The organism is Enterococcus rotai, assembly GCF_001465345.1.
GTDB lineage: Bacteria > Bacillota > Bacilli > Lactobacillales > Enterococcaceae > Enterococcus_L > Enterococcus_L rotai.
Genome location: NZ_CP013655.1, coordinates 1,311,020 through 1,426,362, shown reverse-complemented (window position 1 = coordinate 1,426,362; position 115,343 = coordinate 1,311,020). Strand labels below are relative to the sequence as shown.

The 115,343-nt window shown below is 36.5% G+C and carries 103 protein-coding genes and 2 pseudogenes (2 of these 105 running past the window's edge); 27 read left to right on the top strand and 78 right to left on the bottom strand.

The features are described 5' to 3' along the window. Positions 1–774, top strand: partial view of a helix-turn-helix domain-containing protein gene (locus tag ATZ35_RS06615; RefSeq protein WP_208930045.1) — the 3' portion only. The gene continues 657 nt to the left of window position 1, outside the view; only the last 774 of its 1,431 coding nucleotides appear in the window; its start codon lies beyond the left edge, outside the window; the stop codon is at positions 772–774. 148 nt (positions 775–922) lie between these two features. On the opposite strand, the gene ATZ35_RS06610 is transcribed toward ATZ35_RS06615, so the two are convergent. The 4 genes from ATZ35_RS06610 to mdxK all read right to left on the bottom strand — a co-directional run bounded on the left by ATZ35_RS06610 (position 923) and on the right by mdxK (position 7,049). Then, on the bottom strand, positions 923–2,629 hold the full coding sequence (locus ATZ35_RS06610) for a MucBP domain-containing protein (protein ID WP_208930044.1): 1,707 nt from the start codon (positions 2,627–2,629) through the stop codon (positions 923–925). Positions 2,630–2,921: 292 nt separating this feature from the next. Then, on the bottom strand, positions 2,922–3,932 hold the full coding sequence (locus ATZ35_RS06605; RefSeq protein WP_208930043.1) for a LacI family DNA-binding transcriptional regulator: 1,011 nt from the start codon (positions 3,930–3,932) through the stop codon (positions 2,922–2,924). Between the two features lie 113 nt (positions 3,933–4,045). Beyond that, a complete protein-coding gene (pgmB, locus tag ATZ35_RS06600) occupies positions 4,046–4,717 on the bottom strand; it encodes a beta-phosphoglucomutase (protein ID WP_208930437.1) in 672 nt (223 codons plus the stop codon). Further along, complete coding sequence (mdxK, locus tag ATZ35_RS06595; protein WP_425250082.1) at positions 4,710–7,049, bottom strand: maltose phosphorylase MdxK; 2,340 nt, start codon at positions 7,047–7,049, stop codon at positions 4,710–4,712. The genes pgmB and mdxK overlap by 8 nt, the downstream gene beginning before the upstream one ends. A 183-nt stretch (positions 7,050–7,232) precedes the next feature. Between mdxK and ATZ35_RS06590 the strand changes: the two genes are divergently transcribed. The 3 genes from ATZ35_RS06590 (at position 7,233) to ATZ35_RS06580 (ending at position 11,055) form a co-directional block, all read left to right on the top strand. Further along, a complete protein-coding gene (locus tag ATZ35_RS06590) occupies positions 7,233–9,410 on the top strand; it encodes a PTS transporter subunit IIBC (protein ID WP_208930041.1) in 2,178 nt (725 codons plus the stop codon). 86 nt (positions 9,411–9,496) lie between these two features. Further along, positions 9,497–10,318 (top strand): endonuclease/exonuclease/phosphatase family protein, encoded by an 822-nt coding sequence (locus ATZ35_RS06585; RefSeq protein WP_208930040.1) that lies wholly within the window; start codon positions 9,497–9,499, stop codon positions 10,316–10,318. A 101-nt stretch (positions 10,319–10,419) separates the two neighbouring features. Continuing rightward, positions 10,420–11,055 (top strand): NAD(P)-dependent oxidoreductase, encoded by a 636-nt coding sequence (locus ATZ35_RS06580; RefSeq protein WP_208930436.1) that lies wholly within the window; start codon positions 10,420–10,422, stop codon positions 11,053–11,055. Positions 11,056–11,071: 16 nt separating this feature from the next. Here ATZ35_RS06580 and ATZ35_RS06575 read toward each other — a convergent pair whose 3' ends face one another. The 3 genes from ATZ35_RS06575 to ATZ35_RS06565 form a co-directional block, all read right to left on the bottom strand. Further along, a complete protein-coding gene (locus ATZ35_RS06575; protein WP_208930039.1) occupies positions 11,072–11,911 on the bottom strand; it encodes a sugar ABC transporter permease in 840 nt (279 codons plus the stop codon). A gap of 8 nt (positions 11,912–11,919) precedes the next feature. Then, on the bottom strand, positions 11,920–13,275 hold the full coding sequence (locus ATZ35_RS06570) for a carbohydrate ABC transporter permease (protein ID WP_208930038.1): 1,356 nt from the start codon (positions 13,273–13,275) through the stop codon (positions 11,920–11,922). A 114-nt stretch (positions 13,276–13,389) separates the two neighbouring features. After that, on the bottom strand, positions 13,390–14,625 hold the full coding sequence (locus ATZ35_RS06565; RefSeq protein ID WP_208930037.1) for an extracellular solute-binding protein: 1,236 nt from the start codon (positions 14,623–14,625) through the stop codon (positions 13,390–13,392). Positions 14,626–14,998: 373 nt separating this feature from the next. On the opposite strand from ATZ35_RS06565, the gene ATZ35_RS06560 reads away from it, so the two are divergent. Genes ATZ35_RS06560 through ATZ35_RS06550 form a run of 3 tightly spaced genes read left to right on the top strand, consistent with a single transcriptional unit; the run spans position 14,999 to position 20,103 of the window. Further along, positions 14,999–16,864 carry a glycoside hydrolase family 13 protein gene (locus ATZ35_RS06560; protein WP_208930036.1) on the top strand — a complete coding sequence of 622 codons (1,866 nt, stop codon included), beginning with the start codon at positions 14,999–15,001 and terminating at the stop codon, positions 16,862–16,864. Then, positions 16,785–18,437, top strand: a complete 1,653-nt coding sequence (locus ATZ35_RS06555) for an alpha-glucosidase (RefSeq protein WP_208930035.1) — start codon at positions 16,785–16,787, stop codon at positions 18,435–18,437. Before ATZ35_RS06560 ends, ATZ35_RS06555 begins: the two co-directional genes overlap by 80 nt. After that, positions 18,430–20,103, top strand: a complete 1,674-nt coding sequence (locus ATZ35_RS06550; RefSeq protein WP_208930034.1) for a glycoside hydrolase family 13 protein — start codon at positions 18,430–18,432, stop codon at positions 20,101–20,103. Before ATZ35_RS06555 ends, ATZ35_RS06550 begins: the two co-directional genes overlap by 8 nt. A gap of 73 nt (positions 20,104–20,176) precedes the next feature. Here ATZ35_RS06550 and ATZ35_RS06545 read toward each other — a convergent pair whose 3' ends face one another. Together ATZ35_RS06545 and ATZ35_RS06540 are read right to left on the bottom strand one after the other, a co-directional pair. Then, complete coding sequence (locus tag ATZ35_RS06545; protein WP_208930033.1) at positions 20,177–20,797, bottom strand: GyrI-like domain-containing protein; 621 nt, start codon at positions 20,795–20,797, stop codon at positions 20,177–20,179. After that, positions 20,787–21,608: a MerR family transcriptional regulator gene (locus ATZ35_RS06540; protein WP_208930032.1), complete on the bottom strand. Its 822-nt coding sequence runs from the start codon at positions 21,606–21,608 to the stop codon at positions 20,787–20,789. The genes ATZ35_RS06545 and ATZ35_RS06540 overlap by 11 nt, the downstream gene beginning before the upstream one ends. A gap of 151 nt (positions 21,609–21,759) precedes the next feature. On the opposite strand from ATZ35_RS06540, the gene ATZ35_RS06535 reads away from it, so the two are divergent. The 3 genes from ATZ35_RS06535 to ATZ35_RS06525 all read left to right on the top strand — a co-directional run bounded on the left by ATZ35_RS06535 (position 21,760) and on the right by ATZ35_RS06525 (position 23,638). Continuing rightward, positions 21,760–22,644 (top strand): AraC family transcriptional regulator, encoded by an 885-nt coding sequence (locus ATZ35_RS06535; protein ID WP_208930031.1) that lies wholly within the window; start codon positions 21,760–21,762, stop codon positions 22,642–22,644. A 218-nt stretch (positions 22,645–22,862) separates the two neighbouring features. Then, on the top strand, positions 22,863–23,291 hold the full coding sequence (locus tag ATZ35_RS06530; RefSeq protein WP_208930030.1) for a MerR family transcriptional regulator: 429 nt from the start codon (positions 22,863–22,865) through the stop codon (positions 23,289–23,291). After that, the gene (locus ATZ35_RS06525; protein ID WP_208930029.1) at positions 23,288–23,638 is read left to right on the top strand and encodes a DUF4260 domain-containing protein; all 351 of its coding nucleotides are present in this window, start codon (positions 23,288–23,290) and stop codon (positions 23,636–23,638) included. Before ATZ35_RS06530 ends, ATZ35_RS06525 begins: the two co-directional genes overlap by 4 nt. Before the next feature lie 110 nt (positions 23,639–23,748). On the opposite strand, the gene ATZ35_RS06520 is transcribed toward ATZ35_RS06525, so the two are convergent. Further along, a complete protein-coding gene (locus tag ATZ35_RS06520; protein ID WP_208930028.1) occupies positions 23,749–25,227 on the bottom strand; it encodes a lytic polysaccharide monooxygenase in 1,479 nt (492 codons plus the stop codon). A gap of 389 nt (positions 25,228–25,616) precedes the next feature. Between ATZ35_RS06520 and ATZ35_RS06515 the strand changes: the two genes are divergently transcribed. Further along, entirely contained in the window at positions 25,617–27,080 is a 1,464-nt protein-coding gene (locus ATZ35_RS06515; RefSeq protein WP_208930027.1) for an AcpB/EbpR/MafR family transcriptional regulator, read from the top strand. A 109-nt stretch (positions 27,081–27,189) separates the two neighbouring features. Here ATZ35_RS06515 and ATZ35_RS06510 read toward each other — a convergent pair whose 3' ends face one another. Together ATZ35_RS06510 and ATZ35_RS06505 are read right to left on the bottom strand one after the other, a co-directional pair. Beyond that, a complete protein-coding gene (locus ATZ35_RS06510; protein WP_208930026.1) occupies positions 27,190–27,945 on the bottom strand; it encodes a MurR/RpiR family transcriptional regulator in 756 nt (251 codons plus the stop codon). A gap of 17 nt (positions 27,946–27,962) precedes the next feature. Next, positions 27,963–28,751, bottom strand: coding sequence for a LysR family transcriptional regulator (locus ATZ35_RS06505; protein ID WP_244148221.1), 789 nt, complete (start codon positions 28,749–28,751; stop codon positions 27,963–27,965). Between the two features lie 103 nt (positions 28,752–28,854). Here ATZ35_RS06505 and ATZ35_RS06500 point away from each other — a divergent pair, with 103 nt between their 5' ends. Continuing rightward, complete coding sequence (locus tag ATZ35_RS06500) at positions 28,855–29,394, top strand: DUF4865 family protein (protein WP_208930025.1); 540 nt, start codon at positions 28,855–28,857, stop codon at positions 29,392–29,394. Between the two features lie 57 nt (positions 29,395–29,451). On the opposite strand, the gene ATZ35_RS06495 is transcribed toward ATZ35_RS06500, so the two are convergent. The 3 genes from ATZ35_RS06495 to ATZ35_RS06485 all read right to left on the bottom strand — a co-directional run bounded on the left by ATZ35_RS06495 (position 29,452) and on the right by ATZ35_RS06485 (position 31,773). Beyond that, positions 29,452–30,012 (bottom strand): DNA-3-methyladenine glycosylase I, encoded by a 561-nt coding sequence (locus ATZ35_RS06495; RefSeq protein ID WP_208930024.1) that lies wholly within the window; start codon positions 30,010–30,012, stop codon positions 29,452–29,454. A 102-nt stretch (positions 30,013–30,114) separates the two neighbouring features. Next, positions 30,115–30,813, bottom strand: coding sequence for a glucosamine-6-phosphate deaminase (locus ATZ35_RS06490; RefSeq protein WP_208930023.1), 699 nt, complete (start codon positions 30,811–30,813; stop codon positions 30,115–30,117). Positions 30,814–31,005: 192 nt separating this feature from the next. Then, the gene (locus tag ATZ35_RS06485) at positions 31,006–31,773 is read right to left on the bottom strand and encodes a C39 family peptidase (protein ID WP_208930022.1); all 768 of its coding nucleotides are present in this window, start codon (positions 31,771–31,773) and stop codon (positions 31,006–31,008) included. 240 nt (positions 31,774–32,013) lie between these two features. Between ATZ35_RS06485 and ATZ35_RS06480 the strand changes: the two genes are divergently transcribed. The 6 genes from ATZ35_RS06480 (at position 32,014) to ATZ35_RS06455 (ending at position 35,204) form a co-directional block, all read left to right on the top strand. Beyond that, on the top strand, positions 32,014–32,379 hold the full coding sequence (locus ATZ35_RS06480) for a hypothetical protein (RefSeq protein ID WP_208930021.1): 366 nt from the start codon (positions 32,014–32,016) through the stop codon (positions 32,377–32,379). A 105-nt stretch (positions 32,380–32,484) separates the two neighbouring features. Beyond that, positions 32,485–32,961: a GNAT family N-acetyltransferase gene (locus ATZ35_RS06475; RefSeq protein ID WP_208930020.1), complete on the top strand. Its 477-nt coding sequence runs from the start codon at positions 32,485–32,487 to the stop codon at positions 32,959–32,961. Positions 32,962–33,067: 106 nt separating this feature from the next. After that, entirely contained in the window at positions 33,068–33,535 is a 468-nt protein-coding gene (locus ATZ35_RS06470; protein WP_208930019.1) for a GNAT family N-acetyltransferase, read from the top strand. 22 nt (positions 33,536–33,557) lie between these two features. Further along, on the top strand, positions 33,558–33,941 hold the full coding sequence (locus ATZ35_RS06465) for an ACT domain-containing protein (protein ID WP_208930018.1): 384 nt from the start codon (positions 33,558–33,560) through the stop codon (positions 33,939–33,941). Positions 33,942–34,039: 98 nt separating this feature from the next. Beyond that, complete coding sequence (locus ATZ35_RS06460; RefSeq protein WP_208930017.1) at positions 34,040–34,771, top strand: class I SAM-dependent methyltransferase; 732 nt, start codon at positions 34,040–34,042, stop codon at positions 34,769–34,771. 34 nt (positions 34,772–34,805) lie between these two features. Then, complete coding sequence (locus ATZ35_RS06455; RefSeq protein ID WP_208930016.1) at positions 34,806–35,204, top strand: DUF1622 domain-containing protein; 399 nt, start codon at positions 34,806–34,808, stop codon at positions 35,202–35,204. Positions 35,205–35,228: 24 nt separating this feature from the next. On the opposite strand, the gene ATZ35_RS06450 is transcribed toward ATZ35_RS06455, so the two are convergent. From ATZ35_RS06450 to ATZ35_RS06440, 3 genes are read right to left on the bottom strand one after another with little or no spacing between them, the layout of a single operon-like run. Further along, positions 35,229–35,471 (bottom strand): hypothetical protein, encoded by a 243-nt coding sequence (locus tag ATZ35_RS06450; protein ID WP_208930015.1) that lies wholly within the window; start codon positions 35,469–35,471, stop codon positions 35,229–35,231. 23 nt (positions 35,472–35,494) lie between these two features. Then, positions 35,495–36,820: a PTS sugar transporter subunit IIC gene (locus tag ATZ35_RS06445; protein WP_208930434.1), complete on the bottom strand. Its 1,326-nt coding sequence runs from the start codon at positions 36,818–36,820 to the stop codon at positions 35,495–35,497. A 23-nt stretch (positions 36,821–36,843) separates the two neighbouring features. Continuing rightward, a complete protein-coding gene (locus ATZ35_RS06440) occupies positions 36,844–38,226 on the bottom strand; it encodes a glycoside hydrolase family 1 protein (RefSeq protein WP_208930014.1) in 1,383 nt (460 codons plus the stop codon). 202 nt (positions 38,227–38,428) lie between these two features. Here ATZ35_RS06440 and ATZ35_RS06435 point away from each other — a divergent pair, with 202 nt between their 5' ends. Continuing rightward, the gene (locus tag ATZ35_RS06435) at positions 38,429–39,196 is read left to right on the top strand and encodes a MurR/RpiR family transcriptional regulator (protein WP_208930013.1); all 768 of its coding nucleotides are present in this window, start codon (positions 38,429–38,431) and stop codon (positions 39,194–39,196) included. 54 nt (positions 39,197–39,250) lie between these two features. Here ATZ35_RS06435 and ATZ35_RS06430 read toward each other — a convergent pair whose 3' ends face one another. Beyond that, a complete protein-coding gene (locus ATZ35_RS06430) occupies positions 39,251–40,033 on the bottom strand; it encodes a hypothetical protein (protein ID WP_208930433.1) in 783 nt (260 codons plus the stop codon). Between the two features lie 269 nt (positions 40,034–40,302). On the opposite strand from ATZ35_RS06430, the gene ATZ35_RS06425 reads away from it, so the two are divergent. Continuing rightward, positions 40,303–41,040, top strand: a complete 738-nt coding sequence (locus ATZ35_RS06425; RefSeq protein ID WP_208930012.1) for a class A sortase — start codon at positions 40,303–40,305, stop codon at positions 41,038–41,040. A 60-nt stretch (positions 41,041–41,100) separates the two neighbouring features. Here the strand turns inward: ATZ35_RS06425 and ATZ35_RS06420 are convergent, their stop codons facing one another. From ATZ35_RS06420 to ATZ35_RS06390, 7 genes are all read right to left on the bottom strand, one after another. Continuing rightward, entirely contained in the window at positions 41,101–41,322 is a 222-nt protein-coding gene (locus ATZ35_RS06420; protein WP_208930011.1) for a hypothetical protein, read from the bottom strand. 262 nt (positions 41,323–41,584) lie between these two features. Beyond that, a complete protein-coding gene (locus ATZ35_RS06415) occupies positions 41,585–43,279 on the bottom strand; it encodes an oleate hydratase (protein ID WP_208930010.1) in 1,695 nt (564 codons plus the stop codon). Positions 43,280–43,387: 108 nt separating this feature from the next. After that, a complete protein-coding gene (locus tag ATZ35_RS06410) occupies positions 43,388–43,963 on the bottom strand; it encodes a TetR/AcrR family transcriptional regulator (RefSeq protein ID WP_208930009.1) in 576 nt (191 codons plus the stop codon). A gap of 318 nt (positions 43,964–44,281) precedes the next feature. Then, positions 44,282–45,406 (bottom strand): sensor histidine kinase, encoded by a 1,125-nt coding sequence (locus ATZ35_RS06405; RefSeq protein ID WP_208930008.1) that lies wholly within the window; start codon positions 45,404–45,406, stop codon positions 44,282–44,284. Beyond that, entirely contained in the window at positions 45,403–46,107 is a 705-nt protein-coding gene (locus tag ATZ35_RS06400) for a response regulator transcription factor (RefSeq protein WP_208930007.1), read from the bottom strand. The genes ATZ35_RS06405 and ATZ35_RS06400 overlap by 4 nt, the downstream gene beginning before the upstream one ends. Positions 46,108–46,317: 210 nt before the next feature. Further along, positions 46,318–46,983 (bottom strand): ABC transporter ATP-binding protein, encoded by a 666-nt coding sequence (locus ATZ35_RS06395; RefSeq protein WP_208930006.1) that lies wholly within the window; start codon positions 46,981–46,983, stop codon positions 46,318–46,320. A 16-nt stretch (positions 46,984–46,999) separates the two neighbouring features. Beyond that, on the bottom strand, positions 47,000–48,382 hold the full coding sequence (locus ATZ35_RS06390) for an ABC transporter permease (RefSeq protein WP_208930005.1): 1,383 nt from the start codon (positions 48,380–48,382) through the stop codon (positions 47,000–47,002). A gap of 393 nt (positions 48,383–48,775) precedes the next feature. On the opposite strand from ATZ35_RS06390, the pseudogene ATZ35_RS06385 reads away from it, so the two are divergent. After that, positions 48,776–48,976, top strand: a pseudogene (locus tag ATZ35_RS06385) (transposase); the annotation flags it as partial. A gap of 271 nt (positions 48,977–49,247) precedes the next feature. On the opposite strand, the gene ATZ35_RS06380 reads toward ATZ35_RS06385, so the two are convergent. From ATZ35_RS06380 to ATZ35_RS06300, 17 genes are all read right to left on the bottom strand, one after another. Further along, positions 49,248–53,117, bottom strand: a complete 3,870-nt coding sequence (locus ATZ35_RS06380; protein ID WP_208930004.1) for a MucBP domain-containing protein — start codon at positions 53,115–53,117, stop codon at positions 49,248–49,250. 100 nt (positions 53,118–53,217) lie between these two features. Beyond that, entirely contained in the window at positions 53,218–54,246 is a 1,029-nt protein-coding gene (locus ATZ35_RS06375; RefSeq protein ID WP_208930003.1) for a WxLIP family cell surface protein, read from the bottom strand. Positions 54,247–54,459: 213 nt separating this feature from the next. Next, positions 54,460–55,242 carry a hypothetical protein gene (locus ATZ35_RS06370; protein WP_208930002.1) on the bottom strand — a complete coding sequence of 261 codons (783 nt, stop codon included), beginning with the start codon at positions 55,240–55,242 and terminating at the stop codon, positions 54,460–54,462. A 70-nt stretch (positions 55,243–55,312) separates the two neighbouring features. Then, positions 55,313–55,537 carry a hypothetical protein gene (locus ATZ35_RS06365; protein ID WP_208930001.1) on the bottom strand — a complete coding sequence of 75 codons (225 nt, stop codon included), beginning with the start codon at positions 55,535–55,537 and terminating at the stop codon, positions 55,313–55,315. A 15-nt stretch (positions 55,538–55,552) separates the two neighbouring features. Next, complete coding sequence (locus tag ATZ35_RS06360) at positions 55,553–55,876, bottom strand: hypothetical protein (protein ID WP_208930000.1); 324 nt, start codon at positions 55,874–55,876, stop codon at positions 55,553–55,555. Beyond that, positions 55,877–56,941: a WxLIP family cell surface protein gene (locus tag ATZ35_RS06355; protein WP_208929999.1), complete on the bottom strand. Its 1,065-nt coding sequence runs from the start codon at positions 56,939–56,941 to the stop codon at positions 55,877–55,879. 40 nt (positions 56,942–56,981) lie between these two features. Then, complete coding sequence (locus ATZ35_RS06350; RefSeq protein WP_208929998.1) at positions 56,982–57,626, bottom strand: hypothetical protein; 645 nt, start codon at positions 57,624–57,626, stop codon at positions 56,982–56,984. Between the two features lie 81 nt (positions 57,627–57,707). After that, positions 57,708–58,430, bottom strand: coding sequence for a winged helix-turn-helix domain-containing protein (locus ATZ35_RS06345; protein ID WP_208929997.1), 723 nt, complete (start codon positions 58,428–58,430; stop codon positions 57,708–57,710). A 390-nt stretch (positions 58,431–58,820) separates the two neighbouring features. Continuing rightward, positions 58,821–59,927, bottom strand: a complete 1,107-nt coding sequence (locus ATZ35_RS06340; protein ID WP_208929996.1) for a tyrosine-type recombinase/integrase — start codon at positions 59,925–59,927, stop codon at positions 58,821–58,823. Positions 59,928–60,964: 1,037 nt separating this feature from the next. Then, entirely contained in the window at positions 60,965–61,237 is a 273-nt protein-coding gene (locus ATZ35_RS06335) for a hypothetical protein (RefSeq protein WP_208929995.1), read from the bottom strand. An 87-nt stretch (positions 61,238–61,324) separates the two neighbouring features. Next, positions 61,325–62,704 (bottom strand): sensor histidine kinase, encoded by a 1,380-nt coding sequence (locus ATZ35_RS06330; RefSeq protein ID WP_208929994.1) that lies wholly within the window; start codon positions 62,702–62,704, stop codon positions 61,325–61,327. Continuing rightward, complete coding sequence (locus ATZ35_RS06325) at positions 62,701–63,375, bottom strand: response regulator transcription factor (RefSeq protein WP_208929993.1); 675 nt, start codon at positions 63,373–63,375, stop codon at positions 62,701–62,703. Before ATZ35_RS06325 ends, ATZ35_RS06330 begins: the two co-directional genes overlap by 4 nt. Positions 63,376–63,477: 102 nt before the next feature. After that, the gene (locus ATZ35_RS06320) at positions 63,478–64,710 is read right to left on the bottom strand and encodes an ABC transporter permease (RefSeq protein ID WP_208929992.1); all 1,233 of its coding nucleotides are present in this window, start codon (positions 64,708–64,710) and stop codon (positions 63,478–63,480) included. Further along, positions 64,703–65,392: an ABC transporter ATP-binding protein gene (locus ATZ35_RS06315; RefSeq protein WP_208929991.1), complete on the bottom strand. Its 690-nt coding sequence runs from the start codon at positions 65,390–65,392 to the stop codon at positions 64,703–64,705. The genes ATZ35_RS06320 and ATZ35_RS06315 overlap by 8 nt, the downstream gene beginning before the upstream one ends. Beyond that, positions 65,376–66,578: an efflux RND transporter periplasmic adaptor subunit gene (locus tag ATZ35_RS06310; protein WP_208929990.1), complete on the bottom strand. Its 1,203-nt coding sequence runs from the start codon at positions 66,576–66,578 to the stop codon at positions 65,376–65,378. The genes ATZ35_RS06315 and ATZ35_RS06310 overlap by 17 nt, the downstream gene beginning before the upstream one ends. 304 nt (positions 66,579–66,882) lie before the next feature. Continuing rightward, on the bottom strand, positions 66,883–67,941 hold the full coding sequence (locus ATZ35_RS06305) for a hypothetical protein (protein WP_208929989.1): 1,059 nt from the start codon (positions 67,939–67,941) through the stop codon (positions 66,883–66,885). A gap of 220 nt (positions 67,942–68,161) precedes the next feature. Then, positions 68,162–68,839, bottom strand: a complete 678-nt coding sequence (locus ATZ35_RS06300; RefSeq protein ID WP_208929988.1) for a CPBP family intramembrane glutamic endopeptidase — start codon at positions 68,837–68,839, stop codon at positions 68,162–68,164. Between the two features lie 222 nt (positions 68,840–69,061). Between ATZ35_RS06300 and ATZ35_RS06295 the strand changes: the two genes are divergently transcribed. Beyond that, complete coding sequence (locus tag ATZ35_RS06295; RefSeq protein WP_208929987.1) at positions 69,062–69,949, top strand: helix-turn-helix domain-containing protein; 888 nt, start codon at positions 69,062–69,064, stop codon at positions 69,947–69,949. Between the two features lie 103 nt (positions 69,950–70,052). On the opposite strand, the gene ruvB is transcribed toward ATZ35_RS06295, so the two are convergent. From ruvB to ATZ35_RS06215, 16 genes are all read right to left on the bottom strand, one after another. Beyond that, entirely contained in the window at positions 70,053–71,066 is a 1,014-nt protein-coding gene (gene ruvB / locus ATZ35_RS06290) for a Holliday junction branch migration DNA helicase RuvB (RefSeq protein WP_208929986.1), read from the bottom strand. Positions 71,067–71,078: 12 nt separating this feature from the next. Beyond that, positions 71,079–71,690: a Holliday junction branch migration protein RuvA gene (ruvA, locus tag ATZ35_RS06285; RefSeq protein ID WP_208929985.1), complete on the bottom strand. Its 612-nt coding sequence runs from the start codon at positions 71,688–71,690 to the stop codon at positions 71,079–71,081. A 156-nt stretch (positions 71,691–71,846) separates the two neighbouring features. Further along, the gene (locus ATZ35_RS06280) at positions 71,847–73,520 is read right to left on the bottom strand and encodes a peptide ABC transporter substrate-binding protein (RefSeq protein WP_208929984.1); all 1,674 of its coding nucleotides are present in this window, start codon (positions 73,518–73,520) and stop codon (positions 71,847–71,849) included. 189 nt (positions 73,521–73,709) lie between these two features. After that, on the bottom strand, positions 73,710–74,147 hold the full coding sequence (gene msrB, locus ATZ35_RS06275; RefSeq protein WP_208929983.1) for a peptide-methionine (R)-S-oxide reductase MsrB: 438 nt from the start codon (positions 74,145–74,147) through the stop codon (positions 73,710–73,712). 98 nt (positions 74,148–74,245) lie between these two features. Further along, entirely contained in the window at positions 74,246–74,740 is a 495-nt protein-coding gene (locus tag ATZ35_RS06270) for an acyl-CoA thioesterase (protein WP_208929982.1), read from the bottom strand. Between the two features lie 24 nt (positions 74,741–74,764). Continuing rightward, positions 74,765–75,325 carry a Maf family protein gene (locus ATZ35_RS06265; protein WP_208929981.1) on the bottom strand — a complete coding sequence of 187 codons (561 nt, stop codon included), beginning with the start codon at positions 75,323–75,325 and terminating at the stop codon, positions 74,765–74,767. A gap of 25 nt (positions 75,326–75,350) precedes the next feature. Then, positions 75,351–77,432: a DNA mismatch repair endonuclease MutL gene (gene mutL / locus ATZ35_RS06260; RefSeq protein WP_208929980.1), complete on the bottom strand. Its 2,082-nt coding sequence runs from the start codon at positions 77,430–77,432 to the stop codon at positions 75,351–75,353. A 39-nt stretch (positions 77,433–77,471) separates the two neighbouring features. Beyond that, a complete protein-coding gene (gene mutS / locus ATZ35_RS06255; RefSeq protein WP_208929979.1) occupies positions 77,472–80,039 on the bottom strand; it encodes a DNA mismatch repair protein MutS in 2,568 nt (855 codons plus the stop codon). A 2-nt stretch (positions 80,040–80,041) separates the two neighbouring features. Beyond that, the gene (locus tag ATZ35_RS06250; RefSeq protein WP_208929978.1) at positions 80,042–80,410 is read right to left on the bottom strand and encodes a YlbF/YmcA family competence regulator; all 369 of its coding nucleotides are present in this window, start codon (positions 80,408–80,410) and stop codon (positions 80,042–80,044) included. 205 nt (positions 80,411–80,615) lie between these two features. Continuing rightward, entirely contained in the window at positions 80,616–81,680 is a 1,065-nt protein-coding gene (locus tag ATZ35_RS06245; protein ID WP_208929977.1) for a WxLIP family cell surface protein, read from the bottom strand. Positions 81,681–81,760: 80 nt separating this feature from the next. Next, a complete protein-coding gene (locus tag ATZ35_RS06240) occupies positions 81,761–82,345 on the bottom strand; it encodes a WxL domain-containing protein (protein WP_208929976.1) in 585 nt (194 codons plus the stop codon). Beyond that, positions 82,346–82,621 carry a hypothetical protein gene (locus tag ATZ35_RS06235; protein ID WP_208929975.1) on the bottom strand — a complete coding sequence of 92 codons (276 nt, stop codon included), beginning with the start codon at positions 82,619–82,621 and terminating at the stop codon, positions 82,346–82,348. It abuts the gene before it with no gap. Between the two features lie 13 nt (positions 82,622–82,634). Next, entirely contained in the window at positions 82,635–85,040 is a 2,406-nt protein-coding gene (locus ATZ35_RS06230) for a MucBP domain-containing protein (protein WP_208929974.1), read from the bottom strand. A 289-nt stretch (positions 85,041–85,329) separates the two neighbouring features. Continuing rightward, positions 85,330–86,835 carry a helix-turn-helix domain-containing protein gene (locus tag ATZ35_RS06225; protein WP_208929973.1) on the bottom strand — a complete coding sequence of 502 codons (1,506 nt, stop codon included), beginning with the start codon at positions 86,833–86,835 and terminating at the stop codon, positions 85,330–85,332. Positions 86,836–87,029: 194 nt separating this feature from the next. Further along, positions 87,030–87,827 (bottom strand): TIGR00282 family metallophosphoesterase, encoded by a 798-nt coding sequence (locus tag ATZ35_RS06220; protein ID WP_010762281.1) that lies wholly within the window; start codon positions 87,825–87,827, stop codon positions 87,030–87,032. A 77-nt stretch (positions 87,828–87,904) separates the two neighbouring features. Continuing rightward, the gene (locus ATZ35_RS06215; RefSeq protein ID WP_208929972.1) at positions 87,905–88,807 is read right to left on the bottom strand and encodes a helix-turn-helix domain-containing protein; all 903 of its coding nucleotides are present in this window, start codon (positions 88,805–88,807) and stop codon (positions 87,905–87,907) included. Between the two features lie 468 nt (positions 88,808–89,275). Here ATZ35_RS06215 and ATZ35_RS06210 point away from each other — a divergent pair, with 468 nt between their 5' ends. Then, positions 89,276–89,473, top strand: a complete 198-nt coding sequence (locus ATZ35_RS06210) for a helix-turn-helix transcriptional regulator (protein WP_208929971.1) — start codon at positions 89,276–89,278, stop codon at positions 89,471–89,473. Between the two features lie 69 nt (positions 89,474–89,542). On the opposite strand, the gene ATZ35_RS06205 is transcribed toward ATZ35_RS06210, so the two are convergent. The 4 genes from ATZ35_RS06205 to ATZ35_RS06190 are packed head-to-tail and all read right to left on the bottom strand — an operon-like array spanning position 89,543 to position 92,781. Then, the gene (locus tag ATZ35_RS06205; RefSeq protein WP_208929970.1) at positions 89,543–90,868 is read right to left on the bottom strand and encodes a glycoside hydrolase family 1 protein; all 1,326 of its coding nucleotides are present in this window, start codon (positions 90,866–90,868) and stop codon (positions 89,543–89,545) included. Positions 90,869–90,872: 4 nt separating this feature from the next. Further along, a complete protein-coding gene (locus tag ATZ35_RS06200) occupies positions 90,873–91,196 on the bottom strand; it encodes a PTS sugar transporter subunit IIA (protein WP_208929969.1) in 324 nt (107 codons plus the stop codon). Position 91,197: 1 nt separating this feature from the next. Next, positions 91,198–92,439, bottom strand: coding sequence for a PTS sugar transporter subunit IIC (locus ATZ35_RS06195; protein ID WP_208929968.1), 1,242 nt, complete (start codon positions 92,437–92,439; stop codon positions 91,198–91,200). Positions 92,440–92,463: 24 nt separating this feature from the next. Further along, on the bottom strand, positions 92,464–92,781 hold the full coding sequence (locus tag ATZ35_RS06190) for a PTS sugar transporter subunit IIB (RefSeq protein ID WP_208929967.1): 318 nt from the start codon (positions 92,779–92,781) through the stop codon (positions 92,464–92,466). A 190-nt stretch (positions 92,782–92,971) separates the two neighbouring features. Here ATZ35_RS06190 and ATZ35_RS06185 point away from each other — a divergent pair, with 190 nt between their 5' ends. Further along, positions 92,972–94,861, top strand: coding sequence for a BglG family transcription antiterminator (locus ATZ35_RS06185; RefSeq protein WP_208929966.1), 1,890 nt, complete (start codon positions 92,972–92,974; stop codon positions 94,859–94,861). A gap of 64 nt (positions 94,862–94,925) precedes the next feature. On the opposite strand, the pseudogene ATZ35_RS06180 reads toward ATZ35_RS06185, so the two are convergent. The 8 genes and pseudogenes from ATZ35_RS06180 to ATZ35_RS06145 all read right to left on the bottom strand — a co-directional run. Continuing rightward, positions 94,926–95,063, bottom strand: a pseudogene (locus ATZ35_RS06180) (protein adenylyltransferase Fic); the annotation flags it as partial. A 103-nt stretch (positions 95,064–95,166) separates the two neighbouring features. After that, complete coding sequence (locus ATZ35_RS06175) at positions 95,167–98,949, bottom strand: SpaA isopeptide-forming pilin-related protein (RefSeq protein WP_208929965.1); 3,783 nt, start codon at positions 98,947–98,949, stop codon at positions 95,167–95,169. Positions 98,950–99,067: 118 nt separating this feature from the next. Then, positions 99,068–99,580, bottom strand: a complete 513-nt coding sequence (locus ATZ35_RS06170; RefSeq protein ID WP_208929964.1) for a hypothetical protein — start codon at positions 99,578–99,580, stop codon at positions 99,068–99,070. A gap of 43 nt (positions 99,581–99,623) precedes the next feature. Beyond that, positions 99,624–100,787, bottom strand: a complete 1,164-nt coding sequence (locus ATZ35_RS06165; RefSeq protein ID WP_208929963.1) for a WxLIP family cell surface protein — start codon at positions 100,785–100,787, stop codon at positions 99,624–99,626. A 72-nt stretch (positions 100,788–100,859) separates the two neighbouring features. Then, positions 100,860–101,678, bottom strand: coding sequence for a WxL domain-containing protein (locus ATZ35_RS06160; protein ID WP_208929962.1), 819 nt, complete (start codon positions 101,676–101,678; stop codon positions 100,860–100,862). Between the two features lie 58 nt (positions 101,679–101,736). After that, positions 101,737–102,585 (bottom strand): WxL domain-containing protein, encoded by an 849-nt coding sequence (locus ATZ35_RS06155; RefSeq protein ID WP_208929961.1) that lies wholly within the window; start codon positions 102,583–102,585, stop codon positions 101,737–101,739. Beyond that, complete coding sequence (locus tag ATZ35_RS06150) at positions 102,582–102,875, bottom strand: EF2685/EF0750 family sortase-dependent surface protein (protein ID WP_208929960.1); 294 nt, start codon at positions 102,873–102,875, stop codon at positions 102,582–102,584. The genes ATZ35_RS06155 and ATZ35_RS06150 overlap by 4 nt, the downstream gene beginning before the upstream one ends. A gap of 126 nt (positions 102,876–103,001) precedes the next feature. Beyond that, positions 103,002–103,682, bottom strand: a complete 681-nt coding sequence (locus ATZ35_RS06145; RefSeq protein ID WP_208929959.1) for a winged helix-turn-helix transcriptional regulator — start codon at positions 103,680–103,682, stop codon at positions 103,002–103,004. A 378-nt stretch (positions 103,683–104,060) separates the two neighbouring features. On the opposite strand from ATZ35_RS06145, the gene ATZ35_RS06140 reads away from it, so the two are divergent. The 3 genes from ATZ35_RS06140 (at position 104,061) to ATZ35_RS06130 (ending at position 107,814) form a co-directional block, all read left to right on the top strand. Beyond that, the gene (locus tag ATZ35_RS06140; RefSeq protein ID WP_208929958.1) at positions 104,061–105,989 is read left to right on the top strand and encodes a MucBP domain-containing protein; all 1,929 of its coding nucleotides are present in this window, start codon (positions 104,061–104,063) and stop codon (positions 105,987–105,989) included. A gap of 63 nt (positions 105,990–106,052) precedes the next feature. After that, positions 106,053–107,498 carry a helix-turn-helix domain-containing protein gene (locus ATZ35_RS06135; RefSeq protein WP_208929957.1) on the top strand — a complete coding sequence of 482 codons (1,446 nt, stop codon included), beginning with the start codon at positions 106,053–106,055 and terminating at the stop codon, positions 107,496–107,498. Beyond that, positions 107,476–107,814 (top strand): MucBP domain-containing protein, encoded by a 339-nt coding sequence (locus tag ATZ35_RS06130; RefSeq protein ID WP_208929956.1) that lies wholly within the window; start codon positions 107,476–107,478, stop codon positions 107,812–107,814. Before ATZ35_RS06135 ends, ATZ35_RS06130 begins: the two co-directional genes overlap by 23 nt. 89 nt (positions 107,815–107,903) lie before the next feature. On the opposite strand, the gene ATZ35_RS06125 is transcribed toward ATZ35_RS06130, so the two are convergent. The 7 genes from ATZ35_RS06125 to rny all read right to left on the bottom strand — a co-directional run. Beyond that, a complete protein-coding gene (locus tag ATZ35_RS06125; RefSeq protein ID WP_208929955.1) occupies positions 107,904–109,376 on the bottom strand; it encodes a MucBP domain-containing protein in 1,473 nt (490 codons plus the stop codon). A 173-nt stretch (positions 109,377–109,549) separates the two neighbouring features. Then, positions 109,550–110,149, bottom strand: a complete 600-nt coding sequence (locus ATZ35_RS06120; RefSeq protein WP_208929954.1) for a response regulator transcription factor — start codon at positions 110,147–110,149, stop codon at positions 109,550–109,552. Next, positions 110,142–111,260: a sensor histidine kinase gene (locus tag ATZ35_RS06115; protein WP_208929953.1), complete on the bottom strand. Its 1,119-nt coding sequence runs from the start codon at positions 111,258–111,260 to the stop codon at positions 110,142–110,144. Before ATZ35_RS06115 ends, ATZ35_RS06120 begins: the two co-directional genes overlap by 8 nt. 9 nt (positions 111,261–111,269) lie before the next feature. Then, positions 111,270–112,022: an ABC transporter permease gene (locus tag ATZ35_RS06110; protein WP_208929952.1), complete on the bottom strand. Its 753-nt coding sequence runs from the start codon at positions 112,020–112,022 to the stop codon at positions 111,270–111,272. Continuing rightward, positions 112,019–112,903, bottom strand: coding sequence for an ABC transporter ATP-binding protein (locus ATZ35_RS06105; protein ID WP_208929951.1), 885 nt, complete (start codon positions 112,901–112,903; stop codon positions 112,019–112,021). Before ATZ35_RS06105 ends, ATZ35_RS06110 begins: the two co-directional genes overlap by 4 nt. 236 nt (positions 112,904–113,139) lie before the next feature. Then, on the bottom strand, positions 113,140–114,792 hold the full coding sequence (locus ATZ35_RS06100; protein WP_208929950.1) for a peptide ABC transporter substrate-binding protein: 1,653 nt from the start codon (positions 114,790–114,792) through the stop codon (positions 113,140–113,142). Positions 114,793–114,960: 168 nt separating this feature from the next. Then, positions 114,961–115,343, bottom strand: partial view of a ribonuclease Y gene (rny, locus tag ATZ35_RS06095; RefSeq protein ID WP_025871645.1) — the end only. It continues 1,174 nt past the right edge of the window; 383 of the gene's 1,557 nt are visible here — the last part of the coding sequence; its start codon lies beyond the right edge, outside the window; it ends in the stop codon at positions 114,961–114,963.

Sequence of the window (115,343 nt, the reverse complement as noted above, 5' to 3'; positions counted from 1 at the left end):
AGAAAGCAACAATTATATCTTTTACCTGAGCTTGGTAAAGAAGAAGTTGCCTTTGTAAACCTCATTAAACAAGTCTGTCCAAGATATGCATTAGCTTCTTTAGACAATAATGATTCCTCTGCTATGTTATTATGGCTGACGTATATCGCACCAGACATTATTACAAACGATGAAAAAAAAATGATTGGTAACTCTTTGTGGAAAAGCCAGTCGGAAATAGTTCCTTTTTTTAAAATATTCATTCACGCAGTCGAAGAAGAGTTTAGTTGCTCAGAAGAGGAAATGTTTTTATTAATGTGGGAGTATTACGCACGATTTATTGTCTATAAATTTTTCAAATGTTGGAAATACAAAAATATTATTGAAATAAAAAGAACTAAAAATAGATACATTGATCGTATTGAGTCAATCACAAAGATATATTTAAAGGATGTTATCTCACCTTTAGCTATTCAACAATATGCAGATGAACTTTCCGAGTTAACATACTCTTACTTGAATTTGCTCATTCCTGTTAAAATCCATATTGATTTATTTGAGTATTCTAGCGTAAAAGTATTTATCGAAAATATTTTGGGCCGAAGTTATCGTACAGATATTCTTGTATTTACAGATAATCCTGATGACGCTGATTTAATCATTACGAACGTTATTCCAATAAAAAAAAGGAATGTTGATTTATTTTTCTTCAGCGATATTAGCTCCAAAGTAAACTGGGAAGAGCTTGGAAAAGCAATTCAAGGTCAAATACTAAAACTTAACTGGGCAATTTAGCATAGAGAAAAATGATTTAACACGAGTTTAATATTACTAAATAGGAGTCCGAATTTCTTACAATTCAGACTCCTATTTATATACGATGATTTATTAGTTACATAAACTTTGACAAACAAAAAACAAGTATACTCGAACCACGTTCAATTCATGTGTTTTTAGCTTTTTTTCTTTTATAAAAAATAATTATTGATGTTAAAATAAAAATTAATCCTAGTTGCGTAAAACTAATGAAACTGCTGTATTTTCCACCAGTACGTGGAAGCATAGGCTTTTCTTCATTTAGTGTTCCTAACAGTTTTCCTGCTGGCTTTTCTTTATTCAATTTTGAGTCTTCTTTCGGCAAAACAGCTTTGACAGAATATACATAAATAACTTCTTGGGAGACTTCCATAAATTTTCCTTCAGCATTTATTGGATCTTCTTTTATTTCCCAACCTTCTATCTGTTTAACTTGTGACTTATATTCCAATCCAACTTTTCCATATAATATTTCTTCTACAGCTAATTTGTTTCCATTCTCATCAACATATTTAACAACTACAGGTTCTCCATCTTTACGATCATACCTGTAAGTAATCTCTTGAGGTTCTTCAGTAAACACTCCATTCTGATTTTCAGGAAATTCCGTTTCCACTAACCACCCTTGTAGTTCCTTTGCTTGTGTTGTATATTCTTGACCAACAAAGCCACTTAAAATTTCTTTTGATATAATATTTTCACCATTAACATCAATAAACCGTATCTCAATATCCCCAGCATATTTTTTTACAAATACAGAATAGTTCTTCCCTTCAACTATACCTTCTGGATTTCTAGCTTCAGTTGTTAATATTTCAGCGCCGTTGATATCTCCTGATTCTAAAAATAAAGAATCTTCTGAATAGTCTTTATTTGGGAGCCCCCATGACTCTAGGCTGTTTACTAATCCAATTCTACTGTAAACATCTCCAAAATCACCAACAATTGATTTTTCTTCAATCAACTCCCCCGTATAGTAATTAATCAGTTTGTAGCTGTCTTTGATTTTTTGAATATAGAAGTATACTTCCTGCCGATGCTGGCTAGATACACTTGTCGCAACTGTCATATCACTTCCCTCAATTCCACAAGCGCTAGCGTCTATGACTGGATTTTTACCATTAACATTAGTGAGATTTTTTTTGTCATATCCAAAAAATAAAATATTATAATCTGCTATCTCACTAATTTTATTTGCATTTAAAATAATTTTCTCAACATTCGATTTTTTATCTGGTGCTTCTAATACTAAATGTAAATTTCTATCCTGCAATATACCATCTATATAAGTACCTTCTGTTGGCGTAATTTGGTAAGCTTCTCTACCATTTGGAGTGTCATTCAATTTTGAAGCAATCAATTGGCCACCTTTGATGTTACCATTTATCATCAAATATCGATCTAGCTCTGCTTGTAAGCTACTTAATCCACCGAATAGTTTAATTTCTTTCGGGATAACAATATATAATGTAGGCAAATACTGGGCTTGCTCACTATAATCATAAATGGGTATATTTAATACTATGGGGCTGTTATAAGGAAAAAGACTTTCTTCAAAACTACCATAGGCTTGATTATGTACTCTATAAATGGGAGAAATTGTTTCTAGTTCCTCTTTGTTTTCTTGGTTACTAACACTTTTTTGTACCGATCGTTCACTTGATTGTTCAATCAACTCTACACCATTTTCCAATGAGTGCTCTGTGAGTTCTTTATTTTCAATATAATCTTGACTCCCTTGAAGCTCTTCATCAGAAATTGCTTGTCCACTAACTGGAAAAGAATGGCCCGACATTATTATTGTCATAGCTAAAAAAAACATTTTTTTCTTCATACCGCTCACTCCATCTATATTAAGATTTTTTCATCTAGTATTATAGAGTGTTAGAGTATCTATCAGTCAATACTATACTATCAATTTTTTAATTTTCAGTACCTAAAGTCTTATCATCAATTATAAATTTATTCCAGATATAGCTTCCATGTAAAGATGTAGGTATTAACTGGATTATTATACGTTAATATAGCATATTCTATCTCCGCTATAGGAAAAAAATATTCTATCATATATATAAATAGGTATCATTCAATAAAATTGAATGATACCTATTTATATATATCTTTAATCATTTTAACGAAAGAACTGTCTCCCGCTTAATTAACTTATGGGGAATCACCATTCGGACGCCTGTCGCTTCTTTTTCCTGCAATGATTCGATCAGCTTCTGCATGCCCATTTTTCCAAGTTCTGCAATGTCGATATCAATACTCGTCAAATAAGGGTGAACTAAGGTAGCATAAATCGAGTTATTGAAACTGATCACCGAAAAATCGTCTGGCACGCGATAACCATACATTTGCGCTAATTGAATCATTCTCATTGCAAAGATATCATCGATTACAACAGCCGCCGTGGCTTTAGTTTCTTTTAATAGTTGTTCAAACGCTACATAATCCTCAGGTTGCTCCATATCGACAGAAGGCAACACCGTTAAATTAGCCAACATCATCGCTTTTTGATAGCCGAAATAGCGTTCATAATAGACATTTTCATGCGTTGTATTAGTAATAAACAAGATATTTTTATGACCATTTTCAATTAGATAGTCCGTAGCATGTTTTCCCAATAATTGATTATCATTATCTACATAGATCACTTGATCTTCGTTCGTATAAGGTTGACCGATCAATGAGAATGGTACTTGATTTTCGAATAAGTAGTCAATGACGGGATCATCTTTATCTGAATAGAGCAGGATAAAGCCGTCAACTTGTTTTTGTCGATGCATTAGCTGGACATTTTCCAATAAGGTATCAAAGGATTGGGCCGTGGCAATCGCTGTCGTCATGCTATGCTTACGGGCTTCATCATTGATCGACTCAATAATTTCTAAGTAAAATGGATTCCCCATCCGCTCGCGAGAATCCAACGGTGGCAAAATCACGCCCACAGCTCCCGAAGAACGTTTACCAAGATTACGAGCAGCAATATTAGGCACATACCCCATTTCTTCCATTACTTTATAGACTTTTTTCTTTGTAGCATCTGAAATGCTGGGATGATCATTGATTACTCTGGAAACCGTAGATGTGGCTACTCCAGCCTTTTTGGCAACATCTTTAACTGTAATCGTCATCTTTTCCACTCCTTTCACGGTTAATTATAAATCCTTCTATCGTAGAAAATAATACCACAGATTGATACTTCGTTGCTATCGTCTTTTTTTATTTAAACGCATTCCCCGTTCATTCAACCTTTATTTGCTGTTTGCCATACAGAAGTCAAAAGCTCGATCGTCAATTCTTTTGTAGAGGCAACCAATACAATATCTGTTCCCAGATCTGCTGGACGCCCAACACCGATTGGCAAGGCACCACTTGCTAGGATCGCTTGAATCCCCGCTTTAGCGTCTTCGATCCCAATACACTCAGCGGCTGTTAAACCAACTTTTTCCGCTGCCAATTGAAAGATCTCTGGATCTGGTTTGCCTTTCGCTACTTCTGCTGGATCTGCAATCCCATCAAAATAAGACATCAATGCCATCTTTTCTAATAAGAATGGTCCGTTTTTACTTGCAGAAGCTAACGAGATTTTGATTTCTTCTTTTTTTAAGTGTTTTAACAAGTCTAAAATCCCTGGATAAACGTCTTTTGGACCGACTTGTTGGATCATCTCAACGTAATACTCATTTTTCCGCTGCGCTAATTCAGCAAATTGCTCTGAATCAAACGCATTTGTCCGTCCGCCATGAGCTAAAAGCAACTTCAGCGAATCTTCACGACTGACACCTTTCAATTCTTCATTGAATGCTCGATCGATCGTGATCCCAATTTCTTTCCCTAAACGTTGCCATGCTTGGTAATGGTATTCGGCTGTATCGGTTAAAACACCATCTAGATCAAATAGTACCCCTTTAAACATCTTCATTCACCTTTTCCATTTCAATCACTAATTCGTCTGCTAAAACGAATTTGTTGCCATATAACGTAATTGGCAGCTCTGCGCCCGTTACTAGTTGCAAGCGGACATTTTCTTTATCTACCGTCACATATAATAAGCGCTCACGATAGTTCACATGAAAGGCGTAACTTGACCAAGTACTTGGTAAAAATGGCGCAAAACTCAAGGTTTCACCAGCTGTTTTCATTTGAGCAAATCCTTGCACGATTGCAAGCCAGCTACCCGTCATCGAGGTAATGTGTAAGCCATCTTCTGTATCATTGTTATAATTATCCAAGTCTAAGCGAGCCGTACGTTGATACATTTCCACTGCCTTTTCTTCCATTCCAAGTTCTGCTGCTAAAATCGCATGAACACTTGGTGATAGAGAAGATTCGTGGACCGTCATTGGTTCATAAAATAAAAAGTTCCGTTCTTTTTCAGCTCGAGAAAAGCGTTCACCAAAGAAGTAAATCCCTTGTAGCACATCTGCTTGCTTAATAAAACAAGAACGTAAAATCCGATCCCAAGACCAATGCTGATTTAACGGAAGATCCGCTGATGTTAATGCCGTTCTAGGCATTAAGTCTTTATCTAAGAAGGTATCATGTTGGACAAAAACACCTAATTCTTCATCAAAAGGATAGTACATATTTTCGATAATTGCTTGCCAATGAGCTTGCTCTGCTTCAGTAATTTCGACTGGTGTTTCTGCTTTGTATTGAGCGTAATTCTCTAACGTATATTGCAGCACCCATGTTGCAATCGTATTTGTGTACCAGTTATTATTGATATTGTTCTCATATTCATTTGGTCCAGTCACGCCATGGATCATGTATTTTCCAGTACGTTTAGAAAAATGAACCCGATCTGCCCAGAAGCGCGCGATTTCCGTTAAAACTTGCAGTCCTTCGTTCTTTAAATACTCTTTGTCGCCTGTATAGTTGACGTAATTATAGATTGCATAGGCAATTGCTCCGTTTCGATGGATTTCTTCAAACGTGATTTCCCATTCATTATGGCATTCAATACCAGTAAAGGTCACCATCGGATATAAAGCACCAGCTAACCCTTGTTGACGAGCATTGTGTTTTGCTTGCTCTAATTGGTTGTAGCGGTATTTCAAGAGGTTCTTAGTTACTTCTGGTTTAGCTATGGCTAAATACAATGGAACAGCATATGCTTCAGTATCCCAATAAGTGGCACCGCCATATTTTTCACCAGTAAAGCCTTTTGGTCCAATATTCAAGCGTTCATCTTCACCGTAGTACGTTGTAAATAATTGGAATAAATTAAAACGAATCCCTTGTTGTGCGGCATCATCACCTTCGATCACAACATCAGCCAGCGCCCAACGTTTTGCCCAAGCTGCGTTTTGCTCGTCTAATAATTCAGCAAACGTCTTCGTATTTTCTTGCAACAGTTGAACGGCTTTTCCTTGTTGTTCCGCTTCTGGAAGATCACGACTAGTTAAAACGATTACTTGCTTTTCTAACGTGATCGTTTCATTTGCTTGTAGCGTTGTTTGAAATGCCTGTTGTACTTTCAATGGTTCTGTTTCCACAATTCCCACTTCAGCTTCTGTTACATGTTTCATTGCAGCAGTCACGCTAAATTGCTCGATACCAAATGAATTGGGAATCGTTTTAGTCGTTAAAAAGCCAATTGTCTCTTCAAAACCTGACTGTTGTGCTTCCCAAAACATCTCATCATAATTGCTGTCTTCATTTCGAACATCACCGTCAATTTTTGAGATGATCTGAATATCCGCCGTCCCTGCAAGCACTTCCGCCGTTACTCGAATCGCCGCTAGCTCTTGTTGAACAATACTTAAAAAACGTTCAAAACGGAATTTAACACTTGTCTCGCCAACTTCAATAACAAAGGTCCGAGTCAACAACCCGTTATGCATATCCAATTCTAAATAGAAATCCTTTGCTGCTTGAATCCCTAAATCAACCGCTTCACCATTCACAAAAATATCCATGGCTATAAAATTCACTGCATTGATCACTTTACCAAAATAGTCTGGATAACCATTTTTCCACCAGCCGACTCTTGTTTTGTCAGGATACCAAACGCCTGCTAAATAAGTCCCTTGATGATGATCTCCTGTATACTGTTCTTCAAAATTCCCTCTCATCCCCATATAACCGTTTCCTATTGAAGTTAACGATTCTTGCAAACGGCGTTCGTCTCGTGCTAATTGATGTGTTGCGATTTTCCATGGGTCTATTTCAAATAAGTGATTCATTTTATCTCCTCCTGTAAATGGTTCGCTTCTTAACATCATAATAAACGCAACCGATTGCATTGTCAATTATTTATTTATGGATTACACCTTAACAATTAGAATTTCTTTATCTTTAATGATACTATCCTTTTATTGATAATGAAAACAAAGTGATCGTACTTAAGGGTTTACAAACATAAAAATCTGCTTTATACTACAATCAACGAAATCGATTGCGCAATTTTTGCAAAGGAGAGAAAAAAGATGAAAAAATTATTGAGTTTTGAATTTTGGCAAAAGTTTGGTAAAGCACTGATGGTCGTCATTGCCGTTATGCCTGCCGCAGGGTTAATGATCAGTATCGGCAAAACCATTCCGTTGATTAATCCTGATTGGGCAGCCCTAGCAACAACTGGGGGAGTTATTGAAAATATCGGTTGGGCCGTTATTGGCAACTTGCATATCTTGTTTGCACTTGCAATTGGAGGAAGTTGGGCAAAAGAGCGCGCAGGAGGCGCCTTCGCTGCTGGACTTTCATTTATTTTGATCAACCGCATCACAGGATCGATTTTTGGCGTTACGAGTGCCATGTTGGCAGATGACAAAGCTTTTACGCATACCTTATTCGGCACTAAAATCATGGTCAAAGGCTTTTTCACAAGTGTTTTGGAAGCACCCGCATTAAATATGGGGGTTTTCGTTGGAATCATCGCTGGTTTCGTTGGCGCGATGGCCTTTAATAAGTATTATAATTACCGTAAATTACCTGACGCACTTTCATTTTTCAACGGCAAACGGTTTGTGCCATTTGTTGTGATTCTTTGGTCAACAATCGTCGCAATCCTTTTAGCCATTATTTGGCCTTATATTCAAGCAGGTATCAATAATTTTGGACTTTGGATCGCTCAGTCTCAAGATACGGCCCCAGTTTTAGCACCATTTTTATACGGAACTTTAGAACGTTTGCTATTACCGTTTGGTTTACATCATATGTTGACGATTCCGATCAACTATACACAGCTAGGCGGAACTTACGAAATTTTATCTGGTGCACAAGCAGGAACGCAAGTTTTTGGACAAGATCCTTTATGGTTAGCTTGGGCAACTGACTTAGTCAATCTAAAAGGGGCTGGCGACACATCACAATATAATTTTGTTTTAGCCAACTGGACACCTGCTCGCTTCAAAGTAGGCCAAATGATCGGCGCTTCTGGTATTTTGATGGGTATGACCCTTGCCATGTACCGAAATGTTGATGCAGATAAACGTGCCAGTTATAAATCAATGTATCTTTCAGCGGCTCTAGCTGTATTTTTAACCGGTGTTACTGAACCTTTAGAATTCATGTTTATGTTTGCGGCGGTTCCATTATATGTCGTTTACGCCATTATTCAAGGAGCAGCGTTTGCTATGGCAGATATCGTTGCACTACGTGTTCACTCTTTCGGAAATATCGAATTATTGACTCGAACACCCCTTGCAATCAAAGCCGGATTAGGTGGGGATTTATTAAATTTCGTCCTTTGCACGATTGCATTTGGCGTCCTAACTTATTTTATCGCCAATTTCATGATCAAAAAATTCAACTTTGCAACACCAGGCCGCAACGGCAACTATGATAACAACGAAACCCAAACACCTTCTGAAACAAGCAACACTCAAAGCATTAACGGAATCGATCCTCAAATTATCGATATTGTTCATCTATTAGGCGGAAAAGAAAATATCGTAGACGTTGATGCTTGTATGACTCGTTTACGCGTCAGTGTTACAGATAAAAATAAAGTTGGAACCGAAGAAGCTTGGAAAAAAGCAGGCGCTATGGGGCTGATCGTAAAAGATAACGGCGTTCAAGCAGTTTACGGACCGAAAGCCGACGTGTTAAAATCAGATATTCAAGACTTACTAGATTCCGGCGTCGAAATACCTGTATCGCAACAAACAGAAACAATGAATACACCAACAAGTACAACGGATTATCTAGGTATCACCAAAACAATTGTACCTGTCGCAAATGGTGAGGTGATCGCTATCGAGCAAGTCGATGATCCTGTCTTTTCACAAAAAATGATGGGCGATGGTTTCGCCGTTATCCCAGAAGACTCAACGATTTACGCACCAATCGATGGCGTGATCAGCAGTATCTTCCCATCAAAACACGCATTAGGGATTCAGACAGACGAAGGCATTGAAGTCTTGATCCATATGGGACTTGATACGATCGAAATGAAAGAGTCAGCCTTTACGATCCATGTTACCGAAGGCCAAAAGGTCACAGCAGGCGATACGATTGCCACTGCTGATTTGGATAAAATCAAAGCCGATGGTAAACAAACAACGATGATCGTGGTCTTTACAAATGGCGAAAAGATCAATGCTTTCCATTTAGATGCAGTTGGTAAACAAGATCCTGGAACTGTTATCGGACGATTAGATATTTAACACAAACAACAGTCTAAACAGGGTCGGCGTAAAGCTTATAGAGCTTTACTCTGACCTTGTTTTTATAATCACAGGAGGAAATAACTATGAACATACTAACGTTGAATACTCACAGCTGGTTAGAAGAACAGCCCTTAGAAAAATTACAACAATTAGCCGATCAAATCATCAAAGCAGACTATGAGGTGATCGCCTTACAAGAAGTCAACCAACGCATGGACAGCTTACCAGCCATTTCAACCCATAATTTCCACCCAACTGAAAAGCAACAGCCGATCCATGAAGATAACTTCGCTCATTTATTGGTACAACAATTAAAGGAACAAGGACACGACTACCACTGGAGTTGGGCTTACAATCACATTGGTTACTCAACTTATCACGAAGGGGTCGCCCTACTTTCAAAGCAGCCAATCACCCCTGAAATTGTCCTCGTTTCCGAAGCAACAGATCCAAATGACCACCGCACAAGAGTTATCCTGATCGGTCAAACAAAACTAGCTGAGCAAGCAATCACTGCAGTTTGTTGTCATTATTCTTGGTGGTTAGAATCGGGTGGTTTTAAACATGAATGGCAGAAAACTGAGCGCGCCTTACAACATCACACAACACCGTTGTTGTTTATGGGAGACTTCAATAATCCTGCATCACTTGCCAAAACTGGTTATGATCTAGTGCTAAACAGTCCGTTACAGTTGCAAGATAGCTTTTTAGCTGCAGCAGAAAAATCTGGTGAACATACTGTTGAAAAGGCCATTGATGGTTGGGGAGCAAATCAGGAGAAATTGCGTATCGACTATATATTCACTTCCCCAGAATTAGCGATTACCAATTATCAGATCCTCTTCGACGGGAAACAGACACCTGTTGTTAGCGATCATTTCGGTGTCACAGTAACAATTAAATAAAAAGAAACAGTATGCTAGATGCTTCAGCGTACTGTTTCTTTTTCTCCTTCGGAAAATAATGCTAAACTAACTATATTACATAGCGAAAGCAGGTGGAGACGATAAATATAACTATTTTCGGCGGAAGTGGTTTTATCGGGCAAAAACTGACTGAAGAACTGGTTAACAGAGGACATGACCTAACCAGCATTTCACGTCACGGAAAGCCTACTGACCTATCCAGTTCTTGGTCTAAAAAAGTCCGTTGGGTTCGTTCGGATATCCTAAACGATACCAATTGGCACAAAGCTGTCCAACAAGCTGATTGGGTCATCGATACTATCGGGATTCTTTTCGAGCATCCTCGTAAAGGAATTACCTATGATCGCTTTATTTTAACGCCGGTCCAACTAATTCTGGATTATTTAAACACGCATAATTCGGCGGCACATTTCTTATTTATATCTGCCAATAGCGCCCCGTTCCCTCTAAGAAATTATATGAATGCTAAACTGCAAGCCGAACAACTGATCAAAGCAAGCAGCCTACAACATGTGATTATTTACCCTAGTTTAGTTGTGGATAAAAAGCATTATTTTTCTGTTATTAGTGCCTTTGGGATCAACCTGCTTAAAGTGATACCCGGAATTAGAAAACTGGTTCAAGGATACGAACCTATTTCAAGAGAAACATTAGCTGTGGAGATTGCGAATGTGATTGAAGGTGAACCTTCTCCTTATACTCAAAGACAGACGTAAAAAAAGCATTTCCATCCTATCCCTTCACAGAACCACTGGTAATTCCTTCTACATAATATTTCTGCATAAAGATAAACAGTAACGTAATCGGTACCGCAATCAAAACACAGCCAGCTGTAAACGCCATAAAGTATTGATCGATTTTATCCTTGGTTTGCATCGTAAACAGACCGATCGCAACTGTATATTTATTGACGTTATCGCCTAAAATGATTTTCGCAAAAATGAAATCCATCCACGGCGCCATAAAGGCCATCAATGCTGTATAAACAATGATCGGTTTACTTAATGGCAATGTGATTTTTGTAAAAATCTCAAACTTGCTTGCGCCATCGATCATAGCTGATTCATCTAATGCCATCGGAATCGTATCGAAAAAGCCTTTTGCAATATAAAAGCCTAAAGCCGCTCCAGAAGAATACACTAAAATTAAGGCTAACAAACTACCAGTTAAATTCATCGCTTTTAAAATATAGTAAACAGCGATCATACTCATAAAACCAGGAAACATATTCAACACTAACGCTAATTTCAAAAACGGCTTGCGCGCTCTAAAACGCAAACGACTTAAAGAATACGCCATTGCAATCGTGATCAATGTTGATAAAATACAACTACAAATCGCTACAAACAACGTGTTTAAAAACCATTGAACAAACGGATAAGTCGAGCTTGTCAGCAACATTTTATAATTTTCAAAGGTAAACTGCTTAGGTATAAAATACGTCACAAAGGCTCCGCCTTCACTTCTAAAACTAGTCAAAACAATCCAAACGATTGGAAAGATCCAGACAATCGATAAAATCGTCAACAACGTATAATGTAGGCCTAAATGGTTTCTTTTTTTCGATTTCATAAGCTTGTTTACGCCCCTTCCGTTTTAAATGAACTGCTTCGTGTATAAGCAAATAAGGAGAAGACAGCTGAAAGTACAAAGATAATGATTCCGATTACCGATGCAAGATTATAATCGGCGGCTGTTACGGTTAATTTATACAACCACGTTACTAGCAAGTCAGTCTCACCAGCAGAATGAAAATTACTATTCGCTGGTTGTCCGCCAGTTAACAAGAAAATCACATTGAAATTATTGATATTCCCAATAAACTGTTGGATCAAACTAGGTGCCATGACAAACAAGATTTGCGGGAACGTGATATTTCTAAAGATTTGAAACTTATTAGCGCCATCAATTTCGGCTGCTTCGATTTGATCGGTCGGCAAATTAGTAATGATCCCTGTCGCTACTAACATCGTGACCGGAATCCCAACCCACATATTAACGAAGATAACCGTAACTTTGGCCAATAAAGCATCTGTCAAAAACGGAATCGGCTGATCGATCAAGCCCCAATTTTGCAGCATTGCATTCACTGGTCCTGAACCATTGAATAAGTTCGCCATCAACAACAAGCTGACAAATTGCGGTACCGCCATCGTGATCACAAAAATCGTCCGCCAAACTTTTTTCCCTTTAACACCTTTCTCATTGATCAGTAATGCTAACAGAATACCAAAGAAAAAAGTGGTTGCTGTTGCTAAAACGGCCCAAATCAATGTCCAAGTAAGCACCGGGAAAAAGGTCCCCGCAATATCTCCTGTGATCACATTGCTGAAATTAGCAAAACCGACCCAATGAAATAAATTTTTAGGCGGCAAATGATTATGATCATAACTCGTAAATGCAATCGAAATCATATACAACAGCGGCAAGATCGTAAAGGCTAGTACACCTAACAACGGAATGCTCATCAACGTAATATAGAATTTTTCATTCAACAAACTATTTAGATCTTCCTTCAGCGTTGGCAAAGGTTGGCCCGCCTGCTTCAAGGCAAAAATTTTACGGGCACTTCTCAGATTGACGATATAAAGAAAAATAAAGAGTAAAATCAAAATAATTGCAGCGATCCCAAATAATAACAGCAACATCGAATTGTCGCCCGGCTGTTGTACCTCGATCCCTAACGACTCATCCATGACCCAACCTTGCGCTTTGGTTCCCAATGATTGCAGCATTGACAATGCATGAAAGCCATTCACAACGAGCCATGCCACAAACCCGATTTGCAGCGCTAAAAATGCCACCCCTTTGATGATTTGTCCATTCAAAATATTAGCTGTTCCCATAAAAATATACGAAAGCTTGATCGGTGTATCGCCTTTTTTAAACAACTCTCTAAACGTGAGCTGACCTTCCGATTTTGACTTTAGTTTCATAGCATTTCACTTCCTGTTCTTCTTTGAAATCAAGCGACTTAAGTAATGATAGTAAAAACGCTATACGTTTTACCATCATTACTTAGCCGCTATTTTAGCTATAGTTTCTAACGTTTATTTATCTGATTTACTGGTATCTTTTACTAATTTATCCAATTTCGGCAAGTATTGATCTTCCGCAATTTTGCCGTTATACGTATCATTGATCACAGCTTCCACAGGTCCCCAGAAGGTCACCATTGCTGGAAGTTTCGGCATTACTACTGAATGATCTGCATCACTCATCGTCATTACAGCTTCAGCTACTTTATCAGAGGTCACTTTGCCGTCTGTTTGCGCCTCTTTATTAGCTGGCACTGTACCATTTTTTTCAAAAACAGTTAATTGATTTTCTTTATTCGTTAAGAAATCAGCTAAGGCCATTGCAGCTACAGGACTTTTCGTTGAAGCGTTAACGCCAAATAATTTAACTCCCAAAAAGGCTTTTTGTTGCACTGCACCATTACCTAAATCAACCGTTGGATAAGGCGCTACTGCAAAGTTATCACCCAAAGCTTTTTCTACATCCAATTTAGACCACGGACCAGATAGATAAGCATCGATTTTACCGTTCCCTAAGTTAGAAAGCGCGTCAGCATTTGATTGCACCACACCAGGATTGTCTTTTTGTGAACGAATCCATTTTAAGACTTGTACACCTTGATCGTTGTTGAAGTTGGTCCCATTGATATCTTCGCCATCTTTACCATATAATTCATCCCCGTTTGACATAAATAACGGAGTGAAAATATAGTTGGCGCCAGCTTCACCAAAGTTCGCACCTAATTTGCCTTTTGATGTTAATGTTTCCCAACTTTTCACATCATCTTCCGCTAATTTCCCTTTGTTATAGTATAAAATTTGTGATTCCACGCCATAGGGATAACCATATAACTTCCCATCATAAGTCGCTGCTGCGACTGCACTTTCAGTACTATTTTCTTTCACACTATCTTCATATTTTGTATTTGCATAAATAATTCCAGCATCGACCATTTGTCCTAATTGATCATGAGGCATCATAAAAACATCCGCTGCAGCACTAGGATCTTTTTTCAAGTTTTCTTGCGCTGAGGCAGATTCACTCGGCTTGATCGTCACTTTCCAATCTTTATGCTCTTTTTCAAATTGTTCTACTAATGGTTTATACGTATCAACAAACGCTACATCTACCCACAGTTTTATAGAAGCGTTTTCATTTCCATCAGAAGCTTTTTTGTCTGTCGAGCCTCCGCCACACGCTGCTAAAGCAAATCCTGCTGCCGTCATTGTTACTCCTAATGTCAAAAGCTTTTTCATATTTCTTTTCATCTTTTGTTCCTCCCAGGAATTTTTTAATGATCTATTCTCATACATTGTGCAATCGTTTGCGTAAAATGTCAAGAGAAAACTAAAAAAAGCAAAAAAATAATTTTCATTTCTCAATAAACTAGTCAAAGAACTCCCCTTCTCTCAACTAAACAAACATTGTTTAAACAACAATTAGAATGTTCAAATGAAAATAAAGGTTCTTTAACTAGTAATTTCCGCTATTTCCCTAGTAAATAACGGGTCGACTAAAACAAAATGCAATCGATTGCGAAAAATACATTGAAAACGTTTTTCTTATGTGGCATAATATGGGTGGTTTTTAGAAACGTCTAACTAGAAAAAATACTAAGTCGATTATAGGGGGACAAATTAGATGAATACTGCAGCGATCCATCACCAGCCAGAAAGCGAATTTGCTTATTTATATACATCCGACAAAATGCATATCCGCTTAAGAACTGGCAGAGGTGATATCAAAAATGTTGAGCTATTGAATGGTGATCCGTATCAACTCGAACATAACGAATGGTTTAATGTAACAACACCAATGGAAAAATACTTATCAACTACCACCCATGATTATTGGACAGTCGAGACATCCGCACCGTTCCGACGCCTAAGTTACGCTTTTAAGATCGAAGGTATGGATGGAACGATCCTATTTTATGGCGATCACGGCTTCTTTCCCTATCAAGAAACAACCTTAAAAGCAGCCAATAACTATTTCAAACTTCCTTATTTTCACGAAGCTGACCGCTTTAAAGCACCACAGTGGGTAAAGGAAACCATTTGGTATCAAATTTTCCCTGAACGATTTGCCAACGGGGATCCGACGAATGATCCAGCAGGTACACTTGCTTGGGGCAGCAAAGAACATCCAGGACGTGATGACTTTTTTGGTGGTGATTTACAAGGTGTCTTAGACCATCTGGATCACTTGACAGACCTTGGCATCAACGGCATCTATTTTTGTCCGATTTTCCAAGCCGCCAGCAATCATAAGTATGATACAATCGATTATTTTGAGATCGATTCAGCTTTCGGAGATAAGGAACTATTTAAAAAAGTCGTTGCAGAGTGTCACAAACGTGGAATTCGCGTGATGCTAGATGCCGTTTTCAATCACATGGGGGATTTTTCACCTCAATGGCAAGATGTCATCAAACATGGCGAAAATTCAGCTTATGCTAACTGGTTCCATATCCATCAATTCCCAGTTACTTACACACCAACCGCTAATTTTGAATTTTCCGATGATATTTCGTACGATACTTTCGCCTTCACTCCACATATGCCGAAATTAAATACGGCAAATAAAGAAGTGCAAGCGTATCTATTAGACATCGCTCGTTACTGGATCACAGAATTCGATATCGATGCGTGGCGCCTAGATGTCGCTAACGAAGTCGATCATCGCTTTTGGCGTAAGTTTCATGATGTCTGTACAGAAGCCAAACCAGATATTTATATTTTAGGGGAAATTTGGCATTCTTCCCAAGCTTGGCTTCAGGGGGATGAATTTCACGCTGTTATGAACTACGCCTTTACAGATGCGATTCTTTCTTATTTTGTCTACCAAACCATCCCTTTAAGTAAAATGGTATCTGAATTAAACCATCAACTGATGCTTTATCGTGAACAAACCAACCAAATTATGTTCAATGTGCTGGATTCCCACGATACACCACGTTTGTTGACAATCGCTCAGAATAACAAAGCGCTAATGAAACAAGTTCTGGCATTCACCTATCTACAAAAAGGCGTTCCTTGTCTTTATTATGGTGATGAATATGCTATGGACGGGGCAGGCGATCCTGATTGTCGTAAATGCATGGTTTGGGAAGGTGAACAACAAGATTTAGAGATGTACGAATTCGTTAAAACTTTGATCGCCTTTAGAAAAGCACATCAACCGATTTTATCTGAAGGGAAGTTACGTTGGCTGGAAACCAATGAAAAAACTGGTCTTATCGACTTCGCTTACGAATACGACGGAAAAATGCTCCACGGTATTTTCAATACAGGGCAGGCGCCTATTTACTTGGAAAAGAAACATATTCTATTTTCAACACAAATGCACTCATTAGATAAAAATATTATTGAACTTGCACCATACGGCTTTGCCGTATCACTAGACAACATAGAAAGGACTGAACAAAATGACACATCAGGGAACAAACACTCATTGGTGGCAGGAAGCCGTCGTTTATCAAGTTTATCCACGGAGTTTTCAAGATAGTAACGGTGATGGGATAGGTGATTTAGCTGGTATCATCCAACGGTTGGACTATTTGAAAAAACTAGGAATCAGCGCCATCTGGCTGAGCCCTGTTTACCGTTCACCAAACGATGATAACGGCTATGATATTAGTGATTACGAACAAATCATGACCGAATTCGGCACAATGGCTGACATGGATCACTTGATCCAAGCAGCTCAGCAAAGAGACATCAAGATTATTATGGATCTCGTAGTCAACCATACTAGTGATGAACATCCCTGGTTTATCGCATCGCGTACATCAAAAGAAAACCCCTACCGTGATTTCTATGTTTGGCGAGAGGGGCATGACGGAAATGCGCCTAATGACTTAGAGTCAACATTTTTAGGTTCTGCTTGGCAGTTAGACGAGTCCAGTGGTGAATATTATCTGCATTTATTTAGCCAAAAGCAACCAGATTTGAATTGGGAAAACCCTGATGTACGCACAGCAATTTACGATATGATGAACTTTTGGATCGACAAAGGAATCGGAGGCTTCCGGATGGATGTGATTGATCTTGTTGGCAAGATACCCGATGAAAAAATCACTGGTAATGGTCCAAAACTACATGACTATTTACACGAAATGAATACCAAAACATTCGGCGACAAAGACTTATTAACCGTTGGTGAAACATGGGGCGCAACACCTGAAATCGCTAAATTATATTCTGATCCCAAACGAAATGAACTTTCAATGGTCTTCCAGTTTGAGCATGTCGGATTAGATGAAGAACCTGGCAAAAGCAAATGGGATCTACGTCCTTTACAAATTACCGAGCTAAAAAAAGTTTTCTCCAAATGGCAAACAGAACTTGGGGATCAGGGCTGGAATTCTTTATTCTGGAATAATCACGACCTACCTCGCATCGTATCAAGATGGGGAAATGACAGCACGTATCGTGTTCAAAGCGCTAAAATGTTGGCGATTTTATTGCACATGTTAAAAGGAACTCCTTATATTTATCAAGGCGAAGAAATCGGGATGACCAACCGCATCATTCAAGATATTGCAGAAGTGGAAGATATCGAGAGTAAAAATATGTATGCGGATCGAATCGAAAAAGGCTATCCAGAAGAAGCAATTTTGGCATCGATCAACGCCAAAGGACGAGATAACGCTCGTACCCCTATGCAATGGAACGATACAGTAAACGCCGGCTTCACAACAGGTACACCTTGGATCGATGTTAACCAAAACTATCATGAAATCAACGTTGAACAAGCTTTAGCTGATAAAGAGTCGATCTTTTATACCTATCAAAAACTAATCGAATTACGTAAAACGCATCCACTGATCGTTTGGGGCAGCTTTGAATTACTAGAAGATACCGCAACTGACGTTTTTGCTTACTATCGTCACTACCAAGGAAAAAGTTGGCTGATCGTTTGTAATTTTTCAGATCAAGAACAAACATTTTCATTGGATAAACCAGCCGAAAAAACAATTATTGCCAACACTGAAAATGAGTACCACAACCTTTTAGATAGAACTTTGGCACCTTACGAAGCCTTCGTGATCAAACTCGGAGGAAAGACTCATGCCTAATTCAGCTACTCAAACAAAACAAGTCAGTACAGTAGAACAAAATAGCTGGTGGAAAAATGCCGTGGGCTATCAAATTTATCCACGTAGTTTTAAAGACAGCAATCACGATGGGATAGGCGATCTTAACGGGATTCGAGAAAAGCTACCCTATTTAAAAGAGTTGGGTATTGATTTCATTTGGGTCAACCCGATTTATGCTTCACCAAACATTGATAACGGCTATGATATTTCTGATTACCAAGCAATCCACGAAGATTTTGGTACAATGGAGGACTTTCAGGCATTACTAAAGGAAGCTCATCGTTTGGATTTAAAGATCATCATGGATTTGGTGGTCAACCATACGAGTGATCAGCATCCTTGGTTTTTAGAGTCAAAGAAATCACTAGATAACCCTTATCGAGATTATTACCACTGGACAGATGCTACCAAGGACTGCCCACCCAATAATTGGCAATCCTTTTTTGGCGGCTCCACCTGGACATATGATGAAACAACGAAGCAATCGTATTTTCACGTTTTCGCTAAAGAGCAACCCGATCTGAATTGGACAAATCCAAAAGTTCGCCACGATATTTATCAGATGATTCGCTGGTGGCTTGATCTCGGCATTGACGGTTTTCGTATTGATGCGATCAGCCATATCCAAAAAGAACCTTGGGACTTTAACATTACAGATAATCAATGGGCACCATTTATGAATGTCTCGGGCATTGAAGTTTATTTACAGGAATTAAAAGCGATTTTCGATGAATACAAGGTTATGACGGTCGGGGAAGCAAGCGGAGTGCCTCACCATGAGGCGGCTGACTGGACGGGCGATAACGGGTATTTCAACATGATTTTCGAATTGGAACACTGCGAGCGAATTGGCGAACCCGGGTATCAAAAAGGATCTATTTCACATTTGAAAAATTCCCTAAACCAATGGCAAACAAGTCTTGCTGATCATGGTTGGAATGCTCTATACTTGGAAAATCATGATACACCTCGCAGTGTCTCAGTTTACGGTGATGATTCTCCTGAAGCCGCTAAAGCGCTGGCCACAGTTTTACTTTTGTTAAAAGGAACACCGTTCATCTATCAAGGTCAGGAAGTGGGTATGACAAATTATCCCTTCACTTCGATCGAAGAAATCGATGGAGCAGATACGATTCATTTTTATCAAACATTATTGGCTCAAGGGACTAAAAGCGAGGACGCTTTGGCGATTGCAGTGAATTGGTCTAGAGATCATAGCCGCACGCCATTTCAATGGGAGGATACACTACATGGTGGCTTTTCAACCGCCACTCCTTGGCTGCAAGTTAACGAAAATTACCGCATGATCAATGCAGCGCAAAAAGAGCTTGAAAGCAGCAGTATCTTCCACCATTATCAAGAGCTGATTCGTTTAAGAAAAGAAACCACCGCGCTCATTCACGGTAAATTCGAATTACTATTGCCTGAACACCCAACTGTTTTTAGTTATACACGTACAACTGAGACCGAACAATGGCTCATTTTAGTTCAGCTGGCTCGCGAACAGACAACTGTTTCATTACCAGATACTTTGGATTGTTCTGCTTGGAAAGAAGTATTAGCAACAACTAAAACGCAGCCCTTAACCAAACAAATGCTTCTTTCTGATTATGAAGCCCATGTTTACAAAAAAACACTTAACTAAAAAAGCGAATGAGAGGTGTCTGGGACATAACTCGCAGAATTATATCCCAGACACCTCTCATTCGTTTTATCATTTACTCAACAAAATACCGCAAAACTGTCTTCATTTTTTCTGGCACCACTTTTCTAGGGTCAGACAGATAGATTTCTCTATGGGCAAATGTCGTTCTATGCAACTGATGTTCCTCACAATATCGCTCCATTACTTCAAAGGTCTTCGCTTCGTCATCATATGAACCTAGATGCAGCATTTGAAGAGATTTACCATCTTCGATCCGTTCAAATGTTATGTTTTGATTATTTGGGTTTGGTTTCTTTTTAGACACTTGTTCTAAATTAGCTAACGCTAGTGCTTCGGTTACAAAGTCAGGTTGCCGAATCATGATCTTGTAGACTAAATCGGCTTTGTTGAAGGCTCTACCCTCCGCCACTGCTTCATCAGATAATGTCCAAATCCCTTCCATAGGATAAACCGTATATTCAAACGGTTCTTTGCCAGCCAAACCTTTTTTCGATAACATTCTAATACTGTAAGACATGGCATACAAGGCCGAGACTTCCTGTGAAAACGGTTCTCCATTAGGATCGCCTGCTCCAGATAACGTGTAAAATTTCTGTTCTGGCACTACAATTTCCGTCGGTTTTGTTTTAGGTAAATACAGTTCTTTCTCTTGCTTTCTCCACTCAAATTTCATTGTTACTTCCTCCAGAATAGTTTATAGGTAAAAAGATTTCCGTGATATATTTTGCCTGATTCCCTTTGAACTTCTTGCCACTTCCCTTAATAAAGGTGCTGATAAACGCAAAATTTGTTTGTAACTGATGTTGTTCTGCATAATCGATCAACACTTTATACGCCTGTCCAATCTCCTGGTAATCACCATAATGAAGTGTTTGAATCCCCGTCATTTCAGGAAAAATTTCATTTTTAACCGCTTTACTTTCAATCATGCGACTAACGGGAATGCCAATTTCATACTGTATCTTTTCATTCAATAATTCTTGTTGACTAGTAAACAACTCACCGCTAACAGCTTCTTTGGCTGCTTCATATAAGCAATTCACTTCCGGTCCCATTTCATCAAATGGGCAAGTACAAGTCCTAGTGATCACACGTTGCATTGGTTTAGTTTGTGTTTTAACGACGTACTCTTGTTCACAATCACCTGTTTCACTTAGTGTAATCATCTGATCGATTTTTTTCATCAATCGCTCTTTTTCATAAATTTCTTCTAAAATAAATGCCTTTTTTTCAATTAAATAATAGGCTAAATCCGCTTCTTCTTCAAGCCCATACAAGACTTCTTTGATTTCTGAGATCGAAAATTCGCTATTTCTTAATAACGTCAGTTGGTTTGCTCGTTTAAAATCTATTTCATCGTAGTAACGATAACCATTCTCTTGATCTCTTAATGACGGAATCAACAATCTTTCTCTATCGTAATAACGTAGTGTGGACTTAGGAATAGCGGTCATTTTGGAAAACTCATTGATTTTGTATCGCATTTGTTCACCACCTTTTTTATAGTATAAAGCTTATACCGCACTTGAAAGTCAAGTATACAACGACATTTCTCTAGCCTCTCTTTTCTGGGCAGAGAAAGTGAGGTACACTTGGTTTAATTAGTATAAAATAAAATCAGGAGTTGATCTTACAATGGAATGGGTTACTAGACTGGAAAATTCACTAGACTACATTGAAAAAAACTTAACAGACGAAATCGATTTTGAGCATTTGGCAGCTATTGCACGTTGCTCTACCTATCACTACCAACGCGTTTTTTCTTATATGGTCGGCGTACCACTGGCTGTTTACATTCGTCGTAGAAAGCTATCATTAGCTGGTGTTGAGTTACAACAAGGGGCAAAAGTCATTGATGTCGCCATTAAATATGGTTATGAGTCCCCTAACTCATTTACTCGCGCATTTAAAAAACAACACAATATCACACCTTCTCAAGCACAACAAGAAGGCAGCCTATTAACCTCATATCCTAGAATCAAATTCCACATCACAATCAAAGGAGATGAAGAGATGGAATATTGCATTAAAACAAAAGAAGCTTTTCGAATTATCGGAGCAAAGAAGGCACTATCTACAGACATTGAGGAAAATTTTAAAGAAACGCCACTGTTTTGGCAGCAAGTTGCAACAGATGGCACCCTAGAGAAACTAATCCCTCTAATGACTCAAGAACCAAAAGGCATAATGGGTGTCAGTGTAGGATTTGAATCTGATTTTGAAGATAAAAAAGAAGTGTCAAATAACAAAGAACTATCTTATTATATCGCTGTCGCTAGTGATCAAGCAGTACCAGAAAATATGGAAGAATACATTGTGCCCCCCTTCACTTGGGCAATCTTTTCCGGGCAAGGAGCTATGCCTCAAGCAATTCAAGAGTTAGAGAAAAAAATCGTCACCGATTGGCTTCCAAGTTCAGGGTACGAATATGCAAATGGACCTGATATCGAGCTTTATCTTGATGCTAATCCAGCAAATGCAGTATTTGAGGTTTGGTTACCTGTCGTAAAAACTAACTAACACAACCTTTAAGCACTGAGTTTGGGACAGAAGTTGTTTAACTCCGAGAACTGAGGATGAGTTGCTTCTGCTTCCACTGTTTATTTGGATTCCACCTGGCTGGGATATGACTCTTAGAGTTATGTCCCAGTCATTTCATTTTTTCCACCTCCTTAAATTTCCTTCTTGACCTTGGAGCTATATCCAATGTTACACTAACGATACAGGAGGGAACAACCATGAAAATAACCGCATTCGCCCAACAATTTAATCTATCAACCGATGCGATCCGCTTTTATGAGCGCTCTGGTTTGCTACAACCCAAACGCCAAACAAATGGGTATCGTGAATTTACAGAAACTGACAAACAAGATTTAAAAATTATCTTAGCGTTAAAAGAGCTGGATTTTTCCATAAAAGAAATCAACTACTTGTTAGAGTTAAAAAGACAGCCGATTTCTACTCAATGCAACGATGAGTCCACTGATTTTTTAACAGATAAAATCAACTATATCAAACAAAAGATCTCTTTTTACGAAGTGTCTTACAAGTTATTATTAAAACTAAAAGCTACGATCCAAGATAATAACTACGTAGAAAATCAAGCGGAGTTATTCGTTTTGATCGATCAACTATCTAACCATGGAATAAAGGAGCTCTCATTATGATAAATAAAATAATTTTACAACTAGAAAATGGGGCTCTCTTTATTTTAGCACTAGCACTCTATATCCATTTTGGTTTTTCAATTCTTTACTTCTTTCTTTTTCTTCTACTACCAGATGTTACTATGGTAGGCTACTCAAAAAATCCAGCTGTCGGTGCTAAAATTTATAATTTAGGTCATAATCTAGTTTTTCCAGTCTTACTTAGTTTTGTGTATCTCTTTACCCACACTGCTCTTTTATTAGCCATTTCTATCATTTGGTTCGCACATATTTTTATGGATCGAACAATGGGATATGGACTTAAATATTCTGATGCATTTAAACATACACATATTCAAAATCTATAAAAAGAAGCACCAGAGAAGATGCATAACATCTGATCCAGCGCTTCTTTTTTTGTTCTATGTCGTTGGTACTCTGTATTCCTTACTATGTCATTCAGGAAGTTTAAAATAGATTAAATCAATTCCCAAACGTTTGAAGTTGTCGGCTCGTTTCCTTGTGTCCACCATTTTGCTTTGTATGTTTCTCCTTGGAAAATTACTGTATCGCCGCCGCTATACGCTTTGCTTGTTTCCCAGTTGACTGCTTTATTTGAAAGAAGTTTCCAAACGTCTGATTGATCTGGACGTTCACCTCTTGTCCACCATCTTGCTTCATACTCTAAATCGTTGAAGATTACTTTATCACCATAGTTATAAATTTTGTCCGCTTCCCATGTTGATTGACCACTTGGTGCTTCTTTGGTCTTCACAGTAAATACCGCACTTGTTTCTGAAACGTTTCCGCCAACGCTGATTGCTTTTACTGTATAGTTATATGTTGTATCAGCTTTTAAGCCCGTATCTTTGAAACTTGTTTTTTCAGTTGTTGCAACTTTTTTACCATCACGGTATACTTCGTAGTTTTTAACACCTAAGAAATGAGTTGATTTTGTCCACATTAAATCTACTGTATTTTCAGTTGTTCCCATTGAGTGAACGTTTGTTGGTGCTGTTGGTTTTTGGTTATCTTCTACTGCTGATGATTGTGTTGTTGCTTTTACTGCCGCGCTCTTTTCAGAGACTTTACCGTTTGTTCCAACTGCTTCTACTTGATAAGAATATGTTGTGTTTTCAGTTAAGTTAGCATCGTTGAATTGAGTTCCGCCAACGGTTGCAACTTTTTTACCATCACGGTATACATTGTATTCTTTAGCGTTTGAAACGGTATCCCATGTTAATTTAAGTGAAGAGGTTGTGACATCTGTTGCTTTTACATTTGTTGGTTTAGCTGGTGCTTCCTCAACTGGAGGAGTGATTTCTCCGCCACCCTTTACATTTACGTCAATCACATTATAGAAGGCATTTGTTGTATCTGCAACATCCCAAACAGCTAAAATCACGTGGTAACCAGAACGGTTTTCTGGAACAGTAATTTGATGTGATTTATTATTTGAAGCCGGTGAACCATCATGTTTCACTTCACCAAGAAAGTCGAAATCAGCTCTTGATAATGGTTTATCTGGATTCCAACCAACTTTTGTCATATAGTAGTGCCATTTAGTCGTACTGTGAGGCGCTGTATAGTGCCATGTAAATGTGTTCACACCAGTATTGATATCTTGTTTTGTCCAACGGTTTGCCCCTGTGCTATCCATTACAGAGTCAGTGATTTGACCTTTACCACCATCTGCTGATGCAATACGACCATCTGCTGGACCTGCTTGCGGGAACCCTTTATCAAATTCTAGAGACTGCGGATTTGTAATAACCATTCCGTATTTCTCCATAGCTGCTGACCAGCCTAACGTATTTTTATCTAATGAACCTTGATAGCCACGAGCCGCTGGCTTTTCTACATATCCGTGAGCATTTGCAACATCAGCATTCAACAGACCTGCTCCACCCAAAATAATTGTTGACATTAATGCTAACCCTAGTAATTTTTTCTTCATAACTTTCCTCCGTCTATCGTTTTGCCTTCAACTGGCTTAACATTAGTTTAAACGTTATGTAAGAAAAAAAAGGGTCATTTATGGTCAGAAAATAGCAATACTTGATTGAATTTGACTTCCATATGAAAATAATATTAATTTATGAACATTTTTAAATAAATATTACAAATGTTATCAAAATAACCTACCTTAAAAGGTCATATTTTTCTATTAAAAAGAAAATTTTGACCTATACAATTTAACTTATTTAAAAAAAACATCTATTATCATCTAAGGTTATCTAGACAAAACAGCCTGTTTCAAGTTAAAATAGAAATGTCTTGAAATTATTTTCATTACAATATGAACAAATATAAAAAAATAACATAAATAAAGAAAGTGTTGATAGCATGAAAGAAATCCTCTCCTCACGATCCAAACGCCAATTAGAGCTAATGGAACTGTTAGCTGATAATGATTGGGTCACTTTTCCCACAGCATCAGAAATCTTAAACGTACCTGTAAAAACATTAAAATCAGATATTATCGAACTGGAAGCATTGCTCGCGCCTACTACAATCGAGTCTTCTAAAAAATACGGTATCCGTCTTGCTGCAAATTTTGATTTTTGTAAAACAAGTATTTATCAGAAGTTTATTAAAAATAGCGTGGAATTTCAGCTTATCGAAAAAATTTTCTTACATAATTTCTCTACAATCATTGATCTAGCAGACGATCTTTATACTAGCGTCTCTACAATCAAGCGAATTGTTCTTCGCGTCAACCAGCTCCTTCAGATAGAAGGTTTTACAATCAACTTAAAAAAAATGCAGCTTGTTGGCGATCCACATAGTATTTGTAATTTTATGCAGCACTATTTTTATGAAAAATACGGCGTAGCCGAAAGTCTTTTAACACCACCACAACTGATTATTTTGGATCAAGTCGGCCTTCAGATGATTCATCAGGCAATTCCTGATAAATCATCTTATAACTTAGATTTTTCTTTGTTGAATCGCTTGCGCTTTTATACGTATACGGTCATCAATCTTTTAAAGCATAATAGTGAGAATCATCTGCATGATATTCCAGAAAAAGAATTCACTATCCTTAGTGATGCCTATGCATGCGATGAATTTTACAGTCAATTTCATTTACCCTTGAACCCAGTGAACTTAAACACGTTCTACTATTTATTTTTTAGTGACCAATACATGGCTTCTCTTGATGCAGTACACGAACTAATAAAAACAGATCGTAATGCCTACTTGAAATACAAAAAAATTGAAGCTCTTCTATTGGAAATCGAAAAAAGAATGGGCTCTAAATGTGCTAATTTTGAGACTATCTTTATACGTCTTTATAATTTAGAATGTCAGATCCATGGAAGAACCTACATTTTGCACAACAAAAACAAGGAATTTCTTTCAAGTATAAAAAACTTATATGGACATTTCCCAATGGAATTGCTCCACTCTTTACAAGCGATTTTTTATTCCAGTCCTTATAAAGAATATATGGTCTATGAAGCTATTTCCATTCTGTTTACGAATTGGCCAAACTTGTTGGATCGTTTAGAATACTCAACACCAACACTGAACGCCTGTCTTTTATTTAACTCTGGTTTAGATTATATGAACATGCTTTCTGAACGAATTAACTATTACCTGCGAGGACGTTTTTCTTGTACACCTTTGCATGTGACCTCTTTAGAGGAATTAGAAAAAGCTGCTGCTGAATATGATTGCATCATTACCAATATTCCTGAAATTTATATCAATAATATACCGATTGTTGTGATTCCACTGATCCCCGATGCCAAAAGTTTTGATAAACTGATGTTGGTTTATGAAGATCATTTTGATAAAAATTAAGTTTTGTCGAGCCTAAATGGAACAGATATAGAAACTAAGAGCCTGCAACATAACTCAAAAAAGTTATATTGCAGGCTCTTATTTTATTTGTGTCACTCCTTAATATGCGTTAAACGCTAGATACTTTGGTTAAGATTTTTTCATAAACAAGAGTACTCATTACATGTAACATCAATCCAGAACGAGTTTTTTTCTGACTACCGGAACTACCAGTCAGTAGAGAATATGTACTGATCGATTTTAGTTTATTTGCAGACATGCTAGTAACCGCAATAATTTGAGTCCCATTGCCTTTTGCTTTAATAATGGTCTCATTGATTTCATCTACTTGACCACTTGAAGAAAAAACAACGATTACATCTTGCTCTTTACTGATTTGAGGAATATATTCAATCGAATTTTTATCTGAATAAACATTCCCCCAAAGATCGAGCAACGTTAGTTTGTGGTTAAACTCAGATGCTGCTAGAAAACTGGACCCCATTCCAACACAAAAAATTCTTCTTGCCTCGATTAGGCAATTACAGATTTGATCGATATTTTTTTCATCAGCTAATTCTAGAGTTGTTATCGTATCCTTTTTTATACCATCTAAAACACGCACAAATTCTGATTCTGCTGAACAGTTTTTTTGCTTTGCATCTCTTGCCTGAATAAACGCTTCTTTCATTTCACTAAAGGTGGCGTAATTCAACTTTTTACACGCTCTGATGACTGTCGCATTTGACACATATAGAACGTCTTTAATATCTTTTAATTTTAAACTCTCAATATCTTTAACTTTTAAAATGAACTCAACGACTTCCCGTTCGGCTTCTGATAATCGCTCGTAGTTTGAATTGATATCCTTGTAAATATCACTCATAACAAATCAAATCCTCCCTATATCAAGCCGCTGCTTTGCTCTAAAAATGAACGAACATCACGTCTGTTTATTTCATTTCCAGCGATATATATAGGAACTTGTTGTTCTATTTTATTGAAAAGCAACGACTGATTCTGTTTCTCATGAACAAAACGTTCAGGTAAAAGCGACCGGCCAGCTCCTTTTTTTATTAGGTCGATCATCAAGTAAATAGTGTCGACTTCGACAATTTTACATGTCAGCGGATTGATTAAAGATAGCATCATCTTTCTATACGGACATTCCTTATCCCGGCTAATCAGGTATACATCTTGGACACCTGAGGCAGATAGCCAGCCAACCGTTTCAGTAAATAAAATCGTGTTGGTAAGAGTCGTCGTTTTGTTGGTAACCAATACATCCAGCACTTTTTTTCTATACATCGCCTCTAAATGGACTGTTGTATCAATAAATAACTCGATTGTCGGCTGATGATCAATGGCCGCTGCTAAATCAAAATAATTAGAAGCGATTGTTTGGGTACAGCCAATTTTTATCGGTACTTTTTTGTAGTGCTTTTCGATTTCGTCAATCTGATTCAAAATGACCGTTGCATACTCTACTAATTTTTCCCCTTCTGGAAGTAGTATAACGCCTCGATTCGTGCGTTCAAAGAGCCTAACGGTCAATTCTTGTTCCAGCAGTTTGATTCGTTCAGTCACATTGGACTGAGCGTATCCCATGATTCTGGCAGCCTCTGACATTGAACCTGCAGCAGCTACACATTGAAAGATTGCTAAATCATTCAATTCCATCTTACCACCCATTTCTTGCTATCACAATTACTGATAACATATATCATTTTTTCGTATTATGCAATACTTTTTCAAAAGAATATACTGGATTTATCAAGAATAGGAGCTGAGTTGAATGAATGCTATGCAATACAAAATAATTTTACCGGATGATTACGACATGTCACTGATTCGACAACGTGTTGAAGAGAACGGTTCAAAAACAGATGGTTTTAAGGGGCTACTATTTAAAGCGTATCTTATTTCAGAAAAAACAGACGGTGCTGTTTCCAATTCGTACTCTCCTTTATATGTTTGGAAAGATTCTGAAGGAATGAATCAATTTATTTTTGGCGGCTTTTACGATGCTATCATCCACGACTTTGGTTGGCAAAATTGTCAAATCGGTATTCCTTTAACTGTAGATCTAGCAACTAATTTTACTGATTCTACTTATTTATTGGAACAAACCGTGACAATTGACGAACAACTTTCTTTGGAAAAGCTTCCAGAAAAGTTGTTAAAGATCAAAGACAAGTTACCTAAAAATAACTTGGGAAAACTCATTGTCTATAATCCAGATAAATGGCAAGCAGCGATTTTGGGGTTTTATGCTGAGAAACCTGACAAAACCAGTGCTGCTCTTTATGAAATCCTGCACATTTCTTCTAATTAAGGGTTCAGGTCCTGAGATTGGTCATTCTCTCAGGACCTGGAACAAAATGTGCTGATGTTACTTTTTGCACTTAAAACAATGCTGAACATGATCATCTACCATACCAGTAGCTTGCATAAAAGCATAAACAGTTGTCGTTCCTAAAAATTTGAATCCTTTTTTCTTTAAGTCTTTGCTGATTCTATCAGAGAGTTCTGTTGACGCAGGAACCTCTTTGATCTCTTTCCAACGATTTATAATAGGTTCGTTCTCTACGTAAGCCCAAATAAATTGATCAAAACTTCCGTATTCCTCTTGGATCTGCATAAATACTTTTGCATTATTGATCGTTGCATTGATTTTTAGTTTGTTCCGAATAATTCCTGGATCTTCTAGTAAAGAATCGATTTTTTCTTGAGTATAGGCAGCAATTTTTACATAATCAAATTGATCATATGCACTAGTCAGTGTATCTCGCTTTTTAAGGATCGTAGACCAGCTTAAACCAGCTTGCATACTTTCTAAAGTCAACATTTCAAATAGTTTTTGATCGCCATGTTCTGCTGTTCCCCACTCTTCATCGTGGTAGTTCGCTTCCAGTTCATTTCCATTAGCCCAATCACACCGAATTTTATCCATGCTCGTCTCCATTCTTTTTTATTAAGCATAACACGAGAACGTACGTTTGTAAAACTGATTTAAAAAAGATTAAGGCACGTTAGCACCTTAATCTTTTTTATTTTATTTATTCAGTTTACTTGCTGCTTCTTCGTCTAAAATGACTGTCAAATTAGGATGCAACTGTAAAATGGATGCTGGAAATTCTTCTGTAACAGGTCCTTGCAACACATTTTTAACCATTTCAGCTTTTTTCTCACCGTTGACGATCAAAATCAAGTGCTTCACTCGCATGACACTAACAGGTCCCATCGTTACAAATTCCATGCCTTTTTCCATTTCACCTGGCACGAACCACGGCTCTTCTCCTGAAACCTTCACTTTATAGGTTAGATTCTCGAAACTAGTTGTTGTAGGCATATTTCCACAGAAGTGTCCATCTCCGCCTAAACCAATCAACATTGCATCTAATCCGCCGTCTAAAGCTAAACGTTGATCTTGTTCTTTATAGTTTTCTACAGTTAAAGGATGGACATTTGCTTCATTGATATTAGCTGGATTCAAGTACAATTTACGCAAATCAGTAATCGTGATTCCTTCCGCTTGATTTGGTACTGGAATTTCATCAAAATTATAATAATGAACATTTGCGTAATCTGGTGATTCTTTCACGATCTCCACCATTTTTTTATACACACCAACAGGAGTATTACCAGCTGTAATAGACAAGTTGACACGTTTATCTTGGCTCATATGGCCTATTAAAATATTTTTAGTCGTTTCACTCATTGCTTCAAAGTCTTTTTCGATGATAATTTTCATTTGGTTCACTCCATTTCCTTTTTATACCTTGATTGTATAATGTGGGAACCATCCCATGTCAATGGTTTTCGCAAAAAAAGTAAAGCGTTTTCTACTCATGACAGCAGAAAAAGCCAACCATAAATACTGGTTGACCTTCCATTTTCTATCCGAATAAATAGTGAAACAGAAGCAACTCCTTCTGTCCCAACTTTATTTATATACCGCCCAGAAATTCATTGCTTCATTCAGCAGTTCATCTGCAGTAAATTCTTTTATTGAGTGACCTTTTGTTTCAGAGTCATTTGGATCATTTACCCAGAATTTCCCATTATTTGTACCACTTAATACCATAATATGACCCGTTTCAGTAAATAGCCCTGGTTTTACTGAGATGATTACAGGGTGTTTTTGTTTTAATTGTTCTTCTACCGCTGTCATATCTGTTTCAAGATCCTCAAATTGGTAGCCTTTTTCCATCGCAAAATCAGAGAAAACGGACCAAGCTGTCCCTTCCCCTTCTACAAAGTAATCGTTTTTCGACCAATTCAAAATATCTTGCGGTGTATACTGTTTATTATCTAAGAAAGAAGACACCATTGCTAATGATACAATTGCACAGCCATTGATTTCTAATGTATTACCATCAGGATTGTCCATGCCATAAGGTGTTGCTTTCCATTTATCGTCAGTTTGCAATAATAAGTTGATCGGCATCCGATTAGCAAATTTATTTTGGCTTAACCCTTCATTGACTTGTTCCGTGTATGTTAATTTTTTAACTTTTTCTGGCTCTTTTTTACTTTCACTTGTCTCAGTTATTTTTACTTCATTCGCTGCTTTGCCATCATTAAATAAAGCTGAAAATCCGCTACCTTCTGCCATAGGTGCTACTTTAGCTAAAAGAGCTCCAGCAAAGGCTGTGCCGACTAGTAATGCTATAATAGAAATGTTTGATTTTTTTGTCTGTTTTTGTTTCATTGAAATCTCCCTCTTTTAAGTTGAAAGCGTTGAGTCGTTATTTACTTTCAAACAAATTACATAAATGTAATCGGTACTTCTAATATTACTGAAACTATCGAAAAAAGCAAGTAGGAATAATTCTTTACAAGATTATTACGAACATATTTTCTTGAATTATTTGACTTTATTAGGTAGAATGGTAGTATCTGATTGTTCAGAGTCTGACAGTAGTAGTAAATTCGTGAAGGAGGTAGAAGAATGGACAATAACCACAAATCAACAATGAAAAGCATTTCAAAATTGATCAGCCAATCTTCCCAAAGTTTCTTTTCGGCATTTTTAGACGACTCTAAAGATAAACAGAGCAAAGATAAAGAGCGTGAAGAAATTCTTAAGAAATTACAAGTTGCTTCTGCTCAAAAAAGTTTAGTTGTTCTACAATTAAAAGAAGTGCCGACTTCTCAAAAGTTTGAAACAGTATCTGGATGGATCGTTTCCAAGAGCATTGGTGATTCGATCATGTTGCGTTTACAAGAAGACAGCCAACAAATCCGAATGATCACTGTTGACCATATAAAAAAAGTCAGTACCTTGTCTAAAAATGACAAGCGCCTCATTAAGTAATCAAAATAGCCAGAGAGAAATGCTTTTACTTCTCTCTGGCTATTTTTTATTGAAAAATAGAATCCTATTCATGATAAAATAGATAAAAAGGCTTTGGAGGTCATTATGAATAACCCAATCAAACAGCTTTCGATCATAGATGAATCAGAACTTAAAGCAGCTCTCACACTTGTTCAGCGGGTTTTTCTTGAATTTGAAGCACCTGATTATTCTGATGAAGGAATCCAACATTTCAAGCAATTTATCTCTTTTGATACAATTACGCAGCAATTAGCAGCGCAAGAATTAACGCTTTGGGCCTGTTTCTCTAATGAAGCAACCATAACTGGGTTGATTGCAGTGCGTTTGCCAAACCACATATCCTTGCTTTTTGTGGATAAGGCGTTTCATAGACAAGGAATTGCTCGTCAGCTTATGAAAACAGCGACTACCTATTGCCAAACGGTCCACATGGCAACCCAACTAACATTGAACTCTTCACCTTATGCGCTTGACGCCTATCACCATCTCGGCTTTATACCAACGGGTAGTCAACAAGAAGTTGATGGTATTATTTTCACGCCAATGAAAAAAATTCTATAAAGCAACTGCACAAGACCTCTCAAACAAGTTATACTATAAGTATAAAGGAATTGCTATTTTCCTATCGGCTAAAATAAGCACATTACGCTAGGCAGGAGGAAAACTCATGTACCTAAAAATGTACGATGATACGCACCAAACTTTTATTAATGATTATTGCCTATCCCAAAAGAAAAGGCGCTATGTCCGTGAACCAAAAATCGCTATTGCTCTAACCAAAAAAGACCCCCATCGTCATGGTGTTCTCGTTTTTGAACACGATCAGCTCGTTGCCTTCTTGACTCTTTATGAAGCACAAGGCGGCAGTCCCTATTCTATCAATAAAAATAATATTTTAGTCCAGGACTTTTCTACTGATTATCGTCACTTAGGGAAAGGCTATGCCAAACAAGCGACTCATTTGTTGCCAGCATTCATTCACCAGCATTTTTCGACGATCGATCAACTTACGATCATCGTAAATGAAGACAAAGCGTTTACCCAATCTTTATGTCGACAAGCAGGCTTTAAAGAGGCTGACAATCACCTTCCGCCTATTTACGGGTCTCAAGTCTTTTTAGAAATCCCGATTTAACATACTACTCGGAGGAAAACAAATGCACTTGAAACTATTAGATACACTAAACTATGCCATTATAAAATTTCCGGTTGATACCCCAATTCCTACTTCATTCCATAAAATCAAAACATTTAAGAGCCTGACTTACACACACGATGAATGTTCTGTGATTGTCCCTTCTGGCTCGCTGGAGACAGATCTTGCTCTTTCTATTGATGAGGACTGGTTCATTATTCAGATCGTCGGCGAACTAGATTTTTCTTTAGTAGGTATTTTGACACAATTGGCTAATCCTTTGGCTGACAATCAGATCTCGATTTTCGCGTTATCCACATACAATACCGATTATCTTTTAATCAAAAATAAAGACAAAACGAAAGCGGTTCAGGTGTTGAGCGATTGTGGTCATACTTTTCAATAAACGGATGCCAGCTTCCTTAAATTCTCTTTTATGGGTATTCTCGTCACAATCTGGTACAATTAATAAGACAAAAGTACGTTCATTAAAGGAGACACCGTATGAAAAACGAATATGACAATCCTAATTTTTTTGAAGCTTATAGTCAAATGGATCGTTCAAAAAAAGGGCTTGAAGGCGCTGGTGAGTGGCATGAGTTAAAAAAATTATTGCCTGATTTCACTGGAAAAACCGTTCTAGATCTCGGTTGCGGCTACGGTTGGCATTGCCGTTATGCCGTTGAAAACGGCGCGAAAAAGGTCATTGGCATCGATTTATCTGAACGGATGATCGAAAAAGCAAAAGAGATGACCGATTCTTCAAAAATCACTTATCATTTAATGGGTATGGATGAAATCGATGGACTAAATGAAACATTCGATATTGTGATCAGCTCTTTAGCACTCCATTATGTCCCTTCATTTGATGATATTGCTAAAAAAGTCAATCATTGTTTGAACTCTGGCGGCGATTTTATTTTCTCTACAGAACATCCGATTTTCACAGCACAAGGAACGGAAGATTGGATTTATGATCAAAAAGGGCAGCCACTTTATTGGCCAGTTGATCGCTACTTTGATGAAAGTATTCGTGAGACACTATTTTTAGGTGAAACCGTAATGAAATATCACAAAACCTTGACTACTTATTTGGACGGACTATTAACAAATGGCTTTCAAATCACTCGCTTGGTTGAACCGATGCCCGCTCCTGAAATGCTTGAAGCAAGTGCCCAAATGAGAGATGAATTGCGTAGACCAATGATGCTGTTGGTTTCTGCTAAAAAAATATGAGCCTTTCTAGAATACAGAAAAAGGGGGACGTCCAATGCACGATTTAGCTCAAAACATCATGGATAATTTAATTCCTTTCTTTGATTTATTTATTTTAGCGTTAAATATTTTTTCGATTGTGGTCTTGATTTGGGGCGTAATTATGGCTGGAATCGATTTTCTAAAAAGTGAACGAAACGATCGAAATCGTGTTGTAATGGCACGTCAAAATAATTTCATCAAAAGTTTTCTAGGTAGTTATATTCTCCTTAGTTTAGAAATACTGATTGCCGCAGATATCATTGAATCGATCATCAAACCAACTTTTCAAGATATTTTAAAATTGGCTATTTTAGTAGTGATCCGAACGGTGATCTCCTACTTCTTGCATAAGGAAATTGAAGATGCTCTGAAAGATAAAGAAAATGAAACAATCGATAAAAAGACAAGCTGATTTAATCACAGCTTGTCTTTTTATCTACCCTAACCGTTGGATCGCAAGTTGGTGTGTATGCTTAATTTGTAAAATCGTGGCACAAACTAAAGTGGCACCAATCACTGGAAATAATGAGCCGATCCACGTACTTAGCACAACCGTAAGTCCCACAATCAAAATAGCCCCAACGATCAATTGCCAAAGTTTCTTTTGCAGTAACCACTGATTTTCCTTCAACAAATAATGAGTCCCGAAAATCATGCAGCCACTAATCACATAAATCATTTCTACTACCTCCTATGCTCTCATCAAAGCTCTTCAACAGCCATCGCAGTCTCTTCTTGTTCCACTTGCTGCTCTTGTTCTACTTGGATTTTTTCAAACATTTTAAAGAATGGATAATAAATCGCTAACGAAACCGCAAAACAAACAAAAACCATAATGCATGCGACCCAGTTCCAATTCGAGGTGATCAGCGCTCCTAAAGGTGCAGGGATCGAAAATGGCGGTTTGACCATCATTTTCGGCATCCAACCTAGCGCTGTTACAATATAAACTAAAATCGTATTCACAATCGGCACCGTGATAAAGGGGATTGCTAATAGTGGATTCATTACGATCGGTGTTCCAAAAATCACGGGTTCATTGATATTGAAAATCCCTGGTAAAATCGATAATTTCCCTAATTGTTTCAAATATTTTGATTTAGAGAACAAGAATAAGAAAACAAGTGCTAACGTTGCGCCAGTACCGCCCATTTGCGCATACCATTGATAAAATTGTTCTGTAAAAATATTCGGTAATTGAAAAGCACTCGTACCATTTTGAAATAACTCCGCATTTTCGATAATCGCTTGATCCCAAAACGGACGAATGATCGGTCCTAGAACAGCATGACCGTGAATCCCTAACGCCCAGAACAAACAAATCATAAATTGCGTGATAATACCGCCAAAAATATTATTACCTGTTAAAAAGACCTTCAAAGGTGAAATTGCTACACTAAGCAGATCATTTAAATTGAAGTTAAAAAAGTGACGAGGAATCCAAAAGACTAAAATCACTAAAAGCGTCGGTAGCAACGCAGCAAACGATTCTCCCACTACAGGAGGAACACCTTCTGGCATTTTGATTTCCAAGTTTTTTTCTTTCGTAAAACGATAAATCTCAACTGAAATCAACGCTGCCACAATCGCTCCAAACAATCCTTGGGAGCCAAGTGGTGTAATCGGTATATAACGACCACTTGCCACGACATTTCCTGCTGTGTCCACGCCTTCTTGAAGATTGACTGGCATGACCATCAAAAGTGTCGCTAACATTGAAAGAAAGCCGCTAGTGATCTTATCTAGCTTGTACGTATTTCCTAAAAACGAACCAATTGTAAAGGCAGCGTATAAAGACATCAAACCTACAGTAAACCGAAACGGAACATCTAATGCTGCTAAATATGGAGCAATCATTTCAGAATAACCAGGGATCGGTAAGTTTAGCAAAATTGTAAAAAAGGAGCCCACAATCGTCAGCGGCAAAATCGAAATCAGCCCATTCCTGATTGCCTGTAAATGCCGCTGATTACCAATTGCATTTGCAATCGGTAACAGTTTCATCGCTAAATTATCGAGCGTTTTCATCATCAGAATCACTTTTCCTTTCTTTACTCAAACCCATTATTTTCCACTAACGCTTTAAACCACAAACCAGATTTTTTGACCGTCTTTTCTCCTGTTGCCAGATCTAACCGATAAAAACCATAACGATTTTTATAGGCATTGCCCCAAGACCAACAGTCTACAAACGTCCACATATGATACCCTAAACAGTTGCTCCCTTCCTCCATCGCTTGATGCAAATACGTTAAATGTTCTTTCAAAAAGTCGATTCGATACTCATCTTGAACCACCCCTTCTTCAATAAACGCTTCTTCTCCTTCGATTCCAATACCATTTTCAGAAACAAACCAATCGATATTGTCATACTCTGTCTGAATCTTTTTCGCAATATCGTATATTCCTTTAGGATAGATCTCAATTCCGCGAGAAGTGTTCATCCGTCGACCCGGCATAACATATTCGTCAAAAAACCATTCTGGTGAGAAAACCCCATTAGGATTCGGTACACACTCTTTCGCTTTAACTCTACGAGGACGATAGTAATTGATTCCTAATAAGTCGATCTTTGTCGCTGCAATCAGTTCTAAATCTGAATTAGAGACTTCTGGTAATTGATCATATTCTTGTAGAACTTCTTTTAAACGTACTGGGTATTTCCCCTTTAAAATCGCATCATTAACACTCTTTGTATAGAATAAATCTGCCATTTCAGCCGCGTATAAATCTGCTGCGTTTTGACTACGAGGATAAACCGGTATGACATCCATAATGATGCCGATTTTTCCAGCTAGTTTCATTTCACGGTACACCTTGACTGCTTCACAATGCGCTAAAATGATATTGTGTAATACGGCTGCCGCACGCTTAAAATCAACGACATATGGATAATGACGATCATGCAGATAACCGGCTTCTGCTGGAATCATTGGCTCATTAAAAGTAAACCAATACCTCACTCGATCACCAAACAACTCAAAACAGGTTTTAGCATATTGTTTATATGCATCCACCACTGCTTTAGCCTCAAATCCACCTATTTCTTGAAGCGCCATCGGCATATCAAAATGATACAAATTGACAAATGGTTCCACCCCTTTAGCAATCAATTCATCAATCATATTATTATAAAATATCACCGCTTCAGGATTGACCGCTCCCGTTCCGTTTGGAATCAAGCGTGACCACGAAATTGAGGTACGGAATGAGTTAAATGAGATGTCCTGCATTTTTTGAATATCCTGTTGATAGTCTTGATAAAATAAAGAAGTGTTCTCTGTTGTAACCCCATCATAAAAACGGTGATTATATTCTTTGGACGCATAGTCCCAGATATTTCCCCCTTTTTCATCACCTGTTACTCGTCCTTCTGCTTGTGTAGCACTTGAAGCGGCTCCCCAAAAGAATGATTTTGGAAATGTTACTTTCATTTGTTAGTCCTCCAATTTATAGTTTAAGTTCAAATAAAACATTTTAGTTTGAACCTTCTTGCAGATTGCGCTTTCACGATCTATAATTGGAGTATAGCATTGATTATAATGTTTGTTATACGCTTTCATTTCTTTGTGATAAGTCACGTCTTTTGTCATTTCTCACAATTTTGTCACAGTTTGTAACTACAAGGAGGACGCTATGCTGTTTTTAGATTATATTCCCGATTTAAATCCTTTAGAATATGAGATTTACCACTATATCGCAAATCATTTAAAGCTTGTGACTTACATGCGTATCAGGGACTTAGCTGATGAAACACACACAAGTACTGCAAGTATTTTGCGTTTTTGTCACAAATTTGAATGTAATGGTTTTTCGGAATTCAAAGTAAAACTTCAGCTATATTACGAGTCCATCAACCAAGCTCAAATTGCCGATGTTGATGAAACCCAACACATTCATTTTCTGGAGCGTGTTAATGAGCCCTTTCTCGACAGCAAAATCGAACAAGCAGTTGCCCTTTTAGCAGATAAAGGATTAGTCCTGTTTCTTGGTTCTGGCTCTTCAGAACCAATTGCTGCCTATGGCTCTCTTTATTTTACAAATTTGTCTCAAACCGCCTTACGTATTGAAGATCCTTCCAATTACCCGATTGAATGGTTTCCAGATGATATTTTAGAACGAACTTGTGTGATTGCATTATCTGTTACTGGCGAAACAAAAGAAATCATTCATTATATTAAACGGCTGAACACGAAAAAATGCCCAATCATTTCAATAACCAACAGTGATAGTTCAACAATCAGCAGAATGTCCGATTTGAATATTCCTTACACAATCAATCGGGAAACTATCTATAAAACTAGTAATAATCACGACAAAACAATTGAACTAACCTCACAGTTACCAGCACTTTTCCTCATCGAAAAGATTGCAAAACGTTTGAGATTGCAGAAAAATATTTAATTAGGATCAAAAAAACAAGCAGAAGTTTTTTACACTTCTGCTTGTTTTCGTTTATTAGGCCTGTCTAGGCAAATCAGTAAAACCAAATTCATCTTCTTGGATTAAACGCCAAGTTCGTTTTGCTGTATTGTAAATCAAAATGGCAATGACCGGTTCTTTTTGATAAGCAAAGTTTTTCGTTTTCCATAATGAATCTTCTACCACATGGATTGGAATATGGTATTCTTTTCCTTTAATATCCATCTGATCAAAACAGAACACAACCCCTTCTTGCAAAATCGGTTTCATTTCTTTCAATAATTCACTGTCTAATTTTTCAACGGAAACCCCACGTTTAAAGAACGTTTTACGATCATTGACTTTCTCCAAAATTACTCGGGTGATTTTATCCGCCAAAATCCGATAAAACTCGTCGATATAACGATAATAAACCCTTGTCATATGGTCAACAAATTCAAAAAAGACAAAATCATTTTGTAATTTATAAAAAAATGGTGAATGCAAACTCGTTTTCATGTGCCCAAAATAAAGCAACTCTGAAATTTCCATCGGCGTCAGTTCTTTGAGCATTGTAACATCAGAGAAATCGATCCATTTAATTTCTTCGTTCATTTTACGACGATGAACCGTAGAAAAATAGTGATCGACATTCTCTTGACCACGAATGATCTTTAATCCACTGTGCATATCATACTCGCCTTCTTCAGCAGAAGGATTCAGTAATAGCAGGTTCTTAGGGTGATGAACAATGGAGCGCGTAAAGTCTGTATGTGTGATCCCTTTTGATAATACTGCATTACTTGTCATATCAATATGTACATAAATCAATTCCAACATTTGTTCCATCACCCCCGTCAATTGTCTTCTCTTACATTCTACAATATTTTGTAAAGAAAAGCTTGTGTCTTTTATTTTAAGATTCAGTTACAAAGAGTTAAAAACTGCCCACTTTCTAGAGAAGATAACGGATATCTGTAAAAAAATAGTGTGCAACTGCTATATTTTTAAGGTTCCTTTTAAATAATCATATTTATAAAAAAATAAAGATTTTAAGCTAGGGTTTCATTTTGATTTATGATACACTTAATAAAAAAAGGAGGAAGCTTATGGCCTCAAGAAAAGAACGCCCTAAAAAGAAAAAATCAAGAAAAAGAAATTGGCTGATTAATATCTTCCTATTTTTATTATTGATTGTTGGTTTAGCACTGGTCTTTAATACCCAAATCAGAAATTGGTTGATTCAGCAAAACGGAAAAGAATATGCCGTAGAGAAGTTAACACCTGAAATTGTTGCAAAAAATAATCAGACGGATACTTCTTTTGATTTTGCCGCAGTTGAATCTTTGAGTACGGAAGCTGTCTTAAAAGCTCAGCTTGCCAATAAAAATCTACCTGTTGTAGGTGCAGTTGCACTCCCCGATGTCAAAATCAACTTGCCGATCTTTAGAGGATTGGACAATGTGGTCTTGCTAACTGGCGCTGGAACGATGAAACCTGACCAAGAAATGGGTAAAGGGAATTACGCTCTTGCCAGTCACCGTGTACAAGACATGATTTCTTTATTTTCACCATTGGAATATTCAAAACCAGGAGAATTGATTTATACGACTGATTTAAACAATGTTTATACATATAAAATTACTTATGTTGAAAAAATCGATCCTTCACGTGTAGAGTTGATTGATGATGTTCCTGGTAAAAAAATGATCACATTGATTACATGTGGTGATATGTATGCGACAACACGAATCGCTGTTCAAGGTGAATTAGAATCAGTCACACCAATGAAAAAAGCCACACAAGCGATGACAGATGCGTTTAATATGGAACAATTAACCTTATAGAATTTCAAAATAAGCTAGGATGGAAGTGAGTACTCCTGTCCTAGCTTTTTTCAATTTTATTTAGAAGTGACTAGTCTTTCTCATACGTCCATAGCCATAACGAATTGCTGACAAGACAAGTACAACTGGATACATGAACACTGTCACAGCAAACCATTCAGCGCTAAAAACAGATAGATAAGAGACGTGATACGTCACTGCATAAATTAACGGCAACACAACTGCTAGTACTCCATAATACAGACTCATCTCAAACACAACTGTTTTAAATAAATGTTTCATGTTCCATTTCCCCAATCTCTTTTGACTTTATCTAGTGGATTTTTTCTTTGTCGTTTCTCTACTTTTCAAGTATACGTTTTTTTCACAAGGGAAACATCCATCTAAAGACTGAGATTTTTCTAGGCAATTTATACTATATAGCGTCTTAGTTATTCTCAATATCCAACGTATACAGCAGCCACGGATTCGTTATCGTTTAATTGCGAAAAAAAGAGTAAAAGATAAATCAACACTTATCTTTTACTCTAAAACGGAATATTTTTTATCTAAACATCGTTTGTGCCGCTTTTGCTAATACTTTAGGATCACGATTATAAGGCGTTACAGGGATAATTTCCTTGTTAATATCGAATAGCGTATAAACCGCGATTCGAGCAGCCCGTACTGAATATTCTTCTGTAAAGACCATATCTTTCGGAATTTCCACAAATTGGCTGACCATGGCAAAGTTCGTACTATTTTCAGGAACCACTTGAGGGCGGTCTGTCATTTTACGTGGTTGGAATTGTGCATCAATGTATGGCATGTAGGCAGGAATCACATTCACCACATCTTTAACGATTTCATCCCAATCTGCTTGCCACCCCATTTGGCAAATCCATTCGTACAAAATTTCTTCCCCAGTACAATCACGCATTGGTTTTTTCACATAATCGCCGACTTTATCTGTGTAAATGCCGTAACCCCAGAAAATTGTCGTATCAGGATCCTGGTTTTTAAAATGGGGTTGCGCTGCCACAACGGTACTCATTAACCAGCTTGAATCTTTTAATGTCATCAAAGCACCTGAGCCTGGAATGTTGCCAGAAAACTCTTCAATACGTTTTAATAATTTATCCCCACGGCAGGTAACTGTAAAGCTTTCCCAATTGGTCTCAGCTTCATGGCCAAAGAATGGTTCAGGATTACCTAATCCAGCTTTTTTCTTGGCAATATTGCGCCATAGTCGTGCCGAACGAGATTCTTCTGTCACTTCTGGTGCTGGAGTGCTCCAATCACCTTCTGTTGAACTATCTGTCATCGTTCCGTTGGTCATGATTACAACATCTTCTTCATTTAGCTCGATTGTTTCTCCATTTCCAAGTTTCAACGCAGTAACCGTGATTTCAGAACCTGGTTTGAATTCTAAATCGACTACATCTTCATTCAAGGTAAAATCGACCCCATGTTTTTCTAAAAATGATTTCAAAGGTAAAATCACACTATCGTATTGATTTAGAGGTGTACGAGTAACGCCTTCTAATGTATCAATTCGAGAAAATTCTAAAATCATTCGGTTCATATAACGACGTAATTCAAAGGCACTGCTCCATTTTTGGAAGGCAAATGTTGTTTGCCACATATACCAAAAATTTGTTTCAAAGAAATGTGGTCCAAACCATTCTTCAATTGTTACACCATCTAAACTGTCTTCTGAGGCAGCTAATAATTTTGTCATCGCTAAGCGGTCTTCATTATCAAAGCCCATTGTATGAGCATCAAGGATTTCTTGATCTTTTGTCACTAAACGTGCTTGCGCATGTGTTGGATGTAAATGGTCAAAATTTAAAATTTCATCCGTCACACTGTGATCAGGCCATTCTAATGATGGAATGCTGCTAAATAATTCCCAGAAGTTTTCGTACGTTTCTTCATTTAACATCCGCCCCCCACGAGCGACAAAGCCTTTTTCATTGGTACCGATCCCATCATTGCTTCCGCCGAGAATTTTCATGCCTTCAATCACATGGATATTTTTTCCACAAAAATTAGCATCACGAATCAAGTAGGCTGCTGCAGCCATTGTGGCAATTCCCCCACCGATTAAGTAGACCTGTTTATCTCCATAATAGCGACTATTGATTTCTTCTTCGATTTCAGCAACTTTTTCTACTTTCTTTTCAGCGGATACTTTTTTAGCAAGGTAAGCGGCACCTAATGCACCTGCTGCTGCTAATCCAATATGTCTTTTTTTCATGAGAATCCCTCCGATTCAATTTATGAACCTAGCGTACAACGATTCTCCATAAAAGTCTTGTGATAGCATTATCATTCCGTCTTCTTTTTAGACACTATCAACAATTTGTCACAATAGTTCGTTTTCTTGGGCGTATAAACGATAAGAGAAAAATTCAGTATCTTTAGCTAATCTGAAAAGCTGTGTCGCGATCTCTAACGGTGATTCTTTATAACCACCAAGAATCCAATCGATCAACACACCGCTACAACCATAGGAAAAGAAACGGGCATAGAAAATTTTATCTTCTGGAAGCAGCTGATTTTCTTTATCCATTTGGTCGAACAAGTTAATAAACAGTTTATTCGTGATCGTTGAAAAACAGGCTCTTAAAATATCTGAATCCGAACTGACTGTATTATAGTAAAAATCACTTTTTGATTGGATTGCTTTTAACATTTTTAGCGCTTGTTCTTCCCAATTATCGATAGAAACATCTGGAGAGTCTAAATAAATCAATGCATCGTGGGTATAAATCCAGCGTAATAGATCTTGTTTATCAGTAAAGTGATAATAGAACGTTTGGCGATTTAAACCGACTTCTTTGGTGATATCTTGGACGCTGATCTTACTGAACAATTTTCGACCGCATAATTCAATCAATGCAGCAGAAATAGCTTTTTTGGTTATTTGTGATTCGCTCATGTTTTTTTCCTCACTTTTTTTTAGATAGGTTCATCATACCAAAAAATTCATTGAAAATATAAGGCTTTGAGGTATTTTTAGGGATTGTTAATGATTCGTGTGGGATAGACAAATCTCACATTGACTATTTATTAACGATACTCAAAACATGTTGTCTACACATTTTTTACTAAAGAATCTTATTTTGCCTTTATATTTATTATTTCATAACTTAATTAATAAGAAATCAACTTACTTCGAAACATTATCATGAATACATCCCTCTATCACCAAGTTAACGTTTACAAATCGGGCTACTCCTCTATGACAATTTATGAATCAATGTACTGGTATGGAAAAGGAAAAAAGAACTTCTTTCCCCTGAGGCTTACAAAACACTTCACCTCCGTGATCTTCAACTATTTTTTTCACCAAAGATAAACCTAACCCATTTCCGATAATTTGATTTGTATTTTTTTCCCCTCGATAAAACGGTTCAAAGATGCGGTCAATTTCCGCTTCTGTGATTTCCTGTCCCTGATTTTTGACTTCAAAGTAAATTTGTTTAGCACTAACTCTTGTAAAAACTGTAATCTCTGAATCAGCTTCTCCATATTTAATCGCATTTTCAATTAAATTTTTTAAGGCCACACTTAGCATCACTTTGTTGCCTTTAAATGAGTAATTTTTTGAATTGTTATTTTTCAAAACCATTCCTTTGTCAATTGCATGAGATTTAAGTTCGTTGAATAACTCGTTGATTAAGTATTGAGCATCGATAGTATCTGTCAATTGTAGTAGGTTATCATTAGCTAATAACAGCAGTTGTTCTTGCGTTTTTGATAATTTATCGCAGCTAGATAAAATTGCCTCTGTCATTTTTTTATGTTCCAAATCCGCTTCAGCTGCGTTCATTTGAAGTAGTTGTGTGTATGTAATAATTACCGCTAAGGGGGTTTTTAATTCATGTGCAGCATTATGAACGAAGTTTTTTTGTTTCAGGAAAGATTCATCTAAACGAGCAGTCATTTCATTATAGCTCAAGCTTAATGCTTGAACTTCTCGGGGCTGTTTCTCATCCAGGCTAATTTGTTTACCAATATTTCCAGTATCCAAATTTTCCATCGTCTTTTGAAGATTGACGAGTGATTGCAAGCTTTTGCCCACTAGCTTATAAGTGATCAACGTACCAATGATTATCAATACTAGCCAAACAAGCATAATGTTTGAAGAAAAAGCTATTCTGGCTTTGGCCAGCATATGGTTTAATTCGACATCTTCTTTATTGACATCTGTCGGTATATTATTTTCCATAGTTGAATCTGTAAACCGCGGATCGATTTGTGTTAGTCGTTCTACCGTAAAGTTTTTGTTTGCACCTGACACTGAAAACATCAGCATAATCAACAGCATACTGGTTAATATTCCGCTAACTAATAAGGTGATTTGTTTTTGTAAACTCACTCATCACACGTCCCTTCTTGAACATACTTAGCTGATAAACAATACCCAACCCCTCTAATCGTCTGAATCATACCAGCAGCATTTTGATCAAAGTCCGCTACTTTTTTTCTTAGTGAATACATATGATATTTAAAGGTATTAGAGAATAAATCCACATCACCATCCCAAACATGTTCCATAAGTTTTTCCGCCGAAAAAACTTCTTCTGGATGTTTGATTAGATACTCTAAAATTCCAAACTCTTTTCTCGTCAACTTGACTGGGGTTTCTCCTACCTTCACAACTCGCTTCGAAGAATCTAAGCTGATCTGTCCATAATATATGACGGTTTCTTCTATACTGATTTTCTGTCTTAATAAATTTCGGATTCTAGCATCTAATTCAAAAAAATCAAATGGTTTTGTTAAATAATCATTTGCCCCCATGTCCAAGCCTTTGATTTTATCTTCAACAAAACTTTTTGCCGACAAAATCAAGATTCTTACTGCTAGATCATTCTTGCGCACCTTTTCTAACACTTCAAAGCCACTCATATTGGGCAAAGATAAATCTAAAATAATCAAATCATATTCAGTGACTTCAATCATGTCTAATGCTTGAAAGCCATCTGTTGCTTTATCTACAGCGTATCCTTTTTTTCTCAAACCCATACATAATCCGTCCCCCAATAAAACATCATCTTCAACGACAAGTAATCGCATACCATAAACCTCCTGAAAAATCTTACTATAAATAACAATAGCATACTTTATTTTCGAAAGATTGATTGGTTTATGAAAAATGTATAACTTTTTAATGTAAAATTGAATGAAACAGTAAAATAAAAGTCGTTAACTCGTGGTTATATACAGTAAGATACTGTATATAACCACGACAAAACGACTTTTAACTCAATTCATTTTGCTTTCACCTCACATTGATTGGAGCTTGTTTTCTTTTAAAATCAGACTGATATCCGCTTGTTTGGCTATTTCTAAGTCATGGGTTACCATGATCACACATTTTTTCTCTAGTAAGGCAAGTTCTTTTAGCATCTCAATGATCCCTTTAGACGTCACATTATCTAAATTCCCTGTAGGTTCATCTGCAAAAATCAGTGGTGAATCTGCTGATAATGCTCTAGCTACTGCTACTCTTTGTTGTTGTCCCCCACTTAATTTCATGACATTTTTATGCATTAACTCCTCTGTGATTCCCACAGATTTCAGTTTCTCTTTTACATAGTTATTGATATGGTCAACCTGTTGATTTTTGATTTCCATACCAATTTTCACATTTTGAAAAGCTGTCATATAGGGAATTAAATTGTACGCTTGAAAAATAATGGATGTAAATTTTTTACGGTATTTCGTGATGCCCATTTCATAAATGTTTTCACCTTGATAGCTAATACTTCCTTCAACAGGTGTTGTTAATCCTGAAGCAATTGACAGAAGTGTTGTTTTCCCCGCACCTGAAGGTCCCATAATTGTATAAAAATTACCAGGTTCAAATGTATAGTTAATGTTGTCCAAGACTTTATATTCTTGGATGCCTTCTTTATATGAATACGTGATATCTTTCAATTGTAAATTCATGTATTAATTTCTCCCTCTACTCTTTTTGAGCGAACAGGTCTTTAGGATCTGTTCTAGCAATCATGATACTTGGTACAAGCGTTGTAAGGACGATTAGTAGAAAACCTAAACCGGCTGCTTGTGTAACCACAGTTGAATTCAATTGCAGCTCCATTTGGTCGACAGGTTCTACCGTTTTAATTTCTTCCCCATACTCGTCTTCAGTCGGCACAACCTGTTCTGATTCTGCCACTTGTTTTGATAACATGGCGTTAGCGGCTGTTTGACCTGAAATTTGGACGATTGTCACGGATAATGCAAAAGAAATGAGACCGATGATGACGATTTCCGTCACTAATTGGACGATTACTTTCATTTTAGTTTCTCCTAATGAAAGTAAAATTCCAACTTCTTTTTTCCTGTCACGAATAGACAATAATGATAAGAAGGTTAAAATCAAACCGCCAGCTATTACAATAACTTTAATCATGATCGAACTAAAAGCAGACATTTTTTCGATAGGACCAATCATTTGCTTATACTGTTCTGTATACGAATCTAGTTTATAAAAATTCCCCTCAGCAGGCATTTTCTTTTCTGCATCTTTCACAAAATGTTCCACTTGCATAGGATCATTTAAGTAAAAGGTTACATCCTCTATATTTGCCTGATCACTTGTTTTTACAAATGATTTTATATCTACATAAATTTGGTTTTCAGGTTGAGCCATTTCATACATTTGATCGAGCGCAGATGTTACTTTATCTGTTTTGTAAATCCCGACCACCTGATACTCTATGTTATTTCCATTACCATCTAATGAAAATCCAGTAAGTTTAAATTTATCCCCTACTTTTAACTGGTTATTTTCAGCAAAAGTTTGTTCAACAACAGCTGAATTTTCTGGTGTTTTATCCGTGATTCCTTCCCCATCAATTAATTTAGAATCATGATTTTTAAAATCAGTTGTTTTCAATAATGCATTTGTTCCATATAAGCGGAATGTTGGTTTTTGATTTTCGTTATAATTCCCAGCTAAATTAGGGTTCATAGCATTATCCGTACTACTTGCTGTCGCTGCTACACTTTTCAAGTCTCCTTTAGCAGCGCTGGCTTCTCCACCTAACTGGACACTTTTTATTTGAGGTAAGCTACTAATATTATCAATCGTTTCTCTTGAAAGTGGTTTTATACTATTATTCCCACTCAATAATGCTTCTTTGATCTTTTCATTATCTCTTTTCAAACGAACTTCGGCGCCTAATTGTTTTCGCGCATCAACTTTACTTTTTTCTGCTGATTGCTGTATCGCAAAACCAGACAAAATCAATAGAAAGACAATTAAAAATAATCCTAAAAACAAGGACGTTCGTCCTTTTCTTTGCCATATACTGATTAGTGCTCTTTTAAAAAAACTCATCTTGTTTCCTCCAATTTATACTTCTTTGTTCCTGATCAAATCTATCATACTAATTTAATGGTCAGATTTTGGTTAGATTCGAAAAAAAATTACTTTGTTGAATTTAAGATGCTTCTTACCAAAATCTGGCTCTATACTTTCTTATGTTGGTGAGAAATCACTGGCATCTTTTTTAATGTAAAATAATGGAGAAACCGCCCTGATATCCTTTAGAATTAAGTCGTCTAAAACCATTCAAAAAAGAAAAATCTTATCAAAGAAACCTTAGATATTCTAGATTTAACCATCACTTCTAATGAAATTTGCTTAAAAGGAACGAATCAAAAGAAGAGTCTGTCTAGTCTTTTCAGGTACACTCGATTTTATGCACTATTAGACGAAGATTTCCATCGTCTTCCTACCTATTATCAAACAACTATTGGTACTTTTAAGAAGTACCAAAATGAATTAAACAATGCACTGGAATATTTAAATAATCCTATTAAAGTGTTGAAGATACATGCTTACGGGTTTCGCAACTTTTACAATTTCAAATTGAGAATTTCTTTATGTTTTCGTACAATTCTTTTTCAAGAAAACAAAAAACCTAGATGAAATCCCCCCTAGAAATCATATTAATTGATTTAATTCTTTGGATTTTCTTTACCAACATTAGTTGACAAAGAGCTTTTTCTTATGAACGATTTGATAAAGATGACATAACAAAAAAGTTGATCATTGAAAGTAGTTTACTCTCAACGATCAACATCTGTTTTCCTCTCATCAGTCCGATTTGACAATAAGTATCAAATTGACTGGTAGCTGGATTTTTTCTTTAGAAGTTATGTTCCAAGCTCTTCTTAGAGCTTTACTCAATAAATCATCATTATGGTGTTGTTTCTACTTGCCATAAAATAGAGGCAGTGTATTTTCCTGTTTGATAGACATTGTTAGAATGTACAATTAATTCTAAACCAGTTTTATTGTTTGTCCATTTTTCACTGACATTATACTCTCCTGAAGTCGTTGCCTTTCCTGTTTCGATTGGTTGGGCTTGCCCTTTGAGCAATGGAACTTTAGTTGTTGCATCTTGCTTGTAAAAGAACACATTGTTAATGACTTCACCTGGATTTTCTTCACTGGTTAGTGGTTTTTCTAACGTTGCTGATAGTTTCCACGAGCCTTTAGTCTTTCGTGTATCTTTGATAACTAAATCTTTATCGTATTTAGGCTGTTCGGCTTTGATCATATTAGAATCCATGTATTTGTTTCCAAAATCTAATGTCCCAGGAAATGAGCCAATGAATAAGGATCCTTTAAAACGATAGAATACGTCTAGAGCACCTGGTCCAGTTATCACTTGATTATCAGCAGGTTTTTCTACTAGTTCATAATGTTCCCCTTTGAGTATCTCTAATCGTTTTTGAATCTCTGTGTCAAATTGTTGCAAGTCAAGAGGAGTTCCTATAATTCCCTTTGAATTAATCGGCTCTACTTTTGGTATATCAACCCCGTCTTCATCCACAAATCGAATGTTTACTGGTACTTCCATTTTTTTAACTTGATAAATGATTGGATTGGTCACATCCGTATCAAATCTGATTGGATAAGCTGTCACATTTTCTGGTGACTTGATTACTTCATACTTTTGTTCCTTGAGTGTCTGAATTGCCGCAAGTATATCCGGATCTTGACTTAAATCAAGAAGACCAACTCTTCTTATCAAAGGAACTGTTTTGATAGTTGTATCTTTTTCATCAACAAAATGAATGTTTATGTTTGCCTCTACTTCATAAACATAGGGAAGAACTCGCCCATTATCACTTGCACTTACAGTAAAAGATTCGTCATCTTGAGGAAATGACATTAAATCATAATGCTTTTCCAGTTCAAGCGTTTTTAGTGCAGCAGCTATCGGCTCCTCTTCTCGCATGTTGAACGTTATACCAATTCTCTTTTCTAGCTCAACAGAAGGAAGTAGCTGTTCACCATCATCATTCGTAGTAACAAATTCAACAGTCCATTTTGAATATGATCGAAAACGATAGTTGACAGGTTGGTTGGTCGCAGCAATTGGATAGGCCGTTTCGTTAGCTGGCCGTTCTTCTAATTTCCGATTATCGGCTTCTAAATCTTGAAGCACCTGGATTACATCTGGATCTTTACTTAAATCTGTTGGTCGACCTATCTCTTTTGTCACTTCAATTGTTTTTAACGTAGTATTCTTTTCATCTATAAAATTGATCGTCAATTTTGATTTTGCTGTCACGGTGATGTTGACTGTCTTCTCTTTAAACTCATCAGCATTTTCGGCTCTAATTTTTGCAGTGTATATTTTTGAATTGTCCGATGTGTTGCTTAATGTTGTCTCTTTAACAAACAAATCAATTCCTTCACTTGAACCTGTTGCAGCATCCCAAGCCGCTGCATTTGAATTTTTTAGAATCATTTCTGGTATCTGTGCCTCTGTTAAGTTTTTCAATTCCTCTTGATCAATAGTAAAGTCGTCAGCTCCAATATATAATCCGTTTGTCGGAATTGGATCCTCCGTCGTCACCATCACAGGGACTTTTATAATCACTGATCTGGTCGGTTCGGCCGTATCAGTCATAATAACTTCCGTAAATTGCATCCCTACTTTAGATGTATCCACTGGTTTTGCAGGATTCACAAATTTATAATCTGGGTCGTGTCCTGGTAAAATAACTGGATTACTAATCAACTCCCATGGTTTTTTGCTCCAAATACTATCCTTTTTAACTATTTGAGCAATTGGCGATCCACCTAAATTATATACATTGACAGAAAGAATTTTATCCTCTGATGGAAGACCTTGCCATATCCCCTCTGATTCATTGATCGCTAGCAAAGAGGTTTCGTAGCTTTGGATTGTCCCGGGCTTATTACTTAATTGCTCTGGTAATTTAGTTCTAGGAACAGTAATCGTTCCTGTCGGATTTGCTGCAGTAAAAGGTCTTGCTTCCTTACTATTATCAGGATAAGTGACCGTCATCGTCCCAAAGGCACTATTTGAAGGCATATTGCCTAACACATAGTCATATTTAAATTCTTGCTCTGTTGTATCTGGGTATACGTTATGTTCTTCTGGAGTTGCGCCGATTTCAATATACGGAAGAGGTTCCCCATAAAATAACTCCCAGGTTCCACTAACAGATTCTCCGCTCGCCACAGTTCTTGCTGGAACACCTCCTGAAAAGAAAAACCCAAAACGCGGTTCAGAAAATATAGTGTCTCCTGATTTAAACTTCGTCTTTTCCATGCCAGGTTTTAATGCTGTTCTGTTGAGTCTTTCCCAGGCAGCGCTCTTCTCACTTGAGTTCCCACTTTCTGCCTTATCCACTACATCCCAATACGTATAGGGATCATCCACCCTTGGCTTGAAATCTATCGCATACGCCATCTCGTCGGTAGAGTTGATTTTGGTCCTACCTTTTACCCCTCGCCCATTCCCTATTGCACTTAGAGCACTTTTCTGGGCAAAACTACTTCGACTACCACTAGATAATATTCCTTTATTAATAAATCCCAAAGTTACTGTAGAAGATGAAATATTCTCAATCTTTGTTTGGACTCTATAACTTTGGTTAGTTGCTACTGTCGCCTCATAAGTGTATTTAAGTCCTAGTTTAGTATTGATTAACTCTTTCCTTATCCCAAGACCATCACTTCTCTGATAAACACTTGTAGAAAGAGAAGCAGACTGTTCATCCACTGATGGTAACAATGTACCATTTACAGAGGGAATTACAGTAGATGCTCCCACTGAAAATCCGCCAAATATGGAAGCCGAGTCTCTAGCTACGTCATACCCCACTGATTTGTCAGGTAATATAGTTAATGCAGATGACGCATAGGACTTCAGGTTGCTCGTAGAGGTGTCACCATTTGACATTCTAAAAAAACTACTTCTTTTCATATCATAAAGAGATGCATTTTGTCTTGCTGGCAATAATTTCCATGTAAAACCATCCTCAGCACGTGGAGCTGGATTTAACGCTCTGGCACTCTCTTCTACCTTCACTTCTTTTTCCATTTGAACGGTTTCTGAATCTAAAGTAACTTTGAACGTTGCTTTATATGTTCCAGCGACAGAAGGATCGATTGTATTTTCTGAAACAGCGACTGGTAACTCTTCGCCATTATCTGTACGCCAAGCACGAACCTGTGCTTTTTCTTTAACTATTTGTTGTAGTTCTTCTGCATTTTTATCCTTTACTTCATTCAATTGAAGTTGGATCTGGTCTTGTCCATTGTCCATTTGAATCGCTACTCGATCCTCAGATAACAATGTCGTTCCACTATTCGTTACAGTAACCGGAATAGGAACAAGGATGTTAGATTTACTAGATTTGTCACTTACTTTCACATAAACCAATTGAAACCCAGCATTTGCACTGCTTGGCTTCTTGGCAGTGCCTTTAGCATCACTATATTCATAGGAAACCTCTTTTTTGTCCCCTGGAAAGTCTTGTTTTGAAAAAATCAGCTTACGGCCTTCTTCAGTTGCAATATCCGGAAATGCCTCATCTTGAGATAATACCACCCTTTTGGCAGTTGCACTCAATCCTTCAGTATTTTCTACTGGATCAAGTATTTTAGCTGAATTGGCTTGTTTTGCGTTAGTAGAATTTGCTTTTACTGAACTACTTGCTGTATTCATCCAAGTGACCATACCAAGTCCAAAGACGACTATACCTATAAACAAACCTATTCTCAACTTATTATTATTTTTCATGTCCTGATTCTCCTTTTTTGTATTTTTGCTACATACTAAAGCGGAGCCGTTTACTGCTTTAATGTAATCGTTTAGCGTGTGCCATGCCTCTTCATGCGATCTATTTACTTATCTTTTTAAAATAAAGAAAACACAGACCACCGACTACTAAAAAGATGAATAGAATTCCCAGTATCAACCACCAATGATTGCGTGGCACTTCATCTTGTATGCTTTTTTGTTTATTTATTCGTTCAGCTTCAAGCTTTGAAAGAGCAAAGTTTCTGACCCATTTCCAACTCTGTCCATTTTTAGATTTCAACTCAACATCTGCTGCATATTCACCAGCCGTTACTTTTTGATCCTCTAAAAATATCGGTAATTCCATCATCGAATTAGGAGCCATACGCATTTTTTCTTTTTCAACTTCTAAAAATGCTTTTTTTTCACCTTTTTTTCTGATTTTAATCTTTGCCATCAGATCTTCTGCAAAATTACTTTTGGTGTTCGATATATTAGCAAACAAAGTATATCTTGCATTTTTCAACTTTAATGAGACATCATTCAATTGGAGATCTGGTTGTACATATTGAATTTCAGATTCACTTAGTAGTACACCTATGACAAAAGCAAATTTATTCAAAATCACTTGGTCTTTTTTTATTGAAGTTTGCTCTTTTACGATGGGTTTCAACTGAATCCCCCCAGCAATATACCCATCGAAGGCTTCATCAGGTACTGAAATAGTAAAATCAACTACTGTATGGTCATTTGGAGCTATCGTAACTTTCTCAGGAGCAGTCATTAATTTAGCTAAATCGTGCTTTAAAGAAGCATCCGTCTTAATATCATTTGGTCCAAATGTTACTACACCATTTCCGTTAGTTTTAGCACTACTTATTGCTATTGCCACTTGCATTGGTTGATTCGATGCATTATTGAGTTGCAATTGAATCTGCTGTTCTTCTCCTTGTTTCATCAACAAGTCATAATACCCAAGAGTTTTATCTTTCTGATTTTCAGGATAAAGAATTTCATAGGAAAAATCGCTGATTACACTAGACACGTCCTCTGCCGAAAAACCATCGACTGGATGAATAAATAAAAAGATCAGAAAAACAACAACTGGGTAAAAATGATTTTTTCTCATGTAAATACAACCTCTTGATCTATTTTTTTTCAACAAGCCAACTGTTTTTTCATTTTTTAATCGCACTCCATACTACTTAAACACCTATTTCTAAACTTGTTTCTTTCTTTCATTTTAATGAACAACTTATAACAATAACTCTCTAACCAATCTATATCTATGCTTTATTTTTTATATTTGTGTATTTTTGTTTTCTAGATTTATGTGTGTTAATTAAAATGTTGGATTATCATCTAAATACCAAGTAACTGTACCAGCAAATGATTTACCATCTTGGTCTGCATCAAGAATAGCTAATTTTACATCTGTAATCGCAGTAGCAACTCCGCCTTTATACTCATTTGCAGTCTTCTTCGTCATAATTTCAGATTTTGAAGTAGAACCAGCTTCTAAGACAACTTTTGTATCTGTTGGTAAAGTAACACCTGATTCACCCGCAACTGCAAAGTTATCAATAGGTTTAACGCCATTTACAGCGGCATCCCAAGGGTTCATAGGAACGTAATCATTATCCGCACCAATTACACTACCAATGTTATATTTTTTCAAACCTGTTAAATTCATTTCCAATTTAGCAGAAGCCAATTTAGCAGCGCCATCAGCTGTTGTTAACTCTGACATATTTGCCTTTAAAGTCCATGGACTATTTTTCTTATCAGCCGACTTTTCCAAGTCTCTGTCATCGTTGACTACTAAATATTGGCCTTGTTCTGAAATTGTAGCACCATCAAGGTTACTATTGTCACCCTTAACGTTATTTAATTTCACTGCACCAGCAACTGCTTCAGCTGGTCCAAATTTGAAACTGCTTGGTTTGAAGACAACAGCTAAGTTATCTTTGAAAGGTTTCATATCCTCAGCAGGAATTGTTGGTCCACTCGGTTTAAACTGAACCCCAACATCAGTTTTAGTTGTTTTCTCAGTAGCACTAGCTGGAGCAGCAAACAATGTTAATGCTGTTGCAGAAAGTAATGTAGCTAAAATCGCTTTTTTCATTTTTTATACCATCCTTAGATAGCATAGATATAGATTGGTGAGAGTTATTGTTATAAGTTGTTCATTGTTCTTATTGCAAGAGTTCTATCTGTTCTTTTAATAAGGTAAATAGATACACAATCAAGCCTAAGCATGTTAATGTCGTGAAAAGTAAACTGAAATTTAAAATAAAGTTCGTTTTCTTTTTTCTTAATTTTTTCATTAAAAACGTGTCTCTTGATAACGTAATCAGAAAAATGAGTAGCGAAAGGATAGCAATCCCACCCAAAATAAAGAGCCATAGATAATCCATCATTTGTTTTTGTTCCTCCTAAGTGATTCTTAACATAATATTTTTCAAGCTAAAGACCCCTACAAACATAATCAAAACCGCACACCCCAAGAGTGTCCAGATAAGGGATGTAATCAAATCCCCCGTCGAAGGAAGGTTTCCCTTAAAACTTGGACTTGGCTTAGGTATATAGGGTACGTTGGTATCTGGTAGTTTAGGTACGATTGGTTGTTGTACCTTTTTATTATTAAACATGACTCCCACATCGGTCGCTTCTGATTTAATTGTCGCTTCAGCCGTTGTACCAACAAACAACCCATTAACTATAACTAAGAAAAATAACCCTAAAATAAATTTCTTCATTTATTTCCCTTCTTTCTTTTTCTTCCTTTTCCTTCTTTTACGTCTTCGCTCCCATTCTGCTTCCATTTTTTTCCTTCTCACTAGAAGTGTTCCAGTTACCCCAATCGTTAAACTCAGACATAAAATCGTAGCGCCCTTAATCCATGTCGGTGTTATAATTTTAAAAGCGCTCTGATCGTTCATACTTTTAGCCTGTTCTCCGGTGATTGTAAATTCTTTTTCAAATTGCCAATCATTATAGGGACTTTTGGCAACCATCTTCAAAACATATTTACCTGCCGGTATATTAGAAGTTCCCCAATCCATCTCAAAGTCAAATTTACTGTTGGGTGCTAAAGCATAATTTTCAACTTGCTCTTTTTTCATTACCTTACCAGTCTCTTTATTTTTTAATTCAGCAGTGATCGCTAATCTAGATAGAACTTTTGGCTCTGGGTTCTGTAATGTTGCTAAAATCATTTTTTTACCTCGCAAAAGCATAGATTTTGCATCAAGTAAATTCAACGTTTGAGAATTTTCGTATTCTTCACCTGTCTCTGAAGTCAAAATACCAATTCGATAAGAAAATTCAGTACCTACTGGGCCTGCATCTTCTTCTGAGTCATCTACTTCAAAAACCAATGTCCCCATTTTAACGCCTTGATAACTTTCACTCGGTGGCGTTAGAGTAAATTTCGCTTCAGTTGCGCCAAAGTTTTCTACAGTTACTTTGGGTGTTTCAACTTTGAGAATACTGCTCATAGGATTAGTTAACGTCGAATCAAGTAACTCCTTGTCTGATGTATATTCAACCGTTCCTTTGTTTCCAGTAAATGCATCCTGAACAGAAACTTTTACATTAACGGGGGCTTCTTTCGTACTTTTTATTGTTACAGCTAATTCTTGTTGCTCTCCTGGTGTTGTTTGAATATAAAAGTAACTTTTTTCTGGGTCAATTTGTTTTCCATTCAGAATTGCTGAAACGCTGTATCCCAAGTTATCATCCTCTGCCATTGATTGAACGGGAAATAGAAATAGAAACAGACTCACAAACAAAGCTAAATATATAAATTTATTTGTTTTCATCTAAATTTTGATTACTCCTTACTATTAAAAGTTTAAAATGCTATTTATTTATCGTATCCACATAAATATCCACGTAATAGTTACCATCTTCTATGTAAATCTCTTCACCTAAAATAATTGTTTTTTCTTTCCATTTATCGAAAAAAATAGTGATTTCTTTTTGAGCTTCTTCTTTTGTTTTAAACGGACCTTTAATTTCAATAATGTCCCCTTCATCATACTCTGACTCTGGCTTCTCTTTATCCAAGTTTAAATTCACCAGTGTAAATATGATATAAACTAAACTTGCAGATAAAATCGTAATGACGAAAAAGATGAAGCCGCACACATTAGCCAATAACGAAGCACAACACAATAAATTGAAACATAGAATAAATGGGGTTGACTTGTTCCTTCGTAACGCTCGTTTATTTGTTAAATATAGTAGGTAACTCATAAATAAAGTGAGTGTAATTAGGAAGAAACTTAAAATAAAGTAGATAAATATTTCATCCCAGTTATTATTTAAAATGGATAGCATTTGAATAAATAACGATAAGCGCTTATCTACATAAAAGTAGGCTTCCTTATAAAAAGAATAGAATTTGAATAAGTAGCCTATCCATAAGACAGAGAATATCCCTTCTATAAAGAATATATATCCCAACCCTTTTTTCTGATGTTTTTCTACTTGTTCATTAGCCATCCTTTTTTCAACTCTCAATCATCCAATTTTTTTGGCCTTACTTGCCTTTATGTGTAACTTTTTGAAGTACGCCCAAAAACTTCACTTAAGATCCAATTTGTACCCTCTAGAACGAATTGTCTTTATGTATTCAGGACTTCCTGGTGCTTCTTCAAATTTTTTCCGTAGATGAAAAATGATATTGGTGATTCTATATTGTCTAAATTTTGCATCTGCTGTTTTATCATTCTTTTTCTCTACCCAAATTTTTCTATAAATTTCTTCGTAAGATAAGGTTTCACCTGTATGAATAAATAATTCTCGTAAGACAAGAAACTCCAATTTTGTTAAAGAAATTTCAAAACCATCTTTTACTATTAAGCTCAAGCTACCTTCATTTAGAGCGAAGTCTTTTTTTTGTTCAGCATTTCTTTTTGACTCTTCTTTCACCTCTTCTTTGTTACTTGTATGTTTCAATAGATTTTCTAGTTGTAATAGAAAAATCCCTTTATTATTGTCTATACTCGAAATCCCATCTACTCCTAATTGATAGTAAATCATTTGATTAAAGTCAGAAATTTCTTCTGATAATATCCAAACAATACCTTGAAAAGATTTTCTCAATTCCAAAATAGATTCACAGATAGATTCAAACCCAAAAGTTGGGTTTTCCACAATAAGAATGATGTTCATTTCTGAGAACATTTCTTCATTACTATTTACACAGTTGAATAACGAAGTTTTAAAGTTAGAACACGCAATGATCTCATCCACAAATGTACTTTGCGCTCTATCTCCATTTTTTAAAATTCCTAACTTGTACATTATTCCTATTCCCTTCTCTCTTTTTTATACAATGGTTGCTGATCGTTCTTTGATTTTTTATGAATGAGAACAAAATAGTTTGTTTCAGTCATTAAGGTTATGCGTTGCTCTTTTTTTAATAAAAAAGTAAAATTGATAGTAGTAGATTTTAATCAGAGTAAGTTCTCGTTTTTTAGTAAAACGAGAACTTACTCTAATTTTTACCGACAGCTCGCGGATTGTTTTTATAATTGACGGCGAAAGTGACGGTTAGAAAAAGGACATAACATTTTAGCATCTATCCAAATTTAAAATACTATACTGATTATTCTAATTTTTTAAAAAACGAACGTTATTTAAAAATAAAAAAAAGGGAGACGTAACAACCCTAAAAATTAATTTTTACTGTTATTAAGATGAGAAAACAGCTAAAGTTTCCATTGCTTTACGTTGATCTTCAAGAAATGAATAGGTATATGTATCTAGTGTCATTTTTATTGATGCATGTCCTAATAGAGCACTAACTGTATTGATACTTATACCAAGTTCTACACAACGTGTGGCAAATGTATGGCGCAATGAATGAAAACCAATATTTAATAAACCTACTTTGGTTTTGATTCGTTCAAATCGATAGCTGATCGTTCTTGGTTCTACAGATTTCCCATGATTTTCGACAACATAAGAGGAATTCGCCTGACTCTTAGCCCAAATAAGTTGTTCTTTCAAACAAGGTGTTAATGGAATAACACGCTTAGCACGTGTTGTTTTAGGCGCAGTTTCAATCAATTTTGTTTTGGATGCATTATTAGCATAGTCAAATATACGTTGCTTCGTTCTACGTACATGGATAACTTGTTGATCAAAATCGACATCTTCCCATTTCAATGCACTTATTTCTCCAATACGCATGCCCGTTTCTAAAGCAAGTACAATTGGTAGTCCTTTAATGTTTTTCTTGCTTTCATTCAAGATTTGAGTATGTTGTTGGCGGTTTAGCGCAGGAACCTGTTCTTTTTGAATTTTAGGTAATGTAACTTGTTCAGCTGGATTTATATATAAATAGCCCCGGTCTCTTGCTGCTTTCAAGCAGCTTTTGACTAATCGAAAGACAATGTGGATAGAAGCTGGTGATAGTTTGTCTTTGAGTTGATTAATCAACTGTTCTAGCTGTTTTTTATCCACACGATGTAAGGGAGTCTTACCAATAACGGGTAATACGTGTAAAGTAAGTTTATTTTGATAGCTTGCATAGGTACTTTCTTTAATATTTTCTTTCATTAATTGGTTCAACCAAATAATCGCCCAAGTCTCAAAAGACCCTTTGAATTGTTTTTGGAATGAACTTTTTTCTAGCGTATGCAGAATTCTTTTTTCTAAAAGCTGTTCTCGAACCGCTCGATATGATCGCCCGTATATATATCCATAGTAGATAGAACCATCAGCTTTTCTTGCTTTGGGATAGCGTCCTTCCCAACGTCCATCTTTTCTTTTGTATATGTTTTCGCCTCTTGCCAAAATAAATCATCCTTTCAAGTTTTCGTGACGGCGGAGTTGACGGCTAAAAAAAATGACCTATGTTCTCCACCAAATAGTAATGCTTTATAGTAGAAGTAGTTCTTTTCAAAAATCGTCATTTTTTGAATAATTTTTATTGAAAAAAAAGAAAAATTAAATTTTTTCTCAAAAAAACCTTGTGTTTTTGATTTAAATCCATTAGAATTATCCTAGTAGCAAGAAAAAAATATATAATAATTAAAATATAGATATAAATAGAAAGAGAATCTTTCTCGTTTTACTAAAAAACGAGATATGAAGGTATATATATATTTTTTTTATGATCCATCTTAATCCCCCTCCCCTATACACAGAAGATTTCACTGATAGCATACTTACTTGTTAGGACAACTCCCTTTCATCATCAATTTCTTGATTTATTTAAAAGTCCTTAACCTCCAAAAATAGGTGAGTATCATTCGTCAACTTTTTAATGTTCTATTCCTTTTTATTAACGTTTTTCATAAAATACACAAATGAAATAAAACATCTTTTTATTTTTATATTTTTTTTATTTATAAAATTCTTCCGAAGATTAGTTTATCAGGCTAACGTGGATTTTATTTGTGCGTAATGTGGATTTTATCTGTATTACTCTTACTTCAACGAGTCCTATGCTTTGATTTATTTTTCAGATTGCACATGCGTTGACTACTTGGTTTAAACTAAAAAGAGGCAGACACAAAACTCATTGAGTTTTATGTCTGCCTCTAAATTATGGCTCTATACTTTCTAATGACTATTGTTCCTTTTAAGAAGTACCAAAATGAAATTAAAACTGCGCTAGAATTGCCTTATCCTAATGGATCGTTAGAATACTTAAATAGCCATATCAAAGTATGAAAGAGAAATGCCTACGGGTTTCGCAACTTTTATAACTTTAACTTGAGAATTACTTTATGTTTTAGCACTGTACTTTTTCAACCGAGTAAAAAATCCTAGAGGCATTTCCCTCTAGGATTCATCATAATTGATGTAATTATTTTGATTTATTCAGCTTAATCAACTGCTTGCATATCTACATCGTCTAAATCAACACCCTCAGGAAGAGCAATTTCTGAACCATCTTTCAATGTTTTGATTATCATCTTTTGTCCATCAACTTCTTCTGTACGTTCACTGACAACATCATCTTCTGATTTTTTCATTTTCTCGCCTTTTAACTCGCCTTGATTATCTGCATCTTTCTTTTCTTTGCTTCCGCATGCTGTTAATGTTGCTGCTGTAAGCATAGTTAGTAACGCCAGTAAAGTAATTTTTTTTATTTTCATACTTAAATTCCTCCTAAATGTTTTACTACATTTAGTTTACCAAAGGTACATGGAGTCTATTTGCATAGAAAGTGGATTTTATCTGTATTATTCTAATGATTTGACAATTGATGATAACTCTAACGTGAAGACCATCCCTTTTTTATTTTCCATAGGTTTAAAATTAAATGGCAACTCATTTTTTAAAGATAATTGAGAAACTATATACAACCCCAAACCCGTTCCTCCATCTTTTCTTGCGCGGGCATAGTCAGGACGGTAAAAAGGTAAAAATATTTTATCAATCTCTTCTTGTTCCAAAGGTGTACATTGATTCCCAATCACCAACATTTCAGATGTTAGAGTGACACTGACAACCCCGCTTTCTTTCGTATACTTCACTGCGTTATTCAAAAGATTGGTAATGATCCTTTTTATCTCTTCTCTATTGCTTTCAACCACTACCTCTGCCAACTTCACTTCGAAAGTCAATTTTCTTTGAATAGACATTAATTCGAAGAATGCGAGTGTTTCATTCGTTAAATCTGTCAGCGAAAAAACTTCCTTTGAAGGTTCAAATTTTTCCACACTTTCTAATTTCGAGATAAATAAAACATCCTGAACTAATTGACTTTGTGATTCTAATATTTCTTTACATACGTTCAAATAATAATCACGATCTTTAAAACGTCCTACATTCAAAATCATCCCTTCAATTATTCCTAGCATCGCCGTTATCGGGGTCTTTAACTCATGAGATGCAATTCTCATAAATTCAGACTTTGAATGCTCTACTGCATTACTTTTTTCTAATTCTAGATTCAATGATTGGATGTTTTCTAGCAACGAAAGATATAGAAATTGAATATTGTTTTCCAAATCACTAATCTCGTCTTTCCCTTTGACAACGTAGTCGACCGGCTCTTCTAAAACAACCATTTTTTTTGTTCTATTACTTATACTATGTACTCTTCTAGTTGCCCAATAGGAATAGATATACGCACCAATCCCTCCGACTAAAAAGCTCCCCCCCAGAATATACGGATAAATTTTTAGTAACGCTTCTTTTACTTCTTTGATGCTTTCGTAAAACATGCTAACCTCAATTATATATTTATCTCCTTCTGAGTCCTTTACTGTAGTTTTTATGAGAGGTTTAATGGAAGTTTGTTTAGCAATCACTAATTCACTATTGTCGTCAATCGTTTTACTTACTTCTGAAGGATAAATAATCTGTTGGTTTGAGTTCTTCATTATCCAGAATGTATCTTCTTGACTTTTTTCCTCTTGCCTCATTATCTCATGGATTCTTTCAATTGGTTGGTTTTCCACCTCATTAATGATCTTCAGAGCACTGGAGAAGGCTCTCTCCCTTTTATCATTTTCATAGACTATAGGCAAGAAGTAATAAAGCAGTCCGAAACTAAATGTAATAACAATCGCAATGACTACAGAGGTAAATAGAAATGTTTTCGTTCTTGTTTTCATTTTTCTACCTCTAACATGTACCCTATTCCTTTGATAGTTTCAATATTCAGACCTGGAATTTTTTTTCTAATATTTTTCATATGACTATCAATAACTCGATCATTAGCCGTAAACTCGTATCCCCAAACCGCTTCAATCAACTGTTCTCGAGTCACCACACGTCCTTTATTTTTGGCTAGATACTCTACAATTTGATACTCTATTCTTGTTAAAGCTACTCGTTCATTCTCTAAAAATACCATAGATGAGTCGAAATTTATGCGAACATCCCCATAAGAATCTTCTTTTTTCTCTGTCGCTGTGGGTTGCTCCGCCCTTCTTAAAACGGCTTGTACTCTTTTCACTAATATTGTTGGTGAAAATGGTTTTATCACATAATCGTCGACTTTTTGCTTGAAGCTGATCAGTTGTGTATGTTCTTGATCAATTGCAGTCAACATAATAATCGGCACATCCGATGTCTTTCTGATCCTTTCAAGCAATTCTAATCCACTGATCGTCGGCAACATAATGTCAAGAAGTATCAAATCTAACATTTCATTTTCGAATATTCCCCATGCTTCCTCACCATCTAAAGCTGAAAGCACATCATAGTCTTTCTCTTCTAAAAAATCACAAATCACTTGATTGGTCATTGTATCGTCTTCAACTACTAGTATTCTTGGCTTCATGCTACTTTTCTCCTTCAATAAATGATTTGATTATAATACACAGAGAAACTATAGTCGAACAGTCAGCACTCTGTCAACTATAGTTTTCAGTTATTCAATATATTACTCATACCTAAGCGCTTCGATCGGATCTAATTTTGATGCTTTAACAGCAGGCATTAGTCCGAAAATAATTCCGATAAGCGAACAAAAACCAATGCTTCCTACAACAGATACGATTGATACTATAAAAGGATAGTACAAGATGGATGTAACTACTTTACCAATTATTACACCTACAATAATTCCTAATATTCCACCAAAAATCGTCAGAGTGACAGACTCGACTAAAAATTGTTCTAGAATGACTTTTCTTCTCGCTCCTAATGCTTTTTTTACACCAATTTCTCTAGTACGTTCCGTGACAGAAACAAGCATAATATTCATCACACCAATGCCTCCAACTACTAAAGATATACTAGCAATACCTGCTAGTAGCAGGAAGTTAGAGCGGTTTATTTGCTCCAATTGTTTTTGCATATTTTCAGCATCTTTAACACCAAATACGTAGCCAGACTCCGGGACTAATGTATTTAATAAGCTAGCAACTCCTGGAGACTTAGTTTTCAATTGATCGGTTGTTTCTGTCTGAAATATTATTTTGGGTTCGGGATTTAATTCACTTGTAATCTTGTCCCATTGGCTAAGGGGAACAATAGATTCATTCTGTCCACCAAAGTCCATACTCATATCCCCTTCAACTAGTTCATCTTCGTAGACACCAATCACTTGAAACGGATAACCATTTATTTCTACGTATTTGCCAACACCTTTCCCTTTAGGAAAATTAGCATCATACGCTTTTTTATTCATTATAATAGATTGTTGACTTCCTGTATAATCAACTTCTGTAAATAATCGGCCTTCCACTACTTTTTTCTTATTCATTTCAAAGTAATTTTGTGTAGTTGCGGTTATCATACTGTTTGAACTTTTCTGACCTTGATAAATTTTTGTGTTTTTTTGATAGAGTGGTGCAATGTTTTTAATCCCAGTTTGCTCTTTTATGTTATTCATTTGTTCTTGAGACAATATGGGCACATAGGTTGGTTTTTTTTCATTTGAACCTTCACTTGATCCTGAGCCATTAAACCGACTTTTTTTGCCATATTCTACTTCGATTGTATTATTGTTGCCGCCGACAAATTGTCTTTTCATATTTGCCGTATTCCCTTCAATGATACTAAAAATGGCAATGATTGCAGCAATCCCGATAATAACTCCCAGCATTGTCAAAATGGAGCGCAGCTTGTGAGCCCAAATTGATTGTAAGGATAATATAATATTTTCAAGCATACGTTCTCTCCTCCACCTCATCTTTCGTTATATAACCATCTCTTAGGAAAATTTTTCTTTTCGTATAATCTGCAACTTCTTGTTCATGCGTAATGACGATAATCGTTTTCCCTTCATTATTTAATTCTGAAAATAAATCCATTATTTGCTCACTGTTCTGCGTATCTAATGCACCTGTTGGCTCGTCTGCCAATAGAAAAGCCGCATCTGTGACTAAAGCTCTCGCTACAGCCACTCTTTGTTTTTGTCCCCCTGATAATTCAGAGGGTTTAAAAGATACTCTATCTTCCAATCCTACTTTTTTCAGGGCTTCTAATGCTCGCTTTCGACGTGTCGAACGATCCACTTTAGAATAGATCAAAGGCAATTCGACATTTTGTACTGCAGTTAATTTTGGCATTAGGTTAAAGTTTTGAAAAACAAAACCGATTGTTTCATTTCTCAAATCTGCTAATTGATAATCTTTCATTTCTCCTACATTTCGATCATTTAAACGATAAATTCCCTTTGTAGGCTTGTCTAAACACCCGATAATGTTCATCAACGTAGATTTCCCTGAACCAGATGGGCCCATAATGGAAACATACTCTCCTTTTGAAATAGTCAGGTCAATTCCTTTAAGAATTTCTACTTCTTCTGAACCTTGCCAATATGATTTACGAATATCACTTAGGTTGAGCATCTTGTTTAACCTCCATCCCCTCTTTTAATTCAGGAGCTGGATAGACTATAGAATCGGTTTCTGTTAGACCTGATTTGATTTCTACAGTTCCGTCTTCCGCGTTTTCTTCACCCAATTCTACCGTTGTTTTTTCTAATTTGTTGTTTTTAGCTTTCCAAACAAAGGTCTTGTTTTTCTCTTTCATCAGATAGCCTTTAGGTAATGCAATTTTTCCAGCTTCTGGCTCTTTTGGCGCTAGTTTAACATAGACATGCTGACCAATAGATGGAGGAGTTTCTGATTTATCAACTAATACTTTGAACGGATATTTAGATGCATTTTGATTTTCATCGTCTTTCTTTTTATCGTCATCCTCAGTTGTTAAATTTCCTACTTTGGTAATTTTACCTGTCCAAAGCTTACTATTATCATTTCTATCAAAAATTTGTACCGTTTGTTCAACAGAAAATTTATCCTTGTTAAACTCATCTACTTTTCCTTCAACATACTGCACAGAAGAATCAACGACTTCCATAAATGGCGTTTCACTACCTTCCACTGCTGGTTTATTCATTTGATCTTTGTCGATTGATTTTATTACACCGTCAAATTGAGCTGTTACTGTGTTTTGAGATACTTTTTCTCGTGCTTTATCAACTAATAATTGCGCCTTGTCTGCTTCTATTTGCGCGCTAGCTACTTCTGCTTCTGCGTTAGATGCCTCCATATAAGATGTATTTAGCTCTTCTTCTTTTGTTTCTTCTTTTTTAGCATTGGCTTTTTTCTTATTGTATTCGTCCCATTTTAAATTGGCCGCTTCTCTTTTTTGAGCTACCGAGTTTACTTGATTTGTTGCGCTAAGCTCGGCATCTTTCAATTCTGTTTCATTGTCTATACTGTAATAGGAAAATAAGTTTTGTCCATTAGTTACTGTATCCCCTTCATTTACATGGAGTTCGGTTACGATGCCTCTTGTTCCATCTAATTTTATTTTACTTTTAGAATTAGGAATCACTGTTCCTGCTAATATAGCATCGGCTCCTTTTTGGGAACTCTTCATGGCATTTTTGACTGTCTTTGATACTACTGGTACTGAGGTTTCTGCATCACTTTTTTTATTGTCCTCTTTTAATAAAAAATATGCACTTCCTAAAATAATTGCTATTGTCACGATTGTTACTCCTATTTTTACTTTCTTGCTTTTCATGATCTTTCCTCCACTGGCTATTTGATGTTAATAGCTTAACAAAGTGTCCTGGATTCTATTTGTACTTAGTCTGGATTTTTTGTGGAATGCTGGATTATGTGGTCAGAAAATAATAATAATGACAAATTAGTCCGTCTAGGATAATGGTCTTCTGTATTATTTGAATTTTATGTTAATTTTTGAGAGGCAAAAAAGTTAAAAAAATATTTTTATTTCTTACTTTATTAAGAATATAAAAAGGTGCAGCATCGGCTACACCTTTTTTCGTTTCTGATTAATTTCGGAAATTTCAAGTTATAGTTTCTTACAATTTACTTTCAGTCACAGGATCTTTCACTAAGTTAGAACCCCATAAACCTGCTAGAGATGTAATAACCATACCCAGAACCATCGCTATAAAGCCCCAGATAGAAGCTTTAGAGACAGTATTTGAAGCGTCTTCTGCTGTTTGTCTTGCTTCTTTAATATTTTTATCTAAGTCTTCTTTAGCATCTTCCAGACTTGTTTTAGCATTTTCGATTTGTGTTTGTGTTTCTTTCGATGCTTTTTGTAATTCATTGTAAATGTTATCTGTTGCTTGTTGTGCTTCTTCTTGTGATAAATCTGTATTTTTTGCTACTGCATTCGCGATTGCAGGACGATCGATTGAGTCACCGATTTTTTTCGCTTTGGCTTCTAAAGAATCTGCAGTGTCTTTGAAGATTTTATCTGAGTTGTCTGGATTTTTAATGATTTCTTTTCCAGCATCTGTGATTTCGTCAGTTGCTTCTTTCATTTGATCTTTCAAATAGTCAGGTTGTAATTCCTTCACATCAGTGTCAGATAAAACTTTTTTGACTTGTCCCTGTAATTCTGTTGTATCCACTGATTGAACATTGTCAGTCACTTTATCAAACCCTTTGCTGATCGCATCAGATGTGCCTGAAGCTACAGTTTCCACAGTGCTGCCGGTTGCTGAAGCGATATTCCCAAATAGAGAACCGATCGCTGAAAATGCTCCGATTGCTGTATAAGATAGGATAGCCAATAATACCAAGACACTTGTTGCCCATGTTAGAAAACCATGAACTAAGCCTACTCTGCGTGCTGCTACCCCTGCAATAAATCCACTACAAAATAATGAAAGAACAAATGTCACCACTGTCCAAATAATAAGTCCCATTCCAACACCATCTAACGGATTATCCGATGTTGGTTTAACCATCCCAAAACCAATTGCTGAACCAATCAAACTTAAGGTAAAGAAAATCGCAAAGAAGGAAACTAATCCTGCTATAATTGCCCCCCAAGAGATATTTACCCCTGCTTCATCCTGTGTTGTTAGGTATGATACAAATCCTTTTTTTCTCGTATTCTTTTCCATAATTTCCATCCTTTCGTTTATTATTTTCACTAATTGGTACACTATCAACTATAAGAGCTTAAAATATTTTGTGCAAATGATACGATTTTTTTTCTAATCAAATACTCACTTCTCATAAAAAAAAGGATATGATTTGCATGCATAACAAAAAAATGTTATAGCCATACCTCATAATGGTATAGCTATAACACTGCTTTTTAAATATAGTAAGATTTTTATTTTAGTGTGCTAGAGTAGAGAGCATCACGCCTATAAAAATCAGCCAATCAAAAGCAATATGAATGATTGTACCAGCCCATATTGAATTTGTTTTTAATGTCGCCCACGTAAATGGAATGCGAGTCAAGCCAATCACGACCAAACATTGGAACCAATTCCAATCATACGTTGATAAATGTAACGAACCAAACATGAGACTTGTTAAGATAACAGAGCCAATAATTGCTGTTTTACGTTCAACGTTATAATTCAGTGCTAAATGAATCAATAGGATCAGCGGAATCGTGGTAATGATTTCCTCACCTGCAAGCATAAACAATGTTTTCCCTAATAATGTAAGGGCCGGTACTACTCCATGACTGAACTGACTTACGATTGGATTATCAGCAGTTGGTTGTCCAATCACCCCAGCTAAAAACTTCGCTAAAAGAGCTGTTACCCAACTTAACACATACGCAATCAATATAATTTTTACTGAGCCTTTTTTAAGCGGAGAATAAAGCTTTTTGATTCCATCCACACCATACATCAAGTACATTCCAATTAATCCCGCAACGAGAATAATACAAAAATTTAATATAAATGTTGTATGCAATAAGGAGTAAAACGCACCTCCTAATAATACTAATGAAACAATTGCTGGAACTAGTTTTACTTTTTTATCAAATAATTCTTGCATTTTTTCCACACCCTTAAGGTTATTTTCTTTTAGTATAATTTCTATCTTTAGTGCAAACAAATAATCCGCCTAGTTTATATGCCATTCATTTCTTCTGTTTAGATAATAACCATTTTTTCTTCTAACCATTGTTTTAGTCTTATATATAGGACCTAAACAGACACAACCTTTTGACTTTTTATAGAAAAAAAAGCTACACTAAGCTTGGGAGGTCATTGACAGATGAAAAATTATGGACTTACTATTCGAAAAATACGCTTAGATAAAGGCTATAGTCAAAAAGAAATCTACACTGAAATTATTACTAAGTCATATGCTATTGAATTCGAACAAGGGAAACACGATATTTCACTTTTCTTATTTACGCAGATTTTAGATCGTTTGAGGATAGATATTGATGAATTTTTTTATATTCATAACGATTATCATCTGGAGGAAGAAAATGATTATATCAACAATTTTTCCCATGCAGCCAATCGCCATGATATCAAATCACTAGAAAAAATGTATCAACTACTCCTGCATCACGTTCCACCTACAACCTTGACCCTTGTTCATCAGGCAGAACTCCGTTTAAGAATTCAGTCCCTTACCTATTTTGAAACTTATAAAAACTTTGAACATTGGCAAGGGAATCCAGAAGATATTCAGATTATTGGACATTACCTAATGAACGTACAGAGCTGGACCTTGCAAGAAATTCTCTTGTTTAGTAACAATGCTGATATGTTTAACCAAGAACAACAAATTTTCTTTTTTAAACAATTACTAAAATCCTTACCTAACTATCGAGCATATGATCGTGCAATTCCCGTCTATGCTTCATTACTCACAAACATACTCCCCACTTTATTCCGTATGCAAGAATGGGCTGAAATTTCACAAGGACTAGATTGGTTAAAACAGCTAAGCAGCGAATACACAAACAGTTTTTTCCGAATCGTTTTCATCTACTACAGCGGATTATTTGCTATCTGTCAGGAAGACAGTATAGCTGGAGAAAGAAAGGTGTTATGGGCGTTGAATACCTTAAAAATAATAGACCAAGCAGATATTGCAGCCGAGTTTGAAGCCTTCTTTCAAACAATCAACGATCGAGCAAATGAGTAACCTACCTGAACTCATTTCAGCCCATGCAATGTCTCTAACCTTGTCCTTAGAAAATAAAAACACTCAAACTACTTGTTATTTGTAGTTTGAGTATTCTCGTCTCTTATTCTTGATAATAAGATTCATAACCAAAATGTTCATAGGCTAATGCTGTTGCGATCCGTCCCCTTGGCGTTCGCTTGATAAAGCCTTTCTGGATCAAATAAGGCTCGTACATATCTTCTACTGTTTCAGTCTCTTCACTAATATTGACAGCTAATGTACTCAAACCAACAGGACCACCACCATATAATTCGATCATTGTTTTTAATAACTTTTGGTCGACGTAATCTAGCCCTTGATGATCAACCTGTAATAAGGTCAATGCTTGATCGGCAATCCCTCGATCGATTGTCCCATTCGACTGAACTTGGGCGAAATCACGTACTCGTTTTAACAGACGATTGGCGATTCGCGGGGTACCTCGAGAACGGCGAGCGATCTCAAATGCGCCTTCTTCTACGATTTCTGTTTGAAAAATGTCCGCAGAACGCAAAACGATTTCTTTCAGATCCTGTGTTTCATAATATTCCATATGGGAAATAATCCCAAAACGATCTCGCAGTGGCGCTGATAACATCCCCGCTCTAGTGGTTGCACCAATCAAGGTGAAAGGCGGCAAGGGAAAATGAACAGGATGAGCTGTTGTCCCCTGTCCTACCATGATATCTACATAGAAATCCTCCATTGCAGAATAAAGCATTTCTTCTACTACCCGAGGGAGACGATGAATTTCGTCGATAAATAAAACATCTCCTGGCTCTAATTCATTTAAAATAGCGACTAAATCTCCAGCACGCTCAATGGCTGGTCCGCTAGTGGTACGAATATTAACATGCATTTCATTGGCGATCACCATTGCCATCGTTGTTTTACCAAGTCCAGGCGGTCCATACAAAAGAGTGTGATCTAGGGCTTCTTCCCGATTGCGGGCAGCTTCGATATAGATCGTAAGCTCCTGTTTGACTTTATCTTGACCGATATATTGTTCGAGAAATTGGGGACGTAGTGACTTTTCTAAGGACTCTTCTCCCTCGCTTGTTGTTTCAGCGGAAAGTAGTCTTTCATCTTCTGTCATAGCCATTCCTCCTTAACGTTTCATCATGAATTTTAGTGCATTGCGTAAGTATTCGTCTGTTTGCAGGTTGCCTAGTTCTTCTAGTTTCGGTGTGATGCGCTTGATTTCTTTATCACTGTACCCTAATGCACTCAATGCTTCTAAAGCTTCTGTTAGCGACTGATTAGCGGATTGGTTCGTTGGTGTTTTAGCCATTGCTTCAACAGCTGCTTCTGAAGTTTCCAGTTCGCCTAATTTTCCTTTCAGGTCAAGTACCATTTGCTGCGCTGTTTTTTTACCTACACCAGGGAATTTGGTTAAATAAGCAGCATCTTCACTTTCGATTGCATTGATCAAACCACCATGATCTTCTGATGCCATGATTGCTAATCCGCTTTTAGGTCCGATTCCTGAAACGCTAATTAGTTTTAAAAAGAGTTGCTTTTCATCTAAATCACCAAAGCCGTATAATAAATGAGCATCCTCGCGAACAACTTGATGCACATAGATTTTAACTTGCTGATCGGTTTTGCCTGAATAGCGGTACGGATTGCCTACAGAAATTTGATACCCAATGCCATTTGTTTCGACTACAATATAATAAGGGCTGATAAAAGTCACCTTACCAATGATATATTCGTACATAATTTCACCTTTCTTGCTAGCGTTGCTTTTGCTTTACACGCACATACGTTTCTATTTTAGCACAAATTCAGGAAAATCAGTAGTTAGAAAAAAAGCATCTGCTTAAATAAAAAAAGCCAGTACGAATTGGTTTAAACTTCGTACTGGTTCATTTTATTATTCAGAAATATACGTCCACTTATAATCATAACGTGCGCCAGCTCCGTGAGCAATCACACCTTTGACTTTTGAACTACGCATATGCGCTTCCGCTTTTTGATAGACTGGAGCAACACCCATATCGTCCATCAATAGCTTCTCAGCATCTACCATATCTGTCCAGCGTTTTTCTGGATCTGCGGCATTTTTACTACCTGAATCTTTAACTAATTGATCATATTTTTCATTTGAGTAACGTCCTCTATTGTATGATCCACCTGTTAGGAAAAGATCAGTAAAACTACTTGGATCGGCATAATCAGCACCCCAACCGCCCATGATCACTTCAAATTCGCCATTTTTACCACGATCTAAACGAACCGTAAACGGTACATTTGTAACGGTCACATCTACGCCATCAAGCGTTTCTTTCACTGCTCCTTGTATATATTCCAATACTTTTTTAGTAGAATCAGTATCGTCACCCACGATATCAAACTTGAATGAATCGATTCCTAATTCCTTTTTCGCTTTTTCCCAGTATTCTTTCGCTTTTTTAGTATCATGTGTCAATACGTTTTTATTTTCGTCAGCAAAATCCTTATTGCCTTCTGGTGAAAATGACATGCCTGCTGGCACAAGACCAGTCGAAGCAATCGAACCGTCTCCTAAGATTCGATCAACTAGCGCATCACGATCGATCGAATAAGAGATTGCTTTACGTAGATTCGCATTGTGGTAAGGTGATTTTTCATCTCTTTGGTTAAATTCAAGATAAGAAGTACGCGCATCTTTTTCAATCACAAGTTCTGGATCATCGGCCATTTGTTTCGCTAATTCACCACTTAAAATCACATCATCTACTTGTCCGTCTTGGAACAGATTCAACGATGTTGGTGCTTCTTTCACTACTTTGACTTCGATCTTATCTAACTGAACAGTCTCTTTATCCCAATATTGGTCGTTCTTTGTATAAGACCACTCCGTATCCGTTCCAGCTCCATCAAAATCAGTCAATGTAAATGGTCCATTGTAGACAGACGCTTCACTTGTTGCGGCATAATCTTTGCCTTTTTCATCTACGATTTTCTTATTTTGCGGGAAAAATGATGGAAATGCTAATAGATAATCAAAATAAGGTGTTTCTTGCTCTAATGTTACTTCTAATTCGTAATCACTGACTGCTTTGATTCCTAATTCATCTAATGGCTTTTTACCGTCTGAAACATCCGCTCCGTTTTTAACTAAGGCAAACATGTAAGCATATTCAGCTGCTGTTTTAGGATCTGCTGTCCGCTGCCAGCCATAAACGTAGTCTGCGGCTACAACAGGATCGCCGTTTGACCATTTAGCATCTTCTCTTAGCTTGAAGGTATAGGTTAAGCCATCGTCGCTTTTTTTCGCCATTTCAGCCGCACCTGCAGCATGTGGTTTGCTTTTCGCATCTAATCGGTACAAGCCTTCATAAATATTATTAAAGGCTGAAAAACTGATGGTATTTGTTCCTAATGATAAATCTGCTGTTGGCATTTCTTGTTGCACGACTAATCGAAAAAGCTGTTCCCCACTCGCTTTTTTGCTGTCGCTGCTACTATCTGTCGAATCAGTCTTGCTGCCGCCACCACAAGCTGCTAATACCAATGTAGACAACAGCATAACACTGATTAACTTCGTCATATTTTTCTTTTTCATTTTTTTCTCCTTAATAAGCAATAATTTTCTTTCTGAATTTTAATTTTCTGAATATTCTTATAATACTAGATGTATTCAAAAAATGCAACCTTTTTTATACATTCTAAAAATAACACTTACTTTAAAGTTGAGTGGACAATAAAAAAAGCCTATCTAAACAGATTTCACCTGTTTAGATAGGCTTTATCATTATTTAAATAAGGGTTTATATTCCCCATAGCCTTCTTTTTCTAGGTCTGCTACTGGAATAAACCGCAACGCTGCCGCATTGATACAATAACGTAAACCACCTTGATCTGTAGGTCCATCTGTAAAGACGTGTCCTAGGTGAGAGTCTGCTTCTTTACTGCGCACTTCAACTCGATGCATGCCTAAAGAAAAATCGCTATGCTCTACTACATCTTGTTTTTCAATTGGTTTCGTAAATGCTGGCCAACCGCACCCTGCATCATATTTATCCGTTGAGCTAAAGAGAGGTTCGCCACTAACGATATCGACATAAATGCCCTCTTGATAGAAATCGTCATATTTACCAGTGAAAGGTCGCTCTGTTGCATTTTCTTGGGTCACTGCATATTCGATATCAGATAACTTCTCTTTCAACTCTTCTTTTGATGGTTTTTCCATGACAAATCACACCCTTACTTTTTTAGTTAGTCTTATCATAGCATCATTGCGAAAAAAACACTCATTTTCTGTTTAGAAAATGAGTGTTACTGCCTTAATCAATTCCAAGGGATAGTCAAATCGACATTTTGGGCAAGATCAAGACTTTCTTGTCGTTTTGCTTGTCTAACTTGTTTTCTCGCTTCGTAACCTTGACAGATAAATTGTTCTTCTTTTGTCTCAGGTTCGATCTCTTCAGGTAGACTGCTTCCTTTAGGTACAACGAAAGTCATAAAGCAAGTGCCTGCTAAATAACGTTCACCCGTAAATAAATCTTCCCCAATCACTTTAGCAAATATTTCCATCGAACGTGTGCCGACACCAGACACATACGCATCGATACAGACAGAGTGGCTAGCTTTTAACGGTGCTAGAAAGTCTAGGTGATCCACAGAAGCGGTCACGATTGCGGCTCTTGACACTCGAACAGCAGCGATGCCAGCCGTTTCATCTAACCACGCCATCAATTGACCGCCAAATAAGGTTTTATGAAAATTCAAATGAGGATAGGTGATCATATGTGTTTGGATCGCTCTTGTTTGTGAACATTTCATTGATTTTTTCCTTCTTTCCTTGTTCTAGCACTGATCAAAAGACGGCAGCATACGATAAAGGGTAGCAATTGGAAGGCCCATGATCGAATAGTAATCCCCTTGAATACTTTTTACCAGCAGAGCTCCTTGTTCTTGGATTCCATATGCACCAGCTTTGTCTTCATACTCTTTTGTATCTAAATAACGATTGATTTCTTCATCTGTCAAATCATAAAATTCAACTGTTGCTGGAACCGTTGCAGAAGATTCTTGATCATCTTTCATCAAGACAACACTGGTATACACTTTATGTGTTCTACCACTCAGTTGTCTCAACATCCGAAAGCCATCTTCTCTAGAAGCGGGTTTTCCCAATATTTCATTATCGATCGTGACGATCGTATCAGAACCAATCACTAGATCATTTGGATACTGTTTTGCTATATGAGCTGCTTTTTGCGCCGCCATCGTCAAAACATAATCCATTGGCGTAAAATAACTTTTTACATCTTCATCAATATCAGCCGGTACTACTTCAAAATCAGAAATGATGCGACTTAATAATTCACGTCTACGCGGCGATTGAGAAGCCAGGATAACTTTCATTAGGATAGAACCTTCTTCCTTAGTTTTAATGTGGATCTTGAATTCGTTTAAACATTTTTTCCATATCTGAGTTAGTAAAGTGGATCAAAACAGGTCGTCCATGAGGGCAATTGAACGGATTTTCACACGTTTCTAAATCCTTCAGCAACACTCGAGCCTGTTGTTCATTCAGATAATGATTGGCTTTGATCGACCGTTTACAGCTCATCATAATTGCAGTGGCTTCACGGAATTTTTTCACGCTAACAGATCCAGTTGTTAAAAACATGTCAATCATTTCCCGAATAATCGATTCTTCTTCTCCTGCTGGATACCACGTTGGATGAGATCGAACAATGAAACTGTTTTGACCGAAATCCTCTAAGTGAATCCCGACTTCTGCCAATATTTCTTTTTGTTCTTTGATCTTTAACGCATCACTATTAGGATAATCAATCACGATCGGTACCAATAATTCTTGTAAATCATTGGTAACTTCACCGATTTTTTCTCTAAAATACTCATATTTGATTCGCTCTTGAGCGGCGTGTTGGTCAATGATATACAGGCCGTCTTTACTTTGAGCAAATAAGTATGTGCCATGCATTTGACCAAAATATTCTAGTTCTGGAAAACGTTCTTTAGGACGTTCATCTGATAACTTATTCAGCATTTTATTTAAGTCATTTTTAGCCCCTGTCTCTGAAAAATCAAACTCTGGATGATGGCTCAATTCTTCTTCATAGACTTGTTCATCTACGCTTGCTGCTTCCGCACTTGTTGAAACAGTCTCCTCTGATGTCTGGGATAGCTCTTGCTGATCACTATCAGAAACGGACGCTTGCTCCTCAGGTGAACTAAATGCGTAGGCCAACAAAGCCTCTCGCTCAGAGTCTTCTTTCGTTTGTGGTTCAGGTGTTTGTGCCCAACTGTTGACTGGTTTTTGTGTTGAAAATTCTGCCGTTGTCTCTTTAACAAAGAAATTACCGCTAGCTGCATCATACCCTAAACTACTAGGTTTCCGATTCGGTTTAGCCGGTGCTTCTGGTTCTGTTAGAGGAATTTCCATTTGTTCGACCTTTGGCTGCAGTTCAACTTTCTTTTTAAAACGCAAATTGTCTGCCGCATTGGGAATCAGTTGCTCATGACTCAAGACTTCACGAATCGCAGTACTGATCAAGGTCATCAGCTCTTTTTCCTTACTTAAACGAACTTCTTGCTTGGTTGGATGAACATTGACATCGACTAACAGCGGATCCATCTCGATCTCTATTACCGCTAATGGGAAACGTCCTACCATCAATTTAGATCCATAACCATCAACAATTGCTTTATTCAAAGCAAAGTTTTTGATGTAGCGGCCATTAATGATCGTCGATAAATAGTTACGACTCGCTCTAGTAACTTCTGGTAAAGAAACATACCCCGTCAATTTAAAGTCTAAATCTTCCGCTTCGATTTTCAGCATTTTTTTAGCCGTACTAATGCCATAGATACCTGCGATTGTTTGTTTTAAATCACCATTGCCCGCTGTATTCATCATCTTATTGCCGTCATGTACTAAACGAAACGCAATCTTTGGATGGCTTAACGCCAATCGATTGACGATATCGCCGACATTGGCTAATTCGGTTTGGATTGTTTTAACATATTTTAAACGTGCAGGCGTATTGAAAAACAGGTTTGAAACGGTGATTTTTGTGCCTTTTCTTAGAGCTGCTGGACGATGTTTTTCGATCGTTCCGCCTTTCATTTGTACAAGGCTACCTTCTTCTTCATCTGAGACAGCCGTTTCAACGCTGATTTCTGATACAGAAGCAATACTGGGCAAGGCTTCACCGCGAAAGCCTAAGCTACGGATCCGAAATAGGTCATCTCGGGTATGAATTTTACTTGTTGCATGTCGTTTAAAGGCATTTAAGATGTCCTCTTTGGCGATTCCTTCACCATTATCAATGACTTGAATCGTCTTCAATCCAGCTTCCTCAATGAAAATGTCAATTTGCGTACTGCCAGCATCAATGGCGTTTTCAACAAGTTCTTTAACTACAGATGCAGGACGTTCTACTACTTCACCCGCAGCAATCTGATTGGCAAGCTGTTCAGATAGTTCTTGGATTTTTCCCATTTAGGATCATCTCCTTGTTCCATTTTTCCACTCTGGAATTTAGATTCTTTTTTGTAGTTCGTGTAATTTATTTAAAGCGTCCATTGGTGTCATCTCTAATAAGTTGATTTTCTTTAAGGTATCGATCACACCTAATTCATCAGTGGATACTTCTTTAAAGAGGGATAATTGTTCGGTATCTTCTTTGATTTCATCTTTATATTCAATTTGTTTTAGCGGTTGTTCTTCTGATTCTAAAGCAGAAAGGATCGTTGCTGCACGTTCTAATAAATCGCTTGGTAATCCGGCGATTTTCGCTACATGGATCCCATAACTTTTATCTGCTGGACCTTCCATCATTTTATGTAGGAAGACAACCTCGCCATTTTTTTCTACAGCTCCAACATGAATATTTTTTAATCCGGTTAGGTTTTCATCTAACACGGTTAGTTCATGATAGTGAGTAGAGAACAGTGTTTTGGCTTTGACTTCTCGGTGGATATATTCGATGATTGCTTGTGCTAATGCCATGCCATCATAAGTTGCCGTCCCACGTCCCAACTCATCGAATAAAATCAAACTATTTGGTGTCGCGTGACGCAACGCTTGGTTGGCTTCCATCATTTCCACCATAAAGGTACTTTGACCTGCAATTAAGTCATCTGATGCGCCAATTCTGGTAAATATTTGGTCAAAAATCGGTAACTCAGCCGATTCAGCTGGTACAAAACAACCAATTTGAGCCATCACTACGGTTAACGCAAGTTGACGCATATAGGTACTTTTACCGGACATATTCGGTCCAGTGATCAATAGAATGATATCTTCTTTACTCATATGCACACTATTTGGAATATATTCTTGGTGACCTAAAACCTTCTCCACAACAGGGTGACGCCCTTCCACAATATGCAATTCTTTGCTATTGCTTTTTAAAGTTGGGCGCACATATTGGTAGCGTTCACTGACGGTAGCAAAGGCTTGTAACACGTCAACAGCACTGATCGTTTTCGCTAATTTTTGCAGACGTTCGATGTTCGCTTTGACTTGTTCCCGAACTTCTAGAAATAGTTGATATTCTAGATCAACTGACTTTTCTTCTGCTTCTAAGATCAACGTTTCCATCTCTTTTAGTTCTGGTGTAATAAAGCGCTCTGCATTTGCTAAGGTTTGCTTGCGCTCGTATTTGCCTTCTGCTAAGTTAGCTAAGTTGGATTTTGTAACTTCAATATAATAACCAAACACCCGATTAAACCCGACTTTTAAGGTCTTGATACCTGTTTCTTGGCGTTCTTTGGCTTCTAATTCAGCTAGCCATTGTTTGCCATGACGCATCGCATCGCGGTATTCATCTAATTTTTCATTGTAATTATCTTTAATGATATTTCCTTCAGTAATCGCAAGTGGTGCTTCTTCATTGATTGCTTGACTGATCAGTTCAACAACATCCTCAGCTGGGTTCAAATCAAGTAACAGATCATTCCATTCGCCTTGGTTGATGCCAACAATCAATTCACGAACCAATGGAACTTGTTCTAAGGATGTCTTCAGTTGAATCAAGTCACGACCATTTACATTTCCAAAAGCAACACGACCAGCTAAGCGTTCTAAATCGTAAACTTTCGTTAGTGTCGATTGTAGATCAACTCGTTCAAAATAGGCATTTAACAAGGATTGAACCATTTCTTGTCGGCTTTGGATTAGTTTTTCTTGGATCAAGGGACGGTCTAGCCACTGTTTTAATAAACGTCCGCCCATCGCGGTTTTGGTCTCATCTAACAACCATAATAATGTGCCTTTTTTTAAGCCAGTACGAATTGACTGTGTTAATTCCAAGTTAAATTTGGAATAGTGGTCCATTTTTAAAAAATGGTCTGGTTGGTATTCAACCGCTTTTTGAATATGCGCTAGCCCACGTTTTTGCGTCACTGATAAATAGGTAAGTAGTTTCCCTGTTACATCCACTTCTAGCGGATGAGTTAATTCACTAGTTAAAAAACTAAATTCCGCATTTTCTTCTGCTTGCAGTTGTTCAGAAAAAATAATATTCAACCGGTCTTTTAATGTTTGCTTCAATGTTTCAGATAACGCACTGCCTAACACGATTTCTTTAGTTTGTAGTGCAGAGGCTTCGTTGATTACACCGTCTTCATCGCTTAATACAGCAGTCTTTAGTTCTCCTGTACTTAAATCGACGTAAGCTAAACCGAAGCTACCGTTATCTTCAACGATAGCAGTCAAATAGTTATTGTCTTTGGCATCCAGGCCTTTACTAGTCATCACCGTTCCTGGTGTGATCAGCTGTACAACTTCTCTTTTGACCATTCCTTTGGTTGTTTTCGGATCTTCAACTTGCTCGCAAATTGCGACTTTATAGCCTTTTTCTATCAATGTATCGATATAGCCTTGAGCCGCATGATGGGGAATCCCACACATCGGAATTGGGTCATCCGCGTTACGATTACGGCTGGTTAAAGTTAATTCTAATAACTGTGATGCATTCACTGCGTCCTCATAAAACATTTCATAAAAGTCACCTAATCGGTAAAATAGAAACGCATCTTGATATTGTTCTTTGATTGCTAAGTATTGTTCCATCATTGGTGTGTTTTTGGTTTTTTGAGGCATTGTTACCCTTCCTTCTCTAATTCTTCATTGATTCTATACTGGATCATGTCTGTGACATGTTGTAAAAGGTCATTAGCTTCCATCAGTTGTTCTCTATAGGCCACAACTAAAGGATGTTCATCAAATTCTTTTGTTAGCTCATCTGCGCGCTTGATGGCAGCTTTTTCAGCTTCTGGTTTATCATAATGTGCAAATTGAACAGCATCTTTTTGTGCTGCCTTGATTTGTTCCACTAGATCTGTGAGTTTCTCATTTTTTTGAACTTTTGCTTCTAGTTCTTTATAACGTTGAATCAATTCGTCTTCACCGATCAGTGCTAATAATTTCGTTAATTCTTCGTTGGTTTTTTTATCTGTAATGGATGGCTCCATGATTTCACAACCTTTATTCTGAATCAGATTTTGTTTCAAATTGAGTCTACTTATTTTAACATAATTACAGCAAAATCAACAGTTTGCGAAAAATTAAACCGTATTCCTTCATTTATTAAGCTACGTAAAACAAGCGAAACTACACGAAAAAAGAGGCAACCTTTTTTCAGGTTCCTCTTTTTTTAAAATAACGCTGTTTGCAAATTTAGTTTTGTTCTTCATTTTTCTTTAATTCTGCTATTTTTTCTTCTAATTGTTTGATTTTTTGTTGTCTTTTTCTATATAAAATCAATCCAATTATCAATAAAATAAAAATGATAAACACTACTAGATAAAGTAGATAATGTTGTTTTTCTTGATGGATATAGGCTTGGTCATTCAGTTTTTCAGCTTCTTTGGCTTTGATCTCAAACTCTTTTTCAAAATCCCAAACTTGTCCTTTCGATTCTGCATGAACAGTTAAAAGGTACTTCCCTGGCTTAAATTTGGTTTCCTGTAAGCTTACGGGGTAGTTGAATACAGAATTAGGAGCCATTTGCAACTCACTTTTTTTTGCTTCATAAAGAACTGTATCCGTATTTTTCTTTCTAATGTTGACATTCACATTCAACCGATTTAAATAAGCGGCTTTATCATTAGTTAAATGGGCAAAAACTGTATTTCGATTATTGACTTGACCTAAACTAACTTTAGTTAAATCTAAGTCAGGCTTGACCTCTTTGTCTCCATGCAATACTAATGCGATCACATAGCCAAATTGGTTTTTGATTGCTACATCTGCTGAGGATTCTTTCGGTTTTTCAGTATTTTCACTAGTAAAAATAATCCCACCTGATAAAATACCCGAAAAGTCTGTTTGAGGCATCGTAATAGTGTATTCAACATCTTTTGATTCATGAGGTGCTAGTGTCATTTTTGCTGTATTTGTTTTAACGAACTTACTTAAATCATGAGGCAAATCGATTGATTCGTTTTGATCACTATTGATGTATTCTACTATTCCGTTGGTATTCGTCGTAGCTGTTTTGATTTTAGTATTAATTGTTTGTGCTTGATCTGATCGATTGGTTACTTTTACCATTATTGTCTGCTTTTCTTCTGGGTTCAAACGTAAATCAAAATATGTTTTTGTTTTATCTACTTGTTTGACTGATGGAATCGCCTTGACTTCATAATCTGCGTCTTGTGCCCAACTATTTGATGTCCCTACCAAACATCCAAATGTAAAAAACACCAATGGTACTATCACTTTAAGCAGTCGTTTTAACATGTAAATCCCTCCATTTTTTGTTGCTATGTATGTGTATGGAGCGGCAATTTCCCTATACCGCTCCACCCCTCGTTTTTTTATTACTTATTTGCTGGTTGGTCTAATAATGTCCAAGTCAATGACGTTTCGTATTGTTTTGCAACTTTTACCGTTTCGCCTGGAACAGATAATGTTGCTGCATCTTTAGCAAAGTTTTCGATTGTTACACCGTTACCTAAACCTGCTGCTGCCTCTAAAATCGTGGCACTTGAACCATCTGTATTTAGTGTAATCTCTGTTTTGGCAGTGGCTGAACCTGTTGATTGATCAGAGATCGTTGGTGTTTTTAATGTGATTTGAGCACTCATCAATTCTTTTTTATCTGCTTTGAATTGACCATTCTGTGCTACTTGAACTGTCCAACCAGTTTCTGTTCCGCGGATATCTTGAACAGTAGTCATTGTTTCAGTTTTATTTGTGTAGACTTCGTCTTTGGCAGAAATTGGATTGGAACCAAAATCAAAATCAGCAACATTCACTAATGTTAGTGCACCTTCTGTTGGTGTCGTAAAGCCGATATCACTTGTTGACTCGTGATTGTCGATTTCTTCTGCATGCACGACCATACTTGTACTAAAAATCATTGATAGTGCGGCAATTCCTACTAAAATTTTGTTTGTTTTCATTTAAATTCTCTCCTCATTCGTTAAAATTCTATATGATATCATTCCTGTTATAATTAACAGAATGGATATTCCACTAAGTACTATCATTTTGTTCGACGCGTTTTCTCCCGTATAGGGGAAAACCTTCGTATCTCGCTGTTCTTTTTTCTCTGTTTTATAAAAGCTAACAGTTGCCTGACCATCTTCTGCAGCGTAACTTGATTGCATCTCAAGCAAGTAAACAAAGCAAGTACTGATGGCAATTACTTGGAGCCATGTTCTTTTTTTATTTTTCACGGTTTTGCACCTTTCACTCATTCGATACAACGTCATATAATTCCCAGCTGATTTCACCTGAGTATTGCTCTGCTAAAGCCTCTCCAGCATTTACAACAACGTTCAACCCATCATCCGAAGTTGCCCAATCGTGGGTTACATTATAATCATCATGAGTCGTTGTTACCGCTGATTCGATGATAGCCGATGAATTTACTCGAAGTGGAACTGAATGGCCATTTTTGACATAAAACAAGGCATCATTCAATACATGCTTGCTCTTATTGGCTGTCAACGGTTGATTGAGCGTTGCCCGCAATTGCCAATTAGAACCTAAGGACCGCGTATCCTTTACAACAATATCTTGATCCTTTGACTCAATTTTATATTCTTCCTTTTTATTAGATAACGGGTGTGTCCCAAAACTAATCTGTGTCGGAACCGTTGAAAATGCCAATTGACCATGGTACGTGTAATTCACCGTCTGTTCTTCGGCTGAAAAAATTCCAGATTCATTTTCTGGCACTGATGTTAGCGTATAACCTGAAATTGTTTTAGCATTAGCCAAATAGGGTTGACCGATTTTTCCCGTTAAAGTTTCTGTTGGGGCAATCTTTTCCCCATCTTCGTTTAAATAATTTACGTTAACAGGTTCTCCTTGAATAAAATCTACTTTTAGCAAAGCTTCGTTACTGGCCTTCACTTCATCATTGACCGTTGTAACGGATGTATTCGGAATTTGGATTTGATCCACTGTAGGGTCCGTTAGCACTTGCTCGGTTAGCTTCAGGTCACCATTTAATTCAAACGTGTACGTTTTTCCATAGAATGATTCAGCTGTTAAACTTTCTGGTTTTGCTTCTACGGTTAATTCATTGTTTGCATTTTGGTGAATAGTAAAATAATCAGCAGCATCCTTCCCAGTTTCATCTTTGATTGCTACATCTTCTTTAGCAACTGCCAGCGTTTTAGCCAACGGATCAGTGATTTTCAAATTCTGGATCGGAAAACGTGAAGAATATACTGGTATTTTTTGAGTGATCGTATATAATAGTCTCTTTTCATGCCCGGTATAATCAAACTCTGCTCCGATTTTATTCGGCACCTCAATCTCTTCACCGCCTGTGATATCACCTAATCCTGGAAAATCATCATAGTCAAACATAGCACTACTTTCTTCTAGACTGATGGGCATATTTGTATGAATATCATAACCAGAAATCACGCTGCCCAGCACTCGTCCTTGGGTATCGTCTAGTGTCACCGAAGTTCTCGGTGCTAAAACAGTCCCAATAAATAATGAGGCGTTACTTCTAAACTGAATCTCATTTTCTTCATCATTAAAATTATGCACAAGATGGGTTGCTGTTTTGTACGTTTTATCCTTTAACTCATCAGAAATTGTATGGCTATCAGATTTTATTAAAGGAACAGCTTTATCTGCATATTTCCCTTCAAAAAAGACCCCTTGATTTCCTGCAAATTGATATTCTTCCTCCCCTGGCAAACTAGGATAAGCGGTCGCATGGAAAAATGTACTCCCACTGAAGTTAAAGGATGGAAAGTGTTTATAATTAATAAATACATACGGTGGCAACATCGTATCTGGATCATAGTTTGTATAATTGATTGATATATCCTGAGCATTTTTAAAATGTTCAATTTGACCATCTACATCGATAATGACTACTGCTTGGTCGGTTACGTTTTTTTTCAATGCAATATTGATCTGGATCGAAGATTGTCCCCCCCAATCGTTAGGGTTTACTACTTTTTTCTCTGTATTGATTTCCGCTGCTTGAACTGCTGAATTATATACTGCTGTTTGATCGCTATCTGTCAATGCTGCATAATAATCACTGACCACTTGGATATTTCCAGTCACTTGGGAGAAATCAGCAATACCATTATCTACAAAAGAAGGAAACGAAGTCAGCGAGTCATTGTAGCGTCGTTTGGAAAAATTGTCCTTTAATCCTGGGTAATATTGCAGCGCATCACTCAATTCTTTCTCTGTCGGTAAATTCCCTAAGTAGTAATGCAGATCTGTACCATCCTGATAGTTGAAGCTTGTTGCATTAGCGTACCAACGTATAATATCACTGCCGGTAATTGTTTCAGAAACTACTGCAGGATCGATTTCATCTAACGCTAACTGGCGCGTCGCATCTTGATAGTTTTGAAAACCACCTTTTGATAAACCAGAGGAACCAGTTGATGTTATATTTTTTGCTAAGAACTGACCAACCAATTGTTTTTCCTGCAATTGATCGGTATTAAAATACAACGTACCACCAGCAGTCAAGTTCGTTTTTGTTGAAACACCCAGCGGATAGTTAGGAGGGGGTAATATTTCCTCAGCAAAAACCTGGTCCATTGAACCTGTACTATGTAAAAGACAGAAAAACAAAACGAGTAAACCAAACATATGCTTTTTCATCGGGCGTCTCCTATCTGCTTATTTTATTCAAGCTTGTGATAAATAACTCTTCACTACTATGAAATAATACAATTTTTTTCAGAAAAAAATTGTATATTTCTGAAACAATCTGTTTCAGATTTAAAAAAACAACAGTTCTTTATCTGGAAAAACCAATGGAGACACACATAAAAAGGCTGAAACAAAACATAAAATCGTTTTGCCTCAGCCTTTAAAAACATAGAATTACGTGATAATTTAGTGATAAACAAGAGATTCTCTTAGATTGCACGATTCCTTTTGCCGTTCGTCAACCTAAAAAAATCGTTTTATAAAAAATATCATTGATCGCATCGATCATTTTCCCCCACTGTTCTGGATTCAATTGCTCATCAAAATAGAAATATTCCGCATCAGAATTAGCTGCTTCATAAGAGTCAGAGATAACTAGATCTGCCTGCAACACATCATTCGTAAAAAGGATTCGGTCCTTATTATAAACATCTAAAATAATTTTTTTGATACCATCTGCTAAAATCAAATTATTATTGAATATGACACAGATCGACATGCTTCCAGCCTTTTTATTTAAATAAATACCTGAATAAATCGTCAAGGAAAGAATCGACAGAACACCTTTCAATGACTTCTTACTTATTTTAGAATAAAATTCCTGCTGTTCAATAATCTTAGTGATCTTTTGAAAGATTTCTACATTTGCTTCATCATAGTCGATCATTGAATGAAATGAGAGTTCATTTTTGTAGTAGCCAGAGATATCAATGTTGATATGTTTGATGTAGATCAATAAAATAAGTAGATAAAAATAGAAGTTTATATAGCCTTCTTCCGTATATTCTAAGTCAAATTCCTTTTGTACCTCAGTCATCAGCTTCGTTGTATAGGTGGCAATTTCTAAGGATGATTGCTGATAGTGTTGAACGATTTGCTTTTTTGTTTCTAATGAGTCTAAATTGTAAACAAGTCCTCGAGTCGCATACAACAGCAACGCTCGTTCTTTCTGATATAACGCATTTGGTACCCGTTGTTTTAACAATGGTAGAAGTTCGGTATCTTTCGTATCAAAGTAGACCGTATCTGCTAGAAAGCTATCTGAAAGCTCGATATAATTTTTTTGCCAGAGTACTCTTTTTAGTGTAATCAACTGAATAAACCGTAATTTTGCCCGTTGCGATTCTGAAAGTGACGCCATATGATCAAAATATTCTTCCAGCTCCTGGGCATCCCACCAAGATTCAGGATAATGTTTATTATCATATTCTGTCGATTTGAACACCGACCAATAGGAATAAAAAGCAAACAAACGAATCCCAACTTCATTACCTGTTAACGGACTTGCAAGTGGTTCAAATGAAATCGTACCACCAAACGGAACTAACATTTCTTTAAGTGCTCGTACTTGTTTATAGACGGACGAACTACTCATATGTAAATCAAGTGCCATTGCTTCAACTGAGCTATAGTGATTTTTTAATAGCGCATCTAAAATGAAAAAAACGCCACTTTTTTGAACGTAATATAAATGAATATAATCAATCAAATACCCAATACTATAAGATTCTGCTGTTTGGACCTGATAGTTTCCAGTCTGAGTATTTTGGATCAAATGTACTTTTTCAGTAAATGTCGTTTCGACCTCTTGCGCCAAATCATTCAAGTATCTGCTCAATGTGCTTTTCGTAAGATTATGTTTTTGCATCAACCTATTAAAGCTCAACCCACTTTTTGAGAAAACAATCGATTTAAATAGTTCAAACTTTACCCGCTCTTTTTTTCCCATAAAAGAATTTCGCATAGACGCCTCCTTCTAATCTGCTGTATTGACCATTGTACATGGAATCTGTTCCTATTATAGAACAATTCATGGTTCTCTTGTTCACAAATGCTCACCCTTACTTTCAACAAAAAAAGAATCAGACACTGCTTCTTTTGGTGCTTGAAGCTAGCCGCTGATTCTTTTTCTATTTTATCGTTGAATAGATTCACTATTTATTCTTCAAAGGGTCGATCTTCACTGATTTGGATCGGTTCGATTTTTTTAGCTTGTCCTGTCTGGTCATCGATATCGATCACACAAGCCGATAATAAGCTTCGACCTTCTTCAACGACTTCAAAACGTTTTGGTAATGCTGTCCTGAACTTCTCAATGATTGGTCCACGCTTCATCCCTAAGATACCATCATATGGTCCTGTCATACCAACATCACTCAAATATGCTGTTCCTGCTGGTAAAATCCGTGCATCATTTGTCTGTACATGCGTATGGGTCCCCACAACAGCACTAACTTGTCCATCTAAAAACCAGCCCATTGCTTGCTTTTCACTAGTCGTTTCTCCATGAAAATCAACAAAAATCAGCGGCGTCCGCTTGCGTGCTTCTGCAATCAGCTCTTCTGCTTTACGAAACGGATCATCGATATCTGCCATAAAAACACGAGCTTGCATGTTGATCACCGCAAGTTCAAGCTGATTGACTTTCACAAAAACCATCCCTTGTCCAGGTGTCCCTTCTGGAAAGTTAGCTGGGCGAAGCATTTTTTTAGCATCGCCAATAAATTCAAAGATTTCTTTATTATCCCACGTATGATTGCCTAATGTGACAACATCTACACCATCTTGTAAAAATTTCTTATAAATCTTACCAGTGATTCCGCGACCTGCTGCAGCATTTTCGCCATTAAGAATCGTTACTTGGGGACGATATTTTTTCTTGAGTTTTGGCAAATAAGTGGTGATCGTATCGCGACCTAATGATCCTACGACGTCTCCTATAAATAATATACGCAAAAAACTTCCTCTTCTCTTTTGATTTACTGTTTTTATTATAGAGGTTTTTGGAGTGGAAGGGAAGGTTCATACAATACTTAATTATTTTTCATAAGGATAATTGGTAAATCATTTTTATTCTTAATATTTGGAATATCATTAAGAATAAGCTCAATATCTTTTGTAAGCTGCTCAGCTAAATACATATCCCCGATATCTTTAGCTAAATGTATATATTCTTGGATACGCTGCATATATTGATAATCACCAATTGTTAGATAATCTAACAGATTTTCTAAGTATCTCAAATTTATTCGATAATCTAGATTTTTTCGATCTTTATCTTGTTTTTTAGCTAATTGAACATATTTTCTAGCCAAAGAATACTCTTTTTCATAAATTCTCGATGTAGCTGCATTTATAAGAATATAATACGACGAATCGTCTACCGGTAAATCTTGTTCTTTCTTTGATAAAAAGATTCTTCTAATTAGTATATCAGCTTCTTCTTTCTCAAGAAATCTCATAGCATTTCTAATAATTATATAATCATAGTGTTGGTAGTAAGTTTTAGTTAGCATAAGTTGATAAATTTCTTCTAATTCTTCTGAGGTAACACCGTCTATTTCTTGCCACTTTTGAGCAAAATAACTCTTTATAGCAAAATAATTCGATAACTCTCTTAAATTTTTATTACAATCGGATAATTTAATATAATAGTTAAGCAATTCTTGTCTTTTATTTTCGTCATGCATATTTTGCGCACAGTGTAAAAAGAGCGCTTTGTAATCTTTTTGTTCCTTATCTAATGGAGCCATTGAAAAAACTTCTTCTGGTGAAAGGGATAACTTATCCAATATTTTCTTGAGGTCATTTACTTTGATTTCTTGCTTTCCACTTTCAATTCTTGAATAAACTGAAGGATCTAAATCCGGTAAAATTTCCTTTTGAGTAAATTTTAGTTTTTTTCTAAGATTACTCAATGTTTCATATATTTCCATATTTGCTTCCCTCCCTATTGCAATATTCTCATGAAAAAAACTATTTCTTAAAAAAAAACAACTATTTCATGAGATTAAAACAATTCGGATAATATTATATGTATTATAAAAGAAATATTTGATACTATGTATTAAAGATCATATTATGTTCTTTATAAATAAAGATTAACAGAGATAGGAGGAAAAATAATGTTTTTTGCAGCACTTGCTAGCGCAATCACTCTTTACATCCATGTTATAGGTTAATCCTAAAAAAACTCCTAGCAATCATAAAACTTGGGGAAGTTATTCATGCTAGAAGTCCTCGATAAATGGATGGGTTTCCATCTATCTGTAGTTTACCACTACGTATTAAATATAACACACTAAGGTCAAATTAGTATATATTTTTTTGATCGAAATTTGCTAGTAATTTTTTTATGCGTTTTTTTTTACCATCATAATCAATAAAGAAAGAGGCGATTCACTATGAAAAAACCAATCAAAAATAATTTGCAAGAAATTCGTAATAACCACAACATGACTCAAGAAGAACTTGCCAATCAAGTCGATGTGTCGATTCAAACCATCCAAAGCATTGAAAAAGGAAAATATAAACCTTCTGACTCATTAGCACTTAATATTTCCCATTCACTAAACAAGGAAGTTGCTGAGATTTTTTCTTAGGCCGCTAAAATATAAGCGTTTTTTGCAAACTAAATTGACAGAACATTCAAAAAAAGATCAGATTCTATCCTACCTAGAATCTGATCTCACTTCAAACCGTTTTCTAAAACCACTAGTCGTGCTGATTAGATCAATAAATGACCACGGACAAAAACCAAAAACATCCACGTTATCTTCAGTGATCGCCACTTGAATTTGCTCAAGATGTTTCTTTAAATACTCAATACGATACTCATCATGGACTTGTTGCTCTTCTGTCAACGTATCGATTGCTCCTAACCCATTTTCAGTGATAAGTAGAGGAATTTGATAACGTTGATAGATTCGGTTTAATGTAATTCGTAATCCTTCTGGATCAATTTCCCAATCCCAGTCATTTTTTTCTAAATAAGGGTTAGTACAGCCTTTGTAGATCCCTTCGACAACTTCCTTTTCAGTAGAACCTGCTTCTCCAGATTTATTGATTACTAATTCTCTTCCTCGTTCTAACTCTGTTACATGTTCCACCGTTTTACTATCATAATAATTAAGCCCAAGAAAATCGCATTTCCCCTCCTTAATCAAGGATATATCCCCTTCTTCAATCGTAGGCATACAGTCATGGTTTTTCATATATGCTAACATGGATGGTAGATACTGACCGTTGCAATAGAGCTCTAAAAAGAACGTATTTCGCAGCTCTTCTGCTTTTTCAGCCGCCAAAACATCTTTAGGATCACATGTTTTCGGATAAATTGGTGAAACGCCAAGTGCTGGACCGATTTTTGCATCAGGTAACAGTTTATGACATAACCTTACAGCACTGGCATGCGCCAAGGTCATGATATGATTCATCTCATATTTTTGCTTAAGTAGCGATTGCTCACTTCCTTCTGCAAAGGAGATCAGATAAGGCAGCAAAAACATGTTACTTTGTTCGTTGATTGTTAGCCAGTAATTGACCCGATCACCAAACTGTTCAAACAATACACGACAGTATTCGATAAAGTCTGGAATAATCTTTCTTGAACTAAAACCCCCGTATTCATTTTGTAGAATCACTGGCAAGTCAAAATGATAGATGGTTACAATCGGTTCGATCTCATTTTTGAGTAATTCATCGATCAGCTGATTATAAAAATCTATCCCCGACTGATTGATTTCTCCCCGACCATTCGGTAAAATCCGAGTCCAAGCAATACTAAAACGATAGGCTGTCAATCCTAGCTCTTTCATCAAACGAATATCTTCTTTGAACCGATGATAGTGATCACTGGCAATACTAGTGTCTGCATACTCTGGAGCAATACTTTCATCCACGACAGATAAGGTTTTCCCATCTTCTAAATACGCACCTTCCACTTGATAAGCCGCCGTGGCCGCTCCCCATAAAAAATTTCCTGGAAAAGCAGACATTTGATTAGCCCCCGATCTGACTGATTTTGTAATACAGTTTAAACAATTGTTTAGCAATGTTATACTCGCTTAAAATCGTCATCAGAGTATCTTGTGCATGGGTAAATAATAAGTTGATTTCAACTGGATTTTCCATGCTATACTGTACGACTTTCGTTTGCGCATTATGGGCTAAATTCAATTCTTTCTTCGCCGCTTTTAGCTGTTCTTCCCCTTCAACAAAGTAATCCTCATCCATTTTTTCTAAGGCTTCTTTGATCAAATTGCGACCATTCCCTGCGTGTAAGATCATTTGCATTGCCACTTCATTTATTTCGTCTTGTGTCATCTTAGGCTTCCTCCACTTTCAACAATTCTTCTTTATAAATCTGGTTATCATATACTTTCAAGAATGGGTAATAAATAAATCCTGTCAAAACTAAAGAAACAGCCAACAAAATCAACCCATTTAAATCTCCATTGATCAGCCACGTTTGGATTCCTACTGGCAAATACCATAAGGCAAAAGGCTTTGTCGGAATACTGACCCACCCAAGTTGGAAAGAAAGATACGTGATTGCCGGCACAACGATTCCAGAAATCCACATTGGTACCATCAACATCGGATTAAACACAACAGGTGCGCCGTAAACCAACGGCTCATTGATATTACACAAAGAGGGCACAATTGATGATTTTCCGATAGCTCTTAACCGTTTTGATTTTGTAAATAACATGAACACCGAAAGCATCAAAGTAGATCCTGCTCCCCCGATCCAAACCCAACCTTGTAAAGTTTCATTCGTTAAAATCAACGATGGATCAACACCACGTGCTAAGTCAGCCGCATTTTGTCCGACTGCTTGTAACCCGATTGGTACATATAATGGCTCCAAGACCCAACTACTGATACCAAACGAATAAAGGAAGGCCTGAATAAACATGATCAAAACAAAGCCCCAGAAACTTTGCGACACATTCACTAACGGTGACAAAATCCAATAAATACCATCATACAAATTAATATGGAAGATAAAAATCGCTACCCAACCGATCGCTAAAATCAAAAATGTTGGGGCAATACTGTCAAATCCTTCTACTAAAAACGGTGGCATCATCGTATCTTCTTTAAACAAACTAAATTTAGAGAATCGATCCATTACGAATGCGACAAATAATCCCCCAACAATTGCTGCAAACATTCCGCCTGAACCTAATTTAGCAAACTCAATGATAATATCTCCATCGTCATTAAAAGTTGGAAAAACCAACATCAAGAAAAAGGCGATCCCGATCATTCCAGCTTGTTTCTTTAATTTATGTTTCTTCTTTTTCTCCAAAAGCAGATACGGAATAAAAAAAGCTACAAACACTGATGCTAATCCAAAACTAAAACTGCTAATTGGCGAAATATCTGGAAAATTTGGAATATATTCTTCAAAAATGGCAAAAATCGTTACCAGTGAGCCGACCAAAATCATCGGCATCACTGTAGTCATCGCTTCTTGGATCGCACCGATCCAAGGATTTTTCGTGATTTTATTTGCTTTTGGAGCAAAGACATTCGTCATCCAATCAATAATCTTTTTCATTTTTCTCCCACCTATTTGTTTAATCTAGTCTTTCAGCAAAGATAATGCAAAAGCCAACGTCCCTCCGCCATCCAATGCTCCGTAATATTCATCCGGAATAAAGTCATATGGAATCTCATCAAATTCATCCATGGTTTCCTTTAATTCAGCTTCCATATAACGTAAATGTGGCCCAAACAATACCACGTCTTTGTCCTCAATATAATCTTCGATTTCAGAGTCGCCAACGGCTTCTACCGTTACAATTAACCCTTGAGCTTTCGCACTTTTTTTCATGCTTTGTGCTAAAAAACCACTTGATGCTCCGCCACCACATACTAATAAAATATTTTTCTTTGTCATCTTGATTTCCTCCTTTTACTTTACACTCAAATTATCGCTATTTTTAACCTTGATAGCAAACCACTTTTTTGCACTGGTAACCGCTTACGGTGCAACTAGCTGATTTGTAGCTTTTAATCAATGACTATATAATGAAGCCAACAATAATTGAAACGTAAGTCTAGCAAAAAAAGACTATGGGGGAAACGTAATGAAAAAGCTATCTGAAGAACACTTAATCAAATATCTCCAAATAAATGGTCTCACTTCCTCTAGTCAACTAGCCCAAGTCTTTGCTGTTTCAAGCAGAACGATCAAGAACTACGTTAAAAAAATCAATGAACAAGTTACTGGTAAAATCATTCTAGCAACCGCTAAAGGCTACTATATAGAGCAAAGTGACTCACCCACTGCTTTTTCAAAAGAAATCAGTAGAGAAAAAGTCTTAATAGAAAAATTAGTTTACCTTTTAACACCAATCAATAAATATGATTTAGCTGAGGAACTTTTTATCAGCTTATCTACACTTGAGCGAACGATTAGTAAAGCCAACAAAGAACTAAGTAAGTTTCACTTAAAAATTCTCAATCAAGGAAATGCTATTCATCTTGCCGGTGCCGAAGAAAAGAAACGGGCTTGGATCAGAGAACAATTTTATCACGAAACAAGTGCAGAATTTTTACATTTGGCAACAATTCAAGCCGCTTTTTATGGCTATGATCTGGATGAACTAAAAGCAACAATCACACAAATTCTGAAAGCGAATAACTTGTATATCAATGGTTACACCTTAAACAGCATCATTTTACACATAGTAGTTGCAATGGAACGAATCTACGACAGCAATCAAAGTATCGATACAGATTCCGATAAAATCGATGAGCGGCTAGCTGCTGAACATCGCTCAGCCATCGCCATTGCCGCCTATATCCAGCATACTTATGGGATTCAGCTAAAGGAAAGCGAAATCTCTTACATGACGATTTTGCTAAAGAGTAAAACAACGTTACTCAATTATGCCGAAATCAAAGAAGACCTCAAAGATTACATTGCCGATGAAAGCATTCAATTATCCAATCGAATTTTACAAAAGATCAATAAAGAATTTTTATTGTCGTTGGATGATGAGGACTTTTTTATCAAATTTTCGTTGCATCTCCAAAACTTGTTAAGTCGCAATCGAGAAAAACAAGTTGCTTTAAATCCAATGACAAAAGAAATCAAAGAGAATTATCCTTTAGTTTATGATCTCGCTGTTTTTGTTTCCAATGAATTAGAAGAGTATTTAGGTTCAAAAATTGCCGAGGATGAAATCACTTATTTAGCTTTTCATATCGGTGCTTACTTTGAGCATGCAAAAATCAATCAAAGCAAGCTTTTTGCTACCTTGATCTGTCCTAGTTATTACGATATGCATGTCGATCTTTCTGAAAAAATTTTAGCTGCTTTTAACTATGAGCTAGATATCAAAAAGGTCATTACCGAGGTGGATGCTCCGATTTCTAACCTAAATCAAGACCTGATCATTTCCACGATTACACTGCCTGATGAGGTAACGTATGTAAAAATCACGCCTTTTTTCAATGACAAAGATAAGGAGAGCATCACACAAACTATCAAGAAGATCAATTTAGGCAAACAACAGCAAAAAATGAAAAAAATAATCGAACAGTATTTTTCTAAAGAACTCTTTGAAAAAAATCAGCATTATGATACTAAATATCAGCTGATCCAGCATATGTCTACTCATTTAACTGAGTTAAATCGTGTAGATTCAACTTTTGAAGAAGAGATTCTTAGACGGGAAGACATGTCGTCTACGAGTTTCGGTAATGGTTTAGCAATGCCTCATTCGATGGAGATGAATGCATTGAAAACCTCATTGTATTTTGTGATCAATGAAGAACCCATGCTTTGGGATCAGGAATATGTCCAAATCGTGGTAATGATCGCGATGAATCAGTCGGAGCGAAAGGAATTTCGGAAAATTTTTAACTTGATTATTGAATCGTTGGATAATAAGGAAACGATCGATGCGCTGTTACAAGCCGATTCTTATGAGGAATTTGTGAGTTGTTTGGTGGATTCGTTTCGATTTTAACTATTAAAAACTTCCTGAAAAAACACTCAATCTGAACGTGTTTTTTTCAGGAAGGCTTTTTTTATTATAGATCTTCTGTAATATATTCAGTATAGCCTTCATAGTAATAAATAATATCGATCCCCTTCATATAGACTTCTCGATCATCCACTGCAGCAGTCAACGCATTTTTGATCAAATAACGTATTTCCAAATCATTTACTGAAACTGCTTAATTCTCTAGCAAACATATATAAAAATAACCTAAGATTCACTTACTAAATCTTAGGCTACCTCTTATTGATATTTACTTTCAACTAAGTGATTCAGGGTTCTTGAATGATTTCCCAAGTAACTTCCCCTGTATATTCATCAGCCAATGTTCCTTTAGCTGGAACTTCCAGTTTAAAGCCTTGGTTTTCACTTTCTGCTGTATCTAAAATGAAATTGAAATCTTTTTTTCCTTTATCGTTAGCATCTTGTTTATTATTCACTAGTTCCCCACCCGATCCGTTTAAAACAATATCGGTTCCGCCATTTCGGTAAATCAAACGGGCATCTTTCAAGACCTTGTTTTCTTGTGTCGTAAATTCTTTCGATAGAAAAGCATTCAAGCGAATGTTGCCTCGTGTTTTCCCTTGTTTCGTTGTGGAAGATGTAGTGATTTGTCGACTGTCTCTAAAGGCAACCTCAAAATCATCTGAATTAGCATAAGAAAGTACCTGTGTAAACGGTGATACGAATCCTGTTTCAAAATTTAACAGCTCTGGCACCTTCAATGAAATCAGCCCTTCGTATTTATAGTAGACTACTTCACTATCATAAGGAATCGTCAGCGCTTCTTCTGATCCGCTCATTTTTCCTTTATCAAAGGTTAAAAAGCGATAATCTAGGTTTTCTAGCGCTAACGCATCAAGTTGATCTGTGATTGCTTTTTGCTCTTTTAAATTAACGATAGTACCGTTACCGCCTTTGATTGTTATCGGATCAATCGTTTCTATATCCGTTCCATCTTGGTAGGTAAAATGAACGTTGATTTTCCCTTCTTTAACGTAGGGAATCGTCAGTTTGTTTTCACCTGTTGGCGTCAAAGTGATTTCCTTACCTGGATCTTTATACTCCTGATTAGACACATAGCCCTCTGGCGGACTGATTTCTTTCAAGGTATAGTTTGTAACGACATATTCTTTTAGAAGAATCTGACCGTTTGCATTTGATGTTAGCGTATCTTTTACCTTTCCATCTTTATCGATGATCTCGTATGTTGCACCAGCTAACGGTTTATTGGTCACAGAATCGATCATATTAATCGTCATATCTTTTAAAATCAGATTTCCGCCGCCACCTGCCCCAGAATTATCGATATCAAATTTTCCCGACCAATTAGCGCTGAAATAACTTTGTTTTGTGGTAGAGCCGCGATAGTCAGTAAACGGATGACTTGAATTTCCTCCTGTGTAGCTTTTCGAGCCACTTGTGGTGAAATTGAAATTCAATTTTACAATCAAGCCATTTTTCAGCTGATCATCATTGATGGTGACAGTCCACACTGAATAACCACCACCACTCACTGAAATAGTTGAGGCTGGTAAAGGATTTCCGTCTACATCTGTCACTTCTCTTAAGCTGGAAAGTTCTCTCGAATCGTTTGCAGGGATAATATTGGCAAGATCGATTTTTGTCCCTTTAATCAATGCAAAACCGTTGTTTTTATTGACTGTCAAGGTTCCTTCAGCAATATTAGCATATGTCTCACTTGTTTTTAGTGTAAAACTTTTTGCTAAATTGTTAGTAAAATAAAGTTTGGTAGACGTTGTATTGACTGGGTCAAAGCTATCATTTGTTTGACTGATCTTTGCATAATCACCCGCAGCATTATAATAATTATTTTTGCCTAAAGTAAAACTAACGATGATTGCTTGCGTTAATTTTTTGTTTTTCACGCGAATTTGATTCTCTTCGATACTTATTTCAGGATATTCTTCACTGTCAGAAGTGATTTCTTCATCTGGCAGTAAATTAGTATAATTTGTTGTAGAAAATTGTTTGACCTTGTTTACTGTAAACTTTTTATCTAAAACCGAAACATCCATACTTTTATAATTGATAACGACCTCATTATTCGTAAGATCAGCTCCTGATGGATTTATCAGTAATTTCACTTGGTTCACAGGTTGTTCTTTGATTTTTTCAGCCAGACTATACATGCCATTTTTTCCTAGTACAAATGGTGAATTCGTAAAAAGATAACTTGGTATATAAGCGTATCCATCCGTTGGAAATTCTTTTTCTGTAGAAGAAGCAAATGCCAGTTTTGGGGTGATGGTGTTTTTCGCCCGCAATACTTTAGGATCGATTGTCTGAAGATCAACGCCTGTTTCATAAGTGATCGTAAGTTTTTCTTTGGTTTCTTTTAAGAATTTGATTTCAAAAGTGTTGGAGGAATCAATCACTTCATAATCGGTTCCTTCAACTAACTCCTTTTTCACACCATTTCTTCCAAATTCCACAGAGCTGATTTTCAAATTTTTCAAGGTCCCTGCTTTGACACCATCACCAAATGTATCTGTTATTTTCGTGATTTTTTGATAAAGAGAATTGATCGTTGCCGTCCAAGCGATGCTATTTTTTTCCGTGTTGAATGTCCCGCTTTTCACGTTGGCAGCTTGACCTTTAAAGGCTGTCGTCCCGTTTGTTTCGTATCCATTTCCAGAAAGAATATATTTACTATTATACGATGGTGTAACCGTCTCATCTATTCCAGTATAGATATCTAAGCCTAACGTATCTGTCGTATCTTCACCTAAGTAAGTCAGTGTTACCTCACCAAATACATCACTCGTGATTTTCCAGTTACTGATTGCTTTTTTAGTCCCTTCGACAATGGAGCCATTGGCATTGAATGTGACGTTATATTCTTGAGCTACTTTTGTATCGATTGCCACCAATGCTGGATCCTTATCATTCGTCAGAGTGAATGTATCCCCTTTTTTTAGTTGCTGATTGGTTCCATTGATGTAGATCGGTGTTTTAACGAGACTTTCATTTTCTTTGACATTGGCATCTGCAACAATTGTCCCTAACCCTAAATAACCTAATTCCACGACAAAGAAGTTAACTGAAAATCGGCTGTAACTGATTAAATTATCAGTAGTTGTTCCTAGATAAACAATAAATGTCATCCAAGATGCTACTGTCCCTCTTTTCCCATTAGAGATAGGATTAAAACCAGTGTAGTCAAAATTCATTTCCCCTTCTGAAACTTCTAATGCTTCATGGAATCTCTCTTTAAACTTAATTTGGCTCAACTCATTTGTTTTTTCAATCACATCAAAATCTTCATTGACCTTTAATTCTTTTTTTTCACCTATGCGCGTTCCATCAATCATTGTTTCATACGTATAGAATTTAAATGATGAAAGGTCTTGTGTTGCATTAACATAACCGTCGCTCCAACCACTTGGCATTAATTTTTTTGAGAAACTGACTTGAAGATTATTTTTTGATAAATCTACACGGGCGTAGTTGACGTCCATTGCGCCATAAGCACCGCCACTTGTAGGCATCAATGTTGTTTCATTCTTCTCTTTGTCAAAAGTCTTTCCATAAAGATATTGTGTGCTGGTTTTCTCATATAGATGAAAGATATAATTTGTTGGCGTTTGTGTTTCAAAAGGCATGGTTTGTTTGGAATTTAGTTTGCTATCAAATTTGATACGTGTGACTAAATCCAATTTATATTCTGCAGATTGAACATCCTTTATCATCGTTAAAGCTAATTTTCTTGTTACTGGATCAATGCGATAAGCCGCTGTATCACTTAACTGACCTTCTATGACTTGCGAAAAAGTGAACCCTTCTGGTAATGTTGTTTCAAACGTATCGCCTGTTTTATAATTTTTATTCGTGAATTTAAACGTCATCGTAGCTTTAACTTCCGAATCATTTTTGAGGTAATCTTCTTGCTCTAATACTCGACTTTTTTCACTTGGAACGATGATTTTCACTTCTTGAAAAATATTATCTGTGATTGCTCTGGTTGGTTGTACTTCTTGCGCTTGGAGCTTATTTTTAGAACTTAAAGAAGTGGCGATAAATATACCTATCACTAAACTAACCCCTAAAATAAGCAAAGAGAGAATATACTTTTTTCTTTTCATAAGCCGTGAAATAGAACACTATTTCAACTGTTCACTCCTCTCGTTTCGTCCGATGTTCAACAACACTCTATGTTTTGTTTTCACTTTTGTACGTAAATTCAATCCGTTCAGTAGAAAAGTAACTGCTATTTAGGTACAACTTTTCTTTCTGCTTCGTCCAATGAATATTTTCTAACGTCATATGTACGACTTTATTCAAATTAGAACCTGGCTGAATTTGTTTAATTCCTTTTTTTGTGTACTGCAAGGTAAGCTCTTTTTCAGTTTGATCAGAAACTGTGTATAGATCGGACTTTTTTTCCAATGTATTGATTTCCTCTTTAGAAAAGTTCGCTTTCGCTATTTTAGCGAATAATTGTACTTGTTTCCCATCATATTTATTGACCCCTGCGGCCGTCCATTTTCCTGTAAACACAAGCGTAAACCCTTTTGTTTTTTGGTAATCCGCAATAGCTAATTCCCACATATTCCCTTGGCTCGTTAGCTGCATGGCTTGATCAGTTGATACCCAGTTGCCGCTGATTTTATTGGCGAATGGATAACAGACATACCCTGCAATACCACCACCTACTAAAAGCATGATGAGTGAGATCAGAACAAGGTAGAAGGAAAAAGGCTTTTGCTTATCTTCGTTTATGGTTTCCTGAACTTGGGGAAGATCGTTTATCAATTGTTCGTTGTTTTCGTTTGTCATGTTCTTTTCCTTTTTTTTGCTTTTTTTGACGTGCTCGTCTTGCTTGTTCTTTTCGTTTTTTCTTCTTTTTGGATAAAATGACCAATAGAATAATAAGAACAATAACAAGTAAAATGAAGATTCCCCCGCCAATCAAGATATAGAGCAAATAGTCCTTCTCAAGATCCACTGCTTGTTCATTCAGCTCGTTTGCTTCTTTTGCACTGATGACAAATTCTTGATCGAATTGCCATTCTTGTCCTGTATCTTCTGATTTTGCTTTAACTTTGGCAACATATGTACCTGCTGAAAAAGGTTGATTCTCCCAGCTAATCGGAACATTATAGTTAGTGTTTGGCGCTACTCGATAGCCTTTTACCTTTGTTTCATGCAAAGGCGCGTTGTCTCCTTTTTTACTAACAGCAGCATCATAGGAGACGTTATCGATAATCGTTGCTGTGGGATTTTGCAGATTTACTTTTACTGTATTGCGCCCTGCAACTTGGGAGGCAAAGACTTTTTTGAGTGCTAAATCGGATTTTGGCAGATCGTCTGATTCTCTTAATTGAATCGCTACTGAATACGCAAAATTATTAGAAATGTTGAAGCCTTTTTTTGTTTCTTCGGTTTTCTTTTCTCCTGCATCGGCACTTGTCACACGAATTGCACCAAGAATCAGTCCTTCAAAAGGCTCACTTGGGATATCTAATGTTACTTTCGTAACGGTCGTGCCTTTTGCTGGAATGCTGACCGTTTGTTCTGAGGTTGCAATACTTGATAAAGGATATTTTAAAGAAGAATCTTTGTTGGTTTCATCTTCTGTATAGACAAATGAACCGCCATCTCCTGTATAGGCTGGGTTGATGTTGATATTGACTGTCGCGTCTTTGTCCCCTTGGTTATAGAGTTGAAAAGAGAGTTCCTGTTTTTCTCCCGGGTTCACTTTTAAATCATAATAGCCTGCATCTTTTGTCACTTGATTGTCTGGTAAAATAGCTTTGACGGAAATGGGAATTTCTTCTCCATACGCTGGAGAAAATGGTAGTAGAATCAGCAAAGCTAAACATAAAAAGACTCGTCTGCTCCAGCTCATCGATTGTTTTAGTAGAGTCATACATTTTTCCTTTCTAACAAAATTGGCAAAAAGTTCCTAAAAATGGAACTTTCCACCAATAAAAACTGGGTTTTACGGTCCGACCGTTAACGTCCAATTTAATTTAGCCCCGTAAGCTTTGGCTTGTACACCATCGCTTTGTGGAACATTTAGTTTTACATCCGTATTTTTGTCTGTTAACGCTGGTGAATCTACTTTTCCATAGTTTGATTCGTCGTAATCTTTTTGGAAAACAACTGAACTGATGGTTCCGTTTGTGGTTGTTTGGTCAGTCTTTCCAGCTTTAGATGTTAGTACCGCAATACTGCCAGTTGTATCCACACCTTTGACAGGAACTTGAACAGCACCATCACTTGGGATCGTCAATCCCGTCACAACGTCAGTCACATTTCCCGTTTGAACATTATTGGTCAAGGTTTGGTTGTATAAGTTGACTCTGGATGCTTTCAAGGCGTGTCCCCCAGTTTCTTTAAACAACGCTTCTTGTTCCACTGTCACAGCCCATGCTGTCCCTTGAACACCAGAAACGTCACCGACTTGTACAAAGTGAGGAATCGCGTATTTTGTCGTATCACCTGTTTTTTGATAATGTTCATAAATAGCATCATAATTTTTTGTATCAACACTTGTTTCGTTACTACCAAAATCAAAATCTGGAACATGCATCAATTGAATATTTTCAACGGTTACCCGTTCATTATTGCCATCAACGATATCGATTTTTTCATCTGTACCAGGTTTGATCGTATTGATATCACCAGATTGAGGCACAAATGACGCTTTTCCATCTGTTGTTACTGCTCCTGTTTCGGCAAAAGCTGGCGTTGCTAAACTTAAAATCCCCGCTGTTACTAAGCTTAATCCTAAAATTCTTTTTATAGTTGTTTTCATTTTTTCGCTCCTTGTCTTTGTTGCTGATGAGATGTTTTTTTATTTAATGATTCGAGCTTTACGGTTCTACAGTCAATGTCCACGTTAAATCAGCTGAATAAGCTTTCGCTTGTGATTGGTCACTTGCCGGGACATTTAATTTGACTCCTTCATAGCGAGATGCTGTAGGTGTTTTAGTCGCATCGTAGTCTTCTTCAATATAACTATTTCTAAAAACAGAAGAAGTATATGAGTTCAATGTGAAGCCAGGTGTTTTATTTTCCAACACTACTAATTCATCTTGTGTATCGCTTTTAACAGGAATCGTTGAATACGCGCCAAATTCATCTGTCTCACTTAGTGCAACGCCTGCAACTTTGTCCGCTAAATCTGCGGCTGCATAGGCGGTACTTGTTAACGTATTTCCATAAATTCGAATACGAGAATTGTCTAATTGTTTCGGTGTGCTATCGTTTGTTTTGAATATGTCATCTTGTTGAACGCTTAATTTCCATTTTGTTTCACTATTCCCAGATAAATCCGCGACTTGAACAGAATGAGGCATGTAAAATGTTTCAGCACCTTGTCCTTTCGTTCTTTTTTCAGTTAACGCTTCGTACTCCGTTGTTTTCAACTCTGTTTTATTTGAACCAAATGAAATGTCTGGTAAATGTGTGACATAAACATTATTTGCTTCCGGTAGTGGTTTTGGTTTCGTTGGATCTGTCGGATCTGGATCTGGATCTAATGGATTAGGATCTTTTGGTCCTTCTTCTGGTTTCGATGGATCTGGACGATCCCCAGCAGTAAATTCCGTTTCAGCTTTTGTTTTAGCTGCTGCACTTGTTTCCTCTGCATAAACTCCTGTAGAGCCGTAACTGAATACCAATCCACTCAACAATAAACTTGCAACTAATTTCTTTTTCATTCTTGTTCCTTCTTTCGTGTGTTTTTATTTTTTAAGTAAAACCCTAGATAAATGAAAATCAACAGACAAATCCCGATAATAAGTAAGTACAGGCTTAACTCTTCCCCTGTCTGAGGAAGTATTCCTTTTTTATTTCCAGAAAAAATAGTATCAATAATCGGTTTTTTCGGATGGTCACCTTGAATAAAAGTAATATCTGATTGCGTTTTTCCAGAGGCTTCTGCAGATGTTCCATAAAATGGGACAAATAAGAGCAGTAAACAAATACTAGATTGAATTAGTTTTTTCATAATTGCCTCCCCTCTGCCTTAAATAACGATATTCTTTTCTACTAAGTGATGATTTTGTTTGTCGGAGGATTTGCCTTGGCTATTGACTCGTCAGATTCTATCGCTCACCCCCTCTCCAGGTTTACTTCATTTAGATAAAGTTAGCATGTAGCCTCTTGAGCGAATCGTTTTGATCAACTCGTTTTTCCCATCACTTGCTTGGGCTATTTTTGCTCGGATTTTACAAACAATATTCGCTACTCTGCTTTGCCCATTTTCACTCAATAACTCAATATCTTTACCCAAAAAAGTTTCCGCAAGCATTTCATAGGTGCAGACCTCTTCCTTGTGTTCATAAAGAAGAGCAACCAGATAATATTCTGATTTTGTCAGTGAAATGGTTACATTATTAACATTAAGGCTTAGCTTTAAGGGATCTAATTGCAACATTGACTCTTCTTTCAATTCCATATGCTGCGCCGATTTCATTGTATTTAAGCTGTTGCTAATAGCCAAATCTATTTCTTCAATGGTATAATCTTCAAAAATCCCACAAACACCTAATTGTAAATAAATATTTTTTTCTTCTACTTGTTTTTCAGTGGTGCTTACCCAGATAGGAATCGATCGATACATTTTACCTTTGATGACCCATTCACAAACTTCTACAACACTGAATGTTTGATTTTTACAAATAAGCAAGGCATCTATATCTTGTAAGTCCTTCTCATCGACTACTTTTTTATTTTCTACTAAACATCCAGAGGCTTTATAGGAAATAACTGTTTCACTACTCTTTGTTTCTGCGTTTAGTATCCCAACCCTCATAACATTCCTCTCCTATTCAATATAAAAATCTCAAAAACAAATCATAATTATTTTTATTTTGCTTATTTAATATTCGTCTATATACAAATAAAATACAATCACGCCAAAGAAACTATTTTCCCATTTTTTTGCAAATGTCCGCATTTTTTCCGAACTTACTAAAAAATAAAGAAATTCTTTTCATTATTTTATAGATGTTATTAGTGAAAAAGTGTACTATATTAGTTGATTTCTTTTTCTTATATAAAATATTTTTGATATCAAAAAGTTATCCAGAAAGAATAATCTATAAAAATAGACGATTTTTAAGCAAAAATAAACTTCACAAACAGATTGATTCTTTCACTTTATAACTATATTTATTGAGGAGTATTACTATTGAACAACGCAAAAAAAATTTTCCTACCTTCAATGCTCTGTTTGAGTATTTATGCTTTAGCAAATTTGCCCATCGAAGCGACAGCAATCAACCAAGATGACCCAACGGCAATGGAACACACACCTTCTTCTGAATCAGCTACGTACAATTCTTCTATACACCCATCCAGTCCAGAACTTCCTTTTACAAGAGCTGCATCAGAAATAGTATCCGTTCCTGACAAGGTTCTAAGAGAAACTATTTTAATAAAATTAGGAAAATCAACAGATGATGTACTTACTAAGCAAGATATGGAGAGCCTGACTTCTTTAACGATAACGAATGATACATCTATACAAATCAACAGTTTGGCAGGTCTAGAATATGCCACCAACTTAGGTAGCATCTCTTTAGACAATAACAATGTGGGGGACTTTACCCCTTTGGAACAGTTGACATCGCTCGTTTTTGTCAATTTAAGTGGGAAGTTTTTAACCTCTAGCACTTTTCCAGATCTAAGAAAAAGTACTGGAATTACTCATATCTCAGTAACTTCTAGACAACTAGATAATGAGGTATTATCAAAATTCACTACATTTATGAGTCTTGAACGTCTATATTTGGATAAAAACATGTTTATTACGACACTTGAACCCTTGAAAAATTTACCTAAATTACGTTCCATTTCTGTTCAATTTTGCGGTATTACAGATTTTACTGTAATCAATGATTTTCCCGCGCTGAATGATCTAGCAGCATTTGGGCAAAACACTGGTCTAACAAGTCTTCCAGCGACGATTTCTCGGAACACCTTAGACTATGACGCCACACAGCAAACCGTTTTTATGCCATTTGCTGAAATGCCTAATCGACTCACAAATTTTGATGGCTATGTACCACCATTTACAACATCAACTTCTGCTAGTAATACCGTACTTGAATTCAATGATGCACAATTGCCAGCAGATCGCTTGCAAATCACAGATCTTGGAATCACTGTCTCAGCTGTTACAGAAGAAGATTTTCATAATCTCACTAGTATTACATATAATGCTCGGATAAATAATCCTGTAGGAAGCTATGAGACCCCACCTCATTTTAGTTTCTATGCCATTTCTGCTGGAACGTACTTCCAACAATTTAACGTAATTGACGAGCCTGAAGATGGAGCTCCAGTGACCATTAAATACCAGGATGAAGTGGGGCAGCCTATTAGTGAATCTACTGTCTTAGAAGGAAAAATCGATGCCTCATTCACAGCTGTACCTAAAGACATCAATACTTGGGTATTGAAATCAACAGCTGGGAATACAGAAGGCACCTTCACACAAAATCCACAGGAAATTATTTTTACCTATGAAAGAGCACTTGGTGAACCTGTAATGGTCTACTATACCGATACACAAGGGAAGCCACTTGCTGAACCAGAAACATTGCAAGGACAGCTTGATGCACCTTATACGTCTGTAAGCAAACAAATAACAGGCTGGCAACTAAAAGAACTTCCTAAAAACGCTAGCGGATCGTTTACGAATCAAGCCCAAACAGTCCATTACATGTATAAAAAGATAGAGAAACCCTTAATTCCTTTGACCAATTCACATTCTGCATTCCCCACAGAATATTTTGGTTACGGAACTAACCCTATCATTAGCAGTATTACTCACATCGTTAAGAATCAAGTGGACGTTTCTGAGGCATTAAAAGAGGCTCTAGAGTTGCCAACGTGGTTTCCAAATACACTGGCAACCACTGAAAAAACGAGTGATTCCAAAGAAACGGTGCAACACCAAGCTAAGGAAAAACAAACAGATCATGATGGTAGAGGCTCTGTGACGATTAAGTTTGTTGATGAACAAGGCAATGAACTTACTGCGCCAAGTACTATTACGGGGAAAATCGGAGAATCTTACAGAGTAACAGCCAAAAAAGTTAAAAAAATAAACTAAATACCGGATTAGAAGCAATTCTTTTAACAGTTTTGCTTCTAATCCAACACTGGGGAGAGAATAATGGAATATTTGCAATTTTTAGATGAAGAAGATCGCGATAAATTACACTTACTTATGAACTTACAACTTTACAACGATCAATATTTAACTCAAAAAAGATTATTGGAACTCACAGGGTTATCGAAGTTTTTATTGGAAAAATATATAAAAGAGTTAAATGAAGAGTGTCCAGAAATAACGATTTCTGAAGAAGTTTACGATGAACTGATCTATCAGCCAATCTCTAACGATATGATTCAAAAGATACAATATACTTATGCTCAACGTTCATTGAAATTTCGTTTTTTTATTGAGGTGCTAGTAGAAGAGAAAACGATAAAAAAATTTCAAGAAGAACAACATATTGCAAAAACAACACTTTACCAAATTCGCAGCAAAGTGTTAACTCAGCTAAAAAAGGAACGGATCGTGATTCAAAAAAACAAACTGACTGGAAATGAGATGAAAGTACGTTCTATTATTTTTGACCTTGTTTCTTATTTCTATTTTGGAGAAAACTATCCATTTTCCAAGGATAGCAATCAAGAAGTACAACAACTTCTACAGTTGTTGACTACGCATTTTGATTTAGACTTAACCTTCTTCCAGAAAAAAAAGTTAGCGTTATTTATCCACATCGTTTACATTAGAATAAAAAAGCATCATGAGGTAAAAGAAAACCTGTGTTCTATCAATAAAAAGACCAACCACTCACTTGAACAACAGATGACCTTGATTGAGCAAGCACTTCATCCAACAAAAGACTCAGTTCCTGAATCGTTCAATGAAAGTAACTACTTATTAGCCTTTCTATTTGTTTCTGAAATGTTCACACCTGAACTGACATTCAATCAAGCGTTATTTACGCAAAACCAAGAGGCTACGCAAGAACTAGTAGAGCGTATAGCCACTCAATTTCAAATTACAGATTTACAAAAAACACAGCTATATGATTCTTTTTTAAAAAAATTGTTAAGCCTGTCCATTTTCAAACAAAGTTATACTACGTTTGTCGAAACTGCAGCGTATAGCTATTTCGCTGAGGTTTACTATCCCTTACATACATTGATCTTGCGATTTATCCGAAAAACTCACTTTCTAACAGCTCTAGAACTGTCCAAAAACGATCAAGCAAAACTTTACTATGACATAATGTTTTCCGTATTATCTATTTTAGAACCTTCTCAATTAGGAACACCGATCAATATTTATATCGATTTTTCACATGGAATAGCCTATACAGAATATATTTGTCAAAGCTTGCGGCGCTTTCGTGATTTAAATGTTAGTATTCAGAAAAAATTTAACAACGACACCCATATCTTTTTATCTGATTACCATCTAAAAGAAACAAGTTGTCGGCAAATCATTTGGAAACAACCTCCAACTCCGTCTGATTGGGCCAAATTTGCTGATTTAGTGATTGAATTAAGGGAGAACGAAAATGAAAAAAACAATATCTTTTAATCTGTGCTTATTAACAGTTTTTCTAGCTTTTTTACTAATCGCCCAGCCAACAACGATTATTTTTTATGCTAAGGAGGAAGAACGTCAATACTGGGAATTAGTGAGTCACTCTGCTTCACAAGAAGGAATATTTACAAACGAGCCTCAAGAAGTTGTTTTTGTTTATCGGAAAAAAACTGTCTCAATTCCCTCGCGAATGCTCACTATAGAATATCCTACTGTAGTGGTTCCTCCTGGACAGAAACCGACTACGCAATACGGAACATTATTAGGAAATCTTTCAGGGATTTTTCTTTTCGGTTCAACTCGATTGTAATCATTAAATGTGGATCTGATCCAAAAAAATAAGCATGAAGCAACCTTTGAACAGTTTGTCTTCATGCTTATTTGAAGTTTAATAAAGCCTCAAGGTTCTGGAATAGCAGTTGTGATATAGGTTAGTTCATACGTAACATTTATCTCGAGTTGATCTGCCGTTCCTTTATAGTTTTCAGGAATGTACTCTGGTCGTTCGCTGAAAAACAAGTAGTTGGAATAACTATCAATGCCTGCGATCCATCCACCGTCAGATGTTACAATGACCTTTGGAAAAGTGAAGCTGTCCATTGTTTGTCCATCTGGTTTGGTGATCAAAAATCTGATTTCTTTTGGTAATATATACTCCGTTCCAGCTTTTACTGTTACTTGATCAGATGATACAACGCTACCTGAGCTATATGTTTTCCCATTATAGGAACTCGTATAATAATAATCATCAATATCACTTAGCTCTGGTCGTAAGTAATCAGCATAGTAGTTTAGAGAGTTCAACATAAGTGGTTCTTTCGTGCTTTTATTAATGTAATGAATGTTTATTTTTACTTCATCTGTATAATATAACTTGATAGTTGTTTTTTCCTGTGAAAATACTCCATCCAGTTCACCTTCTGCGTGCTTAAATAAAAAGTTTGGAATTTCCTTTTTCTCAATATGGAAAGCCTTGCCGATTTCCCCACTTAAACTATCGGATGGCATGATGTCAACACCATCTGTATTTAAATAACGAATCGTGACCGTTCCTTCTTTATCAGCCTCTTTTTCGTACTCATAAGTGACTGTTTGCTCTTTTTCTTCAAACATACCAGTAGCATTCACTGGTAATTTAGCCTCGTTTAAAGTATAGCCTGAGATTGCTAATACATATTTTTCTGTCGATGCATCATAGTTTTCACCAATTGTCCCCGTAATTATCTGCGATCCATGAAGTTCATTGTTATTTCCGTCAACATAACGGACAATGATTGTCGAGTCTCCTTTCGGCGGATTAGTTTGCCCTACTGGAAAATAACCTACATAGGTATACCCTTCGATCACAGTAGGCTCAATACTTTTTACTTCCCCTTTAGAAAGTGAAATAGTTTCTGTTGGAATCAATGATTCCCCCGCTGCTAAGACCGTCAGTGAGCGCGTTCCTAACGAAGCTGGAATCAAAATAACCAATAACAGCTTGCTATACTTTTTTCGTTTATATAAAGCAAATAAACTAATCGCAATAATACCACTTCCGTATAAGAGTAAATTAGCATGATCAAGTTCTCCCGCTTTTGGTAACGCGGACTGGGTCGTTGACTTTAAAGTCTTTCCAGAGTTTCCCTGTCCAAATGAACCGCCTAAGTCAGTATGTTCATCCGTTCCAGCACCTGCTGAATCCTTTTGATAAACAATCGTATACTGCTCATACTCTGAACTTATTGAAGGTTTTTCTTTGATAATAGCTTCTTTTTCCTGTGAACTAAGTGTATCAATATCATAAAAATTAAGTTGTGCTGCTTCACTTGATAATGGCAATAAAAATACCGCTGTTGCTAAAACTATCATGCTGACAATAGTCTTTTTCATAATTAAGCTCCTTTTTATAAAATGTACTCTCAAATAATAAAAGAAAAATTAAATAAATACATTTTATATCACGATACTTATTAAAAATTTAATCAATAAAAAACGTTTTTTTACTATATATCCATATGCATACTTGATTCCCACTCTTATTTACTTTACATGTATCTTCCTAATCAAATCCAGCCTTTTTCCTTCGCAATACTTACCGCTTCAATTCGGTTTTTTGCCCCTAGTTTATTCAAAATCTCTGACATATAATTTCGTACCGTTCCGCTCGTCAAAAACAACTTTCCCGCAATTTCCTTTGAGGACAAGCCCTCCCCTACTGCGAGCAACACTTCTTGTTCCCGTTCAGTCAAAGGATTTTCTTGCTGTGAAAACAGTCCAGTTACCAGTTCAGGGGAATAAAATTTTTTCCCTTGCATCACAGCTCGGATATTTTCAATCAGCTCGTCGGTCGGCGTGTCTTTTAGAAGATAACCTGATACGTTCGCTTTCACGGCACGTTCAAAATAACCTTCTCTAGCAAACGTAGTTAAAATAATCACCTTTTGTTCTCGACACTGTAACTCTTCCGCTATATCCAAGCCCGTTTTTAAAGGCATTTCGATATCAGTCAAACAAACATCTGGTTGATGCTTTTCAATCAGTTCCAATGCTTCCACACCATTTTTGGCGATCCCTACAACTTCTAAATCCTCTTCTAATCCCAGAATCGTTGCTAAAGCTGATGACAGTAACCCTTGATCTTCAGCGATAATTAGTTTAATCATGGATCGGCTCCTCTTTTTTATCCACAGGCACTGTGAATATCACCTTCATTCCATTTTTTTGAGTAAATTCGAGTTTTCCACAGATGCTTTCGATTCGCTCTTTTAACCCCGTTAGCCCATTCCCCTGAATCGAGTCTTTCATTCCTTTACCATCATCTGCAACTGTAAAGATATAATCTACGTCACTCTTCTCAATGATGATCCTACAGTGGCTGGCTCTACTATGACGAATCACATTCGTGACACATTCACGTAAACAGTAACTCACCGTATTTTGAAGGTCCGTAGCTAGCTCGCTAGTTAATTCTTCCCCTTCTGTGGATAAAATGATTTTCGCAGCCCGTAAACTTTTTTCAATTGTAATCATTTCTTCAGCAATCAAAACATGACGCATGCTTGAAACTATTTCCCGAACTGTTTGTAGGGTTCCTCTGGAAGTCTCTGCAACTTCTGCGATTTCTTTTTTCGCTCGTTCAGAATCTTTGTCTAGCAGTTTTCCTGCTAATTCTGTTTTGATCGTCATGATCGATAAAGATTGACCTAATGTGTCATGTAAATCTCTTGCGATCCGATAACGTTCTTCTTGTTTGATCACGTATTCCATCCGCTGCGTAGACTGATACATTTGTTTCCGCAATTCCGCCTGTTTACGAATCGATCGACCAGCAAATGGAGCCGCACAGATAAAAAATCCATAAACAAAAATCGTGATTTTCAAATCTTGTGTCACATATTCCGGCAATTGACTTAAACTAAACGGCACAGGTGTTAGTGTGCATAATAACGCAATATAATAATACTTAAACACGTGCTTCTTCATTGGAATAAAACCAATCATCCACGCTGGATAGATAAATAAATAGATATAACCAAAGTACATCGTATAAAACAGTGATATTCCATACATCAACGCCATCCAAAACGGAAACCACTTCCCATTAAATAAACAATTTCGATAGGTCACCACAAAAATCCCCAGAGTAGCTAGTGCTAACTTCTTATCAATATTATCATAGGGAAACATTGCAATGATCGGAATCAAAATAAAAATCAACCAAATAAACGAAACAAAACCATCCTCTTTTGGATACAACCTAAACTTGCCAATCATAACTTACCCCTAACGTTTTATTTCTTCTTTACGACCATTCAGATATATTGATAATACCATAATTCCTACAAAATAAATGAAGATGATCAAGATTCCTTTGCCATCTGGTAATTGTCCTGCGGCTAACTGTTTCGCACCTTGTGCTGCGTAATAGGTTGGTAATCCTGTCGCTATTTTTTGAACCACTTCTGGAAACATATCGATCGGCCACCATAAACCACTGACAATTGCAAGGGGCATCAAAATCATATTGTTCAGCACACTCGCGGTATTTGGATCTTTCACAAGACTAACAATCGTTGCTAATGCCACGATTGGCAAACAACCATATAAAATCCATAGGCCGCTAGTAAGCCACGTCATGGAATCCATTTGCACCCCATTAACAAAATGCCCGACTAAAAAAATCACGATCAGCAATAAACTATTGATTAAAAACTGTGTTAAAATTTTACTCCCATAATAAATACTTTCTGGCATAGGGGACAGACGTAAAAATTGCTTCACGCCTTGTTTACGGTCTTCAATCAAGGTCATAGAAAAAGAAAATAAGGAACTGATCATTACACTATAGGTTGCCATTTGAATCATACTGTCTTTATAAAAAACAGACATATATTCTTCAGGAACCCCCATATTAAAGACTTTGGTAAATAGAAGATAAAAACCAACTGGCATCCCTAAAGAAAAAAAGATAAATGGTTTGCTTCTAAATAAAGAGCGGTTTAAGTCTGTTTTAGTTTGCACGATCAATGTATTCATTCGTTTTCCTCCTCGACTAAGGTATTGAAGACTGTTTCTAAGTTCCCTGGAATAATCAATAAATTCTTGAATTTAATTTCGGTTGTAAATAATTCTATCAGTGTTTCATCGCTGTTTGCAGTATACAGCGTTACGTTGTTTTCTTTTTTTTCAATTGATGATACATAGGGCAGATCACCGAGCTTTGTTTCATCATGATCATCTACTAGCTGAAAACTTACTTTGTTTTGCAGCATTTCGGCTTGAATGCTTTCTAATGTACCATCATGAACGATTTCACCTTGCTTCATCAGTAAAATTCGAGTAGCCACTTTTTCAATTTCTTCTAGATAATGTGTCGTTAAAATAATGGTTTTCCCTTGTTCTTTTAGTATTTGGATTTTTTCCCAGAACATTTTTCGGCTGGTTACATCCATTCCCGTTGTTGGTTCGTCTAAAAAAAGCAGTTCTGGATTGCCGATAATCGATAGCCCAAATGTCAGGCGTCGTTTTTGTCCGCCAGATAATTTCGTTGTGTACGTGTTTTGATGCTCATTTAACCCAGTTATGTCTAACAAATCCTCTAGAGAAAGCGGATTGAGGTAAAAACTACGGAAAAGTGTCAGTAGTTCTTTGACTTTAACATTGTCTAACGTCGTGCTTTCTTGCTGCATCACACCTAGTTTCATTTTATTTTTTTTATTCAGTGGTTTTGCACCAAAGAGGTTTATTTCCCCCGTTGTTGGGCGAATCAAGCCAATTAAACAATTGATCAATGTGGTTTTTCCAGCACCATTTGGCCCAACTAGAGCGATGATTTCACCTTTATTTACGTTTAAAGAAACTTGCTTTAAAATTATCTTTTTGTTGATTGTTTTTGTGAGTTGATTGACTGTGATCATTTTTTTCTCCCCTTTGCTTATGTCCTTATCTTATCTGAGTATGGGGAATCTTGTTAGATGATCTTGTCATGAATCTAGATGACATTTGTCATGTATAAAGCAAAAAAGTGATTGGGCCATAACTCTACGAGTTACAACTCAATCACTTGGAATCCAAATAAGCAGTGGAAACAGAAGCACCCCCTCTTATTTGTCGGGGTTGAATACTTCTGTCCCATCCTCCTTCTTTCTATATATTAGTCTTCAATATAGGTCCATTTAAAGTCATATTTCGCACCAGTTGAATGATACACAACATCTTTTACTTTTTCAGAACGAAGGTGTGCTTCAGCTTTTTGATACAACGGAATAACACCCATATCATCCATTAATATTTTCTCTGCATCCAACATATCTTGCCAACGTGCTTCTGGGTTATTTGCATTCGTTGTTGCAGCACTTTCTACTAACTTATCATATTCAGGATTTGAATAGTGTCCTCTATTATAAGAGTTACCTGTTGTAAATAGATCTAAGAAACTACTTGGATCAGCATAGTCCGCTCCCCACGCACTAACAGCGATTTGGAAGTCCCCTTTATTTGAACGATCTAAGCGGACTGAGAAAGGTACAGGACTAACAGATACTTTTAAGCCTTCTAATGTATCAGACAATGACCCTTGAAGATACTCAGCCATTTTCTTCGCATTATCGGTATCATCAATCAATAAATCGATTGATACTGTAGAAACACCTAATTCATCTTTGGCTTTTTTCCATGATTCTTTGGCTTTATCAACATTGTGGGTTACTTCGTCACCTAGCTCCTTAGCAAAGTCTTCATCTGTTTTTGGATCTGCCGCCAAACCTTCTGGAACTAATCCCATTGGAACAGCCGAACCATTCGCTAAAATTTGTTCAACTAACGCTTTACGGTCAATTGCATAAGATAATGCTTTACGTAAATTGACATTTCGGTAAGGTGAGTTTTCTTCTCTTTGATTTGGTTCAAGATAGAATGTTGAAGCACCTTTTAAAATAATATAGTTAGGTTCGTTTTTCATTTGTTGCGCTAATTCACCAGATAGCGGTACTTCATCAGCTTGACCGTCTTGGAACAAGTTCAATGATGTTGGTGCTTCTTTTACAACATCGATCGCTACTTTATCTAGTTTAACTGTATCTTTATCCCAATATTTATCATTTTTTGAGTAAGACCAGCTTGTATCTGTTCCTGGTCCATCAAAATCAGTTAAGGTAAACGGACCATTATAGACTGATTTATCACTAGCCGTTGTATAGTCTTTACCATATTTTTCAACAATATCTTGTCTTTGTGGTAAAAATGATGGGAAAGCCAATAAGTAATCAAAGTAAGGTGTTGCTTTTTCTAAAGTGATTTCTAATTCATAATCACCTACTGCTTTTATCCCTAACTCTTCTTTTTTCATTTCGCCCTTAGAGATTTTTTCAGCATTTTTTACAGAATTGAACATGTATGCATATTCTGACCCAGTTGCTGGATCAACCGTTCTTTGCCAGCCATAAACAAAATCTGCAGCTGTTACTGGTTTGTCGTCAGTCCACATAGCATCTTCTCTTAATTTCACTTTATACGTTAAACCATCTTCACTAACTTCTGCCTTTTCAGCAGCTCCAGCCGGTTGAGGTTTATTCTCTTTATCTAAACGATAAATTCCTTCATAGACATTATTTAAGGCTACAAAACTTACTTCATCTGTCGCTAATGAAGGATCTGCACTTGGCATTTCTTGTCTTTCAATGTATCTAAATACTTTTTCTTCGCTACCAGACCCACCATCAGCATTTTTAGAATTCCCACCACATGCAGCTAGGGCAATACTTGATAAAGCAATCAAGCCTAGTAAGGCACTTTTCTTTAATTTCATCTAAAAAACCCCCAATTTTAATAAAAGCTACAAAGAATATAACAAAGTTCTAAGTTGGTCACAATTAAAGCACCATAGTGGGTTTAGTAAAAATATTCTGAATTTTTTCTAATGTAAACTAAAAAAAGAAGCAACTCACCCTAAGGCGTTGCTTCTTTCATTCATTACTTATTTGGCGTAATCGACTGCACGTGTTTCCCGGATAACAGTCACTTTGATGTGTCCTGGGTAATCCAAGTCGTCTTCGATTTTCTTACGAATATCTCTTACTAAACGAACAGCTTCTAAATCTGTGATTTCATCTGGTTTGACCATGACGCGAACTTCACGTCCTGCTTGTACAGCGAAGCTAGATTCAACGCCTTCAAATCCATTAGAAATATTTTCTAAGTTTTCTAAGCGGCGAATGTAGTTTTCCATTGATTCGCTACGAGCGCCAGGTCTAGCAGCAGATAAAGCATCCGCTGCTGCTACTAAGACTGAAATAACAGAAGTCGCTTCTACATCGCCATGATGCGATGCAATCGCATTAATAACTGTTGAATTTTCTT

Coding starts and splice junctions, on each gene's coding strand:
- ATZ35_RS06610 (WP_208930044.1), bottom strand. CDS start 2,629: ATGAAGAAAAAAATGTTTTTTTTAGCTATGACAATAATAATGTCGGGC.
- ATZ35_RS06605 (WP_208930043.1), bottom strand. CDS start 3,932: ATGACGATTACAGTTAAAGATGTTGCCAAAAAGGCTGGAGTAGCCACA.
- pgmB (WP_208930437.1), bottom strand. CDS start 4,717: ATGTTTAAAGGGGTACTATTTGATCTAGATGGTGTTTTAACCGATACA.
- mdxK (WP_425250082.1), bottom strand. CDS start 7,049: ATGCAATCGGTTGCGTTTATTATGATGTTAAGAAGCGAACCATTTACA.
- ATZ35_RS06590 (WP_208930041.1), top strand. CDS start 7,233: ATGAAAAAATTATTGAGTTTTGAATTTTGGCAAAAGTTTGGTAAAGCA.
- ATZ35_RS06585 (WP_208930040.1), top strand. CDS start 9,497: ATGAACATACTAACGTTGAATACTCACAGCTGGTTAGAAGAACAGCCC.
- ATZ35_RS06575 (WP_208930039.1), bottom strand. CDS start 11,911: ATGAAATCGAAAAAAAGAAACCATTTAGGCCTACATTATACGTTGTTG.
- ATZ35_RS06570 (WP_208930038.1), bottom strand. CDS start 13,275: ATGAAACTAAAGTCAAAATCGGAAGGTCAGCTCACGTTTAGAGAGTTG.
- ATZ35_RS06565 (WP_208930037.1), bottom strand. CDS start 14,625: ATGAAAAGAAATATGAAAAAGCTTTTGACATTAGGAGTAACAATGACG.
- ATZ35_RS06560 (WP_208930036.1), top strand. CDS start 14,999: ATGAATACTGCAGCGATCCATCACCAGCCAGAAAGCGAATTTGCTTAT.
- ATZ35_RS06555 (WP_208930035.1), top strand. CDS start 16,785: ATGACACATCAGGGAACAAACACTCATTGGTGGCAGGAAGCCGTCGTT.
- ATZ35_RS06550 (WP_208930034.1), top strand. CDS start 18,430: ATGCCTAATTCAGCTACTCAAACAAAACAAGTCAGTACAGTAGAACAA.
- ATZ35_RS06545 (WP_208930033.1), bottom strand. CDS start 20,797: ATGAAATTTGAGTGGAGAAAGCAAGAGAAAGAACTGTATTTACCTAAA.
- ATZ35_RS06540 (WP_208930032.1), bottom strand. CDS start 21,608: ATGCGATACAAAATCAATGAGTTTTCCAAAATGACCGCTATTCCTAAG.
- ATZ35_RS06535 (WP_208930031.1), top strand. CDS start 21,760: ATGGAATGGGTTACTAGACTGGAAAATTCACTAGACTACATTGAAAAA.
- ATZ35_RS06530 (WP_208930030.1), top strand. CDS start 22,863: ATGAAAATAACCGCATTCGCCCAACAATTTAATCTATCAACCGATGCG.
- ATZ35_RS06525 (WP_208930029.1), top strand. CDS start 23,288: ATGATAAATAAAATAATTTTACAACTAGAAAATGGGGCTCTCTTTATT.
- ATZ35_RS06520 (WP_208930028.1), bottom strand. CDS start 25,227: ATGAAGAAAAAATTACTAGGGTTAGCATTAATGTCAACAATTATTTTG.
- ATZ35_RS06515 (WP_208930027.1), top strand. CDS start 25,617: ATGAAAGAAATCCTCTCCTCACGATCCAAACGCCAATTAGAGCTAATG.
- ATZ35_RS06510 (WP_208930026.1), bottom strand. CDS start 27,945: ATGAGTGATATTTACAAGGATATCAATTCAAACTACGAGCGATTATCA.
- ATZ35_RS06505 (WP_244148221.1), bottom strand. CDS start 28,751: ATGGGTGGTAAGATGGAATTGAATGATTTAGCAATCTTTCAATGTGTA.
- ATZ35_RS06500 (WP_208930025.1), top strand. CDS start 28,855: ATGAATGCTATGCAATACAAAATAATTTTACCGGATGATTACGACATG.
- ATZ35_RS06495 (WP_208930024.1), bottom strand. CDS start 30,012: ATGGATAAAATTCGGTGTGATTGGGCTAATGGAAATGAACTGGAAGCG.
- ATZ35_RS06490 (WP_208930023.1), bottom strand. CDS start 30,813: ATGAAAATTATCATCGAAAAAGACTTTGAAGCAATGAGTGAAACGACT.
- ATZ35_RS06485 (WP_208930022.1), bottom strand. CDS start 31,773: ATGAAACAAAAACAGACAAAAAAATCAAACATTTCTATTATAGCATTA.
- ATZ35_RS06480 (WP_208930021.1), top strand. CDS start 32,014: ATGGACAATAACCACAAATCAACAATGAAAAGCATTTCAAAATTGATC.
- ATZ35_RS06475 (WP_208930020.1), top strand. CDS start 32,485: ATGAATAACCCAATCAAACAGCTTTCGATCATAGATGAATCAGAACTT.
- ATZ35_RS06470 (WP_208930019.1), top strand. CDS start 33,068: ATGTACCTAAAAATGTACGATGATACGCACCAAACTTTTATTAATGAT.
- ATZ35_RS06465 (WP_208930018.1), top strand. CDS start 33,558: ATGCACTTGAAACTATTAGATACACTAAACTATGCCATTATAAAATTT.
- ATZ35_RS06460 (WP_208930017.1), top strand. CDS start 34,040: ATGAAAAACGAATATGACAATCCTAATTTTTTTGAAGCTTATAGTCAA.
- ATZ35_RS06455 (WP_208930016.1), top strand. CDS start 34,806: ATGCACGATTTAGCTCAAAACATCATGGATAATTTAATTCCTTTCTTT.
- ATZ35_RS06450 (WP_208930015.1), bottom strand. CDS start 35,471: ATGATTTATGTGATTAGTGGCTGCATGATTTTCGGGACTCATTATTTG.
- ATZ35_RS06445 (WP_208930434.1), bottom strand. CDS start 36,820: ATGAAAACGCTCGATAATTTAGCGATGAAACTGTTACCGATTGCAAAT.
- ATZ35_RS06440 (WP_208930014.1), bottom strand. CDS start 38,226: ATGAAAGTAACATTTCCAAAATCATTCTTTTGGGGAGCCGCTTCAAGT.
- ATZ35_RS06435 (WP_208930013.1), top strand. CDS start 38,429: ATGCTGTTTTTAGATTATATTCCCGATTTAAATCCTTTAGAATATGAG.
- ATZ35_RS06430 (WP_208930433.1), bottom strand. CDS start 40,033: ATGTTGGAATTGATTTATGTACATATTGATATGACAAGTAATGCAGTA.
- ATZ35_RS06425 (WP_208930012.1), top strand. CDS start 40,303: ATGGCCTCAAGAAAAGAACGCCCTAAAAAGAAAAAATCAAGAAAAAGA.
- ATZ35_RS06420 (WP_208930011.1), bottom strand. CDS start 41,322: ATGAAACATTTATTTAAAACAGTTGTGTTTGAGATGAGTCTGTATTAT.
- ATZ35_RS06415 (WP_208930010.1), bottom strand. CDS start 43,279: ATGAAAAAAAGACATATTGGATTAGCAGCAGCAGGTGCATTAGGTGCC.
- ATZ35_RS06410 (WP_208930009.1), bottom strand. CDS start 43,963: ATGAGCGAATCACAAATAACCAAAAAAGCTATTTCTGCTGCATTGATT.
- ATZ35_RS06400 (WP_208930007.1), bottom strand. CDS start 46,107: ATGCGATTACTTGTCGTTGAAGATGATGTTTTATTGGGGGACGGATTA.
- ATZ35_RS06395 (WP_208930006.1), bottom strand. CDS start 46,983: ATGAATTTACAATTGAAAGATATCACGTATTCATATAAAGAAGGCATC.
- ATZ35_RS06390 (WP_208930005.1), bottom strand. CDS start 48,382: ATGAGTTTTTTTAAAAGAGCACTAATCAGTATATGGCAAAGAAAAGGA.
- ATZ35_RS06380 (WP_208930004.1), bottom strand. CDS start 53,117: ATGAAAAATAATAATAAGTTGAGAATAGGTTTGTTTATAGGTATAGTC.
- ATZ35_RS06375 (WP_208930003.1), bottom strand. CDS start 54,246: ATGAGAAAAAATCATTTTTACCCAGTTGTTGTTTTTCTGATCTTTTTA.
- ATZ35_RS06370 (WP_208930002.1), bottom strand. CDS start 55,242: ATGAAAAAAGCGATTTTAGCTACATTACTTTCTGCAACAGCATTAACA.
- ATZ35_RS06365 (WP_208930001.1), bottom strand. CDS start 55,537: ATGATGGATTATCTATGGCTCTTTATTTTGGGTGGGATTGCTATCCTT.
- ATZ35_RS06360 (WP_208930000.1), bottom strand. CDS start 55,876: ATGAAGAAATTTATTTTAGGGTTATTTTTCTTAGTTATAGTTAATGGG.
- ATZ35_RS06355 (WP_208929999.1), bottom strand. CDS start 56,941: ATGAAAACAAATAAATTTATATATTTAGCTTTGTTTGTGAGTCTGTTT.
- ATZ35_RS06350 (WP_208929998.1), bottom strand. CDS start 57,626: ATGGCTAATGAACAAGTAGAAAAACATCAGAAAAAAGGGTTGGGATAT.
- ATZ35_RS06345 (WP_208929997.1), bottom strand. CDS start 58,430: ATGTACAAGTTAGGAATTTTAAAAAATGGAGATAGAGCGCAAAGTACA.
- ATZ35_RS06335 (WP_208929995.1), bottom strand. CDS start 61,237: ATGAAAATAAAAAAAATTACTTTACTGGCGTTACTAACTATGCTTACA.
- ATZ35_RS06330 (WP_208929994.1), bottom strand. CDS start 62,704: ATGAAAACAAGAACGAAAACATTTCTATTTACCTCTGTAGTCATTGCG.
- ATZ35_RS06325 (WP_208929993.1), bottom strand. CDS start 63,375: ATGAAGCCAAGAATACTAGTAGTTGAAGACGATACAATGACCAATCAA.
- ATZ35_RS06320 (WP_208929992.1), bottom strand. CDS start 64,710: ATGCTTGAAAATATTATATTATCCTTACAATCAATTTGGGCTCACAAG.
- ATZ35_RS06315 (WP_208929991.1), bottom strand. CDS start 65,392: ATGCTCAACCTAAGTGATATTCGTAAATCATATTGGCAAGGTTCAGAA.
- ATZ35_RS06310 (WP_208929990.1), bottom strand. CDS start 66,578: ATGAAAAGCAAGAAAGTAAAAATAGGAGTAACAATCGTGACAATAGCA.
- ATZ35_RS06305 (WP_208929989.1), bottom strand. CDS start 67,941: ATGGAAAAGAATACGAGAAAAAAAGGATTTGTATCATACCTAACAACA.
- ATZ35_RS06300 (WP_208929988.1), bottom strand. CDS start 68,839: ATGCAAGAATTATTTGATAAAAAAGTAAAACTAGTTCCAGCAATTGTT.
- ATZ35_RS06295 (WP_208929987.1), top strand. CDS start 69,062: ATGAAAAATTATGGACTTACTATTCGAAAAATACGCTTAGATAAAGGC.
- ruvB (WP_208929986.1), bottom strand. CDS start 71,066: ATGACAGAAGATGAAAGACTACTTTCCGCTGAAACAACAAGCGAGGGA.
- ruvA (WP_208929985.1), bottom strand. CDS start 71,690: ATGTACGAATATATCATTGGTAAGGTGACTTTTATCAGCCCTTATTAT.
- ATZ35_RS06280 (WP_208929984.1), bottom strand. CDS start 73,520: ATGAAAAAGAAAAATATGACGAAGTTAATCAGTGTTATGCTGTTGTCT.
- msrB (WP_208929983.1), bottom strand. CDS start 74,147: ATGGAAAAACCATCAAAAGAAGAGTTGAAAGAGAAGTTATCTGATATC.
- ATZ35_RS06270 (WP_208929982.1), bottom strand. CDS start 74,740: ATGAAATGTTCACAAACAAGAGCGATCCAAACACATATGATCACCTAT.
- ATZ35_RS06265 (WP_208929981.1), bottom strand. CDS start 75,325: ATGAAAGTTATCCTGGCTTCTCAATCGCCGCGTAGACGTGAATTATTA.
- mutL (WP_208929980.1), bottom strand. CDS start 77,432: ATGGGAAAAATCCAAGAACTATCTGAACAGCTTGCCAATCAGATTGCT.
- mutS (WP_208929979.1), bottom strand. CDS start 80,039: ATGCCTCAAAAAACCAAAAACACACCAATGATGGAACAATACTTAGCA.
- ATZ35_RS06250 (WP_208929978.1), bottom strand. CDS start 80,410: ATGGAGCCATCCATTACAGATAAAAAAACCAACGAAGAATTAACGAAA.
- ATZ35_RS06245 (WP_208929977.1), bottom strand. CDS start 81,680: ATGTTAAAACGACTGCTTAAAGTGATAGTACCATTGGTGTTTTTTACA.
- ATZ35_RS06240 (WP_208929976.1), bottom strand. CDS start 82,345: ATGAAAACAAACAAAATTTTAGTAGGAATTGCCGCACTATCAATGATT.
- ATZ35_RS06230 (WP_208929974.1), bottom strand. CDS start 85,040: ATGAAAAAGCATATGTTTGGTTTACTCGTTTTGTTTTTCTGTCTTTTA.
- ATZ35_RS06225 (WP_208929973.1), bottom strand. CDS start 86,835: ATGCGAAATTCTTTTATGGGAAAAAAAGAGCGGGTAAAGTTTGAACTA.
- ATZ35_RS06215 (WP_208929972.1), bottom strand. CDS start 88,807: ATGGAAATATATGAAACATTGAGTAATCTTAGAAAAAAACTAAAATTT.
- ATZ35_RS06210 (WP_208929971.1), top strand. CDS start 89,276: ATGAAAAAACCAATCAAAAATAATTTGCAAGAAATTCGTAATAACCAC.
- ATZ35_RS06205 (WP_208929970.1), bottom strand. CDS start 90,868: ATGTCTGCTTTTCCAGGAAATTTTTTATGGGGAGCGGCCACGGCGGCT.
- ATZ35_RS06200 (WP_208929969.1), bottom strand. CDS start 91,196: ATGACACAAGACGAAATAAATGAAGTGGCAATGCAAATGATCTTACAC.
- ATZ35_RS06195 (WP_208929968.1), bottom strand. CDS start 92,439: ATGAAAAAGATTATTGATTGGATGACGAATGTCTTTGCTCCAAAAGCA.
- ATZ35_RS06190 (WP_208929967.1), bottom strand. CDS start 92,781: ATGACAAAGAAAAATATTTTATTAGTATGTGGTGGCGGAGCATCAAGT.
- ATZ35_RS06185 (WP_208929966.1), top strand. CDS start 92,972: ATGAAAAAGCTATCTGAAGAACACTTAATCAAATATCTCCAAATAAAT.
- ATZ35_RS06170 (WP_208929964.1), bottom strand. CDS start 99,580: ATGCTTTTAGTAGGTGGTGGTATTGCAGGGTATGTCTGTTATCCATTC.
- ATZ35_RS06165 (WP_208929963.1), bottom strand. CDS start 100,787: ATGACTCTACTAAAACAATCGATGAGCTGGAGCAGACGAGTCTTTTTA.
- ATZ35_RS06160 (WP_208929962.1), bottom strand. CDS start 101,678: ATGAAAACAACTATAAAAAGAATTTTAGGATTAAGCTTAGTAACAGCG.
- ATZ35_RS06155 (WP_208929961.1), bottom strand. CDS start 102,585: ATGAAAAAGAAATTAGTTGCAAGTTTATTGTTGAGTGGATTGGTATTC.
- ATZ35_RS06150 (WP_208929960.1), bottom strand. CDS start 102,875: ATGAAAAAACTAATTCAATCTAGTATTTGTTTACTGCTCTTATTTGTC.
- ATZ35_RS06145 (WP_208929959.1), bottom strand. CDS start 103,682: ATGAGGGTTGGGATACTAAACGCAGAAACAAAGAGTAGTGAAACAGTT.
- ATZ35_RS06135 (WP_208929957.1), top strand. CDS start 106,053: ATGGAATATTTGCAATTTTTAGATGAAGAAGATCGCGATAAATTACAC.
- ATZ35_RS06130 (WP_208929956.1), top strand. CDS start 107,476: ATGAAAAAAACAATATCTTTTAATCTGTGCTTATTAACAGTTTTTCTA.
- ATZ35_RS06125 (WP_208929955.1), bottom strand. CDS start 109,376: ATGAAAAAGACTATTGTCAGCATGATAGTTTTAGCAACAGCGGTATTT.
- ATZ35_RS06120 (WP_208929954.1), bottom strand. CDS start 110,149: ATGATTAAACTAATTATCGCTGAAGATCAAGGGTTACTGTCATCAGCT.
- ATZ35_RS06115 (WP_208929953.1), bottom strand. CDS start 111,260: ATGATTGGCAAGTTTAGGTTGTATCCAAAAGAGGATGGTTTTGTTTCG.
- ATZ35_RS06110 (WP_208929952.1), bottom strand. CDS start 112,022: ATGAATACATTGATCGTGCAAACTAAAACAGACTTAAACCGCTCTTTA.
- ATZ35_RS06105 (WP_208929951.1), bottom strand. CDS start 112,903: ATGATCACAGTCAATCAACTCACAAAAACAATCAACAAAAAGATAATT.
- ATZ35_RS06100 (WP_208929950.1), bottom strand. CDS start 114,792: ATGAAATTAAAGAAAAGTGCCTTACTAGGCTTGATTGCTTTATCAAGT.